At 71.3% G+C, this 111132-nt stretch carries 110 protein-coding genes, 1 tRNA gene, 1 pseudogene and 2 riboswitches (2 of these 114 only partly in view); of the genes and pseudogenes, 58 read left to right on the top strand and 54 right to left on the bottom strand.

The annotated features are described in order from the left end of the window. From ACH45E_RS14070 to ACH45E_RS14035, 8 genes are all read right to left on the bottom strand, one after another. Positions 1 to 778, bottom strand: partial view of a histidinol-phosphate transaminase gene (locus tag ACH45E_RS14070; RefSeq protein ID WP_361438077.1) — the beginning only. 995 nt of this gene lie to the left of the window's left edge; 778 of the gene's 1773 nt are visible here — the first part of the coding sequence; it begins with the start codon at positions 776 to 778; its stop codon lies beyond the left edge, outside the window. Positions 779 to 885: 107 nt separating this feature from the next. Next, positions 886 to 2040 (bottom strand): aldose epimerase family protein, encoded by a 1155-nt coding sequence (locus tag ACH45E_RS14065; RefSeq protein ID WP_361438075.1) that lies wholly within the window; start codon positions 2038 to 2040, stop codon positions 886 to 888. A 57-nt stretch (positions 2041 to 2097) separates the two neighbouring features. Beyond that, a complete protein-coding gene (gene mmsB / locus ACH45E_RS14060; RefSeq protein ID WP_361438073.1) occupies positions 2098 to 3342 on the bottom strand; it encodes a multiple monosaccharide ABC transporter permease in 1245 nt (414 codons plus the stop codon). Next, positions 3339 to 4889: a multiple monosaccharide ABC transporter ATP-binding protein gene (mmsA, locus tag ACH45E_RS14055; protein ID WP_361438071.1), complete on the bottom strand. Its 1551-nt coding sequence runs from the start codon at positions 4887 to 4889 to the stop codon at positions 3339 to 3341. Before mmsA ends, mmsB begins: the two co-directional genes overlap by 4 nt. A gap of 41 nt (positions 4890 to 4930) precedes the next feature. Further along, the gene (gene chvE / locus ACH45E_RS14050) at positions 4931 to 6040 is read right to left on the bottom strand and encodes a multiple monosaccharide ABC transporter substrate-binding protein (RefSeq protein WP_361438069.1); all 1110 of its coding nucleotides are present in this window, start codon (positions 6038 to 6040) and stop codon (positions 4931 to 4933) included. A 137-nt stretch (positions 6041 to 6177) separates the two neighbouring features. Then, positions 6178 to 7146 carry a hypothetical protein gene (locus ACH45E_RS14045; protein ID WP_361438067.1) on the bottom strand — a complete coding sequence of 323 codons (969 nt, stop codon included), beginning with the start codon at positions 7144 to 7146 and terminating at the stop codon, positions 6178 to 6180. 113 nt (positions 7147 to 7259) lie between these two features. Continuing rightward, positions 7260 to 8264 carry an alcohol dehydrogenase catalytic domain-containing protein gene (locus tag ACH45E_RS14040; RefSeq protein WP_361438065.1) on the bottom strand — a complete coding sequence of 335 codons (1005 nt, stop codon included), beginning with the start codon at positions 8262 to 8264 and terminating at the stop codon, positions 7260 to 7262. Then, a complete protein-coding gene (locus tag ACH45E_RS14035; protein ID WP_361438063.1) occupies positions 8261 to 9421 on the bottom strand; it encodes a mandelate racemase/muconate lactonizing enzyme family protein in 1161 nt (386 codons plus the stop codon). The genes ACH45E_RS14040 and ACH45E_RS14035 overlap by 4 nt, the downstream gene beginning before the upstream one ends. Before the next feature lie 201 nt (positions 9422 to 9622). Between ACH45E_RS14035 and ACH45E_RS14030 the strand changes: the two genes are divergently transcribed. After that, the gene (locus ACH45E_RS14030) at positions 9623 to 10423 is read left to right on the top strand and encodes a hypothetical protein (protein WP_361438061.1); all 801 of its coding nucleotides are present in this window, start codon (positions 9623 to 9625) and stop codon (positions 10421 to 10423) included. Between the two features lie 400 nt (positions 10424 to 10823). Here the strand turns inward: ACH45E_RS14030 and ACH45E_RS14025 are convergent, their stop codons facing one another. Continuing rightward, entirely contained in the window at positions 10824 to 11687 is an 864-nt protein-coding gene (locus ACH45E_RS14025) for a hypothetical protein (protein ID WP_361438059.1), read from the bottom strand. Between the two features lie 181 nt (positions 11688 to 11868). Here ACH45E_RS14025 and ACH45E_RS14020 point away from each other — a divergent pair, with 181 nt between their 5' ends. Further along, a complete protein-coding gene (locus ACH45E_RS14020) occupies positions 11869 to 13026 on the top strand; it encodes a serine hydrolase domain-containing protein (RefSeq protein WP_361438057.1) in 1158 nt (385 codons plus the stop codon). A gap of 97 nt (positions 13027 to 13123) precedes the next feature. On the opposite strand, the gene ACH45E_RS14015 is transcribed toward ACH45E_RS14020, so the two are convergent. Then, on the bottom strand, positions 13124 to 14122 hold the full coding sequence (locus ACH45E_RS14015) for an NADP-dependent oxidoreductase (protein ID WP_361438055.1): 999 nt from the start codon (positions 14120 to 14122) through the stop codon (positions 13124 to 13126). Between the two features lie 90 nt (positions 14123 to 14212). Between ACH45E_RS14015 and ACH45E_RS14010 the strand changes: the two genes are divergently transcribed. Next, positions 14213 to 14650 (top strand): MarR family transcriptional regulator, encoded by a 438-nt coding sequence (locus ACH45E_RS14010; protein WP_361438053.1) that lies wholly within the window; start codon positions 14213 to 14215, stop codon positions 14648 to 14650. A gap of 42 nt (positions 14651 to 14692) precedes the next feature. After that, on the top strand, positions 14693 to 15487 hold the full coding sequence (locus ACH45E_RS14005) for an EI24 domain-containing protein (protein ID WP_361438051.1): 795 nt from the start codon (positions 14693 to 14695) through the stop codon (positions 15485 to 15487). Here the strand turns inward: ACH45E_RS14005 and ACH45E_RS14000 are convergent. Further along, positions 15477 to 15958: pseudogene (locus ACH45E_RS14000) on the bottom strand (pyroglutamyl peptidase); the annotation flags it as partial. The gene ACH45E_RS14005 and the pseudogene ACH45E_RS14000 overlap by 11 nt on opposite strands. A 33-nt stretch (positions 15959 to 15991) precedes the next feature. On the opposite strand from ACH45E_RS14000, the gene ACH45E_RS13995 reads away from it, so the two are divergent. Both ACH45E_RS13995 and ACH45E_RS13990 read left to right on the top strand, forming a co-directional pair. Next, the gene (locus ACH45E_RS13995) at positions 15992 to 16192 is read left to right on the top strand and encodes a DUF2568 domain-containing protein (protein WP_361438234.1); all 201 of its coding nucleotides are present in this window, start codon (positions 15992 to 15994) and stop codon (positions 16190 to 16192) included. A gap of 238 nt (positions 16193 to 16430) precedes the next feature. Then, complete coding sequence (locus ACH45E_RS13990; RefSeq protein ID WP_361438049.1) at positions 16431 to 17309, top strand: hypothetical protein; 879 nt, start codon at positions 16431 to 16433, stop codon at positions 17307 to 17309. 24 nt (positions 17310 to 17333) lie between these two features. Here the strand turns inward: ACH45E_RS13990 and ACH45E_RS13985 are convergent, their stop codons facing one another. After that, the gene (locus tag ACH45E_RS13985) at positions 17334 to 18308 is read right to left on the bottom strand and encodes an aldose epimerase family protein (RefSeq protein WP_361438044.1); all 975 of its coding nucleotides are present in this window, start codon (positions 18306 to 18308) and stop codon (positions 17334 to 17336) included. Between the two features lie 10 nt (positions 18309 to 18318). Then, on the bottom strand, positions 18319 to 19212 hold the full coding sequence (locus ACH45E_RS13980; RefSeq protein WP_361438042.1) for an SGNH/GDSL hydrolase family protein: 894 nt from the start codon (positions 19210 to 19212) through the stop codon (positions 18319 to 18321). 257 nt (positions 19213 to 19469) lie between these two features. Between ACH45E_RS13980 and ACH45E_RS13975 the strand changes: the two genes are divergently transcribed. Continuing rightward, complete coding sequence (locus ACH45E_RS13975) at positions 19470 to 19964, top strand: DUF3145 domain-containing protein (protein ID WP_361438040.1); 495 nt, start codon at positions 19470 to 19472, stop codon at positions 19962 to 19964. Between the two features lie 81 nt (positions 19965 to 20045). Here ACH45E_RS13975 and fabF read toward each other — a convergent pair whose 3' ends face one another. From fabF to fasR, 5 genes are all read right to left on the bottom strand, one after another. After that, positions 20046 to 21332: a beta-ketoacyl-ACP synthase II gene (gene fabF / locus ACH45E_RS13970; RefSeq protein WP_361438038.1), complete on the bottom strand. Its 1287-nt coding sequence runs from the start codon at positions 21330 to 21332 to the stop codon at positions 20046 to 20048. A gap of 86 nt (positions 21333 to 21418) precedes the next feature. Then, a complete protein-coding gene (locus tag ACH45E_RS13965) occupies positions 21419 to 21667 on the bottom strand; it encodes an acyl carrier protein (RefSeq protein WP_015660680.1) in 249 nt (82 codons plus the stop codon). A gap of 103 nt (positions 21668 to 21770) precedes the next feature. Then, complete coding sequence (locus ACH45E_RS13960; protein ID WP_361438035.1) at positions 21771 to 22772, bottom strand: ketoacyl-ACP synthase III; 1002 nt, start codon at positions 22770 to 22772, stop codon at positions 21771 to 21773. Between the two features lie 10 nt (positions 22773 to 22782). Beyond that, entirely contained in the window at positions 22783 to 23721 is a 939-nt protein-coding gene (locus ACH45E_RS13955; RefSeq protein WP_361438033.1) for an ACP S-malonyltransferase, read from the bottom strand. Between the two features lie 89 nt (positions 23722 to 23810). Then, a complete protein-coding gene (gene fasR, locus ACH45E_RS13950) occupies positions 23811 to 25016 on the bottom strand; it encodes a fatty acid biosynthesis transcriptional regulator FasR (protein ID WP_361438031.1) in 1206 nt (401 codons plus the stop codon). Between the two features lie 62 nt (positions 25017 to 25078). Here fasR and ACH45E_RS13945 point away from each other — a divergent pair, with 62 nt between their 5' ends. Then, on the top strand, positions 25079 to 25732 hold the full coding sequence (locus ACH45E_RS13945) for a pirin family protein (RefSeq protein WP_399040696.1): 654 nt from the start codon (positions 25079 to 25081) through the stop codon (positions 25730 to 25732). Between the two features lie 263 nt (positions 25733 to 25995). Here the strand turns inward: ACH45E_RS13945 and ACH45E_RS13940 are convergent, their stop codons facing one another. Both ACH45E_RS13940 and ACH45E_RS13935 read right to left on the bottom strand, forming a co-directional pair. Continuing rightward, positions 25996 to 26817: a serine hydrolase domain-containing protein gene (locus ACH45E_RS13940; protein WP_361438027.1), complete on the bottom strand. Its 822-nt coding sequence runs from the start codon at positions 26815 to 26817 to the stop codon at positions 25996 to 25998. A gap of 20 nt (positions 26818 to 26837) precedes the next feature. Continuing rightward, entirely contained in the window at positions 26838 to 27344 is a 507-nt protein-coding gene (locus tag ACH45E_RS13935) for a GNAT family N-acetyltransferase (protein WP_361438025.1), read from the bottom strand. A gap of 97 nt (positions 27345 to 27441) precedes the next feature. Between ACH45E_RS13935 and ACH45E_RS13930 the strand changes: the two genes are divergently transcribed. Continuing rightward, complete coding sequence (locus ACH45E_RS13930) at positions 27442 to 27921, top strand: MerR family transcriptional regulator (RefSeq protein WP_361438023.1); 480 nt, start codon at positions 27442 to 27444, stop codon at positions 27919 to 27921. On the opposite strand, the gene ACH45E_RS13925 is transcribed toward ACH45E_RS13930, so the two are convergent. From ACH45E_RS13925 to ACH45E_RS13915, 3 genes are all read right to left on the bottom strand, one after another. Further along, the gene (locus tag ACH45E_RS13925; protein WP_361438021.1) at positions 27918 to 28769 is read right to left on the bottom strand and encodes a DUF4429 domain-containing protein; all 852 of its coding nucleotides are present in this window, start codon (positions 28767 to 28769) and stop codon (positions 27918 to 27920) included. The genes ACH45E_RS13930 and ACH45E_RS13925 overlap by 4 nt on opposite strands. Before the next feature lie 67 nt (positions 28770 to 28836). Next, on the bottom strand, positions 28837 to 30054 hold the full coding sequence (locus ACH45E_RS13920; protein ID WP_361438019.1) for an alpha/beta hydrolase: 1218 nt from the start codon (positions 30052 to 30054) through the stop codon (positions 28837 to 28839). An 82-nt stretch (positions 30055 to 30136) separates the two neighbouring features. Further along, complete coding sequence (locus ACH45E_RS13915; protein ID WP_361438017.1) at positions 30137 to 30769, bottom strand: TetR family transcriptional regulator; 633 nt, start codon at positions 30767 to 30769, stop codon at positions 30137 to 30139. 63 nt (positions 30770 to 30832) lie between these two features. On the opposite strand from ACH45E_RS13915, the gene ACH45E_RS13910 reads away from it, so the two are divergent. Together ACH45E_RS13910 and ACH45E_RS13905 are read left to right on the top strand one after the other, a co-directional pair. Then, complete coding sequence (locus ACH45E_RS13910; RefSeq protein ID WP_361438015.1) at positions 30833 to 32458, top strand: MFS transporter; 1626 nt, start codon at positions 30833 to 30835, stop codon at positions 32456 to 32458. A gap of 228 nt (positions 32459 to 32686) precedes the next feature. Then, positions 32687 to 32995, top strand: coding sequence for a small hydrophobic protein (locus ACH45E_RS13905; RefSeq protein ID WP_361438013.1), 309 nt, complete (start codon positions 32687 to 32689; stop codon positions 32993 to 32995). Between the two features lie 797 nt (positions 32996 to 33792). Here the strand turns inward: ACH45E_RS13905 and ACH45E_RS13900 are convergent. Both ACH45E_RS13900 and aceE read right to left on the bottom strand, forming a co-directional pair. After that, complete coding sequence (locus tag ACH45E_RS13900) at positions 33793 to 34545, bottom strand: potassium channel family protein (protein ID WP_361438011.1); 753 nt, start codon at positions 34543 to 34545, stop codon at positions 33793 to 33795. 77 nt (positions 34546 to 34622) lie between these two features. Next, complete coding sequence (gene aceE / locus ACH45E_RS13895) at positions 34623 to 37370, bottom strand: pyruvate dehydrogenase (acetyl-transferring), homodimeric type (RefSeq protein ID WP_361438009.1); 2748 nt, start codon at positions 37368 to 37370, stop codon at positions 34623 to 34625. Between the two features lie 450 nt (positions 37371 to 37820). Here aceE and ACH45E_RS13890 point away from each other — a divergent pair, with 450 nt between their 5' ends. The 6 genes from ACH45E_RS13890 to ACH45E_RS13865 all read left to right on the top strand — a co-directional run bounded on the left by ACH45E_RS13890 (position 37821) and on the right by ACH45E_RS13865 (position 42408). Next, entirely contained in the window at positions 37821 to 38258 is a 438-nt protein-coding gene (locus ACH45E_RS13890) for a DUF3052 domain-containing protein (protein ID WP_361438007.1), read from the top strand. Between the two features lie 150 nt (positions 38259 to 38408). Further along, positions 38409 to 38867 (top strand): peroxiredoxin, encoded by a 459-nt coding sequence (locus ACH45E_RS13885; protein ID WP_361438005.1) that lies wholly within the window; start codon positions 38409 to 38411, stop codon positions 38865 to 38867. 114 nt (positions 38868 to 38981) lie between these two features. Then, positions 38982 to 39557 carry a calcium homeostasis/redox stress adaptation protein gene (locus ACH45E_RS13880; RefSeq protein ID WP_132851078.1) on the top strand — a complete coding sequence of 192 codons (576 nt, stop codon included), beginning with the start codon at positions 38982 to 38984 and terminating at the stop codon, positions 39555 to 39557. 153 nt (positions 39558 to 39710) lie between these two features. Beyond that, positions 39711 to 40286, top strand: coding sequence for a TerD family protein (locus tag ACH45E_RS13875; protein WP_361438002.1), 576 nt, complete (start codon positions 39711 to 39713; stop codon positions 40284 to 40286). A 124-nt stretch (positions 40287 to 40410) separates the two neighbouring features. After that, entirely contained in the window at positions 40411 to 41550 is a 1140-nt protein-coding gene (locus tag ACH45E_RS13870) for a DUF475 domain-containing protein (RefSeq protein WP_361438000.1), read from the top strand. Positions 41551 to 41670: 120 nt separating this feature from the next. Next, complete coding sequence (locus tag ACH45E_RS13865; protein WP_361437998.1) at positions 41671 to 42408, top strand: Tellurium resistance; 738 nt, start codon at positions 41671 to 41673, stop codon at positions 42406 to 42408. Between the two features lie 13 nt (positions 42409 to 42421). On the opposite strand, the gene ACH45E_RS13860 is transcribed toward ACH45E_RS13865, so the two are convergent. Then, entirely contained in the window at positions 42422 to 43222 is an 801-nt protein-coding gene (locus tag ACH45E_RS13860; protein ID WP_361437996.1) for a TerD family protein, read from the bottom strand. 188 nt (positions 43223 to 43410) lie between these two features. On the opposite strand from ACH45E_RS13860, the gene ACH45E_RS13855 reads away from it, so the two are divergent. Genes ACH45E_RS13855 through ACH45E_RS13845 form a run of 3 tightly spaced genes read left to right on the top strand, consistent with a single transcriptional unit; the run spans position 43411 to position 48303 of the window. Continuing rightward, entirely contained in the window at positions 43411 to 44577 is a 1167-nt protein-coding gene (locus ACH45E_RS13855) for an HpcH/HpaI aldolase/citrate lyase family protein (protein ID WP_361437994.1), read from the top strand. A gap of 13 nt (positions 44578 to 44590) precedes the next feature. Then, positions 44591 to 47491: a phosphoribosyltransferase gene (locus ACH45E_RS13850; RefSeq protein WP_361437992.1), complete on the top strand. Its 2901-nt coding sequence runs from the start codon at positions 44591 to 44593 to the stop codon at positions 47489 to 47491. Further along, positions 47491 to 48303 (top strand): HAD family hydrolase, encoded by an 813-nt coding sequence (locus ACH45E_RS13845; protein WP_361437990.1) that lies wholly within the window; start codon positions 47491 to 47493, stop codon positions 48301 to 48303. Before ACH45E_RS13850 ends, ACH45E_RS13845 begins: the two co-directional genes overlap by 1 nt. 6 nt (positions 48304 to 48309) lie before the next feature. Here the strand turns inward: ACH45E_RS13845 and ACH45E_RS13840 are convergent, their stop codons facing one another. Then, complete coding sequence (locus ACH45E_RS13840; protein ID WP_361437988.1) at positions 48310 to 48531, bottom strand: zinc ribbon domain-containing protein; 222 nt, start codon at positions 48529 to 48531, stop codon at positions 48310 to 48312. Positions 48532 to 48888: 357 nt separating this feature from the next. Here ACH45E_RS13840 and ACH45E_RS13835 point away from each other — a divergent pair, with 357 nt between their 5' ends. From ACH45E_RS13835 to ACH45E_RS13825, 3 genes are all read left to right on the top strand, one after another. Continuing rightward, a complete protein-coding gene (locus ACH45E_RS13835) occupies positions 48889 to 51144 on the top strand; it encodes a transglycosylase domain-containing protein (protein WP_399040650.1) in 2256 nt (751 codons plus the stop codon). A gap of 51 nt (positions 51145 to 51195) precedes the next feature. Continuing rightward, the gene (locus tag ACH45E_RS13830; protein WP_361437986.1) at positions 51196 to 52488 is read left to right on the top strand and encodes a hypothetical protein; all 1293 of its coding nucleotides are present in this window, start codon (positions 51196 to 51198) and stop codon (positions 52486 to 52488) included. A gap of 186 nt (positions 52489 to 52674) precedes the next feature. Next, positions 52675 to 53775 carry an amidase domain-containing protein gene (locus ACH45E_RS13825; RefSeq protein WP_361438230.1) on the top strand — a complete coding sequence of 367 codons (1101 nt, stop codon included), beginning with the start codon at positions 52675 to 52677 and terminating at the stop codon, positions 53773 to 53775. Here the strand turns inward: ACH45E_RS13825 and ACH45E_RS13820 are convergent. After that, positions 53763 to 54359 (bottom strand): DUF4383 domain-containing protein, encoded by a 597-nt coding sequence (locus tag ACH45E_RS13820; RefSeq protein WP_361437984.1) that lies wholly within the window; start codon positions 54357 to 54359, stop codon positions 53763 to 53765. The two genes, ACH45E_RS13825 and ACH45E_RS13820, sit on opposite strands and share 13 nt — an antisense overlap. A gap of 91 nt (positions 54360 to 54450) precedes the next feature. Next, complete coding sequence (locus ACH45E_RS13815) at positions 54451 to 55710, bottom strand: hypothetical protein (RefSeq protein ID WP_361437982.1); 1260 nt, start codon at positions 55708 to 55710, stop codon at positions 54451 to 54453. 153 nt (positions 55711 to 55863) lie between these two features. On the opposite strand from ACH45E_RS13815, the gene ACH45E_RS13810 reads away from it, so the two are divergent. Then, positions 55864 to 55935: transfer RNA gene (locus ACH45E_RS13810), tRNA-Val, on the top strand. A gap of 45 nt (positions 55936 to 55980) precedes the next feature. Here the strand turns inward: ACH45E_RS13810 and ACH45E_RS13805 are convergent. Both ACH45E_RS13805 and ACH45E_RS13800 read right to left on the bottom strand, forming a co-directional pair. Then, the gene (locus ACH45E_RS13805; RefSeq protein ID WP_361437980.1) at positions 55981 to 56343 is read right to left on the bottom strand and encodes a hypothetical protein; all 363 of its coding nucleotides are present in this window, start codon (positions 56341 to 56343) and stop codon (positions 55981 to 55983) included. 65 nt (positions 56344 to 56408) lie between these two features. Beyond that, on the bottom strand, positions 56409 to 56750 hold the full coding sequence (locus ACH45E_RS13800) for an ASCH domain-containing protein (RefSeq protein WP_361437978.1): 342 nt from the start codon (positions 56748 to 56750) through the stop codon (positions 56409 to 56411). A 129-nt stretch (positions 56751 to 56879) separates the two neighbouring features. Between ACH45E_RS13800 and ACH45E_RS13795 the strand changes: the two genes are divergently transcribed. Further along, on the top strand, positions 56880 to 57119 hold the full coding sequence (locus tag ACH45E_RS13795) for a DUF2277 family protein (RefSeq protein ID WP_361437976.1): 240 nt from the start codon (positions 56880 to 56882) through the stop codon (positions 57117 to 57119). Positions 57120 to 57143: 24 nt separating this feature from the next. On the opposite strand, the gene ACH45E_RS13790 is transcribed toward ACH45E_RS13795, so the two are convergent. The 3 genes from ACH45E_RS13790 to ACH45E_RS13780 all read right to left on the bottom strand — a co-directional run bounded on the left by ACH45E_RS13790 (position 57144) and on the right by ACH45E_RS13780 (position 59429). Then, the gene (locus tag ACH45E_RS13790; RefSeq protein WP_399040693.1) at positions 57144 to 57707 is read right to left on the bottom strand and encodes a DedA family protein; all 564 of its coding nucleotides are present in this window, start codon (positions 57705 to 57707) and stop codon (positions 57144 to 57146) included. Positions 57708 to 57931: 224 nt separating this feature from the next. Beyond that, entirely contained in the window at positions 57932 to 58384 is a 453-nt protein-coding gene (locus tag ACH45E_RS13785) for a DoxX family protein (protein WP_361437972.1), read from the bottom strand. A 391-nt stretch (positions 58385 to 58775) separates the two neighbouring features. Next, positions 58776 to 59429: an HNH endonuclease family protein gene (locus ACH45E_RS13780; protein WP_361437970.1), complete on the bottom strand. Its 654-nt coding sequence runs from the start codon at positions 59427 to 59429 to the stop codon at positions 58776 to 58778. A gap of 407 nt (positions 59430 to 59836) precedes the next feature. On the opposite strand from ACH45E_RS13780, the gene ACH45E_RS13775 reads away from it, so the two are divergent. After that, positions 59837 to 60418, top strand: coding sequence for a TMEM165/GDT1 family protein (locus tag ACH45E_RS13775; RefSeq protein WP_361437968.1), 582 nt, complete (start codon positions 59837 to 59839; stop codon positions 60416 to 60418). 170 nt (positions 60419 to 60588) lie between these two features. Then, entirely contained in the window at positions 60589 to 61254 is a 666-nt protein-coding gene (locus tag ACH45E_RS13770) for an HAD family hydrolase (RefSeq protein WP_361437966.1), read from the top strand. A 374-nt stretch (positions 61255 to 61628) separates the two neighbouring features. Here the strand turns inward: ACH45E_RS13770 and ACH45E_RS13765 are convergent, their stop codons facing one another. Beyond that, positions 61629 to 62588, bottom strand: a complete 960-nt coding sequence (locus ACH45E_RS13765) for a peptidoglycan-binding domain-containing protein (protein ID WP_361437964.1) — start codon at positions 62586 to 62588, stop codon at positions 61629 to 61631. Positions 62589 to 62766: 178 nt separating this feature from the next. Here ACH45E_RS13765 and ACH45E_RS13760 point away from each other — a divergent pair, with 178 nt between their 5' ends. Next, complete coding sequence (locus ACH45E_RS13760; RefSeq protein ID WP_361437962.1) at positions 62767 to 64833, top strand: MDR family MFS transporter; 2067 nt, start codon at positions 62767 to 62769, stop codon at positions 64831 to 64833. On the opposite strand, the gene ACH45E_RS13755 is transcribed toward ACH45E_RS13760, so the two are convergent. Continuing rightward, positions 64808 to 65332, bottom strand: a complete 525-nt coding sequence (locus ACH45E_RS13755) for a GNAT family N-acetyltransferase (RefSeq protein ID WP_361437960.1) — start codon at positions 65330 to 65332, stop codon at positions 64808 to 64810. The genes ACH45E_RS13760 and ACH45E_RS13755 overlap by 26 nt on opposite strands. Positions 65333 to 65342: 10 nt before the next feature. After that, entirely contained in the window at positions 65343 to 66005 is a 663-nt protein-coding gene (locus tag ACH45E_RS13750; RefSeq protein ID WP_361437958.1) for a dihydrofolate reductase family protein, read from the bottom strand. Between the two features lie 109 nt (positions 66006 to 66114). Between ACH45E_RS13750 and ACH45E_RS13745 the strand changes: the two genes are divergently transcribed. From ACH45E_RS13745 to ACH45E_RS13730, 4 genes are all read left to right on the top strand, one after another. Continuing rightward, the gene (locus ACH45E_RS13745; protein ID WP_361437956.1) at positions 66115 to 66834 is read left to right on the top strand and encodes a YafY family protein; all 720 of its coding nucleotides are present in this window, start codon (positions 66115 to 66117) and stop codon (positions 66832 to 66834) included. Positions 66835 to 66913: 79 nt separating this feature from the next. Next, positions 66914 to 67333, top strand: coding sequence for a nuclear transport factor 2 family protein (locus ACH45E_RS13740; RefSeq protein WP_361437954.1), 420 nt, complete (start codon positions 66914 to 66916; stop codon positions 67331 to 67333). 98 nt (positions 67334 to 67431) lie between these two features. Continuing rightward, complete coding sequence (locus ACH45E_RS13735; RefSeq protein WP_361437952.1) at positions 67432 to 68052, top strand: hypothetical protein; 621 nt, start codon at positions 67432 to 67434, stop codon at positions 68050 to 68052. A gap of 5 nt (positions 68053 to 68057) precedes the next feature. Continuing rightward, complete coding sequence (locus tag ACH45E_RS13730) at positions 68058 to 68618, top strand: hypothetical protein (protein WP_361437950.1); 561 nt, start codon at positions 68058 to 68060, stop codon at positions 68616 to 68618. Here the strand turns inward: ACH45E_RS13730 and ACH45E_RS13725 are convergent. After that, entirely contained in the window at positions 68607 to 69074 is a 468-nt protein-coding gene (locus ACH45E_RS13725) for a DUF1992 domain-containing protein (RefSeq protein WP_361437948.1), read from the bottom strand. The genes ACH45E_RS13730 and ACH45E_RS13725 overlap by 12 nt on opposite strands. 99 nt (positions 69075 to 69173) lie before the next feature. Between ACH45E_RS13725 and ACH45E_RS13720 the strand changes: the two genes are divergently transcribed. Then, positions 69174 to 69566, top strand: a complete 393-nt coding sequence (locus tag ACH45E_RS13720; protein ID WP_361437946.1) for a hypothetical protein — start codon at positions 69174 to 69176, stop codon at positions 69564 to 69566. On the opposite strand, the gene ACH45E_RS13715 is transcribed toward ACH45E_RS13720, so the two are convergent. From ACH45E_RS13715 to ACH45E_RS13700, 4 genes are all read right to left on the bottom strand, one after another. Further along, entirely contained in the window at positions 69563 to 70180 is a 618-nt protein-coding gene (locus ACH45E_RS13715) for a hypothetical protein (protein ID WP_361437944.1), read from the bottom strand. The two genes, ACH45E_RS13720 and ACH45E_RS13715, sit on opposite strands and share 4 nt — an antisense overlap. A 92-nt stretch (positions 70181 to 70272) precedes the next feature. Then, positions 70273 to 70944 (bottom strand): O-methyltransferase, encoded by a 672-nt coding sequence (locus tag ACH45E_RS13710; RefSeq protein WP_361437942.1) that lies wholly within the window; start codon positions 70942 to 70944, stop codon positions 70273 to 70275. Between the two features lie 267 nt (positions 70945 to 71211). After that, positions 71212 to 72573 carry a glycine betaine/L-proline transporter ProP gene (gene proP, locus ACH45E_RS13705; RefSeq protein ID WP_361437940.1) on the bottom strand — a complete coding sequence of 454 codons (1362 nt, stop codon included), beginning with the start codon at positions 72571 to 72573 and terminating at the stop codon, positions 71212 to 71214. 366 nt (positions 72574 to 72939) lie between these two features. Next, on the bottom strand, positions 72940 to 74175 hold the full coding sequence (locus tag ACH45E_RS13700; protein ID WP_361437938.1) for a cytochrome P450: 1236 nt from the start codon (positions 74173 to 74175) through the stop codon (positions 72940 to 72942). Positions 74176 to 74434: 259 nt separating this feature from the next. Here ACH45E_RS13700 and ACH45E_RS13695 point away from each other — a divergent pair, with 259 nt between their 5' ends. Together ACH45E_RS13695 and ACH45E_RS13690 are read left to right on the top strand one after the other, a co-directional pair. Then, positions 74435 to 75604: a steroid 3-ketoacyl-CoA thiolase gene (locus ACH45E_RS13695; RefSeq protein ID WP_361437936.1), complete on the top strand. Its 1170-nt coding sequence runs from the start codon at positions 74435 to 74437 to the stop codon at positions 75602 to 75604. A gap of 165 nt (positions 75605 to 75769) precedes the next feature. After that, a complete protein-coding gene (locus tag ACH45E_RS13690; RefSeq protein ID WP_361437933.1) occupies positions 75770 to 76636 on the top strand; it encodes a hypothetical protein in 867 nt (288 codons plus the stop codon). A gap of 19 nt (positions 76637 to 76655) precedes the next feature. Here the strand turns inward: ACH45E_RS13690 and ACH45E_RS13685 are convergent, their stop codons facing one another. Continuing rightward, positions 76656 to 77015 (bottom strand): DUF397 domain-containing protein, encoded by a 360-nt coding sequence (locus ACH45E_RS13685; RefSeq protein ID WP_399040637.1) that lies wholly within the window; start codon positions 77013 to 77015, stop codon positions 76656 to 76658. Positions 77016 to 77107: 92 nt separating this feature from the next. Between ACH45E_RS13685 and ACH45E_RS13680 the strand changes: the two genes are divergently transcribed. Continuing rightward, entirely contained in the window at positions 77108 to 77530 is a 423-nt protein-coding gene (locus ACH45E_RS13680) for an ATP-binding protein (RefSeq protein WP_361437931.1), read from the top strand. 22 nt (positions 77531 to 77552) lie between these two features. On the opposite strand, the gene ACH45E_RS13675 is transcribed toward ACH45E_RS13680, so the two are convergent. Beyond that, positions 77553 to 78548, bottom strand: coding sequence for a helix-turn-helix domain-containing protein (locus ACH45E_RS13675; protein ID WP_361437929.1), 996 nt, complete (start codon positions 78546 to 78548; stop codon positions 77553 to 77555). A 174-nt stretch (positions 78549 to 78722) separates the two neighbouring features. On the opposite strand from ACH45E_RS13675, the gene ACH45E_RS13670 reads away from it, so the two are divergent. The 11 genes from ACH45E_RS13670 to ACH45E_RS13620 all read left to right on the top strand — a co-directional run bounded on the left by ACH45E_RS13670 (position 78723) and on the right by ACH45E_RS13620 (position 90692). Next, on the top strand, positions 78723 to 79094 hold the full coding sequence (locus tag ACH45E_RS13670; protein ID WP_361437927.1) for a hypothetical protein: 372 nt from the start codon (positions 78723 to 78725) through the stop codon (positions 79092 to 79094). Between the two features lie 70 nt (positions 79095 to 79164). Beyond that, on the top strand, positions 79165 to 79368 hold the full coding sequence (locus ACH45E_RS13665; protein WP_361437925.1) for a hypothetical protein: 204 nt from the start codon (positions 79165 to 79167) through the stop codon (positions 79366 to 79368). Positions 79369 to 79471: 103 nt separating this feature from the next. Beyond that, positions 79472 to 80074, top strand: coding sequence for a response regulator transcription factor (locus ACH45E_RS13660; RefSeq protein ID WP_361437923.1), 603 nt, complete (start codon positions 79472 to 79474; stop codon positions 80072 to 80074). 505 nt (positions 80075 to 80579) lie between these two features. Further along, on the top strand, positions 80580 to 81803 hold the full coding sequence (locus tag ACH45E_RS13655; protein ID WP_361437921.1) for a SagB/ThcOx family dehydrogenase: 1224 nt from the start codon (positions 80580 to 80582) through the stop codon (positions 81801 to 81803). A 56-nt stretch (positions 81804 to 81859) separates the two neighbouring features. Beyond that, the gene (locus ACH45E_RS13650; RefSeq protein WP_361437919.1) at positions 81860 to 82993 is read left to right on the top strand and encodes a SagB/ThcOx family dehydrogenase; all 1134 of its coding nucleotides are present in this window, start codon (positions 81860 to 81862) and stop codon (positions 82991 to 82993) included. Then, on the top strand, positions 82993 to 84966 hold the full coding sequence (locus tag ACH45E_RS13645; RefSeq protein ID WP_361437917.1) for an alpha/beta fold hydrolase: 1974 nt from the start codon (positions 82993 to 82995) through the stop codon (positions 84964 to 84966). Before ACH45E_RS13650 ends, ACH45E_RS13645 begins: the two co-directional genes overlap by 1 nt. Beyond that, on the top strand, positions 84941 to 86383 hold the full coding sequence (locus ACH45E_RS13640) for a hypothetical protein (protein WP_361437915.1): 1443 nt from the start codon (positions 84941 to 84943) through the stop codon (positions 86381 to 86383). The genes ACH45E_RS13645 and ACH45E_RS13640 overlap by 26 nt, the downstream gene beginning before the upstream one ends. A 2-nt stretch (positions 86384 to 86385) precedes the next feature. Continuing rightward, positions 86386 to 87783 carry an MATE family efflux transporter gene (locus ACH45E_RS13635; RefSeq protein ID WP_361437913.1) on the top strand — a complete coding sequence of 466 codons (1398 nt, stop codon included), beginning with the start codon at positions 86386 to 86388 and terminating at the stop codon, positions 87781 to 87783. A gap of 44 nt (positions 87784 to 87827) precedes the next feature. Further along, on the top strand, positions 87828 to 88412 hold the full coding sequence (locus ACH45E_RS13630) for a class I SAM-dependent methyltransferase (RefSeq protein ID WP_361437911.1): 585 nt from the start codon (positions 87828 to 87830) through the stop codon (positions 88410 to 88412). 4 nt (positions 88413 to 88416) lie between these two features. After that, positions 88417 to 89037: a flavin reductase family protein gene (locus ACH45E_RS13625; protein WP_361437909.1), complete on the top strand. Its 621-nt coding sequence runs from the start codon at positions 88417 to 88419 to the stop codon at positions 89035 to 89037. A 332-nt stretch (positions 89038 to 89369) separates the two neighbouring features. After that, complete coding sequence (locus tag ACH45E_RS13620) at positions 89370 to 90692, top strand: hypothetical protein (protein WP_361437907.1); 1323 nt, start codon at positions 89370 to 89372, stop codon at positions 90690 to 90692. 35 nt (positions 90693 to 90727) lie between these two features. Here ACH45E_RS13620 and ACH45E_RS13615 read toward each other — a convergent pair whose 3' ends face one another. The 7 genes from ACH45E_RS13615 to ACH45E_RS13585 all read right to left on the bottom strand — a co-directional run bounded on the left by ACH45E_RS13615 (position 90728) and on the right by ACH45E_RS13585 (position 97811). Next, a complete protein-coding gene (locus tag ACH45E_RS13615) occupies positions 90728 to 91405 on the bottom strand; it encodes a YoaK family protein (protein ID WP_361437905.1) in 678 nt (225 codons plus the stop codon). A gap of 153 nt (positions 91406 to 91558) precedes the next feature. Next, positions 91559 to 91975, bottom strand: a complete 417-nt coding sequence (locus ACH45E_RS13610) for a transglycosylase SLT domain-containing protein (protein ID WP_361437903.1) — start codon at positions 91973 to 91975, stop codon at positions 91559 to 91561. A 348-nt stretch (positions 91976 to 92323) separates the two neighbouring features. Further along, entirely contained in the window at positions 92324 to 93160 is an 837-nt protein-coding gene (locus ACH45E_RS13605; protein ID WP_361437901.1) for an ECF transporter S component, read from the bottom strand. Further along, positions 93157 to 94836, bottom strand: a complete 1680-nt coding sequence (locus ACH45E_RS13600) for an ATP-binding cassette domain-containing protein (RefSeq protein ID WP_361437899.1) — start codon at positions 94834 to 94836, stop codon at positions 93157 to 93159. Before ACH45E_RS13600 ends, ACH45E_RS13605 begins: the two co-directional genes overlap by 4 nt. Further along, positions 94833 to 95933 (bottom strand): energy-coupling factor transporter transmembrane component T, encoded by a 1101-nt coding sequence (locus ACH45E_RS13595; protein ID WP_361437897.1) that lies wholly within the window; start codon positions 95931 to 95933, stop codon positions 94833 to 94835. The genes ACH45E_RS13600 and ACH45E_RS13595 overlap by 4 nt, the downstream gene beginning before the upstream one ends. Next, on the bottom strand, positions 95920 to 96582 hold the full coding sequence (locus ACH45E_RS13590) for an SCO2322 family protein (protein WP_361437895.1): 663 nt from the start codon (positions 96580 to 96582) through the stop codon (positions 95920 to 95922). The genes ACH45E_RS13595 and ACH45E_RS13590 overlap by 14 nt, the downstream gene beginning before the upstream one ends. After that, the gene (locus ACH45E_RS13585) at positions 96579 to 97811 is read right to left on the bottom strand and encodes a prenyltransferase/squalene oxidase repeat-containing protein (protein WP_361437893.1); all 1233 of its coding nucleotides are present in this window, start codon (positions 97809 to 97811) and stop codon (positions 96579 to 96581) included. Before ACH45E_RS13585 ends, ACH45E_RS13590 begins: the two co-directional genes overlap by 4 nt. Before the next feature lie 112 nt (positions 97812 to 97923). Then, positions 97924 to 98053: riboswitch (cobalamin riboswitch) on the bottom strand. Positions 98054 to 98123: 70 nt separating this feature from the next. On the opposite strand from ACH45E_RS13585, the gene ACH45E_RS13580 reads away from it, so the two are divergent. The 5 genes from ACH45E_RS13580 (at position 98124) to ACH45E_RS13560 (ending at position 102873) form a co-directional block, all read left to right on the top strand. Next, positions 98124 to 98789 (top strand): phosphotransferase, encoded by a 666-nt coding sequence (locus ACH45E_RS13580; RefSeq protein ID WP_361437891.1) that lies wholly within the window; start codon positions 98124 to 98126, stop codon positions 98787 to 98789. A gap of 220 nt (positions 98790 to 99009) precedes the next feature. Next, positions 99010 to 99660 (top strand): XRE family transcriptional regulator, encoded by a 651-nt coding sequence (locus tag ACH45E_RS13575; RefSeq protein WP_361437889.1) that lies wholly within the window; start codon positions 99010 to 99012, stop codon positions 99658 to 99660. Continuing rightward, positions 99657 to 100229, top strand: a complete 573-nt coding sequence (locus ACH45E_RS13570; RefSeq protein WP_361437887.1) for a hypothetical protein — start codon at positions 99657 to 99659, stop codon at positions 100227 to 100229. Before ACH45E_RS13575 ends, ACH45E_RS13570 begins: the two co-directional genes overlap by 4 nt. Continuing rightward, entirely contained in the window at positions 100229 to 101449 is a 1221-nt protein-coding gene (locus ACH45E_RS13565) for an MAB_1171c family putative transporter (protein WP_361437885.1), read from the top strand. The genes ACH45E_RS13570 and ACH45E_RS13565 overlap by 1 nt, the downstream gene beginning before the upstream one ends. A gap of 8 nt (positions 101450 to 101457) precedes the next feature. After that, positions 101458 to 102873 carry an FAD-dependent monooxygenase gene (locus ACH45E_RS13560; protein WP_361437883.1) on the top strand — a complete coding sequence of 472 codons (1416 nt, stop codon included), beginning with the start codon at positions 101458 to 101460 and terminating at the stop codon, positions 102871 to 102873. Here ACH45E_RS13560 and ACH45E_RS13555 read toward each other — a convergent pair. Both ACH45E_RS13555 and ACH45E_RS13550 read right to left on the bottom strand, forming a co-directional pair. Beyond that, on the bottom strand, positions 102866 to 103312 hold the full coding sequence (locus ACH45E_RS13555; protein ID WP_361437881.1) for a nuclear transport factor 2 family protein: 447 nt from the start codon (positions 103310 to 103312) through the stop codon (positions 102866 to 102868). The two genes, ACH45E_RS13560 and ACH45E_RS13555, sit on opposite strands and share 8 nt — an antisense overlap. A 48-nt stretch (positions 103313 to 103360) precedes the next feature. Continuing rightward, the gene (locus ACH45E_RS13550; RefSeq protein ID WP_361437879.1) at positions 103361 to 104389 is read right to left on the bottom strand and encodes an MBL fold metallo-hydrolase; all 1029 of its coding nucleotides are present in this window, start codon (positions 104387 to 104389) and stop codon (positions 103361 to 103363) included. A gap of 260 nt (positions 104390 to 104649) precedes the next feature. On the opposite strand from ACH45E_RS13550, the gene ACH45E_RS13545 reads away from it, so the two are divergent. The 3 genes from ACH45E_RS13545 to ACH45E_RS13535 all read left to right on the top strand — a co-directional run bounded on the left by ACH45E_RS13545 (position 104650) and on the right by ACH45E_RS13535 (position 106717). Next, on the top strand, positions 104650 to 104874 hold the full coding sequence (locus ACH45E_RS13545; RefSeq protein WP_361437877.1) for a hypothetical protein: 225 nt from the start codon (positions 104650 to 104652) through the stop codon (positions 104872 to 104874). Positions 104875 to 105019: 145 nt separating this feature from the next. Next, entirely contained in the window at positions 105020 to 106477 is a 1458-nt protein-coding gene (locus ACH45E_RS13540; protein WP_361437875.1) for an aldehyde dehydrogenase, read from the top strand. 6 nt (positions 106478 to 106483) lie between these two features. Further along, on the top strand, positions 106484 to 106717 hold the full coding sequence (locus ACH45E_RS13535) for a ferredoxin (protein ID WP_361437873.1): 234 nt from the start codon (positions 106484 to 106486) through the stop codon (positions 106715 to 106717). 93 nt (positions 106718 to 106810) lie between these two features. Continuing rightward, a riboswitch (TPP riboswitch) is annotated at positions 106811 to 106995 on the top strand. 51 nt (positions 106996 to 107046) lie between these two features. Here the strand turns inward: ACH45E_RS13535 and ACH45E_RS13530 are convergent. Then, positions 107047 to 107691, bottom strand: a complete 645-nt coding sequence (locus tag ACH45E_RS13530) for a TetR family transcriptional regulator (protein ID WP_361437871.1) — start codon at positions 107689 to 107691, stop codon at positions 107047 to 107049. Between the two features lie 220 nt (positions 107692 to 107911). On the opposite strand from ACH45E_RS13530, the gene ACH45E_RS13525 reads away from it, so the two are divergent. The 3 genes in view from ACH45E_RS13525 to ACH45E_RS13515 are tightly spaced (each overlapping or abutting the next) and all read left to right on the top strand, a layout consistent with a single transcriptional unit that may run on beyond the window. Then, a complete protein-coding gene (locus ACH45E_RS13525) occupies positions 107912 to 109327 on the top strand; it encodes a glycosyltransferase family 4 protein (protein WP_361437869.1) in 1416 nt (471 codons plus the stop codon). After that, the gene (locus ACH45E_RS13520; protein WP_361437867.1) at positions 109321 to 110082 is read left to right on the top strand and encodes a class I SAM-dependent methyltransferase; all 762 of its coding nucleotides are present in this window, start codon (positions 109321 to 109323) and stop codon (positions 110080 to 110082) included. Before ACH45E_RS13525 ends, ACH45E_RS13520 begins: the two co-directional genes overlap by 7 nt. Continuing rightward, positions 110079 to 111132: the 5' portion of a prenyltransferase/squalene oxidase repeat-containing protein gene (locus ACH45E_RS13515; RefSeq protein WP_361437864.1), read on the top strand. It continues 17 nt past the right edge of the window; only the first 1054 of its 1071 coding nucleotides appear in the window; its start codon is at positions 110079 to 110081; its stop codon lies beyond the right edge, outside the window. Before ACH45E_RS13520 ends, ACH45E_RS13515 begins: the two co-directional genes overlap by 4 nt.

The raw sequence follows: 111132 nt of genomic DNA, 5'->3' as shown, positions 1-111132 counted from the left end.
CGGCGAAGGAGTTGAGGTTCCACTTGGGGAGCATGGAGCGGACCTTGGTCGCGAGGGCGGGGTTCGCGACCAGGTAGCCGAAACGGATGCCGTGCAGGCCGAAGTTCTTGCCGAGGCTGCGGAGCACGACCACGTTCGGCCGCAGCATCGCCTCCTGGACCACGCTCGGGTCGGCCTCCGCGTCGGCGAACTCCAGGAAGGACTCGTCGACGACCACGAGGTCGAGGTCGGCCATCGCGTCCATGAACTGCACCACCTGCTGCTTGCGCAGGTAGCCGCCGTCGGGGTTGTTGGGGTTGCAGATGACCGCGACCCGGGTGCCGCGGGCCCGGATGAACTCGCCGTACTGGGTGAGGTCGAGGGCGAAGCCGCTCGATTCCTGGAGCGGGAACATGTCCACCCGCTTGCCGGTCTCCATCGGCTGGTCGGTCCAGCGGCCGAAGGTGGGCACCGGGATGGCGAGGGACTCGCGGACCAGCAGGTGGTCGATCCAGGTGATGAGTTCCGTGGAGCCGTTGCCCATCGCGACGCAGCTCGGCGGGAGCTGGAGGAGGTTGCACAGCTCGGCCGTGATGGTGTCGGCGCCGCTGGGGTAGTACGTGATGATGTCGCGCAACCGGGCCGCCATGGCCTCGAACATGGCGGGAGTGGGGAAGTAGGGGTTGCACGGGATGCAGAAGTCCACCGGGCCCGACCCGTCGCCCTCGCGCGTCAGCGCCGCCATCGAGGGGCTGTGCGCCGCCGTGTTGCGGAACAACGAGGTGACGTTGTCAGCCAAGGAAACCTCCGTTTAAGGGTGGCCCGTGCGGGGGAGCACGGGCCACCCTTGAGTACGGAGACCGGCGGGCCGCCGTTCAACGCGTGTGCAAGAAGTGTGACTTCACCTCACGCGCTGAAGGTGTGGACCGTCCTCGTCCGGTACGTCTGCCCGGGCCGGAGCACGGTCGACGGGAAGGACGGCTGGTTCGGCGAGTCCGGGAAGTGCTGCGTCTCCAGGCACAGGGCGTCGCCCTGGCGGTAGGTGTGGCCGCCGGTGCCGGTGAGGGTGCCGTCGAGGAAGTTGCCCGAGTAGAACTGGAGTCCGGGCTGGTCGGTGGCGATCTTCAGGGTGCGGCCCGAGTGCGGGTCGTGGAGCGTGGCGACGTGCTCGGGCTTCGCCGTGATGCCCTTGTCCAGGACCCAGTTGTGGTCGAAGCCCTTGGCCTGCACCTGCTGGACGTGGCCGGCCCGGATGTCCCGCCCGATCGGCTTGGTCTTGCGGAAGTCGAAGGGGGTGCCGGAGACCTTGGCCAGCTCGCCGGTGGGGATCAGGCCCGAGTCGGTGGGGGTGTAGCGGGAGGCGGCGATCGTGAGCTCGTGGTTCTCGATCGTGCCGCTGCCCTCGCCCGCCAGGTTCCAGTAGACGTGGCTGGTGAGGTTGACGACGGTGGCCTTGTCGGTGGTGGCCTCGTAGTCGATGAGCCAGTCACCGTGCTTGGTGAGGGTGTAGGTCACCTTCGCCTTGAGGGTGCCGGGGTAGCCCATCTCGCCGTCGATGCTGGTGTAGTGCAGGTGCAGGCCGACGTCGGAGCCCTTGGTGAAGGGTTCGACGTCCCAGATGTGCTTGTCGAAGCCCTGGGTGCCGCCGTGCAGACTGTTGACGCCGTCGTTGACGGACAGCTGGTAGGACTTGCCGTCCAGGGTGAACTGGCCCTTGCCGATGCGGTTGCCGTAACGGCCGATGAGGGCACCGAAGTACGGGGTCTTCGCCACGTAGTCCTCGATGTTGTCGAAGCCCAGCGAGACGTTGGCGTGCCGGCCGTGCCGGTCCGCGATCTCCAGGCACTGGACGACGCCGCCCCAGTTGAGGACCTTCAGCCGGGTGCCGCCGTTCTCCAGCGACCAGCGGTAGACCTTCGTGCCGTCGGCGAGCTTGCCGAAGAGCTCCTTCACCGGCTTCCTGCCTCCCGAGGCGGCCTCGGCCGTGCCCGTGCCGAGGGTGGTCGCCGCGATACCCGCGGCCGCGGCTCCTGCTATGACCGTGCGTCGGTTCAGTTCCATATGTGCGGCTCCTAGAAGAAGAAGGGCCCCGCCGTTTCCGGCGGGGCCCGAGCTGACTTACGAACCGGACTTGCGCTTGTTCCACACGTCGAAGCCGACCGCGGCCAACAGGGCGAGGCCCTTGATGACCTGCTGCCAGTCGGTGCCGACACTGAGGAGGTTCATGCCGTTGTTCAGCACACCGAGGACCAGGCCACCGATGATCGCGCCGAGGACGGTTCCCACACCGCCGCTCATGGACGCGCCACCGATGAACGACGAGGCGATCGCCTCGAGCTCGAAGTTGAGGCCCGCCTTCGGCGAGGCCGCGTTCAGGCGGGCGGCGACGACCAGACCCGCCAGGGCCGCGAGCACGCCCATGTTCAGGAAGACAAGGAAGGTGACCTTCTTGTCCTTGACGCCGGACAGCTTCGCCGCCGGCAGGTTGCCGCCGATCGCGTAGATGTGACGGCCGAAGACGGCGTTGCGCATCAGGTAGCCGTAGCCGACCACCAGCAGGGCCAGGACGATCAGGATGATCGGCGCGCCCTTGTAGCTGGCGAGCAGCATCGTGACCGTGAGGATCGCGGCGACGATGGCGACGAGCTTGAGCAGGAAGAGGTTCCTGGGCGCCACGTCGAGGGCGAACTCCTGCTGCCGCTTGCGGTCGCGGATCTCCTGGACGACCGTGAAGGCGATCAGGGCGAAGCCCATCAGCAGCGTGATGTTGTGGTAGTTGGTGGTCGGGCCGACCTCCGGCAGGAAGCCGTTGCCCATCTTCTGCAGACCGTCCGGGAACGGACCGAGGGTCTGGCCCTTCAGGAGCATCTCCGTCAGGCCGCGGAAGATCAGCATCCCCGCGAGGGTGACGATGAAGGACGGTATGCCGAAGTAGGCGATCAGGAAGCCCTGTGCCGCGCCGGCGGCCGCGCCGATGGCCAGGCACAGCAGCAGTGCGAGGGGCCACGCCACACTGTGCTGCACCGTCAGCACGGCCGCGAAGGCGCCGGTGAACGCCGTGAGCGAGCCGACCGACAGGTCGATGTGACCCGCGATGATCACCAGCATCATGCCGATCGCGAGGATCAGGATGTAGCTGTTCTGGAGCACCAGGTTGGAGACGTTGCGCGGCAGCAGCAGGTCGCCGCTGGTCCACACCTGGAACAGGACCACGATCAGACCGAGGGCGATCAGCATGCCGTACTGGCGCATGTTGCGGCGCAGACCGTCCAGCATCAGCTGGAGCAGCCCCTGGCCGCCCGCCGATCCGCTCTTGCCCGGCGGCGCGGGGGCCGGGGTCTTGGCGGTCACATCCGTGCTCATCGGGTTACCTCTTTGTCCTTCGTCATCTGGCGCATCAGCGATTCCTGCGAGGCCTCGGCCCGGGAGAACTCGCCGGTCAGCCGCCCCGCGGCCATGGTGTAGATGCGGTCGCACATACCGAGCAGCTCAGGCAGCTCGGAGGAGATGAAGACGACCGCCTTGCCCTGGGCGGCCAGCTGGTCGATGACCGTGTAGATCTCGTACTTGGCGCCGACGTCGATGCCGCGCGTCGGCTCGTCCAGGATCAGCACATCGGGACCCGCGAAGATCCACTTGCTGAGGACGACCTTCTGCTGGTTGCCGCCGGACAGCTTGCCCACCGGCTCGAACACGGTGGGCGCCTTGATGTTCATCGACTTGCGGTAGCCCTCGGCGACCTGCCGCTCCTCGTGCTCGTCGACCACGCCCCGCTTGGCGACCTTCTTCAGCGCGGTCAGCGAGATGTTGCGGTTGATGGTGTCGATGAGGTTGAGGCCGTAGTGCTTGCGGTCCTCGGTGACGTAGGCGATGCCGTTCTTGACCGCCTCGGCGACGGTCTTGGTACGGATCTCCTTGCCGTCCTTGAGGACCGTGCCGCCCGCGTACCGGCCGTAGGAGCGCCCGAAGACGTTCATGGCCAGCTCGGTACGGCCGGCGCCCATGAGGCCCGCGATGCCGACGATCTCCCCGCGCCGCACCTGGATCGACACGTCGTCGACCACCTTGCGCTGCTGGTCGATCGGGTGGTTCACGGTCCAGTCCCGGATCTCCAGGGCCGGGGCCGCGCCCTTCTCCGGCTCGTGCGGGGTGCGCTCGGGGAAGCGGTGGTCGAGATCGCGGCCCACCATGCCGCTGATGATCCGGTCCTCGGTCGTCTCCGCCGACTTCACGTCGAGCGTCTCGATGGTGTGCCCGTCGCGGATGATCGTCACCGAGTCCGCCACCTTGCGGATCTCGTTGAGCTTGTGGGAGATGATGATCGAGGTGATGCCCTGGTTCTTCAACTCCAGGATGAGATCGAGGAGTTTGTCGCTGTCCTCGTCGTTCAGCGCCGCCGTCGGCTCGTCGAGGATGAGGAGCTTCACCTTCTTCGACAGCGCCTTCGCGATCTCCACGAGCTGCTGCTTGCCCACGCCGATGTCGGCGACGCGGGTCTCCGGGTGGTCGGTCAGACCGACCCGGCGCAGCAGCTCCGTGGCGTGCCCCAGGGTCTTCCGCCAGTCGATGAACCCGCCCTTGGCGTGCTCGTTGCCGAGGAAGATGTTCTCCGCGAGGGAGAGGTACGGCGACAGCGCGAGCTCCTGGTGGATGATCACGATGCCGTGCTGCTCGCTGGCCCGGATGTCCTTGAACTCGCAGGTCTCACCCTCGAAGAGGATGTCGCCCTCGTAGGTGCCGTGCGGATGGACGCCGGAGAGCACCTTCATCAGGGTGGACTTGCCGGCGCCGTTCTCCCCGCAGATGGCGTGGACCTCGCCCTGCCGGACCGTCAGCGTGACGTCCGACAGCGCCTTGACACCGGGAAAGGTCTTGACGATCGAGCGCATTTCCAGGACGGGTCCCGCCATGGTTGTGCCTTCCAATCAGTGTGTGGTCGGGGTGGGCGGGATCACTTGAGCTGGGCGTCGGTGTAGTAGCCGCCCTTGACCAGGACGTCCTCGTAGTTGGTCTTGTCGACGCTCACCGGCTGGAGCAGGTAGGCGGGGACGACCTTGATGCGGTTGTTGTACGACTTGGTGTCGTTGATCTGCGGCTTCTTGCCCTTGATGACGTCGTCGACCATGGTCGTGGCGACCTCGGCGAGCTTGCGCAGGTCCTTGTAGATGGTCTGCGTCTGCTGGCCGGCGATGATGGACTTCACCGAGGCGATCTCGGCGTCCTGGCCGGTGATGACCGGCAGCGGCTTGCTCTTGGAGCCGTAGCCGTCCGACTTCAGCGCGGCGAGGATGCCGATGGAGATGCCGTCGTAGGGCGACAGCACGGCGTCGACCTTGGCGCTGGAGTACGTGGAGGTCAGGATGTCCTCCATGCGCTTCTGCGCGGTGGCGCCGTCCCAGCGCAGGGTGGTGATCTTGTTCAGCGCGGTCTGCCCGGACTTGACGACCAGCTGCTTCTTGTCGATGTACGGCTGGAGCACGCTCATCGCGCCGTTGAAGAAGTAGCGGGTGTTGTTGTCGTCGTTGGAGCCGGCGAACAGCTCGATGTTGAACGGGCCCTTCTTGCCGCTGTCCAGACCGAGCTTGTGCACGATGTACGTGCCCTGGAGCCTGCCGACCTTCTCGTTGTCGAACGAGGCGTAGTAGTCGACGTTCTTGGTGCCGAGGATCAGGCGGTCGTAGGAGATGACCGGGATGTTGGCGTCCGCGGCCTCCTGGAGCACGTTGTTCAGGGACTTGTTGTCGATGGCCGCGATGATCAGGCCCTTGACGCCCTGCGTGATCAGGTTCTCGATCTGGGAGACCTGGGTGTCCGGGTCGTCCTCGCCGTAGACCAGCTTGGCCTTGTAGCCCTTGGCCTCGAGGTCCTTGACGACGTTCTTGCCGTCGGCGATCCAGCGCTCGGAGGACTTGGTCGGCATCGCGACGCCGATCGTGCCGCCCTTGGAGTCACCGGTCTTCGCCTTGCTGCCGCCGTCGCTGTTCTGGCCGCAGGCGGTCAGGGTGAGGGCGAGGGAGGCCGCTCCGGCTACTGCGGCTATGGCGGCTCTGCGAGTACGCATGATCATCATCCTTGATGTGTGGGAACGGGCTCGGTACGGCGGTGCGGTGACGGCTCGACAGGCACTGCCGGGACGATCGAGGTGCGTTGGATTCTGTTGGTTCGCGTCCTGTTTTGTGAAGCGCGTTTTCCGGAACGTTATGCGGAAGTTCCGAACCGCTTCAGAGCGCCGGGCAGCCGCGAGCCGAGGGGCGCCATGTCGCCGCCGACTCCGTGCCGTTCCAGCAGGTCCAGGGCCAGCCGGCCGCGCCGCACCCGCTCCCGGGCCGTGGCCAGGGTCAGGTCCCGCATGTGGTGGCCGTACGGGTAGATGCCGGGGGCCTTGGACAGGCCGAACTTCAGATAGAGCGGCGCGCCGCGCCGGATCAGCTCGGCGACCTCGTACATCCGGACATATCCGCCGAGGTCGTCGGGGGCCTCGATGTACATGTCCATGGGCGCGCCGGAAACCCGTCTGATCTCCGTGAGGTGATCGAGCGTCAGGTCGCTGGGCACGTTGACGGAGTCGGCACCGAGCCCCTCGTACACCGCATACGAGGCGGGGTTGACCGGTCCGATCAGCGCCGAGACCTTCAGGGTGGTGTCGGCGGGGATGATGCCCTGCTCGCGCGCCCGGTGCAGCGTCCACAGCACGCCCTCGTCGGCGACGAGGAGGCACTTGACGCCCAGTTCGGTGGCCCTGATGGCGTCCTCGACGCAGCCGGCGACCGCGTCGTGGCCGCGCGCCCGCAGGCCCGCGCCGCGTGAGTCGGTGCGCACCGAGGCGCCGATGTCCCAGGTGCCGCGCGGGCCGGTGAACAGGCAGAGTTCGATGTCGCGTTCGGCGGTGGCGTCGACCATCTCGGTGATCTCGGCGTCGGTCAGCATCCACACGCCGCTGCCTTGGCTGATGCGGTGGATGGGTACGTCGAGTCGCGAGGCCTCCTTCAGGACGACCGCCAGCGCCTCGGGACCCTCGCACGAGGGGATCTCGGTGCGCCAGCGACCGCCGCCCGGGAAGGAGTGGGGCGAGGCGTCGGCGGGGTCGAGGGCGGGCGCGGCCAGGCCGAGGGCGGCGAGCGCCTGCTCACCGGGCCTGCGGGCTGCCGTGGCGGAAGCGTCGGTCACAAGCTGTCCTTAATGTTCGGTATTTCGGACGAGGTTCGCGGCTCGGGGTATGAAAAAGCTGGTGGTGTACGCCGGTACGGGGGTGGTCAGGTCACCCCCGTACCGGCGTACGGCTAGGGGCGGAGCAGCACCTTGCCGACCTTCGGGTCGCCTGCCCCGACCAGCTCGATGGCCTGCGAGAACTCGGTCAGCGGCAGCTCGTGCGTGACCAGCGGCAGCGGATCGAGCAGCCCGGCACCGAACACCCGGACCGTGTGCGCCCAGGCGTCCGGCGGCGCACCGAAGACGGTGTGCACCTCCAGCTGCCGTACGACGAGCTCGGTCGGGTCGAGACCGTCGGCGCCCGCCGCCGGGATGCCCGTCAGGACCAGGCGTCCACCGCGCCTGAGCAGGGACGCGGCGGTGCGCGCGGCGGACGCGGAGCCCGCGGTCTCGATGACGACGTCGAAGTCGTCCGGGAGCTCGTCGTCCTTCAGACGGAAGTCGGTCGCCCCGAACTGCCTCGACAGCGCCTCCCGGTCGCCCCGGGTGCCGACGACCAGCAGCTCGGCGGGGGAGACCGCCTTCAGGAACTGCACGGCGAACATCCCGAGGGTGCCGGTGCCCACCACCGCCATCCGCTCGCCCGGCTGGGCGTTCGCCTTCAGCGCGGCGGCCGCGATGCAGGCGGCCGGCTCCAGCAGGGCGGCGGCGGTGAGGTCGGCGTCGTCCGGCAGCGCGTGCAGCAGCCGGGCCGGCAGGGTGAGCGTGCCGGCCATGGCGCCCGGCTGGGTGAAGCCGGTCTCCTCGTACCCCGCGCTGCACAGGGTGGTCTCGCCCGCGTGGCAGCGGTCGCACACCTGGCAGTTGCGGAAGCCCTCGCCGACGACCTTGCGGCCGACCAGGCTCTGGGGCACCCCGGCGCCCACCGCCCGCACGGTCCCGGACCACTCGTGGCCGGGCGTGAGCGGGTAGCGGACGTACCCCTCGGGCCGGTTGCCCTGGTACACCTCACGGTCGCTTCCGCAAATACCGACCGCGTGCACGGCGACCAGCGCCTCGCCGGGACCCGGCTCGCGAGGCTCGTGCGGGACGACCCGGTGGGCGCCCGGAGCCTCGACGACGACCGCGGTGCTCACTTCTCGGTGCCCTTCGGCTTGCGCTGCTCCCAGCCCTCGGCCCACAGGTCGAACCGGGCCTGCTGCTGCGGGAACTCGGCCGCCGCGTCGGTGTCCAGCTCGACGCCGAGACCCGGCTTGTCGGAGAGGTGGAAGTAGCCGTCGACGACCTCGGGGGCGCCCTTGACGACCTTCTTGATCTCCGCGTCGGCGAAGTCGTTGAAGTGCTCGAGGATCTTGAAGTTGGGGGAGGTGAAGCCGACCTGGAGGCTCGCGGCCGTCAGCACCGGACCGCCCACGTTGTGCGGGGCCACCAGCATGTAGTGGGTCTCGGCGGTGGCGGCCAGCTTCCGGGTCTCCCAGATGCCGCCGATGTGGCCGACGTCCGGCTGGATGATGTCCACGGCCTGGCTCTCGAAGAGCTCGCGGAACTCGATCCGGTCGTGGATGCGCTCACCGGTGGCCACCGGGATGTCCACCTTGGCGGCGACCTTCTCCAGCGCCTTCAGGTTCTCCGGCGGGCACGGCTCCTCCAGCCAGGCCGGCTTGAAGGGGGCCAGCTCCTTGGCCAGGCGGACGGCGGTGGCGGGGGAGAAGCGGCCGTGCATCTCCAGCATCAGCTCGGCGTCCGGGCCGATCGCGTCCCGCACGGCCTCGATGAGGGAGACGGCGTACAGGGACTGCTCGTGGTCGAGCTCGAAGTGGCCGGTGCCGAAGGGGTCGATCTTGAGCGCCTTGTAGCCGCGCTCCATGACGCCCTGGGCGGCCTTGTGGTACGCCTCCGGGGTGCGCTCGGTGGTGTACCAGCCGTTGGCGTACGCCTTCACCTTGTCGGTGACCTTGCCGCCCAGCAGCTGCCAGACGGGCACGCCCAGGGCCTTGCCCTTGATGTCCCAGCAGGCCATCTCGATGACCGCGATACCGGACATCACGATCTCACCCGCGCGGCCGTAGTCGCCGTACTTCATACGGCGCACGAGGTCCTCGACAGCGAACGGGTCGGAACCGAGAATGTGGTTGGCCTCGGCCTCCCGCAGGTAGCCGATCAGTGCGTCGGTGTGACCGAGCATCCGGGTCTCGCCGACTCCGCTGATCCCCTCGTCGGTGTGCACCTGGACGTAGGTCAGGTTGCGCCACGGCGTCCCGACCACGTGTGTGCTGATTCCGGTGATACGCACGGCGGTTGCCCCTCAGCTGTTCGAGATTTCGTCACACGTTCGAAATGCTGGGCAGACAGTAAGGATGGGGTGAGGTGAGTGTCAATGGGTCGAACAGGTAACGGTTTCGGCAAGGCTTTCGAGAGCTCTTTCGGTTCCCCACCAAACCTTCACGGGGGTGCCTAGGAACGTTACCGTCCGGGAACTTAGTCTTCCCGCGTCATGGACTACTGCCACCCGTGCCGACGGCACCTCAACGGCGCCCTCGCCTGCCCGGGGTGCGGCGCACCGGCCGCGACGCCGCACGCGTACGCGTACGCCCCACAGGGGGACGTCCCTTACGCCGGCGAGCCCCTCACGGACGGCGAGCACGCCGCGGACGAGCCGGGTGAAGGCGGTGGAGGGGGCGAGGAGAACGACCCCGGCGACGAGCCGCAGGGCCGGGTGGCGAACCGGCGCCGGGCGCGTGGCCGCGGGGACGACGCGGGGCCCGCGGACTCGTCCGCGAGTCGTCGCGATCGCAAGGCCGCGGCGCACCGCCGCCGTCGTCGGCGCACCCTCCTGATCGCAGCGGGCTTCGTCCTGGCGGCAGGCGGCCTGAGCATCGCCGAGCTGGGCATCGACGCCCCCGGTTTCTCGAGCCCCGACCCCGCGGCGGCCGGCGGCGAGTCCGCGGACGGCGGTACGTCGACCTCCGGGCCGCAGCGGACGGCCAAGCCCCTGGACGACGCCTCCCCGGGCACCGGCGGCACTGCCTCGCCGGACCCGTCCTCGTCCCCGTCGGCCTCGAAGTCCGCCAAGGCCAAGGACGAGGACAAGGCTTCCGCATCCCCGGACGGCAAGAACACCGACCAGGCCCAGCAGTCGTCGGCCACGGGCACCGGCGGCACCGCCCCGGCCCCCACGACACCGGCGACAACCCAGCCGACGCCCACGCCGACCGCCGCACCGACCACGTCCGGCCCGACTGCGAAGCCTTCGCCTACGCGGACGTGCAATCGGTTCCTGTGGTGGTGCACGTAGTCCGCCCCGGCAGCCGGCGGTTTTCGCGGCCGCGCGGCCCTCGCGCCGACGGCGATTCGGCCGACGGTCACGCTGAGCGCCGCACCGACCACGTCCGGGCCGATTCCGAAGCTTCGCCTTCGCGGACGTGCAATCGGTTCCTGTGGTGGTGCACGTGATCTGACGGCGGTTTTGGGGACCTTGCGGCCCTCGGGGCTGTCCGGTGTCCGTGTCGGACCGTGGCGGCACGGCGGCCCGCGGTGGAAATCACCGGTCGCCGAATCCGCCACGCTCGGACCTGCCCGCGCCGGGGCAGCCCCTCCCTGGTCGGGAGGTGGTGGATGGATCGCGTACCAGCCGGGCCCGGGCCTCCGAGCACGCGCACCGCCCGATTGCCGCGGTCTCGTCCGGCGGGCAGGCGTTACGCCGGGCTCACCGCCACCACCACGCCCCGCTCGGCCGCCGGGCTGGCCGCCGCCGAGACTCGTACCGCCACCGCGCGGGCCGCCCGGCCGGTGCGGGAGGCGGTGGCCAGCAGGAGCGGCTGGAGCTGCTCCAGGCCCGCCACCACCAGCTCCTCGCCCGCGATCAGGGCCGGCCGGGCCGCCTTCGTGGCCGCCGAGGCCGCCTCCGTGAGGTCGGCGAGGGGCGGCAGGGTGGCGCGGGCGACGTCGGCGGCGACCGCGGCCGCGCGTTCCGCCAGGGCCACCTGGAGGGGCAGCAGGGGAGCGAGCGCGGCGGTCAGGGCGTCGGCGATGCGGCGCAGCTCGGGCGTGGAGTCGCGCAGCACCTCGGCCGCCGCCCGGAGTACCGGGGTCAGGGCCAGCAGGAGACCCGCGGCGAGCCCCGCCGCCGTGGGCAGCAGCGGGGACAGCGCCTCGGCCAGCTCCCCGGCCACGGCCGCGCACTCCTCCACCGCCGGCTCCACCGCGTCCAGCACCGGAAGCAGGCTGTCGCCGAGGGCGGCGAGCAGGGCCTGGGCCGGTTCGCTGACCGGGTGCGTGGCCAGCGGGGCGCCGGTCGTGCCCAGCCGGGTCAGGGTGTCGACGACGCGGTAGAACGCCTCCTGCGCCTGCGGTGAGGCGCTCGCCTCGGCCAGCTCGGCGGTCGTCCGGCGCAGCACCCGCAGCAGTTCGGTGCCCGAACCGTCCCGTGGGTCGAGGGTGTTGATCGCGATCTTCGTGATGTTGCCGGCCGTGTCCAGGAGCTGGCCGGTGATGTCGGTCGTGCCGCGTGCCATGCGCAGCATGTCGTCCCTGCTGGGGAGCGATGGAATCGTCGCCATGGGGCCCCTCCCGCCTCGCCGTCGCCCGCTCCGGGCGCACCCGCCACCAGCATGCCCGCCGCGGCCCGTCCGCAGGAGACATCGGGGAGACCAGGGCGTCAACAGACGGGGAAAGCGGTTGAGTCGAAGAGAGGCGTCGCGCCGTATTCGATCTAGGGAATCACCCGGAGGAGGCACGCGGATGACGCAGGAGATCACCGTCCACGGCACGGTCGCCGACGGCTTCGAGACGGTACGCGAGGAGTTCGCCGCGTTCGTCGCATCGGAACGGGACGACTACGAAGGGCAGTTGTGCGCGTACGTCGACGGCCGGCAGGTCGTCGACCTGTGGGCGGGTGAGGACGTCGACGGAGGCTCCCTGTATGGGGTGTACTCGTCGACCAAGGGAGCCGCCCATCTGGTCGTGGCGCTGCTCGTGCAGGACGGCACACTGGAACTGGACCGCAAAGTCACCTACTACTGGCCCGAGTTCGCCGCCGAGGGCAAGGGCGCGCTGACCCTGCGCGATCTGCTGGCACACCGCGCGGGCCTGGTCGGCACCGACACCGGCTTCACCCCGGCGGAGCTGGCCGACGACCGGGCGATGGCCGAACGCCTCGCCGACCAGCGGCCGTTCTGGCGGCCCGGCACGGGCTTCGGCTACCACGCGCTGGTCATCGGCGCGCTGACCGGCGAGGTCGTGCGGCGCGCCACCGGCCGGACGATCCAGGAGCTGCACGAGGAGCGGGTGCGCGCCCCCTACGCCCTGGACTTCCATCTGGGGCTGCCCCCCTCCCGGGAGCCCCGCTTCCGCACCGTCCAGCCGATGCTGCCGACCCCGAAGCAGCAGGCCCTGCTGGACGAGCTGCCGAGCGGGCCGCACACGCTGGCGTCCATCGCCTTCAACCGGCACGCGGCCGAGCCGACCGACATCGAGACGCTGCCCAACGACCGCCTGATCCGCGCCAAGGGCCCGGCGTCGGTGGGCGGCGTCGCCTCGGCGCGCGGCCTGGCCGGACTGTACGCGGCGGTGATCAGCGACGTCGACGGCAAGGCGCCGCTGCTGAAGCCGGACACGGTGGCGGAGTTCGGGCAGCTGCACTCCGCCGGGTACGACCTGGTGGCCCGGGTCCACAAGTCCTACGGCCTGGGCTTCCAGGCGACCGCGGACACCTACCACCAGTTCCTCGGCGCGGGGGCGTTCGGGCACGCGGGGGCCGGCGGCTCGCAGGCCTTCGCGGACCCGCGCAGCGGTCTCGCCTACGGCTACACCCGCCGCAGGCACGCCTTCCCGGGCGGCGCGGCCCCCGAGAACGACCGCCTGGCGAGGGCGGTGCACCGGGCGGCGCTGGAGCGGTGAGCCTAGGGCGGAGGCCGCGACCCCACGTCCAAGGGTCGCGGCCTCCGTCGTACGCAACGACCGCCGTCGGCGGGCGTCACGGTGTTTCCGCGATCGGTCAGAGCTTGACGATCATCTTCCCGGTGTTGTCGCCGCGCAGCACGCCGAGGAACGCCTCCAGGTTGTTCTCGATGCCCTCGACGACCGTCTCGCGGTACTTGAGCTCGCCGGAGCGGACCCAGGCGCCGACCTCCTGGACGAACTGCGGCTGGAGGTCGTAGTGGTCGCCGACCAGGAAGCCCTCGATGCGGCCCCGGGTCTGGATGAGGCGGGCGAGGTTCTTCGGGCCGGGGGCGGGCTCGGTGTTGTTGTAGACCGAGATCATGCCGCAGACCGCGATCCGGCCGCCCTGGTTGAGCAGGCCGATGGCCGCCTCGAGGTGGTCGCCGCCGACGTTGTCGAAGTAGACGTCGACACCCTCGGGGGCGGCCTCGCGCAGCTGCTCGCCCACGGGCCCGTTCCGGTAGTTGAACGCGGCGTCGAAGCCGTACTCCTCCACCAGCAGCTTCACCTTCTCGTCGGACCCGGCCGAGCCGATGACCCGCGAGGCGCCCTTGAGCTTGGCGATCTGGCCGACCTGGCTGCCCACGGCACCGGCGGCGCCGGAGACGAAGACGGAGTCGCCCTCCTTGAAGGAGGCGGTGCGCAGCAGACCGGCGTAGGCGGTGAGGCCGGTCATGCCGAGGACGCCGAGGTACGTCGACAGCGGCGCGGCCTCGGGGTCCACCTTGACGGCGTTCTTCGCGTCCACGACCGCGTACTCGCGCCAGCCGAAGAAGTGCAGCACGTGGTCACCGGCGGCGACGCCCTCGGCGTTGGACTCGACGACCTCGCCGACCGCCCCGCCCTGCATGACCTTGCCCAGCTCGAAGGGGGCGACGTACGACTTGGCGGCGCTCATCCGGCCGCGCATGTACGGGTCGACGGAGAGGTACTTGTTCCGCACCAGCACCTGGCCCTCGCCCGGGGTGGGGACCTCCGCCTCGACCAGGGCGAAGTCCTCGGGCTTCGGCCAGCCGACCGGGCGGCTGAGCAGGTGCCATTCGCGGTTGATCATGACAGCGACCTTTCCAATTTATTTCAGTACCTGAAACAACCATGCTCCTGAATATTTCAGGATGTCAAGTAACGGGGTATTCTCGAGGGCATGTCCACCCCACAGAAGACCCGCCGCCCCGACGAGCTGACCATGGAGGTCGTCGAGCTCATCGGGGACGTCGTGTCCCGGTTCTACGTCGACTACGAGGAGGCGGCGGGCGAGCACGCACTCACCGGTGCACAGGCCCGGCTGCTGAGTCTGCTTTCCGTGGAGCCGCTGCCCATGCGCAAGCTGGCGCAGAAGCTGAAGTGCGAGCCGTCGAACGTCACCGGGATCGTGGACCGGCTGGAGGCCCGGGGCCTGGTGGAGCGCCGCCCCGACCCGGCCGACCGCCGGGTGAAGCTGGCCGCCGCCACGGACGAGGGCGGCAGGGTCGCCCGGGAACTGCGCGACGGCCTGCGCTTCGCCCGCGAACCGCTGGCCGGGCTGTCCGACGAGGAGCGGCTCGCGCTACGGGATCTGCTGCGGCGGATGCTGGACGCCTGAGGGCCTCGCCGGGGCCCGGACACGCCCCGATAGGGTTCCCCCATGCGTGATCTCGGGGTCGGTTTCGGTTATCTCCTGCAGGGCCAGCGCTGGGTGGCCCGGCACGGCAAGCAGTACGGCTTCGGACTGCTCCCCGGCCTGATCACCCTGGTCCTGTACGCCGCGGCCCTGGTCGCGCTCGCCGTGTGGGGCGAGGACTTCGTCGCCTGGACCACCCCGTTCGCCGACGACTGGTCGAGCCCCTGGCAGGGGCTCTTCCGCGGCTTCCTCACGGTGGTCCTCTTCGCCCTCGGCCTCCTGCTCGCCGTGGTCACCTTCACCGCGGTGACGCTGCTGGTCGGCCAGCCCTTCTACGAGAGCCTCTCCGAGCAGGTCGACCGGGACGTCTCACCCGACGGGACGGCACCCGAGTCCGGCCTCCCGCTCTGGCGCGAGCTGTGGATCTCCGCCCGCGACAGCCTGCGCATCGTGCTCCGCGCCGCCGTCTGGGGCGTACTGCTGTTCGCCCTCGGCTTCCTGCCCTTCGTCGGCCAGACGGCCATACCGGTGCTCGGCTTCTTCGTCACCGGCTTCTTCCTCACCGAGGAACTCACCGCCGTCGCTCTCCAGCGCCGCGGCGTCGAACTGCGCACCCGCCTCACCCTGCTCCGCTCCCGCAAGACCCTGGTCTGGGGCTTCGGCACCCCCCTCGGCCTGGCCTTCCTGGTCCCGGTCGTCGCGGTGTTCCTGATGCCGGGCGCGGTCGCGGGCGCGACCCTGCTCGCCCGCGACCTGCTGGGCGAGGAGAACGCCGGGGAGCCGGACGAGACCGAGGACGACGAGAGGGTCACCTCCTGAACGCCGCGTCCGCCGCCACCGTCACGATCGCCCGCACCTGCGCGTGATGTCCAGCCGGTTCCGGACGAACTCCGCATCCGTGACCGTGCCGGTCGCCGGGTCGGTGTTGCCGGAGCCGAACTGGAGGACCGGGGTGTGCACATGGCCGCCCGGCAGCGTGTCGTGGAGGCCGAGACGGTCACGGAGCAGCGTGACCCGGTAGGCGATCTCGTTGGAGAGGTAGTTCCCGCCGCCCCCGGCGCGCGCCGTCGAGCCGGGGGTCGGACCGTCCGCCCGTACGACGGGCTCGGTCCCTCCCGCTGGGATCTCGGTGACCTCCGTGTGGTCGTACACCGGGAAGCGGCCGGTGTCCGCGGCCACGATCCGCTGGTACGGCAGGGTCGTCGCCGTCCACTGGGGCTGCGCGGCCGGCTCGGCGACCGGGACGGTCTCCGAGCGGGAGACGTTGTCGTTGTCGGGGTAGCCGCCCCGCTCGCCTGGCTGCTCGGAATCTCCGCGCCCGCCGTGCTGGTCGCGCTGTGGGTGCTGTTCGGGTCGCCGAAGGCGACGTACAAGACCCGCGGCACGGCCCGCGTCGGCTTCGAACTGCTGTGGTTCGGCGCCGGCGTGACCGCGCTGCTCCTCGCCGGGGCGACGGAATGGGCGATCGCCTTCGCCCTGGTCTGCCTGCTGAGCAAGACACTGGCCGTCGTCTGGGGACAGTAGGTCACAGAGAAACGGTGGGTGGTTGTGAAAGGTTCGTACGAAATCCAGGCGGGCCGCTCGATCAGCGACCGCAGGCTCGCCGCGACGATTAACGTCTGATCCGGGACAACCCCCCACGACCAGCCCCGGCCCGGGACCTGACCCCTGGGCCGGGGCTCGTGACGTCCAGGAACGTGTGGCAGACTCCCGGCCTTCGCGAGACACCGGGACACGCCGGTACGGGGGAGAGAGAACAGCCATGTATCCAGGTCAGGGTCAGCAGCAGCCGGGGCCGTACGGCCAGCAGCAGCCGTACCAGCCCTATCCGCCGCAGCAGCCGCCGTATCAGCAGCCCTACCCGCCGCAGCAACCGGCGTACAACCCGTACCAGCAGCAGCCCCAGCAGCCGTACCCGCCCCAGGTCCCCGAGCAGCGGCTCGGCGAGGGCCGGGTGCGGGTCGATCCGAATCTCACGCCGGGGCAGCGCGAGCTGGTGGTGAAGATCCAGCAGAAGGCCAAGTTCCTGGCCTACGGATTCGTCCTCGGCATCCCGCTCACCTTCGGCGGCGCCCACTTCGGCGTCACCCGCGCCCCCATCGGCTTCGCCGGTACGGCCGTCGGGCTGGCCGTGGTGGCCGTGGGCGTCCTCGCGCTGCTGCAGATGCAGGCGCTGAAGCGGCAGCTGAGGCTCATCACCCCGGACGCCTGGCGCTCCCCGGCGGCCCATCTGCCCGGCGCCCGCAAGGCGGCCACGCAGGCCGCGTACGTCAACGGCCTGCTGGTCCTGCTGTCCTTCGGCGCGGCGGGCTATCTGCTGGTCAAGGGCGCCGGGTGGGGCGCCTACGGCAACTCCTTCGGGTTCGGCGCGCTGATGCTCGGCGCCGCCATCCCCTTCGGCATGGGAGTGGCCGCCGCGACCACCGTCCCGCAACTGCTCCAGGTGATCCCGGCCGGCGCCAAGGTCGGCCGGAGCCTGTACTCGATCATCTTCGTGCTGGCCACCACCGTGACCGGCGAGGGCATCAAGGGCGGCACCCTGCCCCCGATCCTGATCGGCGGAACGACCCTGCTGGTCTGCGGCGGCGCCATGGCCGTGCTGGGCAAGGCCGTCAAGCGGATGCGCGGGGAGTCGAACTAGCGGGCGTCAGTCCCTAGGGCTGTCCTAGCCGCGCACGCCGAAGCCGTACACCGTCTCCGAGCGGTACACCCCGCCCGGCCGCAGTTCGGTGCTGGGGAACTCGGGGCGGTTGGGGGAGTCCGGGAAGTGCTGGGTCTCCAGCGCGATGCCGGCGCCCGCCGTGAACGGGTCGCTCAGATGGTCGGCGGTGTACAGCTGGAGGCCGGGCTCGGTCGTCGCGATCGTGAGCAGCCGCCCGGACACCGGGTCGTACAGCTCGGCGACCTCCTCGGGGCCGGCCGTGACGCCCTTGTCGAGCACGAAGTTGTGGTCGTAGCCGGGGCCGACCTCGCGGGCCGTACGGAAGTCGAAGCGGGAGCCGGTGACGTCCGCCGACTCGCCGGTCGGGATCCGGTCGGCGTCGACCGGGGTGTAGCGGGAGGCGGCGAGGCGGAGTTCATGGCCCACCGGGGCTGTGTCCCCGCCGAGGCGGAAGTAGCTGTGGTTGGTCAGGTTCACCACGGTCGGCGCGTCCGTCACCGCCTCGTAGGCGATCCGCAGCGCGCCGGACGCGTCCAGGGTGTACGTCGCCGAGATCTCCAGCCGGCCCGGGAAGCCCTCCTCGCCGTCCGGGCTCACCCGGGTCAGGCGGACCCCGTGCCCGACCGGCTCCGCCTCCCACACCCGCTTGTCGAACCCGCGTTCCCCGCCGTGCAGGGAGTTGGGGCCGTTGTTCGCGGCGAGCGTGTACGTGTGGCCGTCGAGCGCGAAGCGGGCGCCCGCGATCCGGTTGGCGTAGCGGCCCACCAGGGCACCCAGGAACGGCTCCGGGTGCCGGAGGTAGCCGTCGAGGCCGCCGAACCCCAGCACCACGTCAGCCGTCCGCCCCGTCCGGTCCGGGACCTCCACCGACTGCACGATCCCGCCGTACGTCAGGACCCTCACCCGCGTCCCGGCGCGCTCCAGCGTCCAGCGATGGACCTCGGTACCGTCGGAAAGTGTGCCGAAAAGTTCGCTCATGTGGGAAACCCTAGGTCACCGGCTCCTTCGCCGTGACCGTCCGGTACGCGATCGCCGCCAGCCGGGACTGGCCGTCCGTGCTCGGATGGAACCAGTCCCAGCGGCTCAGCTGACCGGTGCCGAAGCGGTAGTCGAAGACCGCGTTCCCGTCGAAGCGGCACCGCCGGTCCTTGGCGCAGACCTCCTTCAGCACCTTGTTGTAGGCCTCCACCCGCTGCTGCACCGTGTCCCGGCGCAGGGTCGCCGTGCTGGTCAGGTCGTCCGCGTCGCCCAGCATCGACGGGCAGATGCCCAGCTTCCACACCTGCTTGCCCAGCGGGTTCGTCCGGCCCTCGGACCACAGCCGCTTCAGGTTCGGCACGCTCGCCACGAACACCTGCGTCTTCGGCAGCGCCTCGCGCAGGGTGCTCATCGCCTCCTCGAACGAGGCCCGGAAGGCGGTCACCGAGGTCATCGCCGAGGTCGTCGCCCGGCAGGCGTCGTTCGCCCCGGCCATCACCGTCACCAACTGGGGCTTGCGGGTGACCGCCTGGGTCATCTGCGCCGGCAGGTCGGCCATCCGGGCGCCGGTCACCGCGTAGTTCCAGCTGCGCTCGGCCGCCCCGGACCGGCCAAGGAGCCGTACCGCCAGGCTGTCGACCTGCGTGCTGGTGCCGGTCGCCCAGGACACCTCGGGGCAGTCCGACAGCACCGTGCACGCGTCGAAGCCGCGGGTGATGGAGTCGCCGACCGCGGCGATCGAGGAGGGGCTGCGGTCCCACACCGAGGCCGGCCTGGAGGTCTTCGCCCGGGTGCCGTCCGGTGCCTGGGCGTCGCCGCGCACGGCGTCACAGCCGGCGGCCCCCAGGACGGCCGCCAGCACGACGGCGAGAGCGGCCCGCGAACGCCGGCGTCGATATCCCATGCCCAGGTCCATCCCCTTGTCGTGCCGTCATGGTCCCCAACCCATAACAACGCGCGAGGGTTCCCGGTAGGTGGCATGGAACGGCTCACACCCGTACAAGCGTCCCCATGGGTGAATGGTGGGCGTTTCCTGGCCCCGGGAGCGACGGTACGTCACACTCCTTGCCCCGTCGCACGGTAGCCTCGCCATCAACGCGGCCGTTGTGTCACTGCCGCCCCGCCCGACCGCAAGATGTCCCGCTCTGCCCGGAGGTTCCGGTGACGACACGTGGAGTTCTGTACGTGCACTCCGCGCCGCGCGCGCTGTGCCCGCACGTCGAATGGGCCGTCGCCGGGGTGCTGGGCACACGGGTCAGCCTCGACTGGATCCGGCAGCCCGCAGCCCCCGGCACCTGGCGCTCGGAGTTCTCCTGGCAGGGCCAGGCCGGCACCGCCTCCAAGCTCGCCTCGGCGCTGCGCGGCTGGCACCTGCTGCGCTTCGAGGTCACCGCCGAGCCCTGTCCCACCGCTGAGGGCGAGCGCTACAGCTGCACCCCCGACCTCGGCATCTTCCACGCCGTCACCGGCATCCACGGCGACATCCTCATCCCCGAGGACCGCCTGCGCGCCGCCCTGACGCGGTCCCAGCGCGAGGAGACGGACCTGGAGGCCGAGATCGCCAAGCTCCTCGGCAAGCCCTGGGACGACGAACTCGAACCGTTCCGGTACGCGGGCGAGGGCGCCCCGGTGCGCTGGCTGCACCAGGTGGTGTGATCGCCGCCCGGCACGCAGGAAGACGTATGAAGGGGCCCCCACCAGCCGGTGGGGGCCCCTTCATGTGCCTGGCGGCGCCGGTCAGATCGTCCGGAAGGCCAGCACCACGTTGTGTCCGCCGAAGCCGAACGAGTCGTTCAGCGCGGCGATGCGGCCCTCGGGCAGCGGACGGGCCTCACCGCGCACGACGTCCGCGTTGACCTCGGGGTCGAGCTCGTCGAGGTTGATCGTCGGCGGAGCCAGCCGCTTGGTCAGGGCGAGGACCGACGCGACCGTCTCGATGCCGCCGGCGCCACCGAGCAGGTGACCCGTCATCGACTTGGTCGCGGAGATCGCCATGTGGTCGACGTCGTCGCCGAACACCTTCCGCAGCGCCTTGATCTCGGCGACGTCACCCTGCGGCGTGGAGGTGGCGTGCGCGTTCACGTGCACGACCTCGGCGGGCTTGAGGTCGGAGTTGTCGAGCAGGTTCTGGAGCGCGTGCGCGATGCCGTTGCCGGACGGCTCGGGCTGCGTGATGTGGTGGCTGTCGGCGGAGATGCCCTGGCCGACGGCCTCGACGTAGATCCGGGCGCCGCGGGCCTTCGCGTGCTCCTCGGACTCCAGGACGATCACACCGGCACCCTCACCGAGGACGAAGCCGTCCCGGCCGGAGTCGTAGGGACGTGAGGCGCCCTGCGGGTCGTCGTTGTTCTTGGACATCGCCATCATGTTGCCGAACGCGGCGATCGGCAGCGGGTGGATGGCCGCCTCCGTGCCACCCGCGACGACGACGTCGGCGCGGCCCGTGCGGATCATCTCGATGGCGTAGCCGATGGCCTCCGCGCCCGAGGCGCAGGCCGAGACCGGGGTGTGCACACCGGCGCGCGCGCCCAGCTCGATGCCGACGTTGGCCGCCGGGGAGTTGGGCATCAGCATCGGCACGGTGTGCGGGGAGACACGGCGTACGCCCTTCTCCCGCAGAACGTCGTACTGGTCGAGCAGGGTGGTCACACCGCCGATGCCGGAGGCGATGACCGCACCCAGCCGGTCGGGGTTCACGGACGCGCCCGACGCGGAAGCGTCTGATGTCACAGCGCCCGCCTTGGCGGTGAAACCGGCGTCCTTCCAGGCCTCCTGAGCGGCGATCAGCGCGAACTGCGCGGACCGGTCCAGCTTGCGGGCCTGCGGGCGGGGGATGATCTCGCCCGGTTCGACGGCGATCTGCGCGGCGATCTTGACCGGCAGTTCGGCCGCCCACTCCTGCTCCAGGAGGCTGACGCCGGACTGACCGGCGATCAGGGCCTCCCAGAACGAGGCTACGTCGCCACCCAGCGGTGTGGTTGCGCCGATACCGGTGACGACCACGGTGCGATTGGTCGGGCTCACGGGAATTCTTTCTCCAACGGAATGGGGATTCAGCGGCGCCACCGCCGGGTGGCGGGGCCTAGCAGCCCGAGGGCCTAGAGAAAGGCTCAGGCCTGGTGCTTGAGGATGTAATCGGTCGCGTCGCCCACGGTCTTGAGGTTCTTGACGTCCTCGTCCGGGATCTTGACGTCGAAGCGCTCTTCGGCGGCGACGACGACCTCGACCATGGACAGCGAGTCGACGTCCAGGTCGTCGGTGAAGGACTTGTCCAGCTGGACGTCCTCAACCGGGATGCCGGCGATCTCGTTCACGATGTCGGCGAGACCGGCGACGATCTCTTCCTGAGTGGCGGCCATGTCAGGCGCTCCTTCTTAGATATCCAGACGGTGTGTGGCGTCCCGCCGCGCCGGCGGCGGGCAGGTGCAGACCGCACCGGATGCATGATCCGGCACGGAGTGCCTAGGGGAGGGTAACGACCGTCGCGGCGTAGACGAGACCCGCCCCGAATCCGATGACGAGTGCGGTGTCGCCGCTCTTCGCCTCGCCGGTCGCCAGAAGCCGCTCCATCGCGAGCGGAATCGAGGCGGCCGAGGTGTTGCCGGTGGTGCGCACGTCGCGGGCGACCGTGACGTGTTCCGGCAGCTTCAGTGTCTTCACCATCGAGTCGATGATCCGCTCGTTGGCCTGGTGCGGAATGAAGACGTCCAGGTCGTCCGGGCTGATCCCGGCCGCGTCCAGCGCCTGCTGGGCGACCTTCGCCATCTCGAACACGGCCCAGCGGAACACCGCCTGGCCTTCCTGCGTGATCGCGGGGAACTTCGCCACCGCGCCGGCCCGGTAGTCCGTCCAGGGCACGGTCTGCTTGATGGTCTCGGACTTGTCGCCCTCCGAGCCCCAGACGGTCGGGCCGATCGCGGGCTCCTTCGACGGGCCCACGACGACCGCGCCCGCGCCGTCACCGAACAGGAAGGCCGTCGCCCGGTCCTCCAGGTCGGTCAGGTCGGACAGCCGCTCGACACCGATGACGAGCACGTACTCCGCCGAGCCCTCGACGATCATGCCCTTGGCGAGGGTGAGCCCGTAGCCGAAGCCCGCGCAGCCCGCCGAGATGTCGAAGGCCGCGGCCTTGTTCGTGCCGAGCTTGTCGGCGATCTCGGTCGCGACGGCCGGGGTCTGCTTGAAGTGCGAGACGGTCGAGACGATCACGCCGCCGATCTGCTCGGCGGTGATACCGGCGTCGGCGATGGCCTTGCCGGACGCCTCGACCGACATGGCGGCGACGGTCTCCTCGTCGTTCGCCCAGTGCCGGGTCTCGATGCCGGAGCGCGAGCGGATCCACTCGTCGGACGAGTCGATCGTCTCGAGGATCACCTCGTTGGGCACCACCCGGGTCGGGCGGTAGCCGCCCACACCGAGGATGCGCGCATACGGGGCACCCTTGCTGGGCTTGATCTTCGCCATTCAGGGCTCCTTAGGCACCGTGCTCGGCGATGAGCGCGCGGGCCGCGTCGAGGTCGTCGGGGGTCTTCAGGGCGAGCGTCGGCACGCCGGGCAGGGCGCGCTTGGCCAGGCCGGTCAGGGTGCCGCCGGGGCACACCTCGACCAGCGCGGTGACACCGAGCTCCTTGAAGGTCTCCATGCACAGGTCCCAGCGGACCGGGTTGGCGACCTGACCCACGAGCCGCTCGAGCACCTCGGGGCCGGAGGCGACGGTCCGCCCGTCCTTGTTGGAGACGTACGTGACCTTCGGATCGGCCGGCGCCAGGGCCGCGGCGGCCTTGGCGAGGGTCTCGACCGCGGGGGCCATGTGGTGCGTGTGGAAGGCGCCGGCCACCTTCAGCGGGACGACCTTGCGGACGCCCTCGGGCTTGTCCTCGCTCAGCGCGGCCAACTGCTCCAGCGTGCCCGCGGCGACGATCTGGCCCGCGCCGTTGATGTTCGCCGGGGTCAGACCGAGCTTCTCCAGATGCGCGACGGACACCTCCGGGTCGCCGCCGAGCAGCGCCGACATACCCGTCTCGGTGATCGCCGCGGCCTCCGCCATGGCCAGACCGCGCCTGCGTACGAGGCCCAGCGCGGCGGTGTCGTCCAGCACGCCCGCGAAGGTGGCCGCGGTGATCTCGCCGACGCTGTGACCGGCGACCGCGCCCGGGAGACCCGCCGCGTCAGCGGCAGGTGTCGCGATACCGAGTGCCGCGGCGGACAGGAGTCCGGCCGCGACCAGCAGCGGCTGGGCCACCGCGGTGTCGCGGATGGCGTCCGCGTCGGCCTGGGTGCCGTAGTGGGCGAGGTCCAGTCCGATGGCGTCCGACCAGCCGGCGACGCGGTCGGCGGCGCCGGGCAGTTCGAGCCAGGGAGTCAGGAAGCCGGGCGTCTGGGCGCCCTGGCCGGGAGCGACGAGTACGAGCACTCTCACACTCTCTCTTGGGGACGGCCACGGCCGCCCGTGGGGACAGGGACGAAGAACAAGAGGGGGTTTTGTAGGCCCCCGACAAAAGCCTAGGGTTGGGCATCCCCATCGGCCAGACGCCCCAGGATCAGCGCGATCCGCAGCGTGAACGCGGATCGTACATCGGAGGGCGACCAGCCGGTGACGTCAGTCACACGTCGGAGCCGGTAGCGCACGGTGTTCGGGTGAACGAAAAGCATGCGCGCCGCTCCTTCCAGACTGCTCGCCTGCTCCAGATAGACGCTCAGGGTTTCCAGCAGCGCCGACCCGGCTTCCTCCAGTGGTCTGTAGATCTCCTCCACCAACTGCTCGCGTGCCCCGGGATCTCCGGCGATGGCGCGCTCCGGAAGCAGATCGTCCGCCAACACCGGCCGCGGCGCGTCCTGCCACGCCGAGCAGGCCTTCAGTCCGGCCGCCGCGGCCTGCGCGGACCGGGTCGCGGCCAGCAGGTCGGGCACCACCGGGCCCGCGACGACCGGCCCCGCGGCGAACGGCCCGATCAGCGACCGGGCGACGGCCAGCGGATTGTCGCTGCCCCCCGCGATGACGACCAGCCGGTCCCCGAGCACCCCCGTCAGCACCTGGAGCTTGGCGTGGCGCGCGGCCCGCCGGATGGCCTCCACGGTCAGCTCACTGTCCCCGTCGGGCGCGGTGCCCAGCACCACGCACACATGCTCGGGCGCGTTCCACCCCAGCGCCGCGGCCCTGCTGACGGCCCCCTCGTCGGCCTCCCCGCTGAGCACCGCGTTCACGACCAGCGACTCCAGCCGCGCATCCCAGGCACCGCGTGCCTCGGCGGCCTGGGCGTACACCTGAGCGGTGGCGAAGGCGATCTCCCGCGCGTACACGAGCAGCGCCTCGCGCAGCACCCCCTCGTCCCCCGGGGCGGCCACCTCGTCGATGGCGCTCTCCATGACCTCGATGGTGGTCCGCACCATCTCCACGGTCTGCCGCAGCGTGATCGCCCGGGTCAGCTCGCGGGGCGCCGTCCCGAACACGTCCGTGGAGATCGCCTGGGGCGCGTCAGGGTGCCGGAACCACTCGGTGAACGCGGCGATACCCGCCTGGGCCACCAGCCCGATCCAGGAACGGTTCTCCGGAGGCATCGCCCGGTACCACGGCAGGGTCTCGTCCATCCGCGCGATGGCCTGCGCGGCGAGACTCCCGGACGACTTCTCCAGCCGCCTCAGGGTCGCTTGGTGCGGGTGGACGGCGGGCGCTGCGTGTTCGGTCTTGCCGGTTTCTGGTTCGGGCACGTGGACAAGACTGCCTTATCGGGACGGGCGGGTGCGCCGCCGGGTCTACGGTGGTCCCCGTGATCGACGTAAGGCGCGCCACGGAGCGCTACCACGGGGGAGACCCGGCGGCCGGGATCGACTCCCGCCACGCCTTCTCCTTCGGCCCGCACTACGACCCCGACAACCTCCGCTTCGGCGCGGTCATCGCCTGCAACGAGGAGCGGCTCGCCCCCGGCGCCGGCTTCGACGAGCACCCGCACAGCCACACGGAGATCGTCACCTGGGTCGTCGAGGGCGAGCTGACCCACCGCGACTCCACCGGCCGCGAGACGGTCGTCCGCCCCGGCGACGTCCAGCGCCTCAGCGCGGCGTCGGGCGTCCGCCACGTCGAGCGCAACGCCGCGGCCGTCCCCCTCACCTTCATCCAGATGTGGCTGGCCCCCGCCACCCCCGGCGGCACCCCGTCCTACGAGATCGTCCACGGCATCGCCGACTCCACCCCGTACGCCGTCCCGTCGGCCGGAGCGATGCTCCACGTACGCCGCCTGACCCCGGGCGAACGCACGGCACTCCCGGACGCGGCGTACGTGTACGCGCACGTGGTCCGGGGCGGGATCCAACTGGCGGGAGAGACCCTGTCCCCCGGTGACTCTGCACGGCTCACCATGCCGGCAGGCCTCGCGGCGACGGCGACGAGTCCGGCGGAACTCCTGGTGTGGGAGATGACCACCTGAGCCCGATGTCCTCCAGGCCCCTGGGCGCTCCGCCCCCAGACCCCCGGCCTATGCCCACCCACCACCCGTGCGAGTGGGATGAGAGGCGCGGCTCTCCTCTCCCGTCGCGGCCTGCTCTTATCAGCCCGTCCGGCGTTTGAGGACGAGGCCGTTCAGGCCGAAGCGGGGGTCTGGGGGCGGCAGCCCCCAGCGGGGTCGAAGGGGCGGAGCCCCTGGGGACGGGAATGGGTAGGGGCGGCGGGGGCGAAAACCGCTCGCCGGGCTCAGCCCCGCAGCTCCGCCAGCACCGCGTCCGTGAACGCCGGCCACACGTCGACGGCCCACGGCCCGAACGCCCGGTCCGTCAGAGCGGCGCACGCCAGTCCCGCCTCTGGGTCGATCCACAGGAACGTACCGGACTGCCCGAAGTGCCCGAAGGTACGCGGGGACGAGGAAGACCCCGTCCAGTGCGGCGACTTGGAGTCCCGGATCTCGAAGCCCAGCCCCCAGTCATTGGGGTTCTGGTGCCCGTACCCGGGCAGGACGCCCTTGGTGCCGGGATACTGGACGGTCATCGCCTCGGCAACCGTACGGGGATCCAGCAGCCGGGGCGCCTGCACCTCCGCCGCGAACCGCAGCAGGTCATCGACCGTCGACACCCCGTCCTTCGCGGGGGAGCCGTCCAGCGAGGTCTGCGTCATTCCCAACGGGGCCAGCACCGCCTGCCGCAGATACTCCGCGAAAGGAATGTCCGTCGCCTTGGCGACGTGATCCCCCAGCTGCTCGAACCCGGCGTTGGAGTACAGCCGCCGCTCCCCGGCCGCCGCCGTCACCCGGTGCTCGTCGAAGGCCAGCCCCGAGGTGTGCGCGAGCAGATGACGGACCGTCGACCCGGGCGGCCCCGCCGGCTCGTCGAGCTCGATCGCCCCCTCCTCGTACGCGACGAGCACCGCGTACGCCGCCAGCGGCTTGGTGACCGAGGCCAGCGGAAAGCGCCGCCCGGCAGGCCCATGGGTCCCCAGGACCGTGCCGTCGGCCCGCACGACACCCGCCGCGGCGGTCGGCACGGGCCAGTTCTCGATCAACGCCAAGCTGTTCAACGCCATGCCCCGAGCCTAGCCGCGGCTCAGAGCGCCAACCGCATCGAGGGGTCCGGCTTGCGTACGAAGCCCAGCGCCGCGTACAGCGGCTCGGCCTCGGCGGACGCGTTCAGGTCGACATGCCGGACACCCCGCTCCCGAAACCACTCCAGCAGCTCCTCCATGCACGCGCGCGCGTACCCCCGCCGCCGCGCACCGGGATCGGTGGCGACGCTGAAGACGTACCCGACCCGCCCGTGCGGGTTGCCGGCCCGCCCGATCCGGTACTCCACCGTCCCCACCGCCAGCGCGGCCAGCGCCCCCGGCCGGTCGGGGTGGTCGGGGTGATCGACCACGAAGGCCGCGAAGGCCCCGAAGTCCCCGTCGGAATCGGCGAGTCGGGCCCGCAGCGTCGGCAGGGACTCCCCGTGCCAGTCGGCGGCACCGTCGCTCCCCGGCCCCGACCCCGTCCCGAACACGGAATCGATCATGACCTGGCGCAGTCGCAGTACTTCGGCGGCGTCCTCGGGCGTGGCACGGCGTACGAGACTCATGGCCCGCACGCTAACGACCGCGCCCTTGGCCCGCCTCCGGATTTCTTACCGCTTTGCGCTTGCTTGGAGTGCACTCCAAGGCCATAGCGTGGGGGTCATGACGGTGATGCAGACCATGCCCGCGGCCACCGAGCGAGAAGCGGACAACCCCGCCGACATCTGCTCCGCCCCACCGCGGCGGCACCCGCGTCCCGACGGCCAGGACAGATACACGATCAGCGAGGTCGTGGCCTTCACCGGCCTCACCGCCCACACCCTGCGCTGGTACGAGCGGATCGGCCTGATGTCCCACATCGACCGCTCGCACACCGGCCAGCGCCGCTACTGCAACCGCGATCTGGACTGGCTGGATTTCGTCACCAAGCTGCGGCTGACCGGCATGCCGGTCGCCGACATGGTCCGGTACGCCGAACTGGTGCGCGAGGGCGACCACACGTTCGAGGAGCGGCAGGAGCTGCTGGAGGCGACCCGCCGGGACGTGCTGACCCGGATCGCCGAACTGCGGGACACGCTGTCCGTACTCGACCGGAAGATCAGTTTCTACGCGGACGCGGGACGCGTTCGTCCCACCGGCTAAAGCTCCGCGAGGAGCTCGGCCTTCTTGGAGGCGAACTCCTCGTCCGTCACCAGCCCGGCGTGATGCAGTTCCCCGAGATGCCGGATCCGCTCGGCGACACTGGCAGGATCACGGAGCCCCGGCGCAGCCGGGACCGCGGCCCCCGGTCGCTTCCCCCGCACCGCCGCCAGCACAGCGGCGGCGAACGGCAGTGACTCGTGCACCGGCCCGTACCCCAGCCCGAACACCACCGCCGCCGGATCCTGGTCCGGCGGCGTGGGAGGCTCGTTCGCCGGGTGGCGGGGTACGAGGCGGAGGTGGCCTTCGAGGACGTCGGGTGAGCGCCATTCGACGCCGCCCAGGTCGGCGACCGGGAAGCTCTGGTCGCCGGCCTTCCACTTGGCCGTGGAGGCGCCCGTCCAGAACCACCGGAACCGTACCGAGGTGCCGTCGAAGAACGCCTTGCCGTCGTACGCCTTGAACTGGAGCGGTCCCGTGGGCGCCGCCACCAGGTGCCGGTCCGTCGGCCCGGACTCGGGCAGCAGGCCCCGCAGCTCGTCGGCGTAGTGCTCCGCGAGTGTCTCCCGCTCGGCGGGCAGCACCAGCCGGTAGGGGTCGTAGGCGTCCTTCAGCTGTCCGGCCGCCGCCTCGATCAGCGGATCGGCGCCGGGACGGGGGACGGCCCGCAGCACGACGGACCCGCGCCGGCCGGGGGTGAGCGTCACGTCTTCGAGGGCCGACAGGGGGATACGCCGTTCGCCCAGCGCCTGGAACAGCTTGGGTGTTCGAATCCCCCGTTCGTAACGGATGAGCACGGAGTCGGACTCGAACTCCCAGGCAGCATGAAATCCGGCCAGTACGTCACCCATGCGGCTCATCGTAAGCGCCACCGGCACCTCACGTCCCTCCCCGCGCGGACCGCACTTCCTGCTGTTTCTACGCGCGTCCGGCCATCGTCGTAGCGGACAAACCGTCCCTGCACCCGTCATCGTCATGGGCGCACCGCACCGAGTCGTACGCGCCGACCCCGATCTCGGCGAAGTTGCGCAGGCTGTCCGTGCCCGGCTCGAAATAACCGGCGTGCCCCTGGGCGTCCCGGGCCGACAGCACCCGCGCGCCGAACGCGGAGGAGACCGGGTCGGCGCCGTGCCCGAGCCCGCCGACCTCGAGGTACGGCACGTCCTGGATCCAGTCGGAGGCGTCCCGCATCGCCCACACCCGCGCTCCGGTGCCCAGGTGCGAGGCCTGGGAGGCGTGCATGCCGGGACTGGCGGCCACCGCTATGTCGGCCACCCGGCGCGGCATCGCGTGCGCGGCGACCCCGCACAGTACGGAGCCGTAGCTGTGGCAGAACGTGGTGACGGGTGCGCTGCCGGGCAGTGCGCGCAGCAGCGCGTTCAGGCGTACGGCGCCGTCCTCGGCGCGCATCGCGGTGGCCGAGTCGATGCCGAGGCCGCTGGGCGCGGTGTAGTCGGCCCAGGCGATCACGGCGGTCCGGGTCGTGGGGCTCGAGGTGCGCTCGGCCGCGTACAGGGCCTTGGCCATGCCGACCGGCGCGGTGTACTTGCGGTTCGTCCGCTGGAAGGTGAGCAGGTCGGTGTCGACGCCGGGGACGACGACGGAGATCCGCTCGGCCTTGTCGAGGTTGCCGAACACCTCGGCGACCCGGCCCGAGCCGTCGGGGTCGAAGGCGAGGATCTGCCTGCCCCCGCTCATGAGTGACTCGTAGCGGTGCATGCGCTGGCCCGCCTGCTGCTGTCCCACCGGAGAGAGCTGCTTGTCGTGCATGCGCTTCTCGTCCACCTTGCGCTGCTTCTGCAGCGCGACGCGGTTGGCCTGGTAGCGCAGTTCGACGGGGGCGCCGTTCATGTTGCCGACCGCGAGCGGGTAGCGGTGGGCGAGGCCGGCGCGCTGCCGTTCGGTCAGCGAGGCGAAGAAACGGGCGAGCCGGTGGGGACTCTCGTCCGGGTCCGGCAGCCGGTGCCCGCCGATGCGGCCGTGCTCCCAGGCGGAGAGCGAAGCCTGCACGGAGGTCGTCTCCCGGTGCCCGCGCAGGGCGGTCCAGCCGGTGGTCGCGAGCATCACGAACACGACGGCCAGGGCAAGCAGCGCGCGCCAGACGTTGAGTTGCGGGGAGGTGTCGAAGGAAGTCACTGGGAGGACACACTAAGAGAACGGGAGGGTCTCGCGGTAACCGAGTGACGGGGATCACGTTTCGGCAGGTGTGACGGGGAACTCAGGCGGAACGCCAGTTTCCGGTCAACGCGGGCCCCACCTGGTCCAGGTAGGCGGCGGTGAGCTCGCGGATCGCCTCGATACTGCACTCCTCGCCCACCGCCCAGGCTCGTTGAGTGACTCGCATCACTCCACCGAACAACGCCACCAGCAGGCGCGGGCGGGGGTCGGTGTCCACGTCGAGACCCTCGCGCTCGGCGATGATGCCCGCGATCTCCTCCTCCACCTCCTCCTGGCGCCGCAGATGGGCGGCGAGCAGAGCGGGCGTGGCCTCGATCATCCGGTGGGCGCGCAGGTGGAGTTCGACCGGGACGACCTGCTCGATGGCCTCCCCGATGGTGTCCCAGCTCGCCATGACGGCCTGCCGCAGCGCCTCCAACGGGGCCTCGTGCGGCGGACGTTCGCGTACGGCCCGGACGTAGTGGGACTCCGCGAGCCGGGTGACGGAGAAGGCCGCGTCCTCCTTGCCGGCGAAGTAGCGGAAGAAGGTGCGCTGCGAGACGTCGACGGCCTCGGCGATCTCGTCGACGGTCGTGTGCTCGTATCCCTGGGTGAGGAACAGTTCGAGCGCGGCGCGCAGCAGGGCGTCCCGCGTGCGCCGCTTCTTGCGCTCGCGCAGCCCCGTTTCACTCATGTGCTTCTCCCTGTAACTGAGATTTTTTGTCAGTTGTCAGCGGCTGACACTAGCCTCGCGCGTATGACTAGTCAGACCATCGACTCGACGGGGCCGGGGGACGAGGCACCGGCAGCCCCGTCGGACCCGTCGGATCCGACCCCGGCAGGCGGGCTCCGCGGTCACCCGTGGTTCACCCTGATCACCGTGGCCGTGGGTGTCATGATGGTGGCCCTCGACGGCACCATCGTGGCGATAGCCAACCCGGCCATCCAGAAGGACCTCGGCGCCACCTTCGCGCAGGTCCAGTGGATCACCAACGGTTACTTCCTCGCCCTCGCGGTGTCCCTGATCACCGCGGGCAAGCTCGGCGACCGGTTCGGGCACCGGCAGACCTTCCTGATCGGCGTCGTCGGCTTCGCCGCCGCCTCGGGGGCCATCGGTCTGTCCAGCAGCATCGCCGCGGTCGTCACCTTCCGCGTCTTCCAGGGCCTGTTCGGCGCGTTGCTGATGCCGGCCGCCCTCGGCCTGCTGCGGGCCACCTTCCCGGCCGACAAGCTCAACATGGCGATCGGCATCTGGGGCATGGTCATCGGCGCCTCCACCGCGGGCGGCCCGATCCTCGGCGGTGTCCTGGTCGAGCACGTCAACTGGCAGTCGGTGTTCTTCATCAACGTGCCGGTCGGTCTCCTCGCCCTCACCCTCGGCCTGCTGATCCTCAAGGACCACCGGGCGGAGAACGCCCCGCGGTCCTTCGACATCCTCGGCATCGCCCTGCTGTCCGGCGCGATGTTCTGCCTGGTCTGGGCGCTCATCAAGGCCCCTGCCTGGGGCTGGGGCGACGGAAGGACGTGGGGCTTCATCGCCGCGTCCGTCGTGCTCTTCGCCGCGTTCTCCTTCTGGGAGACGAAGGTGAAGGAGCCGCTGATCCCGCTGGGCCTGTTCCGCTCGGTGCCGCTGTCGGCGGGCGTGGTCCTGATGGTTCTGATGGCCATCGCGTTCATGGGCGGCCTGTTCTTCGTCACGTTCTACCTCCAGAACGTGCACGGGATGAGCCCGATCGACGCCGGTCTCCATCTGCTGCCGCTCACCGGCATGATGATCGTCGGTTCCCCGCTCGCCGGTGCCATGATCACCAAGCTGGGCCCGCGCATCCCGCTCGCCGGGGGCATGGCGGCCACCGCGATCGCCATGTACGGCATGTCCACGCTTCAGACGGACACCGGCAGCGCGGCCATGTCCCTCTGGTTCGCCCTGCTGGGCCTCGGCCTCGCGCCCGTCATGGTCGGTGCCACGGAGGTCATCGTCGGCAACGCCCCGATGGAGCTCTCCGGTGTGGCCGGCGGTCTCCAGCAGGCCGCGATGCAGATCGGCGGCAGCCTCGGCACGGCCGTGCTGGGTGCCGTGATGGCCTCCAAGGTCGACAGCGACCTGCCGGGCAACTGGACCGGCGCGGGGCTGCCGAAGCTCACCCCCGCCCAGCTGGACCAGGCCTCCGAGGCGGTCCAGGTCGGGGTGGCGCCGGTGGCCAAGGGCACGCCGCAGCCGCTGGTCGAGAAGATCACCGCCGTCGCGCACGACACCTTCATCTCCGGCATGAGCCTGGCGTCCCTGGTCGCGGCGGGGGTGGCCGCGGTGGCCGTCCTGGTCGCCCTGCTCACCAAGCGCGGCGAGAACGCGGAGGCGGGCGCGGGCGTGGGCCACATCTAGCTCTCCCCGGCCTGGTCGGCGAAGTTCCCCTATCAGGGTGACTCCGCTCAAGATTCCTCGCCTCCGGCACGCGGCGCAGGTCACAGTGGGTCAAGTCCTCCGCAGGGCCTGGGAGGACGCCGCAGGCCGTGGCGCGCTGCCGGAGGGGGGCAGCGCGCAGGTCTGGGGACGCGGAACAGGGGTACCCGAGCATCGAACCCGAACAGTCCATGAGCGACCAGGGAGTTGATGATGGCGGGATTCGGGCACGGAACGCGCAGGTACCCCCGTTCACGCGGCCGGACGTGGCAGCGGAGCGGGCCGGATCGCGCGACGCTCGGAATCATCGGGACCATATGCGCGGTCGCCGGCTTCTTCACCCTGGGCATCATCCTCGGCCCGGTGGCAGTCGTCTGCGGCTGGCTGGCGATGGGCCGCACATGGTCGTCCGACCGCAACATCCCCGCTCTGGTGGCCGTGGTCCTGGGCGCCATCGACACCTTGCTGGCCATCATCTGGCTGGCAGGGTCGGCGACCATGGGCAACGGGTTCTTCTGAGCGGCGGTCTCCGGGGGGCTCACCCCCGGACCCCCGTTCGCCCCAACCGACCCAGCCCTCACCACGCCCCGCCGACGCAACCTCCGCTGAGCGCGGCAGACGCGGCCCTCGTCGGGCACGGCTGGCATGGCCCTTATCGGGCCTGGTATGCGCGGCCTTCGTTCACCCCGGCTTTGCTCGTCGGGCCTGGCTGGCGCGGCCCTGGTTGGGCGTGGCTGGCGTGGCCCGCTTCGGGTTTGGCCGGCGCAAGCTTCGTTGGGCGCGTTGGCGCAACCTTCGTCTGGCGCGGACCTGGTTGGGCGCGGCTGGCGTGGTCCCTGTCGGGCCTGGCCGGCGCACCCTCGTTCACTCCGACTGACCCGGCTCGTCGGGCTTGGTTTGCGCGGCCCCGGTTGGGCGCGGCTGGAGTGGACCGTTTGGCCGGCGCGGCCTTCGCTCGCCCCGGCTGACCCGGTGCTCGGCTGTCCCGGCTCGCACGGTTCTCGTTGGCCGTGGCTGGTGTGGTCCCTGCTGGGCCTGGCTAACGCAGTTCCGTCGTCCCGGCTGGTGTGGTCCTCTTTGGGCCGACTGGCACGGCCCTCGATCGGCCGGGCGGGCGCGGCCATCATTCGTCCCGGTTGGCGCGGTCCCTGTCGGACCCGACGCGGCTCTCGTCAGTTCCCTTTGGCGCGCTCCCCCTTGGGCCCCGGCTGACGCGGCCCTCGTTCGTGCCGGCTGGCGTGGCCATCTCTGGGCCGACCGGGCACGGTCCTCGGTCGTCCCGGCGGGCACGCCTCCCCGTTCGCCCCCGCCCACGGCTAACCCGGCTGCTCCTCGCCGACCCGTTCCCGTCCGGTCAGCGCGGCGACTTCGGCGCGGAGGAGGCGGACTTCCTCCGTCAGGGTCTCGATGGCCTCTGTCTGGCGTCGTTCCTCGAGGTCGTCCTTGGCGAACTGCCCGATGAACCAGGCGGCGATGTTGGCGGTGACGACCCCGAGCAGGGCGATCCCGGAGAGCATCAGCCCGACCGCGATCATGCGGCCGAGTCCGGTGGTCGGGGCGTGGTCCCCGTACCCCACGGTCGTCATCGTGGTGAACGACCACCACACCGCGTCACCCAGCGTCCGGATGTTCCCCCGGGGTGACTCCCGCTCCACGGACAGCACCGCGAGCGAGCCGAACATCAGCAACCCCACCACCGCTCCGGCGACATACGTCGTCAGCCGGATCTGCGAGGCCATCCGCGCCCGCCGCCCCACCAGCAGCAGCGTCGACACCATCCGCAGCAGCCGCAGGGGCTGCAGCATGGGCAGCACCACCGCGCACAGGTCCAGCCAGTGCGTCCGTACGAACTCCCTGCGCCGCGGGGTGAGCGCCAGCCGTATCAGGTAGTCGGTGGCGAATGCCGCCCACACCACCCACTCCGTGGCCGTGCACAGCCCCGTCAGGGACCGGTTCGCCGAACTGTCCACGATCGGCACGGCATAAGCGACGGCGAAGGCCACCGCAAGCGCCAGCAGGGGCCGTTGGGTGTGCCGTTCCCAACGCGCTTGCGCCGATTGCTGCTCCATGCCCGCATCGTAAAGAAAGGGTAAGGGCGGTGGAGACTCGAACTCCACCGCCCTGATCCGCCAGAGCCGCGCAGCGACTACGCGTCGCCCCCGGCCGCGCCCGGGTCCGCCGCCGACACGTCGAGCAGCTGGTACCGGTCGATGGCCTGCTTCAGCACGGACCGGTCGACCTTGCCCTCGCGCGCCAGCTCCGTCAGCACCGCCACCACGATCGACTGCGCGTCGATGTGGAAGAACCGCCGGGCCGCGCCCCGGGTGTCGGCGAAGCCGAAGCCGTCCGCGCCCAGCGACTGGTACGTACCCGGCACCCACCGTGCGATCTGGTCCGGAACCGACCGCATCCAGTCGGACACCGCCACGAACGGCCCCTCGGCGCCGGCCAGCTTCCGCGTCACGTACGGCACCCGCTGCTCCTCCTCCGGGTGCAGCAGGTTGTGCTGCTCCACCGCCACGGCCTCGCGGCGCAGCTCGTTCCAGGAGGTCGCCGACCACACGTCGGCCTTGACGTCCCAGTCCGCGGCGAGGATCCGCTGGGCCTGAAGCGCCCACGGGACCGCCACGCCGGACGCCATGATCTGGGCCGGGATCGAGCCCGAGGCGGCGGCGCCGATCCGGTGGATGCCCTTCAGGATGCCCTCGACGTCCACGTCCGCCGGCTCGGCCGGGTGCTGGATGGGCTCGTTGTAGACGGTGAGGTAGTAGAAGACGTCCTCGCCGTGCGGGTGCTCCGCGTCGCTGCCGTACATCCGGCGCAGACCGTCCTGCACGATGTACGCGATCTCGTACGAGTACGCCGGGTCGTAGGCGACACAGGCCGGGTTCGTCGAGGCCAGCAGCTGCGAGTGGCCGTCCGCGTGCTGGAGACCCTCACCGGTCAGGGTCGTACGGCCAGCGGTCGCACCCAGGACGAAACCGCGCGCGAGCTGGTCGGCCATCTGCCAGAACTGGTCGCCGGTGCGCTGGAAACCGAACATCGAGTAGAAGACGTACACCGGGATCAGCGGCTCGCCGTGCGTGGCGTACGCCGAACCGGCCGCGACCAGCGAGGCCGTACAGCCCGCCTCCGAGATGCCGTCGTGCAGCATCTGCCCGGTCGGCGACTCCTTGTACGCGAGCAGCAGCTCGCGGTCGACCGACTCGTACTGCTGGCCCAGCGGGTTGTAGATCTTCGCGCTCGGGAAGAAGGAGTCCATGCCGAACGTGCGGTACTCGTCCGGCGCGATCAGCACGAACCGCCTGCCGATCTCCTTGTCCCGCATGAGGTCCTTCAGGAGCCGGACGAAGGCCATGGTCGTCGCGATGGACTGCTGGCCCGAGCCCTTCTTCACCGTCGCGTACGTCTTGTCGTCCGGCAGCGCGAGCGGCTTGGAGCGCACGACGCGCGTCGGGACGTACCCGCCGCACTTCCTGCGCTGGTCGTGCATGTACTGGATCTCCTCCGAGTTCCGGCCCGGGTGGTAGTACGGCGGCGCGCCGGACTCCAGTTCCTTGTCGGAGATCGGCAGGTGCATACGGTCACGGAAGCGCTTGAGGTCGTCGACCGTCAGCTTCTTCATCTGGTGCGTGGCGTTGCGGCCCTCGAAGTTCGGGCCCAGCGTCCAGCCCTTGACCGTTTTGGCCAGGATGACCGTCGGCTGGCCCTTGTGCTCCTTGGCCGCCTTGAACGCCGCGTAGATCTTCCGGTGGTCGTGACCGCCGCGGCCCAGCATCAGGATCTGGTGGTCGGTCATGTTCTCGACCATCGCGCGCAGCCGCTGGTCGTCGCCGAAGAAGTGGTCGCGGATGTACGAGCCGGTCTCGGTCGCGTACGTCTGGAACTGGCCGTCCGGCGTCGTGTTCATCCTGTTGACCAGCAGGCCGTCCCGGTCCTGGGCCAGCAGCGGGTCCCAGGAGCGGTCCCAGATGAGCTTGATCACGTTCCAGCCGGCACCCCGGAAGACCGACTCCAGCTCCTGGATGATCTTGCCGTTGCCGCGCACCGGGCCGTCGAGGCGCTGGAGGTTGCAGTTCACGACGAAGGTCAGGTTGTCCAGGCCCTCGCGGGCGGCGATGCTCAGCTGGCCGAGCGACTCCGGCTCGTCCATCTCACCGTCGCCGAGGAACGCCCACACGTGCGACTTGGAGGTGTCCGCGATACCGCGCGCCTCCATGTAGCGGTTCATCCGCGCCTGGTAGATCGCGCCGAGGGGGCCGAGGCCCATGGAGACCGTGGGGAACTCCCAGAAGTCCGGCATGGAGCGCGGGTGCGGATAGCTGGACAGGCCGTCGGGGTACTTCGACTTCTCCTGGCGGAAGCCGTCCAGCTGCTGCTCGGAGAGCCGGTCGAGCAGGTACGCGCGCGCGTAGATGCCCGGGGAGGCGTGGCCCTGGAAGAAGACCTGGTCGCCGCCGTCGCCCTCGTCCTTGCCGCGGAAGAAGTGGTTGAAGCCCACGTCGTACAGGGAGGCGGAGGAGGCGAAGGTGGCGATGTGGCCGCCGACGCCGATGCCCGGGCGCTGCGCGCGCGAGACCATCACGGCCGCGTTCCAGCGGGTCGCGTTGAGGATCTTGCGCTCGATCTCCTCGTTGCCGGGGAAGAACGGCTCGCTCTTGGTGGGGATGGTGTTGACGTAGTCCGTGCTGCGCATCTCGGGCACGGCCACGCGCTTCTCGCGGGCCCTCTCGATCAGACGCAGCATGAGGAACCGGGCTCGTTCCCGGCCTCGCTCGTCGACGGCGGCATCCAGGGAGTCGAGCCACTCCTGGGTCTCTTCGGGATCAAAGTCAGGAACCTGACTCGGAAGGCCGCCAATGATGATCGGGTTGCGATCGGATCCGGAAGCCACGCTGTTCCTTACCTGTCAGAGGGCCACTTTTTGTTGCTCCTGCCTACACCGTTCCCCATCGTGTACCTCGGGAAGGCGTACGTCATCTCTACCCTGGGGTAACCGAGGCGTCCGTACGGTCCCCCTCGAGCGGCACTCGGGCAGGCCCGGCCAAAACGCAACGATACGCCCGACGGGTGATGGGCTTGGCAAAGTTGTTCGAGGGTCGTATCCGCGGATGATTTTGAATGATTTCAAACCTCACAAACCGGGCACAAGGGTGTGGTGTACGTCGGCCGGGCTCGCGATACGGTGCCGTAAGTTGCGGCGACACGGCCGGGATCGTCACCGTTTCGGCGGTCCCGACGGCCGGGTACTTGCGCGATCCGCCCCGCCCGTGTGGACTACGGCCAATGCTTCGCGCACGCGCGTGGCTGAGATATTCACCAAGACATGATCAGGAGGCAACCCGTGAGCGCGACCGCGGACCACGCGGAGGAGCGGACGAGCCCTGCCGTCAGGCTGGGTTTCCAGCCCGAGCAGGTGGTCCAGGAGATCGGCTACGACGACGACGTCGACCAGGAGCTCCGCGAGTCCATCGAGGAAGTCATCAGTGGCGAGCTGATGGACGAGGACTACGACGACGTGGCCGATGCCGTCGTGCTGTGGTTCCGCGACGATGACGGCGACCTGACGGATGCGCTGGTGGACGCCACCACGTACATCGAGGAAGGCGGCGCCATCCTGCTCCTCACGCCGAAGACCGGCCGGACGGGGTACGTGGAGCCGAGCGACATCTCGGAAGCCGCGGCCACCGCGGGGCTGACGGCGTCCAAGAGCGTCAGCGTGGGCAAGGACTGGAGCGGCTCGCGCCTGGCGACGCCGAAGGCCGCCAAGTCCAAGAGGTAGCCACCTCGTCCCGGACAGCAGACCCCGGACACCGGACAGGACACCGGACAGTGGACGGGTCGAGCCGTGCTCGGCCCGTCCGCCGCCCCGGGGTGGGTGCTGCGTAGGGTGTTCCCACCCGAACAGCCCCACCGAAGGGAAGCAGGACGAATGGCGATCCAGGTCGGCGACAAGGCCCCCGGCTTCGAACTGAAGGACAACCACGGCAGGACCGTGAAGCTGTCCGACTTCCACGGCCGGAAGAACGTGGTGCTGCTCTTCTACCCCTTCGCCTTCACCGGTGTGTGCACCGGCGAGCTGTGCGAGGTGCGCGACAACCTGCCGCAGTTCGACGACCGCGACACCCAGGTGCTCGCCGTCTCCAACGACTCCATCCACACCCTGCGCGTCTTCGCCGAGCAGGAGGGCCTGGAGTACCCGCTGCTGAGCGACTTCTGGCCGCACGGCGAGGTCTCCCGCGCCTACGGGGTCTTCGCCGAGGACAAGGGCTGCGCCGTGCGCGGCACCTTCGTCATCGACAAGGAGGGCGTGGTCCGCTGGACCGTCGTCAACGCGCTTCCGGACGCCCGTGACCTGAGCGAGTACGTCAAGGCGCTCGACACCCTGTGATTCTTCACTTCCAGGGACTGCGGGCTGCGGGAACCCGTCACTAGGATCGAATCGTTGATCCGGTATCCGACGCACTTCGGGGCATCCCGCCCCTGGACACCACATGGAGGACCCGTGGGAGTCAGCCTCAGCAAGGGCGGCAACGTATCGCTGACGAAGGAGGCCCCGGGCCTGACCGCCGTCATCGTCGGTCTGGGGTGGGACGTCCGCACCACTACCGGTACCGACTTCGACCTCGACGCCAGCGCGCTGCTGCTGAACAACTCCGGCAAGGTCGCGAGCGACCAGCACTTCGTCTTCTTCAACAACCTCAAGAGCCCCGACGGCTCGGTCGAGCACACCGGTGACAACATCACCGGTGAGGGCGAGGGCGACGACGAGCAGATCAAGGTCAATCTGGCCGGCGTCCCGGCCGACATCGAGAAGATCGTCTTCCCGGTCTCGATCTACGACGCCGAGAACCGCCAGCAGTCCTTCGGTCAGGTCCGCAACGCGTTCATCCGCGTCGTCAACCAGGCCGGCGAACAGGAGATCGCCCGGTACGACCTGAGCGAGGACGCCTCCACCGAGACGGCGATGGTCTTCGGCGAGCTGTACCGGCACGGCGCGGAGTGGAAGTTCCGTGCCATCGGCCAGGGCTACGCCTCGGGCCTGCGCGGTATCGCCCAGGACTTCGGCGTCAACGTCTGACGCACCCCGCTCGCCAGACCCTGTCGTTTGGGCCCCGCGACGCCGGGTTGATCCAGACGACAGGGCCCAGCTCCGGCGCCGCACCGTTTACGGTCGGCGCCGGACGTGCAGGACAACCGAAGAAGAGCAAAACCCCTGGGGAGGACCAGCAACATGGGCGTCACGCTCGCCAAGGGAGGCAATGTCTCCCTTTCCAAGGCCGCACCGAACCTCACCAACGTCATGATCGGACTCGGCTGGGACGCCCGCTCCACCACCGGCGCCCCCTTCGACCTGGACGCCAGCGCGCTGTTGTGCAGCAGCGGAAGGGTGCTCGGCGACGAGTGGTTCGTCTTCTACAACCAGCTCAAGAGCCCGGACGGCTCGGTGGAGCACACCGGTGACAACCTCACCGGTGAGGGCGAGGGCGACGACGAGTCGATCCTGGTCGACCTGACGAAGGTGCCGGCCGGCTGCGACAAGATCGTCTTCCCGGTCTCCATCCATCTGGCGGACGAGCGCGGCCAGACCTTCGGCCAGGTCTCCAACGCCTTCATCCGGGTCGTCAACCAGGCCGACGGCCAGGAACTGGCCCGCTACGACCTCAGCGAGGACGCCTCCACCGAGACCGCCATGATCTTCGGCGAGCTCTACCGCTACGGCGGCGAATGGAAGTTCCGCGCCGTGGGCCAGGGGTACGCGTCCGGACTGCGAGGCATCGCCATGGACTTCGGGGTCAACGTCTCCTAGGCGGCGGAGGCCAAAATGCCCCTCCTGGCCGGGCTCGAGTCCCACACTCTAGACTTCGGGGTCAACAGTGAGTAAAGCCGAGTACGGTCCGGGGCGGACCCGTACCGACACGATGGGGTAAGCAGTGCTTCTCAAAACCTTCGGCTGGTCGTTCGCGGTGACCGCGCTCGGCCTGGTCGCGGCGATCTTCTACGGGGGGTGGGAAGCCTTCGGCATCGTGGCGATCCTGGCCGTCCTGGAGATCTCGCTGTCCTTCGACAACGCGGTGGTCAACGCCGGGATCCTGAAGAAGATGAACGCCTTCTGGCAGAAGATCTTCCTCACGGTCGGCGTCCTCATCGCGGTCTTCGGCATGCGGCTGGTCTTCCCGGTCGTGATCGTCGCCATCACCGCCAAGATCGGCCCGATCGACGCGGTCGACCTCGCGCTGAACAACAAGGACCACTACCAGCAGCTGGTCACCGACGCGCACCCGGCGATCGCGGCCTTCGGCGGCATGTTCCTGCTGATGATCTTCCTCGACTTCATCTTCGAGGACCGGGACATCCAGTGGCTGCGCTGGATCGAGCGCCCCCTGGCCAAGCTCGGCAAGGTCGACATGCTGTCGGTCTGCATCGCGCTGATCGTCCTGCTGATCACCTCCTTCACCTTCGCCGCCCACGCCCACCAGCACGGCGGCGCGCACGTGGACAAGGCGCAGACGGTGCTGATCGCCGGCATCGCCGGTCTGATCACGTACATGATCGTCGGTGGTCTCTCCGGCTACTTCGAGGACAAGCTCGAGGAAGAGGAGGAGCGCGAGCACGAGGCCGACGAAGAGGCCGCCCGCACCGGCAAGAAGCGGTCCGCGGTCGTACTGGCCGGCCAGGCCGCGTTCTTCATGTTCCTCTACCTCGAGGTCCTCGACGCGTCCTTCTCCTTCGACGGCGTGATCGGCGCGTTCGCCATCACCAACGACATCGTCCTGATGGCGCTGGGCCTGGGCATCGGCGCGATGTACGTCCGGTCGCTCACCGTCTACCTGGTCCGCCAGGGCACCCTGGACGACTACGTCTACCTGGAGCACGGCGCCCACTACGCGATCGGCGCGCTGGCCGTGATCCTCATGGTCACCATCCAGTACGAGATCAACGAGGTCATCACCGGCCTCGTCGGCGTCGTCCTGATCGCCTGGTCCTTCTGGTCCTCCGTGCGCCGCAACCGCGCGCTCGCGGATGCGGAGGGAAAAGCGGACGAGAAGGCTGAGGTCTCCTCCGGGGTGTGACACACTCCCGCGCGAGGAACGCTCTGAGCGGGGCGGCCGTCCATGGCGGCCGCCCCCTTCGCTTGTGCTGTGTCGCTTGTGCTGTGACTTCGCTTGTGATCTGGGTAGCTGGGGGCGGGAATGGGCTTCTTCGACGGGCTGCTGGGCGCGCGCGGATACGACTTCGACTCGGGCAACGCCGCGAGCAACGCCATCGAGCTCACCAAACGGCACCACCAGGTGTCGCTCACCAAGCAGGGCGCGGCCACCGGGCACCTGCGCGTCAACCTGACCTGGCGGATGCGGACGTCCGACTTCGGCGGCGGCCCGCGCGGGGGGCTGCTCCGGCGCCCCTTCCAGGCGCTCAAGCCGCCGGAGATCCTCGGGCACGGGCAGAGCATGGTCAACGTCGACCTCGACCTGGGCTGCCTGTACGAGCTGATGGACGGCACCAAGGGCGTGGTGCAGCCCCTCGGCGGCTATCTCGGGGACATCAACGGGCCGCCGTACGTCAAGCTCAGCGGTGACGACCGGTTCGGCTCCGGGTCCGGCGAGACGATCTACATCAACCTCGACCACCGGGAGAACATCAAGCGCCTGCTGGTCTTCGTCTACATCTACGACCAGACGCCGGCGTTCGACCGCACGCACGCGATCGTCACCCTGTATCCGAGCAACGGCCCCCGTATCGAGATAGGCCTTGACGAGCGCCACCAGCAGGCCCGCTCCTGTGCCGTGGTGATGATCGAGAACGTCAAGGGGGAGCTGGTCGTCCGCCGTGAGGTGAAGTTCGTGTACGGCTTCCAGGCGGAGCTCGACCGGCTGTACGGGTGGGGGCTCCAGTGGGGCCGGGGCTACAAGTCCAAGGCGGAGAAGTGACCCGGGGGTGCGCTCAGCGTACGAACTGCGGTCCCTGCGGTGGCAGCCGGAAGTCCGGGTCCGGGAAGGCCGTCGCCGCGGGCGGGTAGCCGTACGCCGGCGGGCTCGCGGGACTCGTCGGCTGGGGGTATCCGTAGGCGGGCTGCGGGGCCGCGGGCTGTGTGGTGGCGGGCTGCTGCTGGGGATAGCCGTACGCGGGCTGCGGCGGGACCGAGGTCGTCGGCTGCTCGGGGGGCAGCGGCTGCGACGGGGAAGGCTCCTCCGCCGCCTCCGACTCGTCCACCGAGATGCCGAAGTCGGTCGCCAGGCCCTTGAGACCGTTGGAGTAGCCCTCGCCCAGCGCGCGGAACTTCCAGCCCTCGCCACGCCGGTACAGCTCCCCGCAGATCAGCGCCGTCTCGGCGCCGGTCTCGGGCTTGATGTCGAAGTGGGCCAGCGGCTCCCCGTCCGGGACGGCCGCGTCGTACAGCAGGATGCGCAGGGCCTGTACGTGTTCGAAGGGGACGCCGTCCGCCGAAGCCACCAGGAGAATCCGGCCGACGCCGGGCTCGACACCGGTGAGATCTGTCTGGATCGTGTCGGTCAGGCCCTCGGCGGCACGCTTCTTGCCGAGCCGCCACACCTGCCCGGAGGGGTGCCGGGGCTGGTTGTAGAACACGAAGTCCTCGTCGGAGCGCACCCGGCCGCCGGGGCCGAGGAGCAGCGCCGAGGCATCGACGTCCGGGACCCCCTGCCCGGGCGCCCAGCGCAGCACGGCGCGCACCGTCGTGGCTTCGAGAGGGACGTTCGACCCCTTCAGCATCGCGTGCGTCATGCGGTCATCCTGCCCTCTCGGTCCTGGTCACGACAATGCGGGGTCCGACTGGGGAAAAGTTGCCCGCACACCCGCCGTTACTTGAAATTCATGGCCCGGGGGAACCCGGGACATGGACGTCTACGTACTATTACCGGCCACCTGTTTCCGAAAATCCACAGCCTTACTTTGTGCCACGGGGGAGTTCTATGCGTCATTTCGGGCACATCGCCCCTGAGGTGCGGCGGCGCCTCTTCCACCAGGAGCCGTGCGAGTTCACCGCCGACTCGCCGGCCCGGCTGCTGTCCGCGGCCCTGGGCGCCACCCTGTACAGCCCGGCGACCCGGCCGCGGCTCGCCGACGACATCGTCAAGCAGGCCGGCAGCGGCGTGGTCTCCATGGTGCTGTGCCTGGAGGACTCGATCGACGACGCGGAGGTCGCCGAGGGCGAGGCGAACCTCGTACGCCAGTTCGCCGATCTGGCCGCACGGGACGGTGCCGAGCTGCCCCTGCTCTTCATCCGGGTCCGGGTGCCCGAGCAGATCCCCGACCTGGCCCGTCGGCTCGGCCCCGCCGTCCGGCTGCTGTCCGGGTTCGTCATGCCCAAGTTCACCGAGGAGCGCGGCATCCCCTTCCTGGAGGCGCTGGCCACCGCGGAGACACAGACCGGCCGGCGGCTGTTCGCCATGCCGGTGCTGGAGACGCCCGAGCTGCTGTACCTGGAGTCACGGGTGGAGGCCCTGGAGGGGATCTTCCGGGCGGTCGACAAGTACCGCGACCGGGTGCTCGCCCTGCGCCTCGGCGTGACCGACTTCTGCTCCTCCTACGGGCTGCGCCGGGCCCCCGACATGACCGCGTACGACGTGCAGATCGTCGCCTCCGTGATCGCCGACGTGGTGAACGTGCTGGGGCGGGCCGACGGCACGGGTTTCACGGTGACCGGGCCGGTGTGGGAGTACTTCCGGGTGCCCGAACGCATGTTCAAGCCGATGCTGCGGCACAGCCCCTTCCTGGAGGGGCAGGCCGTGGGGCTGCGCGAGCGGCTCATCGAGCACGCGATGGACGGCCTGCTGCGGGAGATCTCCCTGGACCAGGCCAACGGGCTGCTCGGCAAGACCTGCATCCACCCCTCCCACGTGCTTCCCGTGCACGCGCTGTCCGTGGTCAGCCACGAGGAGTTCAGCGACGCGGTGGACATCCTGCGGCCGGAACGGGGCGGTGGGGGTGTACTCCGGTCGGCCTACACGAACAAGATGAACGAGGTGAAGCCGCACCGCGCCTGGGCCGAGCGGACCATGCTGCGCGCCGAGGTGTTCGGCGTCGCCAATGAGGACGTCGGCTTCGTGGAGCTGCTCGCCGCCGGGATACCCGGCTGAACACAAGGGACGCATGAACAAGGAAGTGAACGACGGGGTCTGGTCCGGCGCCTGGGTCACCGAGCGGCTCGGGGTCGAACTCAGGGGCGACGACGTGCTGACGGGCCTGCTGGGGATGGCCCTGCGCCGCAACCCCAAGCGGGCCCACCTGCTCGTCTCCAACGTGCTGGGCAAGCACGTACCGCAGTCACCTTCGGTGGTGTACGGCCACGGGGTCGCCCTCGGCCGCCGGGTCCGTGAGCTGCTCGGCGACGAGCAGGCGGCCCGGGCGGTCGTCCTCGGCTACGCGGAGACCGCCACCGGCCTCGGCCACTCGGTCGCCGACGGCCTGGGCCTCGCCCCGTACCTGCACTCCACCCGTCGCCCGGTCCCCGGCGTCGCCCCGGCGGGCGGCTTCGAGGAATCCCACTCGCACGCCACCTCCCACCTCCTGCTCCCCGCGGACCCCGCGCTGCTGGCGGGCGACGGCCCGCTGGTCCTCGTCGACGACGAGTTCTCCACCGGCAACACGGTCCTGAACACCATCCGCGACCTGCACGAACGCCATCCGCGGCGGCGGTACGTGGTGGTCGCCCTCGTCGACATGCGCTCCCCCCAGGACATGGACCGCCTCGCGGACTTCGCCCGGCAGATCGACGCCCGCGTCGACCTCGTCGCCGCCGCCTCGGGCACGGTCCTCCTGCCGGAGGGGGTGCTGGCGAAGGGCCAGGAGTTGGTGGCGCGGTATGAGACGTCCGCCGGCGGAGCCACCGCGGAAGCGGGAGCAGCCGGGCCGGGGGAGCAGGTGACCGGTGCCGCCGCGGCCGACGGCCGGGCCGCGACCGAGGGCGTCGAGTCGGAGGCGGCGGGCCGCGCGGCGGATGCGGCAGTGGCCGGGGCAGGAGGCCAGGTGGCCGGCGCCGCCGCAGTCGGTGGCCGGGCGGCCGAGGGTGCCGCGGCGGCGTGGGCCCGAGCAGCCGGGACGGCGAGCCGTGAAGCCGCGGCCGGCCCGGCCGAGGCGACCGGTCCGGGGCCGGGCGCCGGGGCGGCGGAGGGCCGGGCAGCAGGGACGGCACGCCCTGGGGCTGTGACCGGAACGGCTGAGCCGGTCGGTCTTGTGGCGGACGCGGGAGCGGCCGAGGCAGGCGGCGCCGGGGCGGTCGGCGGCCGGGCGGCCGGGGGCGTCACCCCGGAGGCGGTGGTCGGCGGGGCCGCCGCCGGGCGGGACGGCGACGCCCGGGCGAGTGAGCGTGGGCGGATTGTCCGCGTGCCGCTCCGTTGGCCCGGCGGGGTCCCCGACGGGGGCCGGCACGGGTTCACGCCCGCGGACCGCGCCCGGCTGGAGCAGGCGCTGCCGGGCATGGCCGCCCGGGTCGCCGAGGCGCTGCCCGAGGGCGCCCACCGCGTGCTCGTGCTCGGGTTCGAGGAGCTGATGTACGCCCCGCTGCGGCTGGCCGAGGCGCTGGAGCGGGTGGTGGACGGTGAGGTGCGGTACTCCACCACGACCCGCTCGCCCGTGCTCGCGGTCGACGACCCCGGCTACGCGATACGCAGCCGAATCGTTTTCCCCGCCCATGACGACCCCGCCGACGGCCCCGGCGAGCGCTACGCCTACAACGTCGCGGGCGCCGGCTTCGACGCGGTCGTCGCCGTCGTCGACTCGGTCGCCGACACACCCGCGCTGCACGCCCCGCACGGCCTCCTGGCCCGGCTGGCCGAGCATGTCCCGTACGTCCTGCTCGGCGTCATACCGTCGTACGTTCCCGAAAGGCCAGCCATGCTGCCCGAGCCCCTCCGCGGCCCCGCCTTCTCCTCGTACGCGCCCGAGGAGGTCGGCTGGCTGCTCCAGGACCTCTCGGACGTGACGCTGGAGGCGCCGACCGAGGAGCGCGAGGAGGCGATCCAGAGCGGCGGCGCGCACTACGCCGAGTCGCTGCCCGTCGAGTACCAGCCGAGCGAGCGGTACCAGGCGCTGTTCCACGCCGCCCTGGAGACCTCGGCGGCACGGATCGCGCGGGCCGTCGGAGTCGTGACCGAGACCGTGATCGCCGAGCGGTCGCCCCGCCCGGTGCTGGTCTCCCTGGCCCGCGCCGGCACCCCCGTCGGCGTGCTGATGCGCCGCTGGGCGCGGTTCCGGCACGGTGTCGAGCTGCCGCACTACGCCGTGTCGATCGTGCGCGGCCGGGGCATCGACGCCAACGCCCTGCGCTGGCTGGCGGCCCACCACGACCCCCGGGACGTCGTCTTCGTCGACGGCTGGACCGGCAAGGGCGCGATCACCCGCGAGCTCGCCGACGCGCTGGCCGAGTTCGAGGCCTCCGACGGGATCACCGGTTTCGACCCGGAGATCGCGGTGCTGGCCGACCCGGGCTCGTGCGTACGGACCTACGGCACCCGCGACGACTTCCTCATCCCCTCCGCCTGCCTCAACTCGACCGTCTCCGGCCTGATCTCCCGCACCGTGCTGCGCGCCGACCTGGTGGGCCCGCACGACTTCCACGGCGCGAAGTTCTACCGCGAACTCACCGGCGCCGACGTGTCCGTGGCCTTCCTGGACGCGGTCTCCGCCCGCTTCCAGGAGGTCGCCGACGGCGTGGACGAGGCCGTGAAGGAACTGGCGGCCGGCGACCGCACGCCCACCTGGGAGGGCTGGAGGGCCGTGGAGCGCATCAGCGAGGAGTACGGCATCCACGACGTGAACCTCGTCAAGCCCGGCGTCGGTGAGACCACGCGCGTGCTGCTGCGCCGCGTGCCGTGGAAGATCCTGGCCCGGGCCGGGGCCGGCCCCGACCTCGACCACGTACGCCTGCTGGCCGAGCAACGCGGGGTACCCGTCGAGGAGGCCGACGAGCTGCCGTACACCTGCGTGGGCCTGATCCACCCCAAGTACACGCGCGGCGCGACCGGTGCCGACGGCAAGGCGGTGAACGTCTGATGCCGGTGCTGGTGGCGAGCGACCTCGACCGTACGCTGATCTACTCCGCGGCGGCCCTCGCGCTGACCATGCCGGACGCGCGGGCGCCCCGGCTGCTGTGCGTGGAGGTGCACGAGAGCAGGCCGCTGTCGTACATGACGGAGACGGCGGCCGAGCTGCTCACCGAGCTCGGGGACGCGGCGGTGTTCGTACCGACGACCACCCGTACGCGCAAGCAGTACCAGCGCATCAACCTGCCGGGCCCGGAACCCGAGTACGCGATCTGCGCCAACGGCGGCCATCTGCTGGTGGACGGCGTCTCGGACCCCGACTGGCACCGGCGGGTGACCGAGCGGCTGGCCGGCGAGTGCGCGCCGCTCGCCGAGGTGCAGGAGCACCTGCTGCGGACCGCCGACCCGGTCTGGGTGCGCAAGCACCGCGACGCCGAGGACCTCTTCGCCTACCTCGTCGTCGAGCGCGAACTGCTGCCCGAGGACTGGGTGAAGGAACTCGCCGTGTGGGCGGAGAATCTCGGCTGGACGGTCTCCCTCCAGGGCCGCAAGATCTACGCCGTCCCCAAGCCGCTCACCAAGAGCGCCGCCGTCCGCGAGGTCGCCCACCGCACCGGCGCGGACCTCGTCCTCGGCGCGGGCGACTCCCTCCTCGACGCCGACCTGCTGCTGGCCGTCGACCGGGGCTGGCGCCCGGGCCACGGCGAGCTGGCCGAGACCGGCTGGGCGGCTCCCGGGATCACCGCCCTGCCCGAGCGCGGGGTGCTGGCGGGGGAGCGGATCACCCGCGAGTTCCTCAGGACCGCGCGGGCGCCCAGGTAACCGCGCTCAGCCGCAGCAGCCGCCGCCGCAGCACCCGCCACCGCCGCCGCCCGCGCGCGGCGCGGGTGCCGGCGCGGCCGCCGAGCCGCCCACCGCGACCGTGGACAGCAGCTTGACCGTGTCCTCGTGACCGGCGGGGCAGGCCGCCGGAGCGGAGGACTCGGCCATGGGACGGCTCAGTTCGAAGGTGTCTCCACAACTGCGGCACCGGTACTCGTAGCGAGGCATGCCGATAGGCTAACCGCCGGGGCCGTGACAAGGGCAGCTCAGAGTTTCATGAGTGTTGATTCTGTCCGGCACTTGTGCGGAGATTTTGCAAAGATCGCTGGTAATTTGTGAGCGCCGCGAGGAGCCGCAAGTCCGGAGCGAGACCGGGGGAAGAGGGGGGCGTACGCCGCGTGAGCGGCGGTCAAGGCCACCCGCTGAGTCTACCCGCGCGCAAGAACGATCGCGGAGGGAGACGCAGTGGTGACCGAGGCAGGGCAGGGGGAGGGTCTCCCGGAGGACGACCGCCGTTCCCGGAAACGCCGTGCTGCGTCGAACAAGCGGCCGACGGCGGGTCCTTCGCTGCCGCCGGACGAAACGATGCAGCTGAACGTCGACGCTTTGCGCAAAGCGGACGAGACCATGCAGCTGAGCGTCGAGGCCCTCCGCAAGGACGCCGCCCGCAGGCAGGCGCTCGACAAGAGCGCCCACGACTGGGACGCCGTCGGCGAGGGCGTGCCGCCCAGACCCGACGAGACCATGGCGCTGCGCGTGTCCCGGCTGCGGGAGACCGTCCGCCCGCCCGGCCGGCGCGCCGACCGCCGCAAGCCGCGCGGCAAACCCGCGCTGCCCCCCGCCGTTGCTCGTGTCACCGCCGCCGCCGCGCGACACCTCGCCCCGCTCACCGCCCGAATATCCCCCTACGCCCGCAAGCTGAAGCCGGTCTACCCGCGCCCCGGCCGCACCGGCTGGCGCCGCTGGATACCCTCCTGGCGGCAGTGGCTCGGGGTCTGGCTGTCGGCGATCGGCCTGACCGGCATGTTCCTGGTCGTCGCCTACGCCGTCACCGACATACCGGACAACCTGAACACGTACGCCACCCAGCAGGACAACGTCTACTTCTGGTCCGACGGCACGCCCATGGCCCGCACCGGCTGGGTGCAGCGGCAGGCGATGCCCCTGAAGGACATACCCCAGGACGTCCGCTGGGCGGTCCTCGCGGCGGAGAACGAGAACTTCTACAGCGACCCCGGCATCTCCTTCAAGGGCATCACCCGGGCCCTGTGGCGCACCGTCGGCGAAGGGGACACCGAGGGCGGCTCCACCATCACCCAGCAGTACGTCAAGAACGTCTACCTGAGCCAGAACCAGACGGTCAGCCGCAAGTTCACCGAGGCGATGATCTCCCTCAAGCTCGACAACAAGATGAGCAAGGACCAGATCCTCGAGGGCTACCTCAACACCAGCTGGTTCGGCCGCGGCACCTACGGCATCCAGCGCGCGGCCCAGGCCTACTACGGCAAGGACGTCAGCAAGCTCAACGCCTCCGAGGCCGCCTGTCTCGCCGGTCTGCTCAAGGGCGCCGGCCTGTACGACCCCACGCTCAGCAAGGCCAACCACAAGCGGGCCGTGGAGCGCTGGTCCTGGATCCTCGACCGGATGGTCAAGATCGGCAAGCTGTCGCCGCAGGAGCGGGCCACGTACACGAAGTTTCCCGACCCGCTGAAGACCAACCCGCTCTACGACACCGGTGAGCAGAGCGACTACCTGGTGGAGGTCGCGACCCAGTACGCCAAGAAGTCCGCGCACATCACGGACCAGGAGTGGGACCTGGGCGGCTACCAGATCTACACGACCTTCGACCGCAAGCGGGAGAAGGCACTCACCGACGCCGTGACCAAGGCCCGCAAGCAGGCCGAGAAGGACCACCCCGAGGAAGCGAAGACCGGGCACTACGGGGCCGCCTCGGTGGCCACCGACGGCCGGGTCCTCGCCGTCTACGGCGGCCCCGACCACCGTACCCAGGGCTACAACGAGTCCAACGCGACCACCGTCAAGGCGGGTTCGGCGTTCCAGCCGTTCGTCTACGCCGCCGGGCTCGAGCACGGCATCGTCAAGAAGCGCAACGGAATCCCGAGCCCCATCTCGCCCGAGACGGTCTACGACGGCAACGACGGCCACATCGTCACCACGCCCGAGGGGCCCTACTGGGACCGCAGCGGCAAGCGGGTCACGGCCCACAACGACGACGGCAAGTCCTACGGCCAGATCACCCTGGACAGGGCGCTCGCCCAGTCGGTGAACACGCCCTTCATGCAGCTCGGCATGGACACCGGCCTCGACAAGGTGACCCAGACCGCCGAGGCGTCCGGCCTGCTCGCCTCCAGCATCGGCCCGCAGGTGCCCGCGCTGACCACGGGCAGCTCCACACCCAGCGCGATCCGGATGGCCGGCGGATACGCCACGTTCGCCGCCGCCGGCAAGCACACCGAGCCGTACTCGGTGCGCCGGATCACCCGCAACGGCGCCCGGGTCGCCCTGACCACTCCGCGCCCGCAGCGCGCGGTCGGCGCGGACGTGGCCCAGAACGTCAGCCGGGCGCTCACCGAGTCCTTCCGTATCGCGCACCCGGCCGCGGCCCCCGTCACGGCCCAGGTGGCCGGAAAGGCCGGAACCACCGCGGACGATACCGCCTCCTGGTACACGGGGACCGCCTCGTCCGTGACCACCGCGGTCGTCGTCTACCGCATCGATCTGGCCAAATCCCTGGAACCGCAGCCGCTCAAGGGACTTGCCGGGACCACCACGGACAGCGTCCCGTACACCGTATGGTCCCAAGCCATGGGATTCGGCTGACCCCGGTGGCCGTCCCGCAACCCGCCGCCCCCCTCGCAGAATGAGCCCCGCATGACCCGCACGAAGTCGTCGACCGGCCGCCGCCGCAAAGCCCGCGCCCGCCGCCCCGCCCCCCGGGCAACCCGCCCGCAGGTCATGACCCTCGCCGCCCTGCTCGTCGTGGCGTCCGTGGTCGCGGGCTACCTGGTGCTGACCCGGCCGGACCACACCGAGCCCACCGCCGCCGCGGGCAAGAGCGACAAGGCCGCCCCCAAGACCACCGCGGAACCCAAGTGGGACGGCAAGACCAAGATCCTCGGGGACGGCTCCACCTCCTACACCGGCCCGCAGAAGGGCCAGTTGAAGCCGGTTCCGCTCAAGCCGGGTGAGAAGCCGCCCCAGTTCGTGGTCTTCTCCTGGGACGGCGCGCTGGAGGGCAGCGACCACCTCTTCTCGCACTACCGGGAGCTGGCCAAGGAGTACAACGCCCACATGACCTTCTTCCTCACGGGCATCTACCTGCTGCCCAAGAGCAAGAAGGACCTCTACCAGGGGCCGATGCACAAGCGCGGCGACGCCGCGATCGACTACGCCACCGACGACCACATACGCACCACGCTGGAGCAGCTCCGGCTGGCGTACAACCAGGGCAACGAGATCGGCACCCACTTCAACGGCCACTTCTGCGAGGCCAAGGGCGGCAAGGACTGGAGCGTCGAGCAGTGGAAGAGTGAGATCGACCAGTTCTACTCCTTCGTGGAGAACTGGAAGACCAACACCGGCTTCAAGGACATCCCCGCGCTGCCCTTCGACTTCAAGAAGGAGGTCACCGGCGGCCGCGCGCCCTGCCTGGAGGGCCAGCCCAACCTGCTGAAGGCCCTCAAGAGCTACGGCTGGCGCTATGACGCCAGCTCCCCCGGCGACTTCCAGATATGGCCGACGAAGAAGAACGGCGTCTGGGACTTCCCGCTGCAGCTGCTCCCGTACACGGACAAGCACCAGGCCCTGTCGATGGACTTCAACTTCCTCTACAACCAGTCCGACGGCGAGGTCCACGGCGACCCCTCGCAGTACGCCAACTGGCAGCAGATGACCGTCGACTCGTACGTCAAGGGCTTCAACCGGGTCTACTACGGCAGCCGGGCACCGCTGTTCATCGGCAACCACTTCGAGGACTGGAACGGCGGCATCTATATGAAGGCCATCGACCAGGTCATCAAGGACGTCTGCACCAAAAAGGGCGTCAAGTGCGTCTCCTTCAAGGAGCTCTCCGACTGGATGGACGTGCAGAAGCCCTCGACCCTGGCGGCCCTGCGCACCCTCGACCCGGCGCAGAACCCGGACTGGTCGGCGGTCGTCAAGTGACGCCTGTAACCCCTTGATTCCACTTGTGCATCCCCCTTCACAACCGGCTCACATGCCGTGCGAAGATGCCATCTCCCGGTAGGTGTACCGGTGTAGAGGGGAACAGCATTGAAATCTAGAAAACTGAGCCGTAAGCGGAGCCGTGCCGCCATAGTCTCGGCCGCTGCTGCCTCGGTGGTCGCCGGAGTGGCCCTGGTGCCCAACTGGAGCGCCGGCGCCGCGGTCGTCGACGATCCCACGGTGAACGCGGCGACCAAGGCCACCTTCCAGCGGCTGGCCGACGCGGTCTTCACCGACCGCACCGACGCCCTGGTCAACGGGGCCGACACCAAGCGGACCACGTCCCACTTCACCGGTGACGTGAAGATGTCCGCCTCGCAGAACCGCGAGGAGAGCTCCGCGCTGAGCCAGCTGCGCGGCCGCAAGACCCGCCTCGCGAAGCTGGGCGAGAAGTACAGCGCCGGCAGCACGCGGGTCACGCTCGACGCGACGCGGGTCACCGGCCGCACCGCCAAGGCCGACGTCACCGAGACCACGACGCTGACCTACGCCAAGGTCAAGGGCACCGAGCCCAAGACCACCGGCTTCTCGGCCCACCACGAGCTGACCTTCAAGGCCGACCGGCAGGGCAACTGGCAGCTCGCCAAGGTCCAGGACACCGACAACGGCTACATCGCCGTGAACCAGGTCGCCAAGCAGCCCGTCGCCGTGAAGGCCAGCCCCGCCCCCGCGGACGACAGCCCGCCCGAGGCGACCCGCTCCGCCACCACGTGGCCCGCGCCGGCCAACGCCAAGAAGATCACCGGCGGCGCCTACGACTACAAGGCGATGGTGACGTACGCGACGAAGTACTGGAACAACTACAACAAGGACTACCCGAACTTCAACGGGGCGGGCGCCGGCGGCGACTGCACCAACTTCGTCAGCCAGACCCTGAAGGCGGGCGGCTGGAAGCACGTGCCCGGCGACGGCACGGACTTCCACAAGTGGTTCGGCAACTCCGAGATCCAGTCCGACTCGTTCGTCGGCGTCAACGAGTTCTCCTGGTTCGCCCTGTCCTCCAAGCGCGTCACCAGCCTCGCCAACGTCTACCAGGCGGACATCGGCGACGTCGTCCAGATGGACTTCAACAAGGACGGCGAGAAGGACCACACCATGATCGTCACCTACCGCAGCCCGCAGGGCGTGCCGTACGTGACGTACCACTCCACCAACACCTACAACCGGTCGGTGGCGAGCCTCGTCGCGTCCTACCCGAACGCGGCGTTCTACGGCTACCGCACCTGACCCTGCGGCCCCTGCGGCCCCTGCGGTCCCTCGTGGCCCCGCTGCTCCTGCGCCAACCGCTGCTCCAGCGGCGACGGTCCGGGGTGGCGGGCTCGCCAGTACGGGTTGTCGTGCGGCAGGGACGTACCGACCCTGCCGTACATCCCGAAGACCATCAGCAGCAGGCCGACCACGAAGCTGAACAGCACGTTCTGGATCCTGAACGCCAGGAAGTTGTAGTCGGTGTCGAGCAGTCCGAGGTTCAGGAAGCCGTTCAGGATGAACAGCACGCCGAGGACCATGTTCAGCGTCGAGGCGAAGTTCCCGCCGATCACCATGCCGACGAAGAGCAGCAGCCCGACACAGATCGACAGGACGCTCAGCGTGCCGTTGGTGTTCAGGCCGATGACGGTGTCCCCGCCGGTGTCGAAGAAGCCGATCTGGTCGATGACGCCGAAGATCCCGAACACCAGCAGGAACAGGCCCATCAGGCCGGCGCCGACCCGGTAGACGGTGTTCAGCCGGTGGTCCACGGGCAGATGCTCGTCGAACCTGATCCGCCGGCCGCTTTCCGAGTGCTCCGAGTGCGCTGTGTGCGAGGCCATCTCCGCCTCCCTGTCCGTGCGGGCGCAGAAGGTACGTATCTCCCAATATCCGCCCGCCATGCCCCGACGGCAACGGCTCGGTCAGGGCGGCTCAGTGGGCGCCGCGTTCCTCGCGGATCTGGTTGACCACGCCGTTCACCGTCTGCCGTACCGCTTCGGTCTCGGTCAGGAAGTGCCAGTAGTCGGGGTGGCGGCCCTCCAGCGTGGTGACCGCGTGGTCCAGGCGGGCCACGGAGTCGTCCAGCGGGCGGGCGTGCCGCGGGTCGGGCGTCGTCCGGCCCGTCATGGCCAGCCGCTGCGCGTCCCGGATCGCGAACCGGGTCCGGTCGATCTCCTGCTGCGGATCCTTCTGTACGGCGTTCAACCGCTGGAGCCGGTCTCCGGCGGCGGACACGGCCTCGTCGGTGGTGTTCAGCAGCGCCCGCACGGTCGAGAGCAGCGAGGTGGCGTCCGGCCAGCGCTGGGCGTCCCGGGCGGCCTGTGCCTCGGACAGCTTCCGCTCGGCCTGCCGTACGTTCTCGGCGGCCTGCCCGGGCACCTGCTGCAGGTCCTGCCAGCAGGCGGCGGAGAACCGGCGCCGCAGCTCGCTCAGCACCGGCTCCACCTGCCCGGCCCGGGTCGTCAGCGCCTGCGCGCGGGTCCGCAGACTGACCAGCCGGTGATCGATCTCGGCGGCCTTCTCCGGCAGCCCCGCGGCAGCCGCGCGGATCGCCTCCGCCTCCCGCTGCACCCGCTCGGCCCGCTCCAGCGTCTGCGGCAGGCCGTGCTGCCCGGCGCCCTGGTTGAGCTTGGTCAGCTCGGGGGAGAGGGCCGCGAGCCGGGCCGCGAGGTCGTCGGCCCCCAGCCCGGACTCCCGTACGGCGTCGAGGGCGTTGGACGCGGCCAGCAGCGCCTGCCGGGCCCGCTCCACCGCCGGGGCCAGCCGGGCCAGCTGCGTCTCGGCCTTGCCCAGCAGCGGCCCGAGGGAGTCGCCGAAACGGTCCAGCTCCTTCTTGACGCCGACCAGCTCGTCCTTGGCGGCGCTCAGCTCGGTGCGGGCCCGCCCGGCGGCGGCGGCCTCCAGGTCGTCGCGGTCGAGGTCGTGCGCGTCGACGGCCTGGATGTAGCGCTGACTGACCTCGTCGATCCGCCGCCCGAGCGCCTCGAAGTCCGTGACCGCGCGGCGGGCCGCAGGGGAGTCGTCCACGGCGGTGATCGTCTCTATGGAGATCCGCAGATCACGCTGAGCGGTGTCCAGCTCGTAGAACGCGGCGGCCGCGGCGTCCTTGGCGGCCTGAGCCTCCGCCCGTTGGCCCTCCGCCCGGCCACCGAACCAGCCACGACCGGGGGTCCTTCGGGGTGTCGCCGCCACATCCCTCTCCTGTGCCGTGGTTCGACCTGCGAGGAGACATTCTCCCACCCGTACTAGACGAACACACGCGCCGGTCAGTTCGCTGTTTCCCAAGCTTGCCGATACAGGTTTGCAGGGCAGGGCCCCGGGCAATGTAGGCTGTCGACTCGTCGCGGGTGCGTAGCTCAGGGGTAGAGCGCCTGCCTTACAAGCAGGATGTCGGCGGTTCGAAACCGTCCGCGCCCACCGTGGGGAGGACCCCGGCCGTTTCCGGCCGGGGTCTTCTGGCTGTCAGCCCCCTTCTCCCCCTTCTTCTTCCTCTTCCTTCTGCGCCTCGTTCGCGTACTTGAGTTTCATGCGGGCGTCGACGCGGTCGCTCGCGGCCACCTCCGACCAGAAGCGGTGGCCGCTGACGAAGACGGCCAGTTCGTGCTCGCGCTGCCGGAGCTTCTCGACCTCGGCCTGTTCGTCGGCCGTCCAGCCCGGGGAGGCGGGGCGCTCCACCTTGCGCCAGCCGCCCTCGTCGCTGAAGCCGTCCAGCGGCTCGACCGACCAGGGCAGTCGCTTCAGCAGGGCCGACAGCTCGGCCCTGACCTGATGCAGCTCCTCCTGACCGGCGAGAAGGTCACTCGGAAAGTCATAGGTCGCAGCCACAGCTCAATGCTACGCCTGTTCGATTTTGGGAGGCGAGTTCGTTCGGTGGGTTCACCAGAACGTGTCTATGCCTGGGGCAGCACCCGGAAGTGGACGATCGTGACTTCGTCGTCGGCTGCGATCTCGGGGTAGTGCCGTGGCAACCGTGCCAGGAGGTCGCCGCGGTCCCGGTTGCCGGCCGCGACCGCCTCTTCGTCGGTGACGTCGGCCAGTCGCTTCGGGGAGACCTTGGTGACCTCACCGGCCAGGACGACTTCGGGGTCGGCCTCGAAGACGAGATCGGCAGGGCCGGGGTTGATCGGGTCGCGGTAGCGGATGGTGGCGTGCTTCGCGCCGCCGCGCACCGGTTCCAGGTAGTCGGGGTGGAAGTGCACGCGCTGGTCGGCGTACTCATGATTGATCGACATCTGGCGAACCTAGCAGCGAGACCCGCCCGGGATTCGAGCGTGCGGGCCGGGACTCACGCTCGCCGTGCTGCACCTCATCTCGGCGGGATGGCTGCTGACGTACTGAGCCGCGCCGGGAACAATGGAGGCATGTGCCGGAGCATCAAGACACTGCGCCCGCCCGCCTTGGCCGAGGAGGCCACCGAGGAGGAGATCCGGGCCGCCGCCTTGCAGTACGTACGGAAGGTTTCCGGGTTCCGGGCGCCTGCCGCCCACAACCAGGAGGTGTTCGAGCGGGCCGTGGAGGCGGTGGCCGAGGCGACCGCGGAGCTGCTGGGCGGGCTGGAGGTGCGAGGAGGGGCTGCGCGTTCCAGCCCGTCCGGAGTCTGAGGGCGTGAGCGGAGCGAACCGTGACTACACCGGCTGCCGGCGCATCACGTACGCCGCCCCCGCCCCCGCCAGGAACAGCGCCGCCAGGGAAACCCCCGTGGCCAGCCAGGTGGCGCCCAGCCACTGCGCGCCGTAGTAGCCGAGGGCGACGCTGTAGGCGGCCCAGGACAGGCCGGCCAGGGCGGACCAGGGGACGAAGTCGCGGGCACGGCGGTGCGCGGCGCCCGCGCAGAAGGAGACGACCGAGCGGCCGGCGGGGGCGAAGCGGGCCAGGACGACCAGGGCGCCGCCGCCCCGGGAGAGGGCCGCGCCGAGACGTTCCTGCGCGGTGGTGAGGCGGCGGGAGCGGGCGATCGCGCGGTCCAGCCGTTCCCCGCCGCGCCAGGCCAGCCGGTAGGCCACGAGGTCGCCGAGGAGTGAGGCGGTGGCCGCGGAGACGATCAGGGCCAGGATGTCCGGCACGTCGTGCGGGACGCCTCCCGCCGCCGCGTTCGAGCCGGCCGCCGCCGCGGTCGCCGCGGTGATCACCAGCACCCCGCTCGGCAGTACCGGCAGGAAGACGTCGAGCAGGACCGACAGGGCCACCATGGCGTAGATCCATGGGCCGGCGGCGGTCACTGCTGCCAGCGACCCCACGTTCTCGAACACGACTACTCCCCGTTGGTCCCCCGATGACAGCCATACAGCGTACGCCGAAGTGGTGACAGGAGGGGCACAGGGGGCTGATGTGACGGCGATGTGACGGCCGATGTGACGGTGCCCTCCCCCGCGCAGCAGGGGAGGGCACCGTGACCGGGCCGGTCAGGCCGATGTCAGGCCGCGACCGTGGCCCGCTCCGTCGTCCGCTCCGCGCCGGAAGCGCGCCGGGCCAGCAGCCGGTCGAGGCCGAAGGCGCCCGAGCCGGTGAAGACGAGCAGCAGGAACGACCAGCTGAACAGCGCCGCCAGTTCGCCACCGTTCTGGATCGGCCACAGGGCCGCCTTCTGGTGGATGTCGAAGTAGGCGTACGCCATGGACCCGGAGGCGATCAGGGCGGCGCCGCGGGTGCCGAGGCCGAGCAGGGCCAGTCCGCCGCAGACCAGCTGGATGACGGCCGCGTACCAGCCGGGCCAGGTGCCGGCGTCGATGGTGCCGCCGTGGGTGCCCATCGCACCGCCGAGGACGCCGAACAGCGAGGCGGCGCCGTGCACGGCGAAGAGCAGGCCGACGACTATCCGGAACAGGCCGAGGGCGTAGGGCTGAGCGGCGTTGAGACGTTCTGACATGGGGGGTTGCTCCTTCGGTTTCGGTCGGACCGGTCGGGGACTGACCGGTCGGTGGGGCGGCGGTACCGAACGAGGGACCCAGGTTAGGAGGACCTAATCGATGCTTGCAAGTTCAACATTTGGCCATGCTTCCGCCTCCCTTTGCGCTTCCGTCCCGGCCGCAACCGCACGTGGGGCGTTTCTCACGACCACATCGACGCCCATCGACGCCCGAAAACGTGACCGAATCCACTCTTGGCCGGGAGTCGGCGGCGGTCACCTTCTGCATCCCCACCGGTCGACACTCCGAAGCCGAACTGCCGTATGTGCGACCACTATTGATGACCCATCAGAAGAAATACCCGGCCCGCGGCGACGCGGACCGGGTTTCGGGAGTCGGGCCTCTGTGAGGTCAGCAGCTCGCCAGGTAGTTGGTGAGCGCGGTCTTCTCGGCGGAGTCGACCGAGAGGTCGTAGTAGTACTTCACCTGGACCCAGGCGCGGACGTAGGTGCAGCGGTAGGACGTCAGCGCGGGCATCCACTCGGCCGGGTCCTTGTCGCCCTTGGCCTGGTTCACGTTGTCGGTGACGGCCAGCAGCTGGGGCCGGGTGACGTCGTTGGCGAAGGCCTGGCGCTGAGCGGTGGTCCACTGGCTGGCGCCGGAGTCCCAGGCCTCGGCCAGCGGCACGAGGTGGTCGATGTCGAGGTCGGAGGCTGCGGTCCAGGTGGCGCCGTCGTACGGGGAGTACCAGCTGCCGCTGGTGGCGGTGCAGGCGGAGTTGGTGACGACGTTCGTGCCGTCCCGCTTGAGGATGTACTCGCGGGTGTTGCAGGTGCCGCTGATGGTGATCCAGGTCGGGAACAGGTCACGCTCGTAACCGGTGCGGTTCTCGGTGGCCACGGTGAGCTGCGAGAGGTAGCCGCGGGCGGTGGCGGCGCTGACCGGCGTGGGGAGGGCGGCGGAGGCGCTCGGGGAGTTGAAGAGGGCGGCGGAGGCTATCAGGCCGGTGAGGGCCGCGAGTATGCTCAGGCGTCGACGCGCGTAGAACCTTGCGGAGCGGGCCATGCGAACTCCCTAGAGGGGTGGGGGTGTTGGAGCGCGGGCGTGGGAATGCTCGCGGCGCCGTATTGCGGGGAGACGTGCGCTGGGTAAGAAGTTAATGACGAGTACATGACACGACAAGGTCCAGGGATGAACTTTCGGGCCCCGAGGCCGACGGAAGCGTCACGTACCATGGGGGGCGTTGAAGGGGAGTAGCTCTTCGCCGGACCGTCGACATACTGCTCAGCCAGCCTGAGCCGGCGCCCGGAGGCGGATCCCGTGCGGACCGCCCAGCGAGACCTTCGGCAAGCAGTGCACGCCCGTGCCCCACGGCACGGGCGCCGAGTGTGCTGCCATGCCGAGGTGTCGCATGCGAAGCTCATGTGAGGTTCAGCACTCTCGGTGGGGCAGCCCCGACCGATTGAGGACCCTTGATCAGCATCACCGTGACGGCGCTCGTCTTCGGCGTCATCTTCCTCGCCGAACTGCCGGACAAGACCGCGCTCGCCGGCCTCGTCCTCGGCACCCGCTACCGCGCCTCGTACGTGTTCGCGGGCGTCGCCGCCGCCTTCCTCCTGCACGTCGTGCTCGCCGTCGCCGCCGGCAGCGTGCTGACCCTGCTGCCCCAGCGGATCGTGCACGCGCTCACCGGCGTCCTCTTCCTCGGCGGCGCGGCGATGCTGCTGCTGCAGAAGGGCGAGGACGAGGAGGAGATCCGCAAGCCCGCCGACCAGACCTTCTGGAAGGTCGCGGGCACCGGCTTCATGCTCATCCTCGTCGCCGAGTTCGGTGACCTCACCCAGATCATGACCGCGAACCTCGCCGCCCGGTACGACGACCCGATCTCCGTCGGTCTCGGCGCGGTCCTGGGTCTGTGGGCGGTGGCCGGGCTGGGCATCGTCGGCGGCAAGGCCCTGATGAAGCGGGTGCCGCTGCGGCTGATCACGAAGGTCGCGGCCCTGCTGATGCTGGGGCTCGGCGTGTGGAGCCTGTACGAAGCCGTGGCCGGCTGAGCTGAACGTCCGGTGAACGCCTGCCGGAATGGTGGCGGATGCGGGGAAGGTTTTGTACCGTGGAGGAACAAAGTGGCTCCCGTCCGTTTTCCCTGACCGGCGGGCGGGGCGCTTTGTCTCTCTTCCCTCACCTCGGGGGTCTCTCGTCACTGGAGTCACTGGAGCTGCCGATGCCGGCCACCGTCCTCACCGCCCGTGCCCTCCTGCTCGACATGGACGGCACCCTCGTCAACTCCGACGCCGTCGTGGAACGGATCTGGCGGCGCTGGGCCGAGCGGCACGGGCTGGACGCGGACGAGGTGCTGAAGGTCGTGCACGGGCGGCAGGGGCACGCGTCGATGGCGGTACTGCTGCCCGAGCGGCCCGTCGAGCAGAACCTCGCGGACAACGCGCGCATGCTCGCGGAGGAGACCGCGGACATGGACGGCGTGGTGGAGGTGCCGGGGGCGGGTGCCTTCCTGGCCTCCCTGAGGGACGCGGGCGTGCCGCACGCGCTGGTGACCTCCGCCGATGTGCCCCTGTCCACGGCACGGATGGCCGCCGCGGGGCTTCCGCTGCCGGATGTGCGGGTCACGGCCGAGTCCGTGGGCGCGAGCAAGCCAGACCCCGAGGGATTTCTGAAGGGGGCGGCCGAGCTGGGTGTCGACCCCGCGGAGTGTGTGGTGTTCGAGGACTCCGGGGCAGGGATCGCGGCGGGGCGCTCCGCTGGGATGCGGGTGGTCGGGGTCGGCCCGCGGGCCGGGGGCCATGGGCCGGATGTGGCTGTGGGGGATCTTCGGCAGGTGCGGGTGGAGGCTCTGGTGGGCGGGGGAGTTCGGCTGCACGTGGGCCTGTAGGCGCGGGTCGGCTGGGGCTCGGGCGGGTTTCACCTGCCCGCGTTGGCGGGGTGCCTCCCCCACTCTCGGCTTCGCTCGAGCGGGGGGACCCCCACCGCCCACCCGTGCCGCCCTGGGGGTCCCCCAGGCCCTTAAGGGGTCCTTGCACTATGCCCGCCCGGGTCACGCGGCCTGGCACCGCACCTCGCCGCGTTGCCGAAAAGCCCTAGTAGCTCCGCTACGAGGGCTTTCCGGCGCCTTGCGATGCACGGCACCAGACCACGCGACCTGATCGGGCGCTCATAGTGCAAGGACCCCTAAGGCACTGGAGGAGGCACGACTGCCCGCAGCTGGGGCGGCTGGGGCATGCTGAGGCGGCTACGGCGGCTGGGGGGCTATGGCTCCGACGTTTCCGACTCCAGCTTGGTCCGGGTCTCGGTGTCGTACACGCCCAGTTCGTCGGTCTGGATGCCCCGGGCCCACTGGTAGGTGCGGACGGCGGTCTCGACCTCGGTGGTGTAGTCGCCGTCGATCCTGCCGGCGTAGAGGTTGATCTGGCGCAGGCGGAGCTGGAGTTCGGTGACCTCCGAGCCCTGGTCGCCGGGGCGCAGTACCGGGTCCGAGGTCGGGGCCGCCGGTGCCGGGGTGTTGGCACGCGTCGCCGACTGGGTGGGCCGGGGGGAACGGGTGGGAGTGGGGGACGCGGAATTCGCCGATGCCGATGCCGAGGCAGACGCCGAGGGTGACGGGGACGAGGACGGGCTCGCGCTGCGGGACGGGGTGGCGGGCGCGGACGTCCGGGCGGGCGGCGCGGCGGGGGCCGAGCCCGGCGTCGTCGGGGCGCTCGACGTCACGTCCGGGACGCTCTCCCGTACCTCCTGCGGCTCGGCGCCGTTCCGCGACGGAGTGTCGTAGGAGAACAGGCCGCTCGCGAAACCGGCCGCCGCGAGGAGCGCTGCCAGGGCGGCGCCCGTGGAGAGCAGCAGGGTGCGTCGGCGGCGCGGCGCGGGGCTCCCGGCTTCGCCGAGCCGGTCCTCCGGGTCCGACGGGTCCGACCAGGCCGGCTGACCCGGCTGGTCCGGTTCCACCGCACGCATGGGCCTCGTGACCGGGCCGCCGGATGCGGTGGGCTCCGGCCCGGCCGGGCGCAGCGGCATCGTGGAGTCCGTCGGGACGTCCAGGTCGACGTACGGCCGAATCCGCAGCGGGTCGAAGTCCTCCGCCGCGGCCGCCTCGGCCGTACGCGTGTCGCGCAGGGCTTCGGCCGCCCGCTGGGCGCAGCCGCACGCCGGGGCACTGTCCGGCCCCCTCGGCGCGCCGCATTCCGGGCATGGGTGGCCCTTAGGTCCTGTCACGCGTTCGTTCCCTCCCCGTACGAATCACCGACCCCAGGGCTCCACAGATTATGCAGAAGCCCCCCACAACCGCCCGACGGCGCCCCGTGCGGAGTACCGTCACCGAGAGGACTCAACAGGCCATAACGGGTGACACCGAAGACGATGGAAGGTGTCACACGAGCCGCGGGAGGTCTCCATGGCCCTGGATGCGCACGGCACGACGAGGAAACCGCAGAGTCCCGAGGACGCCGAACACGTCCGCGCGAACGTCCTCGTCTCGATCGGCGCCCTGCTCCTCGGCCTGCTGCTCGCCGCCCTCGACCAGACGATCGTGTCGACCGCGCTGCCGACCATCGTCAGCGATCTCGGCGGTCTTGAGCATCTGTCGTGGGTGGTCACCGCGTATCTGCTGGCCTCGACCGCCGCGACCCCGCTGTGGGGCAAGCTCGGTGACCAGTACGGGCGCAAGAAGCTCTTCCAGACCGCGATCGTGATCTTCCTGATCGGCTCCGCGCTGTGCGGCATGGCGCGGAACATGCCCGAGCTGATCGGCTTCCGGGCGTTGCAGGGCCTGGGCGGCGGCGGGCTGATGGTGCTGTCGATGGCGATCGTCGGCGACATCGTCCCGCCGCGCGAACGGGGCCGCTACCAGGGGCTGTTCGGGGCCGTCTTCGGTGCGACCAGTGTGCTGGGGCCGCTGCTCGGCGGGCTGTTCACCGAGCATCTGAGCTGGCGCTGGGTGTTCTACGTCAACCTGCCCGTCGGCATCGTCGCCCTCGCCGTGATCGCCACGGCCCTGCGCATCCCACGCCGGGCCGCGCACCACGTCATCGACTACCTGGGCACCTTCCTGATCGCCGCGGTCGCCACCTGCCTGGTGCTGGTCGCCTCGCTGGGCGGCACCACCTGGGGCTGGGGCTCGGCGCAGACCGTCGGGCTCGCGGTGCTGGGAGTCGTCCTGGCCGTCGCGTTCGTCGCCGTGGAGCGCCGGGCCGCCGAACCCGTCCTCCCGCTGAAGCTCTTCCGCATCCGCACCTTCACGCTCGCCGCCGTGATCAGCTTCATCGTCGGCTTCGCCATGTTCGGCGCGATGACCTACCTGCCGACCTTCCTCCAGGTCGTGCACGGCGTCTCGCCGACCATGTCCGGCGTGCACATGCTGCCGATGGTGTTCGGCCTGCTGCTGTCCTCGACCGCCTCCGGGCAGATCGTCAGCCGCACCGGCCGCTGGAAGGTCTTCCCGGTCGTGGGCACCGGGGTGACCGCGCTCGGCCTGCTCCTGCTGCACCGGCTCGACGAGCACAGCTCGACGGCGGTGATGAGCGTGGACTTCTTCGTCTTCGGTCTGGGACTCGGCCTGGTCATGCAGGTCCTCGTCCTCATCGTGCAGAACGCCGTCTCCTACGAGGACCTCGGCGTCGCCACCTCCGGCGCCACCTTCTTCCGGTCCATCGGCGCCTCCTTCGGCGTCGCCATCTTCGGCACCATCTTCGCGAACCGGCTCGCCGACAACCTCGCCACCGCCTTCCGCGGCGTCCGGCTGCCCGGCGGCCTGTCCGCGGACACGCTGAAGTCCGACCCGCGCGGCATCGCCGCCCTGCCGCCCACGCTGCGCCCGGCGGCCCTGCACGCGTACGCGTCCTCGATCACCGACGTGTTCCTGTACGCGGCTCCCGTCGCCGTCCTCGGCTTCGTACTGGCCTGGTTCCTGAAGGAGGACCCGCTGCGCGGCTCGGTCACGGCCCCGGACGTGTCGGAGACCATCGCCCCCAACCCCGTCGAGCGGTCCTCGTACGACGAGGTGTGCCGCGCGCTGTCCCTGCTCGGCACCCGCGAAGGGCGGCGGGAGATCTACGCGAAGATCACCGAACGGGCCGGGTACGACCTGCTGCCCGGGGCGAGCTGGATGCTGCTGCGGATCAGGCGGTACGGCTCGGTGGAGCCGGGCATGCTCGCCGAGCGCACCTCCGTGCCGCTGAACGTGATCCTCGAGGCCGCCCGCCAGGTCGAGGAGCGCAGGCTCGCCGTGCGGCAGGGCCCCGACCTCACTCTGACCGACACGGGCCGCCCCGTCGCCGAGCGGCTGGCCAAGGCCCGCGAGGAGTCGCTGGCCGAGCTGCTGGGCGACTGGTGGGGGCCCGCCCGCCCCACCGACCTGGAACGGCTGGTGCGGGAGCTGACCGGCGAACTGTGCGGCTCGGAACGGGAGCGGCCGCACAACGGGACGGCGGCGAAGGTCAGTCGAGGTCCTGGCGGAGGTTGAGGTCCTGGCGGCTGAGGTCCTTGCGGAACCAGTGCTCGGCGTACACGTCGTCGTTGTGCGGCTCGGTCTCCGCATAGCCGAGCCGGGCGTACAGGGCGCGGGCCTCCACCAGGTCGGTGCGGGTGTCGAGGATCATCCGCCCGGCGCCGAGCGAGCGGGCCGCGTCCTCCGCGGCGGCCACCAGCAGCGCGGCGCCGCCCTTGCCGCGCATCCCCGCGTACAGGAAGACCCGGGTGAGCTCGGCGGTGGCCGGGTCCAGAAGGCGTACGCCCGCACTGCCGGCGGGCTCACCGCCGTACCGCGCCACCAGCAACCGCCCCGTGGGCGGCGCGAGTTCGGCACCCGTACGGGCCGCGATCTCCCGCTCCAGCTCCGCCGCCCCGGTGCGCCGCCCCTCGTGCAGCAGGTACCAGCGGTCGCTGACCTCGGTGTAGTACGCCCGCCAGAGGGCGGCGGCGACGGGGGAGTCCACGGGTTCCGGGGCGATGGTCCAGGTCATGCCCACATTGTCAGGACGCGGTGGGCCTCCGGCGCAACCGGATATGCGTGACCTCGGGTGAGTCCAGCACCTGGGTCTTGTGCCACTCGATGAGCCGGCTGCCAAGGCCGCCGGGGCCGCCTGGGCCGCCGAGGTCGCCCGGGTCGCCGAACAGCCGCCGTCCGTCGCCGAGGAGCACGGGCACGACGTGCAGGAGCAGTTCGTCCAGCCAGTCGTCGCGGATGAACTGCTGCACCAGATCGGCGCCCCCGGCGAGGGAGACGTCCTTGCCGCCGGCCGCCTCCCGGGCCAGCTCCAACGCGCGCTCTGGGCCCTCCGTGACGAAGTGGAAAGTGGTGCCGCCCTGCTTCACCAGCGGCTCGCGCGGGTGCCGGGTGACGACGAAGACCGGCATGTGGAAGGGCGGTTCCTCGCCCCACGGGGCCTCCCCGGTGATGTACATGCCGTGGCCCATCACCACCGCGCCCGGCCGGGCGACGTGCTCGGCGAGCAACTCGTCGTCGGGACCGCCCGCGCCCCCCTCCATCCCCTGCATCCGGCGGAACGTGCGCAGCCCGAACACCCACGAGTGCAGCCGCTCGCCACCGATGCCCAGCGGGTGCTCGCGCCCCGACTCCGGGCCCGCGATGTACCCGTCCAACGACATGGCCAGCCGCGCGATGACCTCACCCATGACTGCCTCCTCGGTTCCCGGGACCTCCGGCCCCTCTCACCCCTGCGTCGATCGGCCCGTCGCGGGATCGACACACCGGGCGGACGGGTTTTCGCCGAGACTGGCCCTCGTGAACCGCACCGACCGCCTCTACGCCCTCGTCGAAGAACTCCGCGCGGCCGCCCCGCGCCCGCGCAGCGCCCGGGCGCTCGCCCGGCGGTTCGAGGTCAGCGTCCGGACCGTCGAGCGGGATCTCGCCGCGCTCCAGCAGTCCGGGGTGCCGATCCACGCGCAGCCGGGCCGCACCGGGGGTTACGTCCTCGACAAGGAACGCACGCTGCCGCCCCTGACCGTCACCCCGGCCGAGGCGACGGCCCTCGCGGTGGGGATGCACGCCCTCGCCGGAACCCCGTTCGCGGCCGACGCGCGCAGCGCGCTGCACAAGGTGCTCGCCGTGATGCCCGGCCGGGAGCGGGCCGCGGCGGCCGAGATGGCGGAGCGGGTGCAACTGCTCGTACCGGTCGCGCGGCCGGCGCGGGCGGCCGGCCCGGTGGTGCCCGCGCCGCTGCGGGAGGCGCTGTCCGCGCGCCGCGTGCTGCGCCTGGAGTACGCCGACGCCCAGGGCGCCGTCACCGTGCGGGACGTCGAACCGCTCGGCTTCCTGGGCGGTGACGAGCACTGGTACCTGGCGGCCTGGTGCCGGCTGCGCGGCGCCGCCCGCGGCTTCCGCCTGGACCGCATCCGGGCCGTGGCGGCCCTCGACGAGCCGGTGCCGCCCCGCCCGTTCGACCTTGCCCGGCTCGACACCCTGGGCTCGGACCTGCGGCCCCTCGGCGAGCTCGGAATGTGACGGCAATCACCGACAGGACGGTGTCGTCGGCGGGGCGGACGCTGGTGCCCGTTCCGAACACGTACGACGAAAGGCCACCATGACCGCCACCGGTACTCCCGCCGCCGCCGACACCCTCACCCCGGCCGCCGCCACCGCCCTCTTCGACCGCTGGACCGCCCTGTGGAACGGCGACTTCACCGACCCGGAGCGCTTCCTCGCCCCCGACTTCCGCATCCGCTTCGGCAACGACCCGGAACGGGGGGCCGAGACCGACGCGGTGGCCGGCCCGCAGGGCATCGTCGACCTCGTCGCCGCCTTCCGGGACGCGAACCCCGGGCTGCGCTTCACCGTCGACGGCACACCGCTCGCCGACCGCGGACTCGGCCGGACCGCCTGCGCCTGGTACGTCACGTTTCCCGACGGCACCCAGAAGAGCGGGATCGACCTGCTCGAGGTCGTGGCGGGGCGCATCGCCACCGTCTGGTCGGTGACCGGCGCGCGCCGCTTCGCTGACTGAGCGTCGTTTGTGGGCCGTCTTCCGGGCAACCCGCGCAGAGAACCGGCCTACGGGGCCGACACCACCGGCCTACGGGGCCGACACACCGGAAGGCAGACATGTCCACAGGCTTGATCATTGCTCTGGTCGTGATCGTGGCGGCCGTGGTCGTTGTCGCGGCCGCCCTTGCCCGGCGCGCCCGCGGCGGGAGCGGCGGGCGCAACCTGAGGCGGCGCTTCGGGCCCGAGTACGACCACGTGCTCGCCCGGCACGACGGCGACACCAAGGCCGCCGACCGCGAGCTGACCGAGCGGCTGGAACGGCACGGCGGACTGCGCGAGCGGCCGCTGGAGCCGGCGGAACGCGAACAGTTCGAAGCCCGCTGGGCGGCGGCCCAGGAGCACTTCGTCGACTCGCCGCGCGAGGCGGTGGCCGAGGTCGACCGGCTGATCGCCGACGTGGCCGGCGCGCGGGGCTTCCCGGACGGCGGGCAGTACGAGGAGCAGCTCGCAGCGCTGTCCGTGCACCACGCCGGGAACGTGCGGGGTTACCGGCGCGTGCACCGGGCCGCCGCGGACGGGTCCGGCACCGACACCGAGGAGCTGCGCGCGGCGATGCTGGAGGCGCGGGACCTGTTCGCGGACCTGACGCGTTCCGACCAGCGAGCTCCGGTCTCCCACAAGGCACAGCGCTCCCACCGGCCGCACCTGTTCAACCGGCACCAGGTCGCGGGGAGGTGACCCACATGACCGACGTGACCCGAGACGGCGCGACGCCGCCGCCCGCGAGCAAGACGCCCGCGAACGAGAAACCGGCGACCGAGAGGTCGGCCGCTGAGAAGCTGGTGACCGAGAGGCCGGCCACCGAGAAGTCGGCCACCGAGAAGTCGGCCACCGAGAGGCCGGCCACCGAGAAGTCGGCCACCGAGAGGCCGGCCACCGAGGCACAAAGGGCCGTGACGCCCGTCACCCCCGTGACTCCCGGGACAGGGGGCGGCGCGTCGCCCGCGACCGCTACCCCCGCTCCCTCCCTCGTCCCCCACGAGGAGACCGACAAGCTCGGACTGCGGCTGCAACAGGCGGTCTCCGGGTTCGTCGACGAACCCAGGGGTGCCGTGGAGGAGGCCGACCGGGTGATGGAGGAGATCGCCGCCCGCTTCACGGAGGCGGTCACCCAGCGCCGGCGCACGTTGCGCGGGTCCTGGCAGTCCACCGACGGCAAGCACGGCTCCACGGCCGACACCGAGCAACTGAGGCTGGCCCTGCGGGACTACCGGGAACTGGCGGAGCGGCTGCTACACCTGTGATCCCTCAGCAGTACCGGCAGTACCTGCAGTACCGGTAGCACCCGCAATACCCGCCGCCGCCCGGCGCTCCCGCCACTCGCGTACGACCGCCTCGACGTCGTACGGCTTCATCCCCAGCGGGGGCCCGGGCGGCGGCTTGAACATCATGTCGCGGAGCTTGACGTTCACGTCGTCGATGATCTTCCGCGCGATCCGCTCCGAGGGCGCCGCGTACGCCGCCGTGAGGGCGTCCTCGGCCTCCTTGCGCAGGGCCAGGGTCGGCGGCAGCAGCGCCAGGCCCTCGCGGGCCATCTTCCGCTTCACCCACCACAGTTCGTCGTACGAACTTTCGAGGTCCCTCGGCAGCGGCTTGCCCGCGCCGGCCAGATGGTCGAACTCGCCGCGCCCCTCGGCGTCACGGATCTGCTTGTCGACCCAGGACTCGAACGGCACACCCGGTGGCTTTCGCTCGGTCATGAGGCCATTGTGCCGGACGCGGCCCGGCCGGGCGTTTTATCATGCGGCGGCGGAGCGCCAATCCGGCCGCCGCACCAGCACATTCCAGGGGGAACGCACGTGCTCGAACTCACGATGGCCACCGTCTCCGCGGCGGAAGAGGGCGCCACGGCCGGCATGACGATGGCCGACGCGCCCAGCGAACCGGGCGCCGTGCTGCGGGTGGGCCGGGACGCGGCCGTGTGCCGTCTGGTGACGCCCGAGGACTGGCTGTTCGTCTCCCGCGTCCACCTGGAGTTCCTGTGCGGGCCGGACGGCGGCTGGCAGGTGTCCTGGCTGCGCGGCTCGCAGGCGGACCCGTCGTCCGAGGTACGGCTGACCGTCGGCGAGTACGCGCAGACCATCGCCTACGGCGGCACGGTACGGCTGCCCCGGGGCGGCTCCGGTGAGATCATCGTCCAGGACCGCACCGAGCCGCGCAGCGTGAACGTGGGCTTCTACCACGAGGCTTAGGGCTCGCCCTCGCTCTGGAGCACCCGGGCCCGGTAGGACTCCGGATAGCGCTCGGTGAACTTCACCGCCCAGACCAGCAGCACGACGGGGACGACCCAGTCGAGCCAGTCGTCCAGGGACGGCACACGGATCGCCAGCCAGGCCGAGACGGTCATGAGGGCGAAGGCCGCGCCCCATACGGCGGTCAGCACCCGGTTGACGTGCCGGAAGACGGGGGAGTCCCACACGTCGGGCGGGGTCTGCTCCCGGGCGTACTGGGCGGTGAAGGGGTCGAAGGCCAGCGATCCGAGCGCGACGACGGCCAGCATGCCGCTGGCGATGACCTGGGCGTACGTCTCCAGCCAGAGCAGCTCCGCGCGGTCCAGGGCGAGCGCGAGGACGGAGAGCACGGCGAAGAACACGATGCCGATCATGTCGAGCAGGTAGATCCTGCCCCGGAGGATGTCCCGCCCGGACAGGACGAGCGAGGTGACGAGCGCCGCCAGCGCCGCGTACTCCCAGGTACTGGGGCCGGCGACGACTCCGAAGACGATCCACGGGGCGAAGGAGAAGAACACGCCGCCGGTGCTGACGGATTTCCCGGCCGGAGCCTGTGTCGCCGCCTGCTGTTCCACAGGGGTCCTCCCATCGGCCCGCCGCGAGCATCCCCTCCCCTCCCAGCGTGCCGTGGGCGGACGCAGCCCGCACGCCGCCCGCCGGACCGGGCCTAGGCGAGCACCCGGGCCAGGGCGAAGCCGTCGTAGCCCTTGCTGCCCACGGTCTGGACGGCCGTGCCGCTCAGCCGCGGGTGGGCGGCGATCAGTTCGATGGCGGCGCGGGTGCCGCGTACGTCCGCTTCGATGCTCTCGGCGTCCACGACCCGGCCGCCGCGTACGACGTTGTCGACGATGACCAGGCTGCCCGCGCGGGTGAGCCGCAGCGCCCACTCGACATAGTGGGCGTTGTTGGCCTTGTCGGCGTCGATGAAGACCAGGTCGAAGGGGGCCGGGTTCTCGTCGGCCAGCTTGGGCAGCGACTCCAGGGCCGGGCCCACCCGTACCTCGACGATCTTGTCCAGTCCCGCGCGGGCGATGTTGCGGGTGGCGACCTCGGCGTGCTTGGCGCTGTACTCGAGCGAGACGAGGCGGCCGTCGGCCGGCAGGGCGCGGCCCAGCCAGATGGTGCTGTAGCCGCCGAGCGTGCCGATCTCGAGAATGGTGCGGGCGTCCTGGATCTGGGCGAGGAGCTGGAGCAGCTTGCCCTGGTTCGCCGTGACGCTGACGTGCGGGAGCTGGGCCGCCTCGCTGTCGCGCAGCGCCGCCTGGAGCACCTCGTCGTCGGGCGAGAGGTGGCTGGTGAAGTAGAAGTCGACATCGTCCCAGAGCTGCGACCCGCTCATGCGTCCACTGCCTTTCGTGTCCGGTGCTTGCCGAATACCCCGGCGGCACCTTACGCATCCGGCGGACGCGGTTCACCTGCTTGTCCGGCGTGTCCGGAGGCGCGGCTCTCCTCTCCCGTCGAGGCCTGCTCTTATCAGCCCGTCCGGGGGTGCCCCCTCTGGGGGAGTTTGAGGACGAGGCCGTTCAGGCCGGAGGGGGTCCAGGGGGCGCAGCCCCCTGGCGGGGTCGAAGGAGCGGAGCCCCTGGGGATCAGCGAGCCGCAGGCCTCAGCCCTGCTCGACCGACGGCGCGGACCCCGGCAGCGGCCGCCCCGCGGACTCCGTCATGCGCCACACCGCGAACCCCCCGATGACGGCCGCGGCCATCATGTAGTACGCGGGCATCATCATGTTCCCCGTCGCCCCGATCAGCGCCGTGACCACCAGCGGAGTCGTACCGCCGAACAGCGAGACGGACACGTTGAAGCCGATCGACAGGGAGCCGTACCGCACCCGGGTCGGGAAGAGCGCGGGCAGCGCGGCCGGCATGGCGGCCGTGAAGCAGACCAGCAGAAGACCCAGCGCACCCATACCGAGCGCGACCGCGAGCAGGCTGCCCTGGCGGATCAGCAGCAGCGCGGGGACGGACAGGGCGAGGAACCCCGCACAGCCCACCGCGATGACCGGCCGGCGGCCCACGCGGTCGGACAGGGCGCCCGCGAAGGGCTGCACGATCATCATCAGGGCCATCACGCCGAGGACCACGAGCAGACCGTGCGTCTCGTCGTACTTCAGCTCACTGGTGAGGTAGCTCGGCATGTACGACAGCAGCATGTAGTCCGTGACGTTGAAGACCAGCACCAGGCCCATGCACAGGAGCAGCGCCTTCCACTGCCCCGCGACCATCTCCCGCAGCGGAACCTTCGGACGGTTAGTCTCGGCCTTCTCGACCTCCGCGGCGAACGCCGGCGTCTCCTCCAGCCGCATCCGCAGATACAGGCCGATGATGCCCATCGGGCCCGCGATCAGGAACGGAACCCGCCAGCCCCAGGTCAGCAGGTCGTGCGAGGACAGGAGCGCCGTCATCAGGGTGACCAGGCCCGCACCGCCGATGTAGCCCGCCAGCGTGCCGAACTCCAGCCAGCTGCCGAAGAAGCCGCGCTTCTTGTCCGGCGCGTACTCGGCGATGAAGGTGGAAGCGCCCGCGTACTCGCCGCCGGTGGAGAAGCCCTGCACCAGCCGGGCGGCCAGCAACAGCAGCGGCGCGCCGACGCCGATCGACCCGTACGACGGGATCAGGCCGATCGCGAAGGTGCCCGCCGCCATCATGATCATGGTGACCGCGAGGACCTTCTGGCGGCCGACACGGTCGCCGAGCGGGCCGAAGACGAGGCCGCCGAGCGGACGGACCAGGAAGGCCGCGGCGAAGGCGCCGAAGGTCGACAGGAGCTGGGCGGTCGGGTTCCCGGAGGGGAAGAAGACCTTGCCGAGCGTCACCGCGATGTAGCTGTAGACGCCGAAGTCGAACCACTCCATGGCGTTGCCCAGCGCGGCGGCCTTCACGGCACGCTTGACCAGCGCCGGTTCGGTGACGGTGACCCGGGCGGCGGGGGACTTCGCGGAAGCGGGGGACTTCAGTGAGGCGGACACGGGGGCGGCTGTGGCACTCGCCAAGGCTTCGCTCGCCTGCCTTTCGACGGGGACAGATACGCGGTCCGCACGGCGGCGGGCGGGCCGAAAGCGACCATAGGGTGACGTGTGCCCCTTACGGGTCGCACGCGTTTCGATGCAGCGTGCAACTAAATAGCCCGTAAACAGGCACGTCTGCCGGCCCGCGCGCCCGTTTCAGGCCGTCACACTGTGATCCTTCTCGCGCCCTGAGCGCGCAACCGCGCGCAACCGCACCCTTGAGACCCCCGGGGGAGGCAGGAACCGGGCATGGGGGTGCTCCTGCCTCCCCGGGTCGGGCCGGCGGCGCCGGGAGCCGTCGGCCCGAGTCTGGGGGGACCTGTGGGTTCAGGCCGTGGTGACGCGGAGTTCCTTCACGCCGTTGATCCAGGCGGAGCGCAGGCGGCGGGGGTCGGCGGCCAGGCGGAGGTCCGGCATGGCGTCCGCCACCGCGTTGAAGATCAGGTCGATCTCCAGGACCGCCAGGGACTTGCCCAGGCAGTAGTGGGGGCCACCGCCGCCGAAGCCGAGGTGGGGGTTGGGGTCGCGGGTGATGTCGAAGGCGTCGGGGTCGGCGAACACCTCGGGGTCGTGGTTGGCGGAGGCGTAGAACAGGCCGACGCGGTCGCCCTTCCTGATCTGCTTGCCGCCGAGCTCCGTGTCCTGGGTGGCCGTGCGCTGGAAGGAGTTGACCGGGGTGGCCCAGCGGACGATCTCCTCGGCGGCGGTCGACGTGCGCTCCCGCTTGTAGAGGTCCCACTGCTCGGGGTGGGTGAGGAAGGCGTGCATGCCGTGGGTGATGGCGTTGCGGGTGGTCTCGTTGCCCGCCACCGCCAGCATCAGCACGAAGAAGCCGAACTCGTCCGAGTTGAGGTTGCCCTCGTCCTCCGCCGCCACCAGCGTGGACACGATGTCCTGGGCCGGGCACCGCTTGCGGTCGGCGGCCATGTTCATCGCGTACGCGATCAGCTCGGCGGCCGATTCCTGGCCGATCTCCTTGGTGATCGCGTACTCCGGGTCGTCGTACGAGATCATCCTGTTCGACCAGTCGAAGATCTTCGCCCGGTCGTCCTGCGGGATGCCGATCAGCTCGGCGATGGCCTGCAGCGGCAGCTCGCAGGCCACCTGGGTGACGAAGTCGAAGGGCGCCGACCGGGCGCGGGCCGACTCGGTGATCGCCCGGGCCCGGGCGCGCAGACGGTCCTCCAGGGCGCGGATGGACCGCGGGGTGAAACCGCGCTGGACGATCTGGCGGACCCGGGTGTGCTCGGGCGGGTCCATGTTCAGCAGGATCAGGCGCTGTGCGTCGATCGCGTCCCGTTCCATGTCCTCGGTGAACCGGATGATCGCCGTGTTGAGGTAGGAGGAGAAGAGCTCCGGGTGCGTGGAGACGTACCTGACGTCCGCGTGCCGGGTCACGGCCCAGTAGCCGTCGTCCGCGAACCCGGCCAGGCCGTGCGGCTGCGGGATCCAGCGGACCGGTTCGGCCTGCCGCAGTCCGGCGAACTCCGGGAGCGGGACGCGGCGGTGCAGCAGGTCGGGGTCGGTGAAGTCGAACCCGTCGGGCAGCGCGGGACAGGGCATGGGCGACTCACTCCCACCATTCTGACGATCCATCAGAAACTCAGGCTGCGGTGAAGGTAGTAACGGGTTCTACAAGTAGCAAGGGGCACGGCGACCCCAATTACGTGCACTCCCCTTGCGATTGGGGACCCCTGTCCGCAGACTGCACACAGAACTAGAACGCGTACTAGTTCTGCGCGGCGGGTGGCCGGGACGCCCGCGCCGCGCGGGTTGACCGGGCCTGCCCGCCGGACAGGCCCTAGGGAGAGGACGCACCCCCATGGCCTCGGAGCCCGTGATCGTCGAAGCCGTACGCACCCCCATCGGCAAGCGTGGCGGCGCGCTCGCCAACCTCCACCCCGCCTATCTCCTGGGCGAGACCTACCGCGAGCTCCTCGGCCGCACCGGCATCCCCGCCGATGCCGTCGAGCAGATCGTCGGCGGCACCGTCACCCACGCCGGCGAACAGTCCATGAACCCCGCGCGCACGGCCTGGCTGGCCATGGGGCTGCCGTACGAGACCGCCGCGACGACCGTCGACTGCCAGTGCGGGTCGTCGCAACAGGCGAGTCACATGGTCGCCAACATGGTCGCGGCCGGGGTCATCGACGTGGGGATCAGCTGCGGCGTCGAGGCCATGTCCCGCGTGCCGCTCGGGTCCGGATCCAAGCACGGGCCCGGCAAGCCCTTCCCCGACGAGTGGAACGTCGACCTGCCCAACCAGTTCGAGGCCGCCGAACGCATCGCCCGCCACCGTGGGCTGCGCCGGGAGGACGTCGACCTCCTCGGCCTGCGCTCACAGGAACGTGCCGCCGTCGCCTGGTCCGAGGAGCGCTTCAAACGCGAGACGTTCGCCGTCCAGGTCCCGACCACCGAGGACGAGCAGCGCGCCGGGCAGGGCATGTGGCGCCTGGTGGACAAGGACGAGGGCCTGCGCGACACCTCCATGGAGGCGCTGGCCCGGCTGAAGCCCGTCATGCCGACGGCCGTGCACACGGCGGGCAACTCCTCGCAGATCTCGGACGGCGCCGCCGCCATCATGTGGGCCTCGAAGCGGATGGCCCGCGCCCTGAAACTGAAGCCCCGCGCGCGGATCGTCGCCCAGGCACTCGTCGGCGCCGACCCGCACTTCCACCTCGACGGTCCCATCGACGCCACGCGTACGGTACTGGGCAAGGCCGGCATGTCCCTCAAGGACATCGACCTCGTCGAGATCAACGAGGCCTTCGCCTCAGTGGTGTTGAGCTGGGCCCGGGTCTTCGGGCAGGACCTCGACAAGGTCAACGTCAACGGCGGCGCGATCGCCCTCGGCCACCCGGTCGGCGCGACCGGCGCCCGCCTCATCACCACGGCCCTGCACGAACTGGAGCGCGCCGACAAGGAGTTCGCGCTGGTGACCATGTGCGCCGGGGGCGGACTGGCCACCGGCACGATCATTCAGCGGCTGTAGACCTCTTGGGTGCCGGGGCGGGGGCCAGTCACCCGCCCCGGCGGCACCCATAAAGGTTCATACGGCCCGCTGTCGAACGTATGCCTCACTCGACCGGTTTCCCGGACATGCCCGCCAACCCGCCGCTATCGTCACCGGAAAGGCACGGCAGTCGGGGGAACAGGCATGGCACGGCGAACGGACACACCCGGCTGCGGATGCGGTGGCTGCTTCGGACTTCTCTTCGGCTGGCCGATCGTCGGCTATTTCCTGCTGCTGCCGATCACCCTGCCCGCGCTGCTCGCCGACCAGAAGCACGGGCCGCGCACCACGACGCCCGCCCAGGACGTCGTCCTGTGGCTGGTGTCCGCGCTGGTGGTGTTCGCCCTCGCCTGGGCCGCCCAGGGGCGCCGCCGCCCGAAGCCGCTGTTGCTGCTGCCGCACGCCGCCCTGTTCGCCGGCTCCACCGGCCTGGCGGTCTGGGCCGCTATGCGGGTCAACGGGTCGATCACCGCGAAGCTGCGGGCCCACCCCACGGGGGATACCGGCTCACCCGCCGAGCTGCCGTGGTCGTTCACCGCCATGCTGGAGACGATGGCCGCGGCGGTCGCCGTGACGATCACCTTCTACGCCATCCGCTGGTGGTGCCGCCGCGACGAGCCACCGCTGCGGGTGGTGATCCCCGGCCCGCCCCCGGGCACGAGCCGGGAGGAGCGCCGCCCGAGGCCCGGGGAGATCTGGGTGGCCGACGTCCCCAAGCGCGAGGACGAGACCGACACGCTCCGGCACTACTGCGTCATCGTGCGGAACCATGCCTCGTACGCCGAGGTCATGCAGATCACCAGCAAGGACAAGGCCAGCCGGCGGGACCACATCCCGTTCCCGAACGACGGCTGGGACTACACGGAGCGCGAGCACTATCTGGAGGTCGCCCTCCCACCCCGCCGTGTCCCCTACGGCAGCTTCCTGTCATCGACCCCGCAGGGCGACTGCCCCGAGGAGGCCTGGGAGACCATCACCCAGATCATGAGCCGGAGCGGCCAGCGAAGGTGAGGTCCTCCCGACCGGGTGCTTACAGCACATCGCGACCCTCGGACGTCCAGGACAGGAACCTGGAGAACACGGCGGGCTCGAAGGAGAGGATCGGGCCCGTGGTGTTCTTGGAGTCGCGTACGGCTACGGCGGCTTCCGGAAGTTCGGCGACTTCTACGCAGTTGCCCCCCTGGTCGCTGCTGTGTGACGACTTACGCCACGACAAGGCGCCGAGGGGCGCGCACTCGACGCACTCGCCGCCTTGATCGCTGCTGTAGCTGGACTTACGCCACTGGATCCCGGTCGACCTCGCGTTGTTCTCCACCCGGAGTCGCCGCAGCTCGAAGCCGTAGTAGTCGAGCGGCGACGCACCCGGGTCGAGGATGTTGATGTGGGTCACGCACGGTCCCCTCTCGCGCAACCGGGCCCACTACGGAACCCGTTGTATCCGTTCCGTAGCTCAAAGTAGCCGCGGGAGGTCATCCTCGTCCCGTGAACGACTACTTTCCTCCCATCCTGGTGGGCCTGGGTGCCCGCCCGGCCCAGTACCGCATGAGCCTCGCCGTCGGCGAGCACTCGGCCGGGCACATCCGCCGGATCGTCGGATCGTGCCTGGACGAGTGGGAGTTGGCCGGGCTGACGGACGCCGTGCAGCTGGCCGTGACCGAGCTGGTCGCCAACGTCGTACGGCACGTCCCGGACCGCCGCTGCGAGCTGGCGCTGCGGAGGCAGGCGGCGGGGGTACGGGTGGAGGTGACCGACGGATGCCCCCGACTGCCGTGCGTCCCGGACCAGTTGTCACCGGAGGCGGAGCACGGCCGCGGGCTGCTGCTGCTCGACGCCGTGGTGGGGAAATGGGGAGTGGAGCCCGTGACCGGGGGCGGGAAGACGGTCTGGTTCGAGTGCGAGGCCTAGACCGCTGCCCTCGCCGCGGGTCTCACGGCGCTGCCGGCAGCCATCCCTGCTGCACCGCCTGCACCCCCGCCTCGAAGCGGCTGCGTGCCCCCAGGCTGCTCAGCAGTTCCGCCGCGATTCTGCGCGCCGTGCGCGGTGAGACCCCCAGGCGCTTCGCGATCGCCTCGTCCGTCAGGCCCTGCGACAGCAGGCGGAGCGTTTCTGCGTGCTGGGGGGACAGGCCGTGGGGGTCGCGGGTCGCCGCGGCGCCGAGCGGGGACGCCCCGGCCCACACGTTCTCGAACAGCGCGCAGAGCGCGGCCACCGTGCCCGGGCCCTCCTGGACGACCGCACCGGCCGCCGCATCCGCAGGGTCGACCGGGAGCACCGCGACCCGGCGGTCCGCGATGATCATGCGGATGGGCAGGGCGGGCGCGGTGCGGACCTGGCCGCCGTGCTGGTGCAGCCAGTCCACATGGCGCAGGGTCGGCTGGTGGTTGCGGACGCTGTCCAGGTAGACCGTGCGCATGGCCACGCCCCGCCGCAGCATGGCCGCGTTGGGCTCCCGGCTGGCGCGCAGGTCCTCCTCGGTGTGCGCGCCGCCCGGGGCGAAGGTCATGATCTCGTGCTGGACCGTCACCGCCAGGTCGCTCAGCCGGTCGCGGATGGCCGCCACGCCGAGCAGCAGTTCTAACCCCGCGTCCTCGGCGCGCCTCCGCGGCGCCGAGTACTCGGCCACGAGCCGTGCCGCCGCGGCCCTCGATGCCTCCACCTGCTGCTGGTGCGCGGCGAGTTCGGCCTGCTGGCGGGAGAGCAGCACCTCCATCGCGATCTCCGGGCTCACCGCGCGGAACCCCACCTCCTGGTACGTGGCGGGCAGGACGAGTGCGAGTGCGCTGAGCCGGTCGAGGCAGGCGCGCAGAGCGCTCTCTGAGAGGGCGAGCCGTGCGACGAGCGCGGCGACCCCGTCGCCGGGATGCTCCAGCATCGCCCGGTACACCCGTTCGTCGGTCTCGTCGAGGCCCAGCACCTGAAGCATCGAGGTCCCCTCAAGGTCGTGTGTCGTACGTCGAACGTGATGTGTGGCGAGATGGTAAGCGTGCGGTGACGGAAGCCGGGAGACGGCTCGCCCCCGAGGCCGGTTTCTGCACTGGCCTGTTGTGTCCCCTGTGAAAGAGGGTGTTGGGGACCGCATGGGTACGACGATGAAGGTATGCGTCTCGTACACGTCCGAATCCGTTGCCCCGAAGGCGAGTTGTCGCCAGAGAACGCGGCCCGGCTGATCGGCCGGAGCGCCCAGGAGGAGGAGGGGGTCGAGCACGTCGCCGTACACCCCGACGCGGAGAACGGGCCAATTCTGGGCCTGTTCCTGACCGTGCCCGGAGTCGCGGAGGCCGAGCGGACGGCCGAGGCCGTGTGCCGCAGAGCGCTGGCCGACCACGAGGAACTGGCCGGTTTCGTACTGACCGTATGCGAAGTCGCGCTGGTGTCCGCCTTCGACGGGGAAACGCGCGTGCCGAACGATGCTGGACAACTTAGGTCAGTGCATGATCCGTCCACCGTGAACCTCTTCCACCCTTTCTGAGCGCTCAGCATCATGGAAACCAAGTCGGAGGGTCTCACCGGCTCCCGGTGAATTCAGGAAGGAAGAAACCGTGAACGTGGCTCATTTCCCCCGTACCGCCGCAGCCGCCATCGTCACCACTCTGCTCGCCGTGGGTGCCGCGACGGGCATCGGTGCGCAGATGTCCCACAGCGACGGCCGTACGAAGTGGGCGGACGGTTCCGTACCGACCGCGACCGCCACCGCGGGGAATTCCGGCCACAGTGGCACGGAGGACGTCACCTGGGGGAGCTGAGCGGCCTACGCTGACCGAAGGGAAGTCTTTCTTGAAGCAAATGGATCCTGTGTCTCGGCGCGGTGGTGCGCAGAGTCCAGCTCTGCCGGGCGCCGTGCCGCTCGTGTCGGTGCACTCCGACGACGATCTCGTCAAGGAAGGCGCCCAGGCCTACCTGGCCACCCTCGACGAGGTGAGGGTCGCCGGCGACCCGCGCGAACAGGCCGGCGCGGACGTGCTTCTGGTCCTGGCCGGGCGCGTGACCGAGTCCACTCTGATGTGTCTGCGCGCGGCCTTGACACTGAGCCGCAATCCGCAGGTCAGAGTCGTCCTGGTGGCCGAGTCGATCACTGAGCCACAACTGCTGCGCGCCGTCGAGTGGGGGCTGAGCAGCCTCCTGCTGCGGCCCGAAGCCGACTACCGGCGCATCGTCGGGGCCATCACCGCGTGCCGCACGGAATCCGTGCTGCCCGGCGCCGCGATGCGCGCCCTGGCCGGCCACCTCAGGCGGATCCGTACCGAGTCGGTGTCCGGGCACGGCTTCACCCAGCGGGACATAGAGGTGCTGCGGATGCTCGCCGACGGCGCGGGAACCGCGGAGATAGCGGACCGCCTCCGCTATTCGGAGCGCACCATCAAGAACATCATCAATTCCATGATGGTGCGTCAGTCGCTGCGTAATCGCACCCATGCGGTGTCCAGCGCCCTGCGCGCCGGTTTGCTCTGATCCGTTTCATCAGTGACGCAAGTACGCGCAAAGAATGGGCCCGGGGCCCGGGTGGATCCAACCACCCGGGCCCCGGGCCCATTTCGCATGTGCTGACATGTTTGACATCGCGACCGCTTCCCCAAAGCCCCTTCCTCGCTTCCCTTCTGCCTCTTTCCATCGGAACTCCTGCGGAACTCCGGCAGAGTTGTCGTCAGCCGGGGAAAACCCGGAAGGCAGCAACTTCCGCGAAACTTCGCGGAAACTTTCGAAGGAGAAAGCCATGGGTGAGAACACCACCACCACCGCCGCCGAGCTCGTCGTCGAGGCCGTCGAGGTCGACATGATCGAGGAGACCGACGCGTACGAGGTCATGCTCCTCCAGGGCTCGGCCTACTAAACACCGCCCGGCACCGAAGGCACGGCACGCATCGCCGCCCGGTCTCCGGCTCCCCGGAGGCCGGGCGGCGGACCGCAAGAGGACCGAGGACACCCAGGACGAGCGTCCGAGGAGAGGCAGACAACCATGACAGTACGACTCAACCCAGCGGTCAGGATCACTCCTCCCTCGGCCGTGACCGGCGACCACTGGCTGGTGGAGCACCTGCTGCGCCGCCGCCGCTACCGGATGTCCCGGCCGGCCGTCGCCGCCCTGATCGCCGCGGCCCGCCCCGCCGAACCGCAGGAGCTCGCCGAACTCCTGGCCGGCAGCAGGGCGATGCCCCGGCCCGTCGACCACTGGCTCGAACTCATCGGTACGCTGCGCGAACGCGAGCTGCTCGTGGACACCGAGCAGGCCGCCGCCGACCCCGAACTCGACTGGCTCGTCGGCGTGCGCCGCGACTGGAGCCGGTACGGCTGGCACGAGGCCGCCGAGTACCACACCCTGTGCTTCGACTACCCGTGCGTCGACTACTCCGAGGCCATCGGCATCCTCGCCGACCGCGACCGGATGCGTGACTACCAGTCGTACGAGCCGGACACCGACCGCTACAAGCTCGACTACACCGACCGCCCCGGCACCGAACTCCCCGCCCTCACCGCCGATCTGATCCCCGCCACCGCCCACGACGTCTGGGCCGGACGGACCGGCGCCGCGCCCGTGGACCGGGATGCACTGGAGAAGGTCGTCGCCGCCGCCTTCGGTATGACCGGGCGCATCATCCCCAGGACCGACTCCGCCCCGCTGCTGCGCCGCAGCAGCCCCTCCGGCGGCGGCCGCCACCCCTCGGAGGCCTACGTCGTCGTACGCGACGTCGCCGGACTCGACCCCGGCTGGTACCACGTCACGATGCTGCCGTTCAGCCTGCGCAGCGTCGAAGGACCACCGGTCGACGACGCCTGGCTGGCCCGGCTCTTCCCCAACACACTCGGCCGCTTCCCGCTCCACGCCAAGGCCCTGGTCGTGCTGACCACCGTCTTCGAGCGCAACATGTACCGCTACCGCGAGCCGCGTACCTACCGCACCGTCCACATGGACGCCGGCCACCTCGCCGCGACCACCCGCATCGCCGCCCGCTCACTCGGCCTGACCGCCGCGATCTTCTACTGCGACGCGGCCCGCGAGATCGAGGACGCCCTCGGCGTCGACGGACTCGCCGAGGGCTACCAGCTGACCGTGGCCCTCGCCGACGGCCACGAGGACGCCGAACTCCGCATCCCGGCGAGCCTGGGAGCCGCCGCCGGGGCAGCCGGGACCCGTGCCGACGAGCCCCGGGCCGCGTCGACCCGTACCGAAGGAGCCCCGTGACGTCCCCGCGTACCGGTCAACAGCCGATGCCCGCCTCTCGTACCGGAGTTGAGTCCATGACCGCTCTCCCGCACGGCACGGGGACCGCCGCCCGCCCCCCGGCCTCTCCCACGCCCTCCCCCCACTGGCCCGCCGGGCACGCCATCCGCCCCTCGGTCGACCCCGACAGCGGCTGCGTCGAACTCACCGACACGGTCACCGGCCGCCGTTTCCGCTGGCGCCCCGCGGCCCTCGCCGAGCACATCCTCGACCAGGGCACCGCCCCCCTCCCGCCCGGCGACGACGCCGCCGCCCCCGCCGGCGAACGCGACCACCTCACCGAGGGCTGGCGGCACTGGCAACGGCGCGGCTGGCACCCCTCCGACCAGGCGTACGTCGCCTCCCGCCGGTGGAACTACGCCGACACCGACGACCCCGGCGACGTCATCCGCACCCGCACCCTGGAGCACTACCTCGCCACCGACGGCGAAGCGCCCGCCGAACAGCTCCCCGACGGCCCCGTCGTCCCCCTCGGCACCCCCGGACCGCCCGGCGCCCAGCCCTTGTCCGCGCTGCTCGCCCGCCGCCGCAGCGGACGCGCGTACACCCCCGGGCCCGTACCCCTGGCCGTCCTGTCGGGCCTGCTGTGGCACGGGCTCGCCGACGTCCGCGCCCGACGTGCCCGCACCAGCGCCGAAGAGCCGCTGTCCTACCTGGACAGCTACGGCTCCGCCTGGGACTTCCACCTGTGCGCGTACGGCGTCGAGGGCCTCGACCCCGGCACGTACCGCTACGACATCGAACGCCACGAGCTGCGCGCCATCCGCCCCGGTGACCACCGTGCCGCCATGACCGACGTCCTGCAGGGCATGCACTCACCGGTCACCGCCGCCTGGACGCTCGGCCTCGTCGCCGACTTCCCGCGCTACCAGTGGCGCTACCGCCACGAGCACGGGCTGCGCCGCCTGTGGATCGAGGCGGGCGTGATCGGCCAGGAACTCATCGTCCTGGGCGGCTCCTACGGCCTGGGCACCCTGGTCACCCCTGCCCAGAAGGACCGTCCCTACCTGGACCTGCACGGCCTCGACGACCGGCGCTACGCCTGCGTGTACACGCTTACCATGGGCGGTTCGCTCGGCCTGCGCGGCATCGACTTCAACGGCACCAAGGTCACTCACGTACCGCCGACGGACGACGCGCGGACGCCCTGATGACCGTGTCCACGCCGTCCACGACCGCTGCCACGCCGGTGCCGGATGCCACCACGCGCACCACCACCGCTTCCTCCCTCCGCCACGAACTCCTCGCCGCCGAACGCCACATCTCCCCGAAACTCGCCCCCGACGGCGCCTCGGTCGCGTACCTCCGCACCGCCGACGACGGTCCCGAGCTGTGGCTGCACACGGTCGGCGGCGCCGCCCGGCAGCTGTCCGCCCATCCCGGCGCCACCCTCGCCGACCCGCGCTGGAGCGCCGACGGGCGGTTCGTGCTCTACCGGTACGCGCCCCGGGGCAGCGAGCAGTGGCGCATCGCCGCCGTACGCGCCGGCAGCGGGGCCCGCGTCGAACTCCCCGCGCCCGGCCCCGTACGCGAGATGTGGACCGGCCGCGACGGCGCGCACCTCGCGTACAGCCTGCACAACCCCGTCACCAAGCGCCCCGAGCTCTACCGCGCCGACCTGTCGGAAGCCCGCCCCGCGCCCCGCCTCGTCGCGCACTCCGGCGCGTTCCACCGCTGGCTCGTCGACCGGGACCTGAACGCCCGCGGCGGCATCCAGCTGCTGCGCGACGGCTCCGCGCGCCTGCTCGTGGGCCCGGGAGCCGACACGGCACGGCCGCTGCTCACGCTCGGCCCCGATGACGCCCCGGACCTGTCCGTCGAGGGCTTCGACGCCGGGGGCGGCACGCTGTACCTCCTCAGCAGCCACGGCGCCGGCACGCGGCGGCTGATCGCCCTCGACTGCGAAACCGGGCGCACGACCGAGGAGTTCGCCCACCCGGAGCTCGATGTCGAGAGCTACCCGATCGCGGGGCAGGGCGTCTGGTTCGACCCGCTCACCGGGCGGCCCGACCTGTGCGCCGTCATGGGGCAGCGCATCGCGCTGCACCCGCTGCCCGCCATGGCACCCGCCCGCCGAGCCGCCGTCGCCCGGCTGGCCGCCGACGGTGAGGACGCGGCCGTCGTCATCGACCGCAGCGCCGACGACACGGCCTGGCTGACCGTACGCGTACGGACCGACGGGCCCATCCACTACGAGTTGTTCACCCCCGGCAGCACCGAACCCGCCACTGCCGGCCCCGCGGCCACCGAACCCGCCGCTCCCGCCGCCCACCCCCTGTTCGTCAACCGCCCCGGCCTCACCGGCCGGCCCCTCGCCCCGCTGGAGGACTTCGACCTCACCGCGAGCGACGGGCAGCCGATCACCGGTTACGCCATGCGCCCGCTCGGCACCACAGGACCGGCGCCCACCGTCGTGATCGTGCACGGTGGTCCGTCCGGGCGCGACTACTGGCGCTTCCATGCCGAGGCCCAGTACCTCGCCGCCCTCGGCTACGCCTCCCTCCACGTCAACTACCGCGGCTCGCGCGGCTTCGGCAGCGCCTTCCGGCTCGCGGGGAACGGCGAGTGGGGCGCGCGGATGCAGCAGGACCTGTACGACGCCGTGGCCACCGCCGTCGACCGGGGCTTCGCCGACCCCACCCGGATCGCCTTCTTCGGCGGCTCCTACGGCGGCTACGCCGCGCTGCTCGCCGCCTGCACCCGCCCCGACCTGGTGCGCTGCGCGATCGCGGTCAGCCCGCCGTGCGACCTGGTCGAGTTCGCCGAGGCCCCGCCGCGCTACTGGGGGCCGCTCGCCGCTCAGTTGCGCCGCCAGATCCTCGGACCCGGCACTCCGCCCGATGTCGGCCCGCACGAGCTGCGGCGCCGCTCGCCCCGGCACACCGCGGGCGCCGACCGGGCCCCGCTGCTGATCGCGCACGGCGAACGGGACCCGCGGGTCCCCGTCGCCACCGTCGACCGCTTCGTCGAGCACGCCACCGCAACCGCCCCGGCACCCGTGCGTTACCTGCGCTTCGAGGACGAGGGCCACCACGTCGTCGCCAACGCCAACCGGCACGTCCTGTTCACCGAGACCGAGACCTTCCTGGAGGCCCATCTTGTCCGCCGACAGCACCAGTGCTGACAGCACCAGCGGGGCACCGCACGCCGTCGGCAGGGCCCCGCACCCCGACGCCCCGCCGCCGATCCAGCGCCGCTACACCCGCAGCGACGTCCGCGGCCACTTCCCGCGCGTCACCGGCCTGCCCGGCCTGGAGCACAGCCGGCTCGGCGTCTTCTGGCGGCCGATCATCGACATGACCCACAGCGAACACGCGCCGCTGCGCCTCCAGGGCGTCCGCACCCTCGCCCAGTGGCTCGCCGCCCCCGAACCCCGCCCCACCTGCTGGTTCGCCATCATCGGCGTTCCCGGTCTGCGTGCCCAGGTGGTCCGCCACGCCGGACTCGACGCGTACGCGTGCACGACTCCGGCCGGACTCGCCGAGGAACTGCGCACCCCGCAGTGGACCCGGCTCGTCGAACTGACCGACCACTTCGCCGACCTCGACGACGCCACGCGCGCCCTGGTCGTCTTCCAGCTCGCCCAGCTCTCCTTCTGCGCCCACGCCAGCGACCTCGCGGGCGACCTGGTCCCCGACGGCGAGGCCGCGCACGACCGTTACGTGTACGAAGCCGCACGCGTCACCGCCCGCGTGCCCGGCCGAGCCCCGCGCGCCCTGGACGCCTTCGACGCCCTCGCCACCACCACCGGCGACCCCCGCCTCGCCCTGGCCGCCTGCTCGCAGGGCATCGGCCACTCCATCCGCAGCGGCGCGGGCACCGACCGGGCCGTCGCGTTCGAACGGCACGCCGAGCGGATCACCGCGGCGGGCACGGTGGACGGGCAGCGGCTCGGCGACGACTGGCACACCCACCTCGTACGCAGCCGCTACCACCGCGCACTCGCCCTGCTGCGCCTCGCCCAGCGCCGCCCCGACGCGATGCGTGCCGAGGTCGACGCCGCGCTGCGCCACAGCGACGCGCTCTACGCGGCCGGACCCACCGGCACCGACCGGCTCGTCGCCGACGAGAACCGGCGGATCATCCTGGAGTCGCAGATCAAGGCCGCCGCCCGGGCCCGGGGCGACGAGAGCAACGACCTGCTGCGGGAGTTGAGCGAGGCCCTCTACGCGATGGACCCGAACTGCGTGGAGGCCCTCCTCATCGTCGGTGACGGCCACGCCACCGCGGGCGACCACGCGACCGCCGCCGAGTGGTACACCCGCGCCGGACGGCTCGCCACCGGCGCCGGGGCGATCGGCTGGTTCCGGGCCGCCCAGTGCTACGACCGCGTCGGCGACATCAGCGGCGCCCTGCACGCCATGGGCCGCTGCCTGGAGCTGGACGCCACGGCGGTGGAGCCGCGCGCGTACCTGACGGCGGCCGACTCCCGCTCACAGGGCACCGCCCCGACGGCCGGCACCACGCTTCCCGGACCGGGCCCCGGCCCCGCCTCCGTGGCCGCCTCCGCCCCAGGCCCCGCTCCCGCGAAGGTAGCCTGACCATGACGACCGTCAACCCGGCCACCGACCAGGGCGCCGCGTCCGGCGAGGAGACCCGCTCCGCCGCGCGCGAGATCGTGGCCCTCGGCCTGCCGCTGCTGCTCGGCGCACTGTCCTCGACCGCCTCCGGCATCGTCGACACCGCCATGATGGGCCGGTACGGGGCTCCTGAACTCGCCGCCGTCTCCGGCACCGCCGCCGTCTTCGACGTGTTCGCCAACCTCGTGCTCGCGTCCGTGGTCGGCTACCAGATCCTCGCCCCCCGCTTCGCCGGCCGCCAGGACCCGCCGGGCCTTCGCCGCGCCCTGGCCGCCTCGGCCCGCTACTGCGGCGCGCTCGCCCTGGCGCTGACCGTCCTGTGCATGACGGCCGGCCGTTGGCTGACCGGCCTCGTGGCCGGCGGAGATGCCCAACTGCCCGCCATCGGCGCCCAGTACCTGACCGCACGCGCCCCGACGCTGCTGCTGCTCGTACCGTTCACCCTGCTCACGGCCAGCTTCAACGCGTACAGGAAAACCCGGTACGCGGCCGTGGCGGGCGTCGTCGTCAACGTCGTCAACCTGCTCCTCGACGTGCTCCTCATCCACGGCGTCGGCCCCTTCCCCCGCTGGGGCGCCTTCGGCAACGGGCTGGCCACAACCCTCGCCTGGCTCGCCGGCGTCGCCGTCCTGCTCGTCTTCGCCCGCCGCTCGGACCTGCGCGGCAAACTCGGGGGACCGGCGGCCGAAGGCCTCGGCCCGGTCGACTTCGAGACGTCCGTACCGCGCCTGGCCTGGCCCGCCCTGGTCTCCTCGGGCCTCGACTACGCCAGCATGGCCGTCTTCTTCGCCATGATGGGCGGCATCGGCGCGGCGGCACTCGGCGGCGGCCGCATCGCCTTCGAGCTGATGGTGCTCGTCTTCGGTGTGGGTACGGCGTTCGCCGCCGCCCAACGCCTGCTGATCGGACGGTCACTGGGAGCGGGGGACCGGGACGCCGCCCGCATCCTGTGGCGGCAGGGACAGTACGTACTCCTCGCCCCCGGCGCCGTCATCGGCCTCGCCCTCGCGCTCCTGCCCCACCTGACCGCCGAACTGTTCACGTCCTTCGCCCCGGTCGTCGACGCGGCCGCCGACGCGATCGTCCTGATCGGGATCTGCGTACCCCTGATCGCCTGGACCCTCGGCAACGTCAGCCTGATCCGCGCGCTCGGCCACACCCGCGTCGAGATGTACACCAACCTGGCCGCCGCCGTGGCCGTGCAGCTCCCGGTCGGCTGGCTGCTCGCCGACGCGGCCGGACTCGGCCTGACCGGCGCCTTCCTCGGCGTCCTCGCCTACTGGGCGGCGCGCGCCGCCGGCACCGAGGTGGCGGCGCGGCGGCTGACCCGGCACACGCCCGCACCCGCATCCGCGGTCTGACCCTTCTCGTACTCCCGGTCTCGTTCTCCAGTGAGGAACCGAACATGAGCGACCTCCCCCTCTCCGTCCCGGCGCGCGTCGCCAAGGCCCAGGCGATCGCCGACCGCGGCCAGTTCAAGATGTCCAGCGAGCCCCGCGTGGGCGCCCTGCTGCGCAGCCTCGTCGCCACCAAGCCCGGTGGACGGATCATCGAGGTCGGCGGCGGTGTCGGCGTCGGCGCGGGCTGGCTCCTCGACGGCATGGACGCCGAGGCGCGGCTCACCTCGATCGAGAAGCACGAGAACTTCGCCCGGGTGCTGAAGCACGTCGTCGCCGACGACCCGCGCGCCGAGGTCGTGGTCGCCGACGCGACCGAGTGGCTGACCGCGTACGACGGGCCCGACTTCGACTTCGCGTTCATCGACACCACGGTCACCAAGTTCGAGCGCCGCGACACCCTCTTCGCGCACCTCGCGGACGGCGCGCTCGTCATCGCCGACGACCTGCTGCCCCAGGACAGCTGGGACGCGTCGCACCCGCCGCGCGTGGAACTGTTCCGCAAGGAGATCATGCAGGAGCCGAACCTCGTCCCCACGCTGGTGGACTGGGCGTCCGGGCTCGTCATCGCGGCCCACCGCAAGAACGCGTGACACCGTGGCCGCCGCGCTGAGGGCCGTACCGGCCCAGGAAGCCGATCCGGAGGGCGCGGTCCGGGGCTCGGGCCCAGGGCCCGTCCCCGTGCCCGTCCCCGTGTCGGTCCCCTTGTCCGTCCCCGAGGAAGGCGCCACGGCCGCCGAACTGCTGCGCCGCACGCTGCGGGAACACGCCGCGGGGGTCGCCGTCATCACGGTGCCGGGGCCCGCGGGCTTCACCGCGACCTCGTTCACGTCGGTGTCGCTGGAACCCGCCCTGGTGACGTTCTTCGTCGGTCTCACCGCCTCCACGGCGGCGGCCGTAGCCCGCGCCGACCACTTCGCCGTACACCTGCTGGGCGCCCGGAACGCGGACCTGGCCGCACGGTTCGCGGCCCGGGCGGTCCCGCGTTTCCAAGGCGTCGACTGGTCCCCGTCCCCGGAGGGCGTACCCCTCCTCCAGGGCGTCGGGCGCCTCACCGCGCGCACGGTCCTGCGCCAGCGCGTCGGCGACCACCTCCAGGTCGTCGGCGCCCTCCAGAACGCGGAACCCCTGCCGGGCCACGAGCCGCTGATCCACCACCACGGGGGGTACGCGACAGCCACCCCTCTGCCGGGTACAGGACCGGGGGCGGGACGATGACCGCGGCACCGGGGGCCGGCCCGGCTTCCCCGGCCGCGCCCACCCCAGCCCCTGCCCCCTCCGTCCCGGTGCCCACCCCCGCCACTGCTCCCGGAGCGGCGCCCGCACCTCCGCGGGTCTGCGACAGCCGCGCCTCTGCCGGGGACGGGGCCGGGGGCGGGGCGATGACCGCGGCACCGGGGGCCGGCCCGGCTTCCCCGGCCGTGCCCACCCCAGCCCCTGCCCCCTTCGTCCCGGTGCCCACCCCCGCCACTGCTCCCGGAGCGGCGCCCACACCTCCGCGGGTCTGCGACAGCCGCGCCTCTGCCGGGGACGGGGCCGGGGGCGGGGCGATGAGCGCGGCACCGGGGGCCGGCCCGGCTTCGCCGGCCGCGCCCACCCCAGCCCCTGCCCCCTTCGTCCCCGCGCCTGCCTCAGCCCCTGCTCCCGGACCGGCCCCCGCACCCCCGCCGCTTCCGGTCCGCCCCGCCTACACCCGCACCGACCCCCGGGGCGTCCTGCCCCGCCGCACCGGCCTTCCCGGCCTCCAGGCCAACCGCCTCACGCCCTTCTGGCGCCCGCTCATCGATCTGTGCCCCAGCCCGCACAGCCCCCTCCGGCTACGGGCGATCCCGCTGGTGGCGGCCCGGCTGGCGGAGCCGCCCGGCGCGCACCGGCCCGCGAGGTTCTCCCGCATCGGTGTGCCCGGCCAGCGCCACCAGGTCCTGCGGCACGCGGGCCTGGACGCCTACGACTGCCGCACCCCGGCCGGTCTCGCCCCGCACCTGCGCACCCCGCACTGGCAGAACCTCGTCGACATGGCGGACGCCTTCCCCGACCTGGCAGCGCCCACCCGCGCCCTGCTCCTGTTCCACCTGGCCCAGCTCACCTACTGCCACTACGCGATCGGCCTCGCCGGAGCGGTCCGCCCCACCGGCGACCCCGGTCACGACCGGTACGTCTACGAGGTCGCCCGGATCCACGCCCGCACCCCCGGCCACCTCGACAGCGCGCTGTCCCTCTTCGGCGAGTTGTCCACCGTCACCCCCGACCCGGCCCTCGCCCTCGCCGCCTGCTTCCAGGGCATCGGCCACTCGCTGCGGGGCGGGGACGGGGCGCGGGCGGAGACGTACCTGACGCGTGGGCGGGCCCTGGCGGCGGGCTTCCGGCAGGACACCTGGGACGCGCACCTGGGCCTGAGCAGGTTCCACCGGGCGGCGGCGCTCCTGCACCCGGAGGACCCCCACCACCTGGCTCGGGCGCAGGCCCACCACACGGCACTGGTGCCCTCCGGGCCGGGGCAGGACGAGGCGACCGCCCTCCTGGTGGCGGAGAACGCCCGCTACCTTCTCGAACTCCGTATCCGCAGCACGCCGACGTCGGCCCCGGCCCTCGCCGACGAACTCCTGGTCCTGGACCCGAACTGCGTCGAAGCGCTCCTCACCGCGGGCGACGCGCACGCCCGCGCGGGCGACCCGCACCGCGCGGCACACCTCTACACGCGGGCGGGACAGCTCGGCACGGGGGCGGGCGCGATGGGCTGGTACCGGGCGGCCCAGTGCCACCTGCTGCTGGACGGGACGGCGGACGCCGCGCACGCGATGGGCCGCTGCCTGGAGCTGGACGCGACGGCACGGGAGCCACGGGCGTATCTTGCGGGGCTGACCGGCGGGTGACTCCGGGGCGCGCCTCGCCCAGTACGCCGAGCGGCCTACTCCCGCCCCGACGTCACCACCGCCAGCACCCCCGCCGCCAGCGCCGCGAGCAGCAGGGGCAGGGCCAGGCCGTGGTGGAGGACCAGCCAGGCGCCCACCGCGGCGCCCGTGGCTATGGCGACGACGGCGGCGATGCGGCGCGGGTGGCGCCTGCTCGAACCGTCGCCGACGGGGGAGTCGGAGGCCAGGCTGGTGAGGGTCATGGTCAGGACGGTGGTCGTGAGGTCGGGCACGCCCAGCTTGCGGACGGTCGCGTTGCGCAGGCCCATCGCGAGAGCGGTGAGGGCGATCAGCGCGTACGTGGTGCCGGTGGGCGCGAAGAAGGCGACCGCCGCCGAGATGCCCATCAGCACCGCCTCGCTGCCGAGCATCACCCGGGCCCAGGTCCGGCGGGAGCCGCCGCCGTGGCGTGCCGCGACCCGGCCGCCGGCCACCGCTCCCACCAGGTAGCAGCTCAGGGATGTCGCCGCGTGCGGCACGGAGAAGCCGGGCGCTCCGGCCGCGGCGAAGCCCAGGACGACCACGTTGCCGGTCATGTTGGCCGTGAAGACGCGACCGAGGCCGAGGTAACTCACCGCGTCGATCAGGCCGCTGATCACGGTCAGCGCCAGCAGCACGACCACCAGGCGCACACCGCGCCGCTCGGGGTCCTCGGTCCGGGTCTCCGCCGTCATGTGTCCTCCGGCCGGGCGGGTGGGGCGGGCAGGGCGGTCCCCAGTGCATCACGGGCGGCGCCCACGCAGACGCGCGCACCCCCGCCGGCGTGGGCGAGGGTGCGTGCGCGTGCTGGACCGGGAGGCGGCCGGTCAGTGGGGGGAGGAGGCGGCTCAGTACCAGCCGTTGGCCTGCCAGAACTTCCAGGCGGCGGCGGGGCTGCCGTAGCGGGACTTCATGTAGTCGAGGCCCCACTTGATCTGGGTGGCGGGGTTGGTCTTCCAGTCGGAACCGGCCGAGGCCATCTTCGAGCCCGGCAGGGCCTGGACCAGGCCGTAGGCGCCGGAGGAGGAGTTGGTGGCGGAGACGTTCCAGCCGCTTTCCCGCTTGACGATGTTGCTGAAGGCGTTGAACTGCGCGGCGTCCGGGATCATCTTGTGCGCGATCGACTGGGCCTGGGCGGGCGCGGCGGTGGTCGCCGCGTGGGCCGGGGCCGAGGTCAGGACCATGCCGGCGGTGGCGGCGGCCACGGCGGCGGTGGTGAGGGCCTTCTTCGGGGTGGCGATGCGACGGATGATGGCGACGGACACGGAGAACCTCTTCGTACGGGGACAGGAACCGCCGGACGCTTGCCGGAACCACGCGCTGCGGGGCGGGGCGTACGTCGGCGCCGCGACCCGGTGGGGTTCGTCGGCGCCTGGCGACTGCTCCAGAGAAACAGGCTCGAAAGATGTCCGCAATGACCCCCTTTACTAGTTGTGGCCGGATCCGGGGGGAAAGTGTGCCGTGTGAAGTGGCTCTCAATGTGCAGGTCAGGTGGGGTGCGGGTGCAGACATTTCGGACAAGTCCTACTACGGTGTCGCGTCGTAGGTGACTTGCCTCATGTGGGGTGCTTCACCGGTCGGCTGGCGCTCCGCGCGTGAGCGGTCGCTCGCCGTCACCGCGCGGACGCGTCGAATGTGACCGCCGTCTCGAACGCCGCCCGGCGCGTGGCCCGGCGCAGCGCCCTGAGGACCGCCGGGCCGAGCGTCAGGGTCAGGACGACCGTGCAGACCGCCCGGCCGAGGTCCCAGCCAAGGGAGGTGGCCAGGCAGTACGCGAGGAAGCGGGCCAGGTTCGCGGGGACGGCGGCGTGCGGGTCGAAGGCGATGCCCGAGGCCAGTGCGCTCATGAAGGGCCAGCCCGCCAGGTTCATCACCGTGCCGTAGGCGAAGGCGGCCAGGCAGCCGTAGGAGGAGAGGAGTACGAGTTCGGCCCGGCCGCGCAGCCGGTCCGGGGCCGGAAGCAGGCCCGCGCCCATCGTGAACCAGCCCATGGCGAGCATCTGGAACGGCATCCACGGGCCCACCCCGCCCGTGAGCAGCGCGGACGCGAACATCGTGACCGAGCCGAGGACGAAGCCGAAGCCCGGTCCGAGGACGCGCCCGCTGAGCACCATGAGGAAGAACATCGGCTCGATACCGGCGGTGCCCGCGCCGATCGGCCGCAGCGCGGCACCGGTCGCGGCCAGCACCCCCAGCATGGCCACGGCCTTCGGGCCCAGCCCCGATTCGGAGATCGTCGCGGCGACGACGGCGACGAGGAGCACGAGCAGCCCGGCGAAGAGCCAGGGTGCGTCCTGCGCGTGGGCGCCGAGCTGGGAGTCGGGCGGGGCGAGGAAGGGCCAGCCGAAGGCGACCACACCGACCGCGCCGACCAGGACCAGCGCGGCCGTGGAGCGGGGGCCGAGCTGGACGGGACGGGGACTGGTACGGGGACGGGTGCGGCGGGTCATGCGAGTGCCTCCCGGACCTGGGTGACCGTGAGCCAGCGCTGCGGGGCGAGGATCTTGGTCACCTGGGGTGCGAAGGACGGGGACGAGACGACGATGTCGGCCGTCGGACCGTCGGCGATCACCTCGCCGTCGGCGAGCAGCACGACCCGGTGGGCGATCTCGGCCGCCAGCTCCACGTCGTGCGTGGCCAGCACGATGGCGTGCCCCTCGGCCGCGAGGCCGCGCAACACCGTGACCAGGCGGGCCTTCGCCGCGTAGTCCAGCCCCCGGGTCGGCTCGTCGAGCAGGAGCAGGGGAGGGCGGGCGGTCAGTACGACGGCCAGGGCGAGCGCGAGCCGCTGGCCCTCGGAGAGATCGCGCGGGTGGGTGCCGTCGCCGATGTCCGGCAGCAGCTCCGACACCAGCGCACGGCAGGTGCCCGGCACGGCCCCCGCGTCCCGGTCGGCCGCCGCGCATTCCGCGCCGACCGTGTCCGCGTACAGCAGGTCCCGGGGCTCCTGCGGAACCAGGCCGACCCGGCGCACCAGCTCGCGCGGCGGGGTCCGGTGCGGCACCGCCCCGCCGACGTGCACCGATCCGGCGGACGGGGTGACGAGACCCACCAGCGCGGAGAGGAGGGTGGACTTCCCGGCGCCGTTGCGGCCCATGAGGGCGACCGTCTCACCGGGGGCGACGGTGAGGTCCACGTGCCGGAGCGCGTCGACGCGGTCCCGACGGACGGCCAGGGAGCGGACCTCGGCGGCTGCGGGAGGCGTGGCGGCCTTCTCGGGAGTGCGCCGGAACAGGCGCCGGCGGGGGGCGCACGGCGGAGAAGCGGGTGCCGTAGCGGCGGTCGGCAGCGCGTCGGGGGAGGCGTCCCGCCCGGTGAGCCGGTCCCGGAGTCCGCCCGCCCTGCGGCGCGCGTCCCGTACCGTCAGCGGCAGCGGGGACCAGCCCGCCAGGCGGCCCAGGTCCACCACCGGCGGGTACACGGGCGATACGGCCATCACCTCGGCCGGGGTGCCGAGGACGGGGGCCGCGCCGGGGGCGGGCAGGAGCGCGATCCGGTCGGCGTACTGGACGACGCGTTCCAGCCGGTGCTCGGCCATCAGGACCGTCGTACCGAGGTCGTGCACGAGCCGTTGGAGGACGGCGAGCACCTCCTCCGCGGCGGCGGGGTCGAGCGCCGAGGTCGGTTCGTCGAGGACGAGGACCCTGGGGTGCGGGGTGAGCACCGATCCGATGGCGACCCGCTGCCGCTGGCCGCCGGAGAGGCCGGCGATGGGCCGGTCGCGCAGGTCGGCCAGGCCGAGCAGGTCGAGGGTCTCCTCGACGCGCCGCCGCATCACCTCCGGCGCGAGCCCCAAGGACTCCATTCCGTAGGCGAGTTCGTCCTCCACGATGTCCGTGACGAAGTGCGCGAGGGGATCCTGGCCCACCGTGCCCACCACATCGGCGAGTTCACGCGGCTTGTGGGTACGGGTGTCCCGGCCGGCGACCGTCACCCGGCCGCGCAGGGTGCCGCCGGTGAAGTGCGGGACCAGCCCGCTGACCGCGCCCAGCACGGTGGACTTGCCCACGCCCGACGGGCCGGCGAGCAGCACGAGTTCGCCCTCGGGCACCTCGAAGTCCACACCGCGGACGGTTGGTTCGGCCGCGCCGTCGTAGGTCACGGAGACGTCCTCGAAGCGGATCACGACGACTCCTTGGTGACGGCGGGGGCGGCGGGGGCGCTTGGGGCGACGAAGGCGGGGAGGAGAGCGAGGAGCACGGCCGCCGCGGGCCAGAGGGGAAGTTCGGGTGCGGTCAGCGGTACGACCCCGGGGTGCAGGGCGTCCGGGTCGCGCACGGAGGCGAGCGTCAGCAGCGCGGCGACGGCCGCGCCGGACGCGGCGACCAGCCAGGCGCGCGCGTTCCAGGCGTCCGGCCGGTAGCGGGTGCGCAGGGTACGGCGGCCCCCGAGGCGCAGCCCCGCGAGGGCCGCGGCGACCCCGGCGACCATGACCGGCAGCCCGTACGTGCCGCCTTCCGCGGTGAGCAGGCCGTACGTGCCCGCGCAGACGCCGAGCAGGCCGCCCAGGGTGAGGGCGGCGGTCGTACGACGGATCCGGGCGGGGACGTCGGCGGTACGGCCGTAACCGCGGGCGTCCATCGCGGCGGCGAGCGCGACGGACCGCTCCAACGCGCCCTCCAGCACCGGGAGTCCGACCTGGAGCAGGCCCCGCAGGCCCCGGTCGGGGCGGCCGCGCAGCCGGCGGGCGGCGCGCAGCCGCTGGACGTCGGCGATCAGGTTCGGCGCGAAGGTGAGGGCGACGACCACGGCCACGCCCGTCTCGTAGAGCGCGCCGGGCAGGGACTTGAGCAGCCGGGCCGGGTTGGCGAGGGCGTTCGCCGCGCCGACGCAGATCAGCAGCGTGGCCAGCTTCAGGCCGTCGTACACCGCGAACAGCACTCCCTCGGCGGTGACTTCGCCGCCCAGGCGGATGCCCTGCGCCCAGTGGGGGAGCGGGACTTCGGGGAGGGTCACGAGCACGTGCGTGCCGGGGATGGGGGAGCCGAGCACCACCGCGAAGGTGAGGCGGACGAGGAGGACGGCGAGGGCGAGCTTGGCGAAGGCGCCGTAGGAACGGGCCCAGGGGGCGCTGCCGCGGTGGGTGGCCACGACGTATGCGGAAGCCGTGATCAGGAGGGCGAGGAGGAGGGGGTTGGTGGTGCGGGTGGCCGCGGTGCCCAGGCCTATGGACCACAGCCACCAGGCACCGGGGTGCAGGGCGGGGACGCTACGCGCGGCCACGGCGCCGAGCCCGCCATATCGCCGCCGCGCCCAGCAGCACGACGGCACCCACTCCCACCGGCAGGCCCACCGACGGGCCGTCCGACGTGCTGTGCGAGGGCTTGCTCCCGGCCCGTTCCTCGGCCGGCTTCCCCGCCGCCACCTGCTCCCCGCACCCCTTGCGCGGATACCCGTCGATCGCGCACAGCAGTGCGTTGGTGTCGTAGCGGAGCGGCCCGGCCACCGCGGCCAGCGCGTCCGCCGTCGTCCCGTCGCCGGAGACCGCCGCGCAGGCCGTCCGGCGGCCGGGCGGGGTTTCTCCGGAGGGGGCGTCGGCGGCCGTGCCGAAGTCGAGGACCAGGGCGATGCGCTTCCTGCCCTCCCGTGCGGGCACCTTGGCGCAGATCGCGTCGAAGTCCGCGGTGCCGCGTGGCCGCGTCGCACTGGCGGAGTCCTCGCTCACCGCGAAGCGGAAGCCCTGGACGTCGCCGTCGGCGGGACGCGCGGTGGACGGGCCCTGCGTGGCGTACGTCCAGTGGCCGCCGGTGCGCTCCCAGAAGGACCAGTAGCGGTAGCCGGTGGCCTGGGCCTGCCCGGCCGACACCACGCACAGGAGCGCGGCCAGGAGCGCGGCCAGGAGCGGCGCCCCGGCACGGCGGACGACGATCACGGCTGCTGCTTCCTGCGGCGGCCGCTGAGCAGGAAGCCGATGCCGATGCCGGCGACGAGGCCGGTGCCGACGATCCACCACACCTTCGTCCCCGAGTCGTGCTTCGCCGGCTTGGTCTCAGCGCCGGTCGCCCGTCCCGTTGCCGCCGTCTGCGGCGCCGGTCCGGTCGCGTCGAGCGCCCGCACCAGGTCCGTACCGCCGAAGTCGTGCGGGTCGGCGCCCATCGCGTGCGCGGCGAGGATCAGCTCGGCGTAGGCGGCGGGGCCGGACTGCTTCGCCCACTGCGCCGCGTGCTTCTCCAGCCAGGCGTACGGCCTTTGCGCCTGATCCGCCCAGCCCTGTGCGGCGAGGGCGACGACCGCGTCCGCGGTGTTGCCGTAGTCGGGCTGGTCCTTGGCGCCGGGGAGGCTGGAGGTGAGGTGGCCGGTGTCGTGCGTCTGGTCCGCCAGGTAGGCGGCGCCGTTGCGGGCGATCTGCTGCGGGGCGAGCGGCTTGTCGGAGTTGGCGCAGACGTAGCCCTCCTCCGGTGCCTTCCCGGCCGTCGTCACGAAGCCCTTGCCGAGCGAGCCCAGCACCCCGGCCGCCGTCGCGTCCGCGTTGGCCGCCAGTTTGCCCTTCTTGTCCGGCTGGTAGGCGAGGGCGCCGCCGCCGTCCTCGTCGCAGGGGATGGACCACTTGGCCAGCAGTTCGGCCGGGGTCCTGCCCTCGGTACGGAGCTGGAGGGGGTGCTCGCCGGCCGCCGCGAGGGCACCGATGACGACGGAGGTGGAGTTGGTGTCGCTGGGCGAGCCCGGCGTGTAACTCCAGCCGCCGTCCTCGTTCTGCATCGCCTTCAGCCAGACGGCGGCCTTGTGGACCTCCCCCTCGTGCTCGCCGAGCGCGTGCAGGGCCTGTACGGCGGCGGCCGTGCTGTTGGTGTCGGCCTGGGCGGAGGTCTTCGCGCACGACTTGGCGGGGTCCGGGCGGTAGGCGGCGAAGCCCCCGTCGGCGCACTGCTGCCCGACCAGCCAGTCGATGGCCTTCGCGGCGGGCCGGACACCGGCCGTGCGCTGGGCGAGCAGCGCGAGGGACTGCCGCCACACGCCGTCGTACTTCGGGTCCGTGCTGCCGTACAGCCCGGACGGGAGCGCCGTCGACGGGGAGGGCGACGGCGACGCGGCCGTGGCGGGCGCGGCTGCGGCTATGACGCCGACGGTGGCGAGAACCGCGGCGCTGCGGCGGACGTTCATGGTCGGCTACTGCCTCTCCCTGCGGGGGAGCACGGGCAGCACGGGGACACCCCGGGCGGCTCGGCTCCGTAGACCTCGACGGTGCCGCGCGCGGCGGGTTGCCGCGCACGTGAGCCGGTCAACGTCCGTACGGGGCAGTCCGGCTCACCGTCGTGACGGTTTACGGTTGCGGGTCAGCGCCGGAATTGCACCGGCTTCCCCCCGTACGGGTGTGATGACGCCCGGACACTGTACCCGGCGGTAGACAGCGGCTGGGAGGCGGCTGTGCGTCAGGGGAGTCAGGGGGCCGTGTGAGGTGGCTAGGGTCGCGTCATGCTGCCGACGGGGAGACCGCTGGGTTCCGGCCGGACGGCCGACGTGTACGAGATCGACGAGGCGTGGGTGCTGCGCCGCGACCGGGCGGGCCGGGGGGACGCCGCCGCGGACGGCGCGGTGATGGCGTACGTACGGGAGCACGGCTACCCGGTGCCCCGGGTGCGGCCGTCCGGCTCGCGCACCGACCTGGTGATGGAACGGCTGTCCGGACCGACCATGCTGGCCGCCCTCCTGGACGGCTCGCTGGGCGCGGCCGAGGCGGGCGCGGAACTCGCCCGGCTGCTGCGGCTGCTGCACGCCGTCCCCGCCCGGGACTCCGCCGCCCCCGGCGCCCGCGTCCTGCACCTGGACCTGCACCCCGACAACGTGATCCTCACCCCGGACGGTCCCCGGGTCATCGACTGGAGCAACGCCGAGGACGGGCCGCCCGGTCTCGACTGGGGCATGTCCGCGGTGATCCTCGCCGAGGTCGCCGTCGGCGGCGAAGCCCTCGCCGCCCCGGCCCGCGCGCTGCTCACCGCCTTGCTCGCCGCCCCGTCCGGCCTGACGGAGACGGGGCTGACCGAGGCGCGGCGGCGGCGCGCCGCCAATCCGACGATGAGCGCACGGGAGGTCGAACTCCTCGGGGAGGCCGTGGAGTTGGTACGGACGCTCATCCGCTGACGACCCGGGTTGTCCCGACCCCCGATGCCGCTCCCCCATAGGCGGCACCCGGGGCCGGGGCCGGGTGGCGTCATGATCCTGTCCCGCGCGAGCCTCAACTGTCAACGATTGCTGCCTAATTCAGCAGCTGTCATTGACATCACTTCTCGACCGGCGGGCGACCCGGTAGCCTCGCGTCAACTCAGCCACGAAACCGACGACATGCCCAGGGGGGACATCGGTGAGTGACGCCCACGCCCCGCTCGCCGGCCTGCTCGACCGGCTCGGGGAGCTGACCGAACGGCCGGGCCGGCTACCGGAGGTCCTGGACGTGGCCGGCCTCTCGTACCGCACCGGCATCCCCGCCGAGGTGGTCGCCCGACTGCTCGCGGGCGGCGCCGCCCCCGACACCGGGCTGGCCCAACGGGTGCGGCAGCGGCTCGACTTCATCCGCGAGACCCGGCGCAGACCGGACGGCAAGCGCTACTCGCTGGACGAGCTGGCCAGGATCGCGGGCACCAGCCGGCAGTGGCTGAGCGAGTGGCGCAAGAGCGGCATGCCGAGCCTGGAACACACCGACCGGCTGCGCAGGTTCTTCGGCCTCCCCGCCGGATACTTCACCGCGGACGAGCCGGAGGCCCTGTACGAGGCCCTCCTGCCGGTGCTCCAGAGCCTGGAGGCGCAGGCCGACCCGCTGCTGCGGCTGCGCGAGAGCGGACTGGTACGACTGGCCATGCGCGCCCCGCGGATGAACCCCCGTCAGCTCGCCACGCTCGCCGACCTGGCCGAGATGATCATCACATCCGAGGACACGGACCCGAGCGCCGGGAACACGGACACGGGTGCCGGGAACACGGACACGAGCGCGGACATCACGAAGGACCGTCAGTGAGCCGGAAAAGATCGCCGAAGCGCTTCCTCGCCCAGCTCGTCCGCGACACCGCCCGCACCCTGACCCCGCCGACCGGGCCCGAGGCGTTCCTGCACGCCGTGTGCGACACGCTCAGCCCGCGGCTGGACCGCCCCGTACGGCTCAAGTTCGTCGCCTTCCCGCCGGAGTTGGACGTCTCCGGGGTCACCTTCGCCAAGGACGACGAGTACATCGTCGTGGTCGAGGACCGCGCGCCCGGCGCGCACAAGTTCGTCATCGCGGGGCACGAGATCGGCCACATCTACTACCAGACCCTGGACGTCCACTACCCGGCCGGCCTGCCCGCCGCCGCGCGCCGGCTGCTGTCCCGGGCCGAGGAGGACATCCCCTGGGAGCGGGTGGTCGCCATGGCCACGCGGTCCCCGGCCGCCACGACCGCCGAGGCCGAGTGGGAGGCCGAGGAGTGCGGACTGCGCCTGGCGGCCAAGTACGCCAAGGTCGTCGGCCCCTCGGCCGCGCCCGGCCGGACGACCCAGGACACCCTGACCGACCGTCTGTCGTCGTCGCTGGGCAACGCCGGCGGCCTGTGATGCGCTGGGACATAGCCGGCTCGTTCCTCGCCTACGCCGTGCCGGCCGTGCTGCTCGCCGTGGCCTTCGTGATCAAAGTGCCACTGCTCAGGCGGGCGTGGCAGGACCCGATCCTGCGGGCGACGGCCCTGCTGCTCGGCATCGGCGCCGTCACGTTCGCCTCCCTGCCGCCGGGCAACCTGCACCGCATCAACGCGCTCACCGGGGTGCCGAACTTCGCCGGCCTCTGGGTCTACTCGCTGCTCAGCGTCTACTGCGGCGCCTGCCTGTGGCTGATCATCACCTGGCGCGAGCCGCCCTCCCCGGCCCGGCGCCGGCGCACCCGCACGATCTGGATCGCGTACTCCCTGATCGTCGTCGGCCTGTGGGTGACCTTCTTCCTCGGCGACCACCACGTCGAGCGGCTGCGCGATCTGGACACCTACTACGCGACGACGCCGTGGATGCGCGAGTTCGCCATGCTCTACCTCGTCGCCCACATGGTGTCCGCCGTGGCCGCCGCGAGCATGCTGTGGGCCTGGTTCCGCGAGGTCCGCGACACCTGGCTGCGCCGCGCGGTGGTGCTCCTCCAGGTCGCCTACGCCCTCGGGCTCGTCTTCGACGTCGCCAAGATCGCCGCGATCGGGGCCCGCTGGAGCAGCCGGAACTGGGACTGGCTGTCGACGTACGTCGCGCCGCCGTTCGCCATCGCCGAGGCGATCCTGGTCGGGGTCGGCTTCATCGCCGGGCAGACCGGGCCGCTCGCCGAGGAACGCCGCCGGATGTGGCGCGCCCACCGCCGCCTGGAACCGCTGTGGCAGGCCGTGCTGACGGTCACCGCCCCGTCCGCCCCGGCGACCGGCCGGGTCAGCGGCGCCGAACTCCAGCTCGAACTGCGCCGGGCCGCCATCAACGACGCCCTGCTCAAACTCGCCCCGCACCTGAGCGGAGCCCGCCGCGAGCGGGCCCGCCGCGCGGCCCTCGCCGCCGGTCACCCCGACACCGCGGCGCGCGGCATCGCGGGCGCGGTGGACATCCTGGTAGCCGTCGACGCGGCGCGCTCCGCTGGCCAGGGCGAGGGCGTGGACCCGGGCCCCGCACACACCGATCACGGCCGCCCCTCCGATGTCCCGGCCGGCGAACTGGAGTCGATCGGGCAGGCGCTGCGCGTGCATTCGTCGACCGTGGAGACGATCCGCCGGGAGTCGGTGGCGAGGGAAGGTCTCACTCCGTATGTCTGAGAGAACGTATGCCTGAGAGAACGACCGCTCGCCGTCGCACCGCGATCGTGATCGGGGGCAGTACGACCGGGATGCTCGCCGCCTCCGTGCTCTCCAGCCGGTTCGACGAGGTCACGGTGATCGAGAGCGACCGGTTGCCCGAGGGGCCCGAGCCGCGCAAGGGGCTGCCCCAGGCCCGCCACGCCCATCTGCTGTGGTCCGGGGGAGTGGCCGCGCTGGAGACACTGCTGCCGGGGATCACCGGGAAGCTGGCCGGCAAGGGCGCCGGGCTGATCGACGTGATGACCGACCTGGTCAGCAAGGCGCCCTCGGGGCAGTGGTTCCGGCGGTTCGCCGACTCACGGCACCACATGATCGTGTGCAGCCGGGACCTGCTGGACGCGGTGATCCGCGCGGACGTCCTGGCCCGGAGCCGGATCACCCTGATGGACGCGACGAGGGTGCGGGGGCTGGTCGGCGACCGGTCCCGCGTGACGGGCGTACGGATACCGGGCGGGCCGGGGGCCGAGGAGACCGTCCTGCGCGCGGACCTGGTGATCGACGCGAGCGGGCGGGCCTCGCAGGCCCACAAGTGGCTGGCGGCACTGGGCCTCGCCCCGGTCGTGGAGCGCGTGGTGGACGCGGGCGTCGCCTACGCCAGCCGCGTCTACCGGGCCCCCGGCTCCACCGCGACCCTGCGGTACCCGGTCGTCAACGTCCAGGCGGACCCGCGCCGGGCGCCCGGCCGGGGCGGGGTCGTCGTCCCGGTCGAGGACGACCGCTGGCTGGTGACGCTGTCCGGCACGAGGGGCGGCGAACCGAGCGCCGACCCCGACGCCTTCGAGGAGTTCGCCCTCACCGGCCTCCGGGACCCCGTCATCGGCCGCCTGATCTCCCGGGCCGAGCCCCTCACGGACCCCGTGACCACCCGCAGCACGGCCAACCGCCGCCGCTACTACGAGAACGCCGAGGCCTGGCCCGACGGTTTCGCCGTCCTCGGGGACGCCGTCGCCGGCTACAACCCCGTCTACGGCCACGGCCTCTCGGTCGCCGCGCAGAGCGTCCTCGCCCTGCGCCGGGTCCTCGACCGCCACGGCCCCACCACCCCCGGCACCGCCCGCCGCATCCAGCGCGCGGTGGCCCGCCCGGTCGGCAACGCGTGGAACCTGGCGGTCGGCCAGGACGCGTACTACCCGGGGGCCGCCCCCCAGCCCCCCACCGCCGTCGAGCGCCTCCTGACGGCCTACGTCGACAAGGCGGTGGCCGCCGGCTCGCAGAACCCCCGAGCCCTGCGCGGCCTCCTGGACGTCATGAGCCTGAAGACCCCACCCACCCGCCTCTTCGCCCCCGACATGCTCTGGAACATCTGCTTCGGCCCCCGCAAGGGCCCACTGCCGGGGCCACCGCTGACCGAGGCGGAACGGGAGGCGGCGGGCCTCAGCTGACGGCCCGCGGGGTCGGGCCGCCGAAGGGCAGGGACAGCACACGGCTGTCCAGCAGCCACCGACCGTCGACCCGGCGGAACGCGTCCTCGTAGGTGCCGACCTGGACGGGTGCGCCGGGCGGAACGATGCCGCCCCCGTAACCGTCCACCCGGTACGTCGAGAAGTACGAGGTGGCGACAGCCGTGTCCGGAGTGATCACGGTGACGAGGATGTTGGACATCAGACGACGGGAGAGCCGGTCGGCGGGACGCGAGCCGAAATAGCTCCGCAGCTCCGCCCGGCCCTTGGCCACCCGCCCGTCCACCGGCCAGGACCAGCTGCCGTCCTCGGTGAACAGCTCGGCGACGGAGCCGGGTTCACCGAGGTCGAGACGGTGGACGAACTCGTGGATGACGCGCTCGCAGGCGCGCTCGGCGAGAAGGTTCTCCAAGGGGTCCATAAAGTCCATGAGACGGTTTACCAGCCGGGACCCCGCCCGCTCGACCGGTTAAACGGCCACGTACGCCACCGGCTCGCCCCCCGCCGCCGCCTCCGCGCGCCCCAGCTTCACCAGCCTGCGCAGATGGGCCTCCGCCTCCGACACCGCGATGGTCCTCGACCCGTACGGGATCTGCTCCCAGGGCCGGTTCCACTCCATCCGCTCGGCCAGCTGCCAGGGGGTGAGCGGCTCGGCGAGGAGGGAGAGCAGGCCGGTGAGGCGGGCCTCGTGGTGGGCGAGCAACTCCCGGACCCGGGACGGCGCGTCGGTGAAGGCGTGCTGATGGGCCGGCAGGACCTCGGCGGGGGCGAGCTCGCCGACCCGCTCCAGGGAGGCCAGGTAGTCGCCGAGAGGGTCGGTGACAGTGGCGTCGTCGGGATCCTCGTACAGCCCGATGTGCGGGGTGATCTCCGGGAGCAGATGGTCGCCGGAGAAGAGACGGCCGTGCCCGGGCAGCCGGCCCGGATGGGTCTCCTCCAGGTGCAGGCAGACGTGGCCCGGGGTGTGGCCCGGCGTCCACAGGGCGCGCAGCCGGCGGCCGGGGAGGTCGAGGAGTTCGCCGGGGACGATCTCGCGGTCGGGCGGCGCGGGCGAGAGACCGGGCACGGCACGGCGGCGACGGCCCGCGCGCAACGGGGCCACGTGCTCCTCCGGCGCTCCGGCGGCCGTGAGCTTGGCGGCCATGTAGGTGTACCAGTGCTCGGGATCCGTCTCCCGCGCCCGGCGGACGATCGCCGCGTCGGCCGCGTGCATCGCGATCCACGCCCCGGAAGCCTCCCGCACCTGCCCCGACAGCCCGTGGTGGTCGGGGTGGTGGTGCGTGATGACGACCCCGTGAACCTCCGCCACCGCCGTGCCGAGCGCCGCAAGCCCGGCCACCAGGGTCTCCCAGGACGCCGGGTCGTCCCAGCCGGTGTCGATCAGCACCGGCCCCCGGTCGGTGTCGACCACGTACACCAGCGTGTGACCGAGAGGATTGTCAGGAATCGGAACCGCTACGGACCGCACGCCCCCGCCATGCTCGAACGTCTTCGCCATCCGTCCTCCGCCCGCCGAGCCGCCCACGGCCATCACCCACAGCCGTCGCCCATGACCGTTGCCCACTATAACTAGAACTGGTTTCAATGGATGCCCAAGTCGACTGACGCTGTGGGCCGTTGCCGTCCGTGTCGGCGGCTGCCCGGATCGCGGAGCGATCCCTGCGCAAGGCGGCCGGGCCATGCGGGCCGTGAGCGGCTCGCGCGGCCACGTAGTCTCGTTCTCTCCACACGGGAGCAAGGGGCGGAGGCGTTCACTCGATGGCGAAGCCGGTACGTGCTGCACTGGGGGAGACCTGGCTCAAGTGCCAGGTCTGCCAGAACGACGTGTTCCGGGAGCGGGGTGTCCTGCTCAACAGCGCCGGCATGGAGTTCATGAGGCTGGCCTGGGCCGACGAGAACGCCACAGGCCTGATCTGCTGGCGGTGCGGCTACGTGCACCTCTTCGTCAACAAGGACATCAAGCTCTATCGGGCGGACAAGTGAAGGCCCACACCTTCCGCGCCCGCCCCTGATCATCGGGAAACCGCTGGTCGGGGGCATTCTCGTCCTGTCCGTGGACTCCTTTGACCGGAACTGATATCAGTTTCTGAAACAGCGTCAGATTCGGTGCGGCGGGAGGCAGTCGGTCATGACCGAGCTCGTGGAACACGGACAGCTGTTCATCGGCGGGGAGTTGACCGACCCCTTGGGCAGGGACGTCATCGAGGTCGTCTCGCCGCACACCGAGGAGGTCATCGGGCGGGTGCCGCACGCCTCGCGGGAGGACGTGGACCGGGCCGTCGCCGTGGCGCGGCGCGCCTTCGACGAGGGGCCCTGGCCGCGTACGACGCTTCAGGAGCGGATCGAGGTCGTCACCCGCATCAAGGACGCGATCGCCGCACGCCACGAGGAGATCGCCCGCGTGATCTCCTCCGAGAACGGCTCCCCGTACTCCTGGAGTGTGCTCGCCCAGGCCCTCGGCGCGATGATGGTGTGGGACGCGGCGATCAGGGTGGCGCGGGACTTCACGTACGAGGAGACCCGCGACGGGGTGCTCGGGAAGATCCTCGTGCGCCGCGAGCCGGTCGGGGTCGTCGCGGCGGTCGTCCCCTGGAACGTCCCGCAGTTCGTCGCCGCCGCCAAGCTCGCGCCGGCCCTGCTCACCGGCTGCACGGTGGTGCTCAAGCCGTCGCCCGAGTCACCCCTGGACGCCTACATCCTCGGCGAGATCGCCAAGGAGGCCGGGCTGCCGGACGGGGTGCTGTCCATTCTCCCGGCCGACCGCGAGGTCAGCGAGTACCTGGTCGGGCACCCCGGCGTCGACAAGGTCTCCTTCACCGGCTCGGTCGCGGCAGGCAAGCGCGTGATGGAGGTCGCCGCGCGCAACCTCACGCGCGTGACGCTGGAGCTGGGCGGCAAGTCGGCGGCGGTCGTCCTGCCCGACGCGGACCTCGAGACGGCGGTGCCCGGAATCGCCTCGGCGGCCTGGATGAACAACGGCCAGGCCTGCGTCGCCCAGACCCGCATCCTCGTACCCCGCTCCCGCTACGACGAGTTCGCCGACGCCTTCGCCCAGGCGGCGGGGGCGCTCACGGTCGGCGACCCGCTGGACCCGGCGACCCAGGTGGGCCCGCTGGTCGCCGAACGGCAGCAGCGCAGGAACCTCGACTACATCCGCATCGGCCAGGAGGAGGGCGCCAAGATCCTCACCGGCGGCGGCCGGCCGGCCGGGCTGGAGCGCGGCTGGTACGTCGAGCCCACCCTCTTCGGCGACGTCGACAACTCCATGCGCATCGCCCGCGAGGAGATCTTCGGCCCGGTGATCTGTCTCCTGCCGTACGGCGACGAGTCCGAGGCCCTGAAGATCGCGAACGACTCGGACTACGGCCTCTCCGGCAGCGTGTGGACCTCGGACGTCGAGCACGGCATCGAGGTCGCCCGGCAGGTCCGTACCGGCACCTACTCGGTCAACACCTTCAGCCTCGACATGCTCGGCCCGTTCGGCGGCTACAAGAACTCCGGCCTGGGACGGGAGTTCGGCCCCGAGGGGTACGGCGAGTACCTGGAGCACAAGATGATCCACCTGCCGGCCGGCTGGGAGGCGTGAGGGGGCATGGGGGACCGCTGGCACATCGAGGTCGACCGCTCCGTCTGCATCGGCTCCGCCCAGTGCCTCCACCACGCCCCCGACGGCTTCCGCCTCGACACCGCCCGCCAGTCCCATCCGGTCTACGCGGACACCGACGCGAACGAGAAGGTGCTGGCCGCGGCGGAGAACTGCCCCGTGGAGGCCATCGCGATCACACTGGTGGACGGCGGGGAGGCGGTGTTCCCGCCGGAGGAGTAGAGGCGTAGGAGAGCAGGGGAGTAGGAGGCTGAAAAAAAGTCCCCTTTGGGGGGTTCCATAACGTGCTGGACGACTTATCCTGAAAACAGCCTACGAGGCGAGTGAGGGAGTCTGACCGGAGTAGCCGACTCTGGCGCGACGCCGAGAAAGTTTCGGCATCCGCCGTGGCCGACAGCGACGGTCCGACTGAGAGGCCGAACGGCAGCAGTCAGGCCGGAAAGCGACCCCTATTACCTGACCCGGGTAATGCCGGCGAAGGGAACCCGTCTCGTAGGTCTTTCCTGTGCGGTCACACGTCCGGTCACACGTCGGGTCACGCGTCGGGTCGCTCAGTCATGGGAGCCCCCGCCGTCCGTCGGCTCCGTCAGATCGATCAGGCGGCACACCGTTTCGATGTCGATCTTGACCTGGGCGATGGAGGCGCGGCCCGACAGCCAGGTGATCAGGGCCGAGTGCCAGGTGTGCTCGATCACGCGGACGGCGGAGAGCTGCTCGGCAGTCGGGTCGTCCAGGCCCATCGCGTCCAGGATGATCGCCGTGGTCTGCCGGGAGACCTGGTCGACCTCCGGAGAGACGCTGCGGTCGGCGAAGGTGAGCGCGCGCACCATGGCGTCGGCGAGGTGCGGCTCGCGCTGGAGCGCGCGGAAGGCCCGCATCAGGGTCTCCGCCACCCGCTGGGCCGCCGTGTCGCCCGCCGGGGGCTTCTTCCGCAGCGTGCCGTGCATGTGCTCCAGCTGGTCCTGCATCGTGGCGACCAGCAGATGCACCTTGGACGGGAAGTAGCGGTACAGCGTGCCGAGCGCCACCTGGGAGGACTCGGCGACCTCCCGCATCTGCACCGCGTCGAAGCCGCCCCGGCTGGCCAGCTGCGCGCTGGCGTGCAGGATCCGGCGGCGCCGGGCCTCCTGCCGCTCCGTCAGGGGGGCGGAGGCGGGGTGCGCGGTACTGGATTCCACCTTGGCGTGCGCAGGCATCGGTCCCGTTCCGTGACAGTCGGTGAGGCAGCCGTTGAGGGCGAGTGATCACCCAGCATGGCAGGGGCCCGGCCGTGGCGCGAATCACCTGATCCACTGCTGCCTGCGCCCCTACCTGCCGGTAGATTCAGAGCCTCTTGAACGATCAAGTCTGAAACTTGTTCTAGATTAGCGTCCCGACGTAGTCTCGCGGGACAGAGCAGGGAGAAGGGGGCTCAGAGTGACCGCTGAGGCCAGGGAGGCGGGCGTCGAAGAGGACCCCGCCGCCGACGGCGAGCGACCGCTCGACATCGCGCTCCTCACCTATAAAGGGAACCCGTTCTGCGGCGGCCAGGGCGTCTACGTCCGGCACCTCTCCCGCGAGCTGGCCCGCCTCGGCCACCGGGTGGAGGTCATCGGCTCCCAGCCCTACCCCGTACTGGACGATGACGGCGACGGGACCGGGACCGGGGCCGGGACAGCGGGTTACGGCGGCCGGCTGAGCCTGACCGAGCTGCCCAGCCTCGACCTCTACCGCCAGCCCGACCCCTTCCGCACCCCGGGCCGCGACGAGTACCGCGACTGGATCGACGCGCTCGAGGTCGCCACCATGTGGACCGGCGGGTTCCCGGAACCCCTCACCTTCTCCCTGCGCGCCCGCCGCCATCTGCGCGCCCGGCGCGGGCAGTTCGACGTCATACACGACAACCAGACCCTCGGCTACGGCCTGCTGGGCGACATCGGCGCCCCCCTGGTCACCACCATCCACCACCCGATAACGGTGGACCGGCAGCTGGAGCTGGACGCCGCCGACGGCTGGCAGCGCCGCTACTCGGTCCGCCGCTGGTACGCCTTCACCCGGATGCAGAAGCGCGTCGCCCGCCGGCTGCCCTCCGTGCTCACCGTCTCCGGCACCTCCCGGCAGGAGATCGTCGACCACCTCGGCGTCCGCGACGACCGTATCCACGTCGTCCACATCGGCGCCGACACCGACCTCTTCTCGCCGAATCCGGCGGTGCCCGTCGTGCCCGGCCGGATCGTCACCACCTCCAGCGCGGACGTGCCGCTCAAGGGCCTGGTCTTCCTCGTCGAGGCGCTCGCCAAGGTGCGCACCGAGTACCCGGACGCCCACCTCGTCGTCGTCGGCAAGCGCGCCGAGGACGGACCGGTCGCCCAGGCCATCGAGCGGTACGGCCTCGAGGGCGCCGTCGAGTTCGTGAAGGGCATCTCCGACGCCGAACTGGTGGACCTGGTCCGCTCGGCGGAGGTCGCCTGTGTGCCGTCGCTGTACGAGGGCTTCTCCCTGCCGGCCGCCGAGGCCATGGCCACCGGCACCCCGCTTGTCGCCACGACCGGCGGCGCGATCCCCGAGGTCGCCGGACCCGACGGGGAGACCTGCCTGGCGGTGCCGCCCGGCGACGCGGGGGCGCTGGCCGCCGGGCTCGGGCGACTGCTCGGTGACCCCGGACTGCGTGCGCGACTCGGCGCGGCCGGGCGCGAGCGGGTGCTGAAGCGGTTCACCTGGGCGCGGGCCGCCGAGGGCACCGTGGCCCGGTACCGCGAGGCCATCGGCCGTTCCGGGGCCGGGAATCCAGGCCGCCCCACGGCCGCGACAGGCGTCTACTCCGAACACTCCGAAAGCAGGGCCACGTGCTGACCGTCGACTTCTCCCGGTTCCCGCTCGCCCCGGGCGACCGTGTCCTGGACCTCGGCTGCGGGGCGGGCCGGCACGCCTTCGAGTGCTACCGGCGCGGCGCGCAGGTCGTGGCCCTGGACCAGAACGCCGAGGAGATCCGCGAGGTCGCCAAGTGGTTCGCGGCGATGGAGGAGGCGGGCGAGGCCCCCGCGGGCGCGACCGCCACCGCCATGGAGGGGGACGCCCTCGCGCTGCCCTTCCCCGACGAGTCCTTCGACGTCGTCATCATCTCCGAGGTGATGGAGCACATCCCCGACGACAAGGGCGTACTCGCGGAAATGGTCCGGGTGTTGAAGCCCGGCGGCCGGATCGCCATCACCGTCCCGCGCTACGGCCCCGAGAAGGTCTGCTGGACGCTGTCCGACGCCTACCACGAGGTCGAGGGCGGCCACATCCGCATCTACAAGGCGGACGAGCTGCTCACGAAGATCCGTGAGGCGGGCCTGAAGCCCTACGGCACCCACCACGCGCACGCCCTGCACTCCCCCTACTGGTGGCTGAAGTGCGTGTTCGGCGTCGACAACGACAAGGCACTGCCCGTGCGGGCGTACCACAAGCTGCTGGTCTGGGACATCATGAAGAAGCCGCTGGCGACCCGGGTCGCCGAGCAGGCGCTGAACCCGCTCATCGGCAAGAGCTTCGTGGCGTACGCGACCAAGCCGCACCTGCCCCTGCTCTCCGAGACCTCTGAGACCCCCGAGGCGGCCGCCAAGTGACGACCCCCCGGACAGAACACCTCGTCCTGCCCGGGGTCCTCACCGCCGAGCAGGCCGCCGAGACCGTACGCGGCATCCTCGCCGTGCAGCGGGAGGACGGCGCGATCCCGTGGTTCCGGGGACACCACCTCGACCCCTGGGACCACACCGAGGCGGCCATGGCCCTGGACACGGCCGGCGAACACGACGCCGCCGAGCGGGCGTACACCTGGCTGGCCCGGCACCAGAACGAGGACGGCTCCTGGTACGCGGCGTACGCGGACGGGGCGCACGACGATGTCACGGACCGCGCCCGCGAGACGAACTTCGTCGCGTACATAGCCGTGGGCGTCTGGCACCACTACCTGTCCACCGGCGACGACACGTTCCTGGACCGCATGTGGCCCTGCGTGTACGCGGCGTTGGAGTGGGTGCTCAGCTCCCAGCAGCCCGGCGGGCAGATCGGCTGGCGGCGCGACGAGGACGGCACCGGCACGGCGGACGCGCTGCTGACCGGCAGCTCCTCCATCCATCACGCGCTGCGGTGCGGCCTCGCCATCGCCGAGCAGCGCGAAGAGCCCCAGCCGGACTGGGAGTTGGCGGTCGGCGCGCTGCGCCACGCGATCCGCCGGCACCCGGAGCGGTTCCTGAACAAGGACCGCTACTCCATGGACTGGTACTACCCGGTCCTGGGCGGCGCCCTGACCGGCGCGGAGGCGAAGGAACGCGTCGAGGCCGACTGGGACCGCTTCGTCGTCCCCGGCCTCGGCGTCCGCTGCGTAGTCCCCAACCCCTGGGTCACGGGCGGCGAGTCCGCCGAACTCGCCCTGGCCCTCTGGGCGATGGGCGAGTCCGACCGCGCGCTGGAGATCCTCCAGTCCATCCAGCACCTGCGCGACCCCGGCACCGGCCTCTACTGGACCGGCTACGTCTTCGACGACGACGCCGTCTGGCCCCGCGAACTCACCAGCTGGACAGCGGGCTCCCTGCTCCTCGCGGTCGCCGCCCTCGGCGGCCACGAGGCCACCTGCGCGGTCTTCGGCGGCGAACACCTGCCACCCGGCCTGGACC

The organism is Streptomyces sp. NPDC020299 (assembly GCF_044387825.1).
In the GTDB taxonomy this organism is placed as follows: Bacteria; Actinomycetota; Actinomycetes; order Streptomycetales; family Streptomycetaceae; genus Streptomyces.
Note: the sequence above shows the minus strand (reverse complement) of the source record. Positions and strands in the feature narration are given on the sequence as shown.

Excerpts from the sequence above, each read along its gene's own strand:
- ACH45E_RS14065 (WP_361438075.1), bottom strand. The coding sequence starts at position 2,040 with ATGGAACTGAACCGACGCACGGTCATAGCAGGAGCCGCGGCCGCGGGT.
- mmsB (WP_361438073.1), bottom strand. The coding sequence starts at position 3,342 with ATGAGCACGGATGTGACCGCCAAGACCCCGGCCCCCGCGCCGCCGGGC.
- mmsA (WP_361438071.1), bottom strand. The coding sequence starts at position 4,889 with ATGGCGGGACCCGTCCTGGAAATGCGCTCGATCGTCAAGACCTTTCCC.
- chvE (WP_361438069.1), bottom strand. The coding sequence starts at position 6,040 with ATGCGTACTCGCAGAGCCGCCATAGCCGCAGTAGCCGGAGCGGCCTCC.
- ACH45E_RS14030 (WP_361438061.1), top strand. The coding sequence starts at position 9,623 with ATGGACTACTGCCACCCGTGCCGACGGCACCTCAACGGCGCCCTCGCC.
- ACH45E_RS14025 (WP_361438059.1), bottom strand. The coding sequence starts at position 11,687 with ATGGCGACGATTCCATCGCTCCCCAGCAGGGACGACATGCTGCGCATG.
- ACH45E_RS14020 (WP_361438057.1), top strand. The coding sequence starts at position 11,869 with ATGACGCAGGAGATCACCGTCCACGGCACGGTCGCCGACGGCTTCGAG.
- ACH45E_RS14015 (WP_361438055.1), bottom strand. The coding sequence starts at position 14,122 with ATGATCAACCGCGAATGGCACCTGCTCAGCCGCCCGGTCGGCTGGCCG.
- ACH45E_RS14010 (WP_361438053.1), top strand. The coding sequence starts at position 14,213 with ATGTCCACCCCACAGAAGACCCGCCGCCCCGACGAGCTGACCATGGAG.
- ACH45E_RS14005 (WP_361438051.1), top strand. The coding sequence starts at position 14,693 with ATGCGTGATCTCGGGGTCGGTTTCGGTTATCTCCTGCAGGGCCAGCGC.
- ACH45E_RS13990 (WP_361438049.1), top strand. The coding sequence starts at position 16,431 with ATGTATCCAGGTCAGGGTCAGCAGCAGCCGGGGCCGTACGGCCAGCAG.
- ACH45E_RS13985 (WP_361438044.1), bottom strand. The coding sequence starts at position 18,308 with ATGAGCGAACTTTTCGGCACACTTTCCGACGGTACCGAGGTCCATCGC.
- ACH45E_RS13980 (WP_361438042.1), bottom strand. The coding sequence starts at position 19,212 with ATGGGATATCGACGCCGGCGTTCGCGGGCCGCTCTCGCCGTCGTGCTG.
- ACH45E_RS13965 (WP_015660680.1), bottom strand. The coding sequence starts at position 21,667 with ATGGCCGCCACTCAGGAAGAGATCGTCGCCGGTCTCGCCGACATCGTG.
- ACH45E_RS13960 (WP_361438035.1), bottom strand. The coding sequence starts at position 22,772 with ATGGCGAAGATCAAGCCCAGCAAGGGTGCCCCGTATGCGCGCATCCTC.
- ACH45E_RS13940 (WP_361438027.1), bottom strand. The coding sequence starts at position 26,817 with ATGGCGTTGAACAGCTTGGCGTTGATCGAGAACTGGCCCGTGCCGACC.
- ACH45E_RS13935 (WP_361438025.1), bottom strand. The coding sequence starts at position 27,344 with ATGAGTCTCGTACGCCGTGCCACGCCCGAGGACGCCGCCGAAGTACTG.
- ACH45E_RS13930 (WP_361438023.1), top strand. The coding sequence starts at position 27,442 with ATGACGGTGATGCAGACCATGCCCGCGGCCACCGAGCGAGAAGCGGAC.
- ACH45E_RS13925 (WP_361438021.1), bottom strand. The coding sequence starts at position 28,769 with ATGGGTGACGTACTGGCCGGATTTCATGCTGCCTGGGAGTTCGAGTCC.
- ACH45E_RS13915 (WP_361438017.1), bottom strand. The coding sequence starts at position 30,769 with ATGAGTGAAACGGGGCTGCGCGAGCGCAAGAAGCGGCGCACGCGGGAC.
- ACH45E_RS13910 (WP_361438015.1), top strand. The coding sequence starts at position 30,833 with ATGACTAGTCAGACCATCGACTCGACGGGGCCGGGGGACGAGGCACCG.
- ACH45E_RS13905 (WP_361438013.1), top strand. The coding sequence starts at position 32,687 with ATGATGGCGGGATTCGGGCACGGAACGCGCAGGTACCCCCGTTCACGC.
- ACH45E_RS13900 (WP_361438011.1), bottom strand. The coding sequence starts at position 34,545 with ATGGAGCAGCAATCGGCGCAAGCGCGTTGGGAACGGCACACCCAACGG.
- ACH45E_RS13885 (WP_361438005.1), top strand. The coding sequence starts at position 38,409 with ATGGCGATCCAGGTCGGCGACAAGGCCCCCGGCTTCGAACTGAAGGAC.
- ACH45E_RS13875 (WP_361438002.1), top strand. The coding sequence starts at position 39,711 with ATGGGCGTCACGCTCGCCAAGGGAGGCAATGTCTCCCTTTCCAAGGCC.
- ACH45E_RS13865 (WP_361437998.1), top strand. The coding sequence starts at position 41,671 with ATGGGCTTCTTCGACGGGCTGCTGGGCGCGCGCGGATACGACTTCGAC.
- ACH45E_RS13860 (WP_361437996.1), bottom strand. The coding sequence starts at position 43,222 with ATGACGCACGCGATGCTGAAGGGGTCGAACGTCCCTCTCGAAGCCACG.
- ACH45E_RS13855 (WP_361437994.1), top strand. The coding sequence starts at position 43,411 with ATGCGTCATTTCGGGCACATCGCCCCTGAGGTGCGGCGGCGCCTCTTC.
- ACH45E_RS13850 (WP_361437992.1), top strand. The coding sequence starts at position 44,591 with ATGAACAAGGAAGTGAACGACGGGGTCTGGTCCGGCGCCTGGGTCACC.
- ACH45E_RS13845 (WP_361437990.1), top strand. The coding sequence starts at position 47,491 with ATGCCGGTGCTGGTGGCGAGCGACCTCGACCGTACGCTGATCTACTCC.
- ACH45E_RS13840 (WP_361437988.1), bottom strand. The coding sequence starts at position 48,531 with ATGCCTCGCTACGAGTACCGGTGCCGCAGTTGTGGAGACACCTTCGAA.
- ACH45E_RS13835 (WP_399040650.1), top strand. The coding sequence starts at position 48,889 with ATGCAGCTGAACGTCGACGCTTTGCGCAAAGCGGACGAGACCATGCAG.
- ACH45E_RS13830 (WP_361437986.1), top strand. The coding sequence starts at position 51,196 with ATGACCCGCACGAAGTCGTCGACCGGCCGCCGCCGCAAAGCCCGCGCC.
- ACH45E_RS13820 (WP_361437984.1), bottom strand. The coding sequence starts at position 54,359 with ATGGCCTCGCACACAGCGCACTCGGAGCACTCGGAAAGCGGCCGGCGG.
- ACH45E_RS13800 (WP_361437978.1), bottom strand. The coding sequence starts at position 56,750 with ATGTCGATCAATCATGAGTACGCCGACCAGCGCGTGCACTTCCACCCC.
- ACH45E_RS13795 (WP_361437976.1), top strand. The coding sequence starts at position 56,880 with ATGTGCCGGAGCATCAAGACACTGCGCCCGCCCGCCTTGGCCGAGGAG.
- ACH45E_RS13790 (WP_399040693.1), bottom strand. The coding sequence starts at position 57,707 with ATGGTGGCCCTGTCGGTCCTGCTCGACGTCTTCCTGCCGGTACTGCCG.
- ACH45E_RS13785 (WP_361437972.1), bottom strand. The coding sequence starts at position 58,384 with ATGTCAGAACGTCTCAACGCCGCTCAGCCCTACGCCCTCGGCCTGTTC.
- ACH45E_RS13780 (WP_361437970.1), bottom strand. The coding sequence starts at position 59,429 with ATGGCCCGCTCCGCAAGGTTCTACGCGCGTCGACGCCTGAGCATACTC.
- ACH45E_RS13770 (WP_361437966.1), top strand. The coding sequence starts at position 60,589 with ATGCCGGCCACCGTCCTCACCGCCCGTGCCCTCCTGCTCGACATGGAC.
- ACH45E_RS13760 (WP_361437962.1), top strand. The coding sequence starts at position 62,767 with ATGGCCCTGGATGCGCACGGCACGACGAGGAAACCGCAGAGTCCCGAG.
- ACH45E_RS13755 (WP_361437960.1), bottom strand. The coding sequence starts at position 65,332 with ATGACCTGGACCATCGCCCCGGAACCCGTGGACTCCCCCGTCGCCGCC.
- ACH45E_RS13750 (WP_361437958.1), bottom strand. The coding sequence starts at position 66,005 with ATGGGTGAGGTCATCGCGCGGCTGGCCATGTCGTTGGACGGGTACATC.
- ACH45E_RS13740 (WP_361437954.1), top strand. The coding sequence starts at position 66,914 with ATGACCGCCACCGGTACTCCCGCCGCCGCCGACACCCTCACCCCGGCC.
- ACH45E_RS13735 (WP_361437952.1), top strand. The coding sequence starts at position 67,432 with ATGTCCACAGGCTTGATCATTGCTCTGGTCGTGATCGTGGCGGCCGTG.
- ACH45E_RS13730 (WP_361437950.1), top strand. The coding sequence starts at position 68,058 with ATGACCGACGTGACCCGAGACGGCGCGACGCCGCCGCCCGCGAGCAAG.
- ACH45E_RS13725 (WP_361437948.1), bottom strand. The coding sequence starts at position 69,074 with ATGACCGAGCGAAAGCCACCGGGTGTGCCGTTCGAGTCCTGGGTCGAC.
- ACH45E_RS13710 (WP_361437942.1), bottom strand. The coding sequence starts at position 70,944 with ATGAGCGGGTCGCAGCTCTGGGACGATGTCGACTTCTACTTCACCAGC.
- ACH45E_RS13700 (WP_361437938.1), bottom strand. The coding sequence starts at position 74,175 with ATGCCCTGTCCCGCGCTGCCCGACGGGTTCGACTTCACCGACCCCGAC.
- ACH45E_RS13695 (WP_361437936.1), top strand. The coding sequence starts at position 74,435 with ATGGCCTCGGAGCCCGTGATCGTCGAAGCCGTACGCACCCCCATCGGC.
- ACH45E_RS13690 (WP_361437933.1), top strand. The coding sequence starts at position 75,770 with ATGGCACGGCGAACGGACACACCCGGCTGCGGATGCGGTGGCTGCTTC.
- ACH45E_RS13675 (WP_361437929.1), bottom strand. The coding sequence starts at position 78,548 with ATGCTTCAGGTGCTGGGCCTCGACGAGACCGACGAACGGGTGTACCGG.
- ACH45E_RS13670 (WP_361437927.1), top strand. The coding sequence starts at position 78,723 with ATGCGTCTCGTACACGTCCGAATCCGTTGCCCCGAAGGCGAGTTGTCG.
- ACH45E_RS13655 (WP_361437921.1), top strand. The coding sequence starts at position 80,580 with ATGACAGTACGACTCAACCCAGCGGTCAGGATCACTCCTCCCTCGGCC.
- ACH45E_RS13650 (WP_361437919.1), top strand. The coding sequence starts at position 81,860 with ATGACCGCTCTCCCGCACGGCACGGGGACCGCCGCCCGCCCCCCGGCC.
- ACH45E_RS13645 (WP_361437917.1), top strand. The coding sequence starts at position 82,993 with ATGACCGTGTCCACGCCGTCCACGACCGCTGCCACGCCGGTGCCGGAT.
- ACH45E_RS13635 (WP_361437913.1), top strand. The coding sequence starts at position 86,386 with ATGACGACCGTCAACCCGGCCACCGACCAGGGCGCCGCGTCCGGCGAG.
- ACH45E_RS13630 (WP_361437911.1), top strand. The coding sequence starts at position 87,828 with ATGAGCGACCTCCCCCTCTCCGTCCCGGCGCGCGTCGCCAAGGCCCAG.
- ACH45E_RS13620 (WP_361437907.1), top strand. The coding sequence starts at position 89,370 with ATGAGCGCGGCACCGGGGGCCGGCCCGGCTTCGCCGGCCGCGCCCACC.
- ACH45E_RS13615 (WP_361437905.1), bottom strand. The coding sequence starts at position 91,405 with ATGACGGCGGAGACCCGGACCGAGGACCCCGAGCGGCGCGGTGTGCGC.
- ACH45E_RS13605 (WP_361437901.1), bottom strand. The coding sequence starts at position 93,160 with ATGACCCGCCGCACCCGTCCCCGTACCAGTCCCCGTCCCGTCCAGCTC.
- ACH45E_RS13585 (WP_361437893.1), bottom strand. The coding sequence starts at position 97,811 with ATGAACGTCCGCCGCAGCGCCGCGGTTCTCGCCACCGTCGGCGTCATA.
- ACH45E_RS13580 (WP_361437891.1), top strand. The coding sequence starts at position 98,124 with ATGCTGCCGACGGGGAGACCGCTGGGTTCCGGCCGGACGGCCGACGTG.
- ACH45E_RS13565 (WP_361437885.1), top strand. The coding sequence starts at position 100,229 with ATGCGCTGGGACATAGCCGGCTCGTTCCTCGCCTACGCCGTGCCGGCC.
- ACH45E_RS13560 (WP_361437883.1), top strand. The coding sequence starts at position 101,458 with ATGCCTGAGAGAACGACCGCTCGCCGTCGCACCGCGATCGTGATCGGG.
- ACH45E_RS13555 (WP_361437881.1), bottom strand. The coding sequence starts at position 103,312 with ATGGACCCCTTGGAGAACCTTCTCGCCGAGCGCGCCTGCGAGCGCGTC.
- ACH45E_RS13550 (WP_361437879.1), bottom strand. The coding sequence starts at position 104,389 with ATGGCGAAGACGTTCGAGCATGGCGGGGGCGTGCGGTCCGTAGCGGTT.
- ACH45E_RS13545 (WP_361437877.1), top strand. The coding sequence starts at position 104,650 with ATGGCGAAGCCGGTACGTGCTGCACTGGGGGAGACCTGGCTCAAGTGC.
- ACH45E_RS13540 (WP_361437875.1), top strand. The coding sequence starts at position 105,020 with ATGACCGAGCTCGTGGAACACGGACAGCTGTTCATCGGCGGGGAGTTG.
- ACH45E_RS13535 (WP_361437873.1), top strand. The coding sequence starts at position 106,484 with ATGGGGGACCGCTGGCACATCGAGGTCGACCGCTCCGTCTGCATCGGC.
- ACH45E_RS13530 (WP_361437871.1), bottom strand. The coding sequence starts at position 107,691 with ATGCCTGCGCACGCCAAGGTGGAATCCAGTACCGCGCACCCCGCCTCC.